Raw genomic sequence first — 115343 nt, 5'->3', positions numbered from 1 at the left:
TTAGCAATTTCAGCAGGATCAAGCGGTTTGTTTAACTCTTGCTGAACGAGGTGACGAACGTGCTCATCTGCGCCCATATCCGCGAGAGCTTGTTCAATGCGCGCCATTTCCTCTTCATCAACGTGACCATCAGCTTTTGCAGATCCAATCATTGCTTTTAAAATTAAGACACTGTGTTTACTGTCATCGGGGTCAAAGGTTTCTTGAACACCTTGACCGGATTGCTTGGCTTGCCAGTCGTTATACACTTTGTAGGCCAAGGCTCCAAGCGCAGCTGCGCCACCGACTTTTAATGCGTTTGACCCTATTTTTTTAGTCATTTTTTTACTTTTCTTTGAGCCCATCAGCATACCGATGAGGCCTCCGCCTACAGCACCTGCTCCTAGCGTTTTTAGACTACTTGAATTTGATGAGGATTTGATGTTGTTGGTTTGTTTGCCCAATGCATCTGCACCTTGCTTAAGTAAGTCTGATTTGAGTGCTTGGTTTAGAAGACTTTTTAAATCCATAACTGACCTCCTTTAGATGATGAAATCAGTTTAATAGCAAGAAGCTGAACCAAAGATTAACAAAGTGAATAGTTCGAAAAAGGTGGAGGGAGGATGTTGAGCTGTAATAAAAAGGGCTGACCGAAGCCAACCCTTTTTAACTATTTGAAACTACTTCAAATGCGAACTCGTCTAGTGCTTACTTTAGTTGAGCTTTTACGTGCTCAACAATGTCAGTCATTGCGACTGCTGTTTTCTCACCAGTAGCACGGTTCTTGTATTCGAAGTTGCCTTCTTTCATTGAGCGGTCACCGATAATAATGGTATGCGGTACACCAATAAGCTCCATGTCAGAGAACATTACGCCTGGGCGTTCTTTACGGTCGTCAAATAGCACTTCGATGCCCATTGCTGTTAGCTCAGCGTACAATTTCTCAGCGGCTTCTTTCACTTCTTCTGACTTGTGCATGTTCATTGGAACGATCGCTACCTGGAATGGTGCGATTGCATCTGGCCAGATGATGCCGTATTTGTCGTGGTTTTGTTCAATAGCAGCCGCTACTACGCGAGTGATACCGATACCGTAACAACCCATTTCTAGGATGACGTTCTTACCATCAGGACCCAGTACACCACAGTTCATCGCTGCGGAGTAAGCGTTACCTAGTTGGAAGATATGGCCAACTTCGATACCACGCTTAAGCTGGATAATGCCCTTGCCACATGGGCTTGGGTCACCTTCCACAACGTTACGTAGGTCTTCAACTTGGCCAAGCTCTACATCACGACCCCAGTTAATACCGAAGTAGTGTTTGCCATCGATGTTCGCGCCCGCACCGAAGTCGCTCATTACCGCAACGCTGCGGTCAACAATGAACGGCAGTTTAAGGCCAACAGGGCCAAGTGACCCTGGGCCTGCACCGATAAGCGCACGAATTTCTTCTTCAGGTGCCATTTCCAGTGGAGCTGCAACCTGAGGAAGGTTTTCTGCTTTCACTTCGTTCAGTTCATGATCACCACGAATAATAAGCGCGATGATTGGCGCATCAACTTCGTCAGATGCTTTCACAAACAGTGTTTTCACTGTTTTTTCAATTGGTAGTTCGAACTGCTCAACCAATTCAGCGATTGTTTTCGCGTTTGGCGTATCAACCAACGTCATTTCTTGTGTTGGTGCCGCAGCCTCAGAGGCTGGAGCTAGTGCTTCTGCTTTTTCAATGTTTGCCGCGTAATCTGACTCGCTAGAAAATGCGATGATATCTTCGCCGCTTTCAGCCAGTACGTGGAACTCTTGAGAGCCGCTACCACCGATAGCACCGCTATCTGCAAGTACAGGACGGTAATCCAGACCCATGCGATCGAATGCTTTACAGTAAGCATCATGCATTGCGTCGTATGACTTTTGTAGTCCGTCTTTATCAATGTCAAAGCTGTACGCATCCATCATTGAGAATTCACGTGAACGCATTACGCCAAAACGTGGGCGTCGTTCGTCACGGAATTTAGTTTGGATTTGGTACAGGTTTAGCGGAAGCTGTTTGTAAGAGCTCACTTCATTGCGAACAAGGCTAGTGATCACTTCTTCAGCGGTTGGGCTAAGTACAAACGGACGAACATGACGGTCAGTAAAGCGAAGTAGCTCAGGGCCCATCTTTTCGCTGCGGCCTGTCTCTTCCCATAGTTCAAACGGCTGAACAACGGGCATCAAAGTTTCGACTGCGCCTGCATTGTCGATTTCTTGACGAACGATGTTTTCGACTTTACGCAGTACACGTAGACCAGTAGGTAGCCAGGTGTATAAACCTGAAGCCAGCTTACGGATCATACCTGCACGTAGCATGAGCTGGTGGCTCACTACTTCTGCGTCGTTTGGAGTCTCCTTCAGAGTAGAAAGAAGATAATTACTGGTACGCATTAAATTTATCCGTTTATTTAAGTTAGATACTCAAGCTTGAATAAGCAGGAGTATGGGAGTTCCCGAAAGGGAAATTTGTTAGCCGTCTATAATATCAGCCAATTGCGTTTGTCAAAAGCTTTCAATAGCGGTAACCGTTATTAAGTTGCTTGTTGCTGTGAACTTTACGTTCAAGTCGAACAAATTTACCGCATATTCTTTGTCGTCCGGTTTGTTTTTCTTATATGCAGGGCGAGGATCTTGTGCCAGAACTTGTTCAATGACTGATCTTACATAGTCAGTATCGGATCGATTTTCTATCGTTGCTAATGCTTGAGCAGAAAAGGTGACTTGTGACTTTTCTGGCTCTTGGTCTGCGTATCCGCCTTGTGCTTCCGAAATAGAATCCGAATAGGGGATATAAGGCTTAATATCCACAATCGGTGTCCCATCCACGAGATCTACACTGCCTAAATCAAGATAGATTTGATCGCCTTGCTTAGTGACTCCTTTCACTTCAACGGCTGACATTCCGATTCCGTTTGGACGGAAAGTCGAGCGCGAGGCAAAGACACCAATTCGTTCATTGCCGCCTAATCGTGGCGGACGTACAGTTGGTTTCCAACCAGCTTCCAGATTCTGATCAAATAGAAACAACAACCAAACGTGAGAGAACTGTTCTAGCCCACGCACTGCTTCAGGGCTATTTGCTGCACCTAACAGTTTTACGCGTGCTTTAGCCTCTGGTACTAAGCGTGGTTGGCGCGGAACTGCAAACTTTTCTTTGTACGGTGTCTCAATGACGCCGATGGGTTCGATGGAATACATGGTGGACATCTTTAAGAATTCATTGAGATGAAAAGTATCACAAATTTCTCTTGCTTTTCTTGTTGATAATGATTATTAATTAAAATGTTATAACATAACAATTTAATTGAAAGGAAAAGTATTATGAAACCAGGAATCCACCCTGAATATCGTCCTGTGGTGTTCCACGACACGAGTGTAGATAAGTACTTTGTCGTTGGTTCTACGTTGAAAACGGAGAGAACCATCGAATGGAAAGATGGCAAAACTTACCCTTACTTTACGTTAGATGTGTCGTCAGCTTCTCACCCGTACTACACCGGTAAACAGCGCGTTGTACAAACCGAAGGTCGCATTGCGAACTTCAACCGTCGTTTTGGTCAATTTAAGAGCGAAAAGGAATAAATCATGAAGGTAGTAAAATCATTAAAAAGTGCAAAAAGTCGTCATCCGGATTGCCAGATTGTAAAACGGAGAGGGCGTCTTTATGTCATTTGTAAAACGAACCCGAGATTCAAAGCTGTGCAAAAGTAATCAACCTGCATATATCTAACTTATGGTTTTTTTTTAATTGATAATATTGAGTTAATTATCTTACATGGATGAAATATCTACATTTTTATTCAATGTTGGTTATAAATGCCTCTGTTCGTCACAGTTTGTAACATTTAGGGCTTTTATTTGACCTTCTACTCAAGTACCCTTCGCACGCTTTTTGACATTTTTGTCACATTTGCATAGGAATAAAAACAAGGAGGGAACAGATGAGTTCATCTGATTCAATTAAACAAAACTCGCCTAAGAAGCCGCTGTTTACGCGCTTTTTGGATACTGTCGAATATTTGGGGAACTTATTACCCCACCCGATCACACTATTTGCCATTTTCTGTTTAGCCATTCTGGTGATGTCGGGTATTGCAGGATACTTCGAAGTTTCCGTAGTTGACCCTCGTCCTGAGGGTGCAAAAGGTCGTGCCGCGGATGGCATGATTCATGTCGTTAGCTTGCTTAACGCTGATGGCCTTGAGCTAATCGTTACCAATCTAGTGAAAAACTTTGTCGGCTTTGCACCTTTGGGTACGGTATTGGTTGCGATGTTGGGTGTTGCTATTGCTGAATACTCAGGCTTGCTATCTGCAGCAATGCGTGGCTTAGTCATGGGTGCATCTCAACGCATGGTAACAGTGACGGTCGTTTTCGCGGGTATCATTTCAAATACGGCATCAGAGCTTGGCTATGTGGTACTTATTCCACTGGCTGCAATGCTGTTCCATTCTTTAGGTCGTCACCCACTTGCCGGTCTTGCTGCGGCGTTCGCTGGTGTATCTGGTGGTTACTCAGCAAACCTACTTATTGGTACGGTTGACCCGCTGTTGTCAGGCATTACTGAAACGGCGGCGCAAATGATCGACCCAACTTACACTGTTGGTCCAGAAGTTAACTGGTACTTCATGTTTGTGTCGACATTCTTCATTGCAATCACAGGTGCGTTTGTTACTGAAAAAATTGTTGAGCCAAAGCTTGGCAAATACAGTGAAGAAGAAGCCTCAGAAGATTTGTCGAACGACAAAATGGGTGGCTTAACAGACATTGAGAAGAAAGGCCTAAAACTAGCAGGTGTTGCTGTACTGGTTGTTTCAGCGCTGCTTGCTTGGACGGTTGTTCCAGAAGACGGCATTCTACGTTCTGATGCAGGTACAATTGCAGGTTCACCATTCCTGAAAAGTATCGTGGCATTCATCTTTGTGTTCTTTGCTATTCCAGGCTTTGTGTTTGGTAAAGTTGTTGGCACGATGAAGACGGATCGCGATGTAATTGATGCAATGGCGAAATCTATGTCTTCTATGGGCATGTACATTGTATTAGTTTTCTTTGCGGCTCAGTTCGTTGCTTTCTTTAAATGGACTAACTTCGGTCAGGTATTCGCGGTTGCTGGCGCTAGCTTCCTGCAAGAAATTGGCTTAACTGGCCCAATGTTGTTCTTTGCCTTCATCCTGATGTGTGGATTTATCAACCTAATGATTGGTTCGGCATCGGCACAGTGGGCAGTAACGGCTCCGATTTTTGTTCCTATGTTGATGCTTGTTGGTTATGCACCGGAAACGATTCAGGCTGCTTACCGAATTGGTGACTCGACGACAAACATCATTACTCCAATGATGAGCTACTTTGGTTTGATTCTTGCCGTAGCGACTCGTTACATGAAGAACTTAGGTATCGGTACGCTGATCGCGACCATGCTACCTTACTCAATCTGCTTCATTGTAGGTTGGAGTGTGCTGTTCTACCTATGGGTATTCGTATTTGGTTTACCAGTAGGCCCTGGCGCAGCAACATACTACACACCGTAGAAAACGGTTACCTCACACAGCTCCATTATAAAAAGCCTGCGAACGTCGCAGGCTTTTTTATCGATTGAGACTGTGTACGCAGGCTTACCTGATTATAGATGTCGGTTTATAGCTGAAAACGCATCAACAAAGGGCGATAAAAGTGCTGAGTGAGCCAGCATAAGCTTTTCCAAATTATGCGTTTGTACCAAGGTAAGTGCGCAATATAAACATAGCTAAATTCAATTTCTGGCCGGGCTTTTCTGTTGCGTTTAAAAGCCGGAGCACCTGAGCTCATATTAAAGCGACGCTGGAATATCATTGCGTGGCGGATGGTATAGGCCGATATTCGACGATACAATGCGAGGCGTTGTGGCTTATTGGTATCGTAGCCAAAAATTGGGCAAGTCATATCATTATCAATTTCTACAATGCCTAACGTAGCCAGCATCTCTTCTTGATAAAACAGTCCCACTAACTGTACTAATTTGTTCTGGCTCGCCTGTTTTAAATATTGGGTTGAAAACTGTATGTTATTGAGGCTGTATTTATCAAGGTAAAGCATGTCATATAACTCTTTGGCACGCTGAAACTCTTCATCAGTGGTCAGTGGCCTAAACTGCCAATCTTTATCATTAAGCAGTTTGAAGTCTTTCGTTAAATCTCGGTTGAAGCTGAACGCTTGCCAATCATCAAGTAAATACACTTGTCGTGTTACCAAGCTTTGCCATTTTGGCTGCTTCAATCGCTGAATTAAGTGTAAATGCTGACGCTGGTTGAGGGAGCGAAGCACCAAGGGAAAGGTGGGGTATTGATCGAGTGCGACGCGACGCAGTTCATCGAGATTTAAGGCTGCCCATTGTTCGCTATACATATTGGTGGACAAGCACTGATTGTTGAGCGTTTGGACTTGATCCAATCCAGCCAGTGATAAGATTGGTTTAGTCATATTAATAAGTAACTTACATACCCATCGAACAGCCACATTTTTGACTTTGTGAAGCTCTTCTTCGGCGTAGCCACTAAGCAGTGTCATAGGGGAGACTGCATAACAGTTGTTTGGTATTTTTGGTGTTACGGAGTAAGGAATGGCAACGTCATCGATATAGTAGCAACCAAAGCTTGCTGTGCATTCATCAATAGGATTTGACTGCATGAGAGTGATAAAGGTTTGATGCCATTCTTGAGAGGAAAGTGTCATGAGTTCAATGCCTCTCCATTCCACTCAATATCAACGGTAGAAGCGTCGCTCCACTTCGTCTTGTTCTGCCTAGCTAACCGGAGTAATTCAAACATACTCCGGATTTGGCTCCCGACCGGTAAGTTATGCTGTTGCATCACATTCACTCCAGACCACCAATCTAGCCAAGTTCGAGCCTTGAACAGGGATAACCCGCCTTCAGCGATGAGTGTTATTGGACCTAAATGATGCAATCGCTGCTCGGAAGGACTGGTAAACTCCATATTAGGAAGCAGTTGGTTGCATCGAGACGAGAGTAGGTGCAAACCACTGGTGGCTCTTGGGTTACATTCAATCACGTAGAGTTCATCTTGTGATTTGATGAAGTCAAACGACACTTGCCCATGATAAGTATGACGTTTACCAAAAGCTGCGATAAATGTATCTAGTCGTTCGCACGAGATCGGCTGAAAAGCACTGGCGGCCGAGCCGTTTACACAGTATTTCGGCACATAAGCTTGGTGTGCTTTAAGGTCACCATGTTCAAAAATGGCATAGTTACACACCGGAGTCCCATGGATTTTTTGTTGCTGAACCCAAGGGTAAAGGGGCGATATCGTGGCGGCAGAAATAGACTGAGTTGTCACATCTCTTATGACTTGCCCGCCAAACCGAGAGTAAACGGGCTTTAGAACGGTTCTCTTATTAATTTCAATCTCACTTTTATCAGCGACCAAACGAGTTTTTGGAAGTGTGATTTCTGGCAAACTTTGAAGCTGTTCAAAGACGGTCAACTTGTTGTGCAGGGCATTGAGTAGTCCCACATTGGGCAGAAAAAAATCTACTTCTGGGCATTGTTTGGCAACATGAGCCAAGTAATACACTTCTTCACAAGTGGGTATCACTATATCAATACGCATCTGAGTAATGATTTTTAGGATCTGCTGTTGATAGGTGGGAAACGCAAATCGAGGTGAAGCGGTGGGGATATAAGACTCGATGCCTCGCAAAAACGATCCTAGAGGTTTTTTTAGCGAATCGGTGAGAATTACTTCATGTCCATGATGCATACACATGGTTGCCCACTCTAGTGCAACTGGTGATCGGGCTCCGGTGATTAAGACCCGCATATGTTCACCACACGTCGTTGTTTATTCATTGGCGTCCAAATAGGCGCAGGGCGGTAACTAAATCTGACAGGATCAAGCCGCAATTGGTCAAACAACTTTATCAAGGCTTGATGTATAACCCGATGGTGGTGAACATCCGCTTCAATTTGAATGGCTTGTGACCCTGTTTGGGTGATTCGGTAATCCACGCGACTTTGGGCGGATAGTGTTATAGCGCGGTAGATGAGATCTGGTAACACCGTCACTGGGACGTGGTTTGCGTTTAGCGTGAGGCGATCACCACATCGTCCGGCAATTGCGCCAAGAGGTTCAAATACGCCATTATCCTGTTTATTCTCAATAATATCGTCGAGCTGATAACGAATAATTGGCTGAGTTTTACGACGAAAATCCGTAATGATTGGGCTGTAATGAGTACGTTCGGTATTCAGCCAATGTTTTTCGATGTAAATAACATCTTGATTCCAGCGCATTTGTCCATGCTGATCCGTACATGCAAGAAAACCTTCAGTACATTGATAGACTTCATGGAGTTCGCTGTCGAACCGTTGAGAAATAAAGTGACGGTCACTCTCGGTTAGGACTTCTGCACCAGAAATGATCCGCTGTGGTTGAATTGCGGGTTGACCAAATTGACCGCTGAACTGGGCGCAGAGCTGAAGAGCTTGCGCACTACCAACCAAAAGCGTGGGTTGGAACTTATCTAGCTCTTTTATCCATTCTTGGTAAGGTTTGGTTAAATCGGCATAAAAAAATGTTACAGGCCCTTTCGCGACGGATTTATACAGTGGGCTGTTGGCGCGCAAGGCTAGCGCAATTCGGTGCTTTTGCCATAGGTTGGGCAACAGGCGAGCCAATATATTGCCAGCCCACAGTTGCGTTTCCTGTTTGTCAGCAAGAAACAACCCGCGCATGCCTGATGTGCCCGAAGAAAGCCCAACAGTAACATCGCCAACTTTCGAAGCGGCGAAGTTGCGTGACTGTTCTGCTTCGAGTGCTTGTTGCATTAGCTGTTCAGCATCTAGGCCTTTCGTATTCAACTCCGAGAGGCTCTCCATCATGGTTTGCTTATTCATGATAGGGAAATCACTAAGTGCTGCACCTTGAAGTGAGCGGTAATACGGTGAATGACAGCATACCCAATCTAGGTGTTGCGTTAAATGTCGTTGCTGCCATGTTTCGACTTGTTCTCTTGAGCCGAAAGGGCGGTAGCGGGTTCGCCAGAATTCTGAGATAAGCGTTATCACTTCATCCACCCTTCTTTGATTAGCTGCCGGATAGTTTCCTGACAATGTGAAGGCACGAAGCGAACAAAGTGGTGGGTTTGTTGGTAGCAACTTCTCAATTCGGAGAGGGTGTTTTTATAGGCATTTGTGTCATCGCAAAGCATGTTCGCCAGCCAATGCTGATCAATATTTTCACTCAAGCTCTCGATTAACCAGCATGCATCGGCGAGTAAGAATAGCCAACCTTGGTCTCTTTTAACCAGCAAGCCCACTTGGCCAGCTGCATGGCCTGGCAAGCTAACCATATAAATGAATCCGTCGTCGAACATGTCTTTACAGAGCAAATTAACACCTTGGCACTGAGGAAGAATTTGGCTGATTGGTACAGAAAAATCACTATGAATGAATAAGTTAGGTTCAAGCTGTGGAGGAAGTAGAGCTTTTAGGTATCCTTTTCTTACGCCTCCAATTCGACCACTTTTAGTAATTGCATCTACCCCTTTTTGTTGGCAATGCAATTGAGAGTGGGAAAACTCAGACACGGCAGCAATGTGATCAGCATGGAAGTGGGAGAGCACTAAGTGTTCAATATCATGAGGTTTGAGACTTTCTTTTGCTAACTGCGCAACAATTCCGTGTTCTTTTTTATAGCGACAAGGTGTTGTCCAAGCATAAAAACGTTCAGGGAAGGGACGAGTCGCGCTAAAAAAATGCTCGTGATATCCCGTGTCGAACAGGATGTTGCCTTGCGTTGGGTGCTGAATTAACGCAACGGCTGCCGGAAATGCTCTAGGCTTGATACCAGAACCTGGTTTGACAACAAAGCCTGGGTGTACGCAGTGTCCAGCCTCAAAGATTTTTATTTTTAGACCAGTTTGCATACTGCTGTATTCCTTCTTGAATTGAAAAAAGCGGTTGGTAATTCAGTGTTTGTTTCGCCTTGCTGATATCCAGAGTTTGATGATAGTTAAACAATCCTGCGCTGTATGAGGTGAGCCTTGGTTCTGGCTGATGTGGTAAGTGCCTTCGTATTTGCTCACTGAGCTTTAATAATGGTGATACAACGCCGTATGGTAATGATTGTAACGTTACTTTTAGGTTTAACCCCTCACATAAAGCTTGCAGAACAGTCTCAATTGGCATTGGTTCGTTGTTGGAAATGTTGAACACATCACCATGCTGAAGTTGGCCTGCCTGAGTGCAAGCGAGCATCGCTGCATGGGCAACGTTGTCTACATAGGTCAGATCAACCACAGGATTTCTACCCGATGGCAGAAGCAGAGTGTTGTTTTTTATCGCCTTAAGCACTCTTGGGATAATCGCGCGATCATTGGGTCCAAAAATGCCACGCGGTCTTAAAATGATCGCTTTGCTTTGGCCTTTTACGGCTTCAATTTCCGATAGGTATTTTGTGTGTGCGTAATCATTACACCAGTATGAAGCTATGGCGTCGGTTTCTCGAATATTCCAACGGTCTTGATGGTCAAAGTAGACGCTGGTGGAGGAAATATGGATAAAACGCGAGATTTGATAGGTATTAGCCGCATTGACGAGGTTTTTGGTGGCATCTACATTGGCTTGATAAAACGCCTGCCACTTTCCCCATGGGCTTGAGAGAGCGGCACAATGGATGATTGCATCCATACCTTGGCATACCGCATGAACTGCTGAGTGGTCTCTTAAATCGACTATATGTGGGATAACATCGAATTGCTCGGCGAGTTGTTTAGCGATGACTGTATTTCGTGCTGTAAAGTGCAGTTCATACTGCTGGTGAAACATTCTCAGAATTGCGCTACCCAACATCCCGCTGCCACCAGTGACCAATATCTTCATAGTTTTAGCACTCCCATCCCTAGTGACAACCCTGCGGCGGTGCCAGCTAATAACACATGTTTTCCTGCGGCTTCTGGCTGATTACGCAGCCAGTGTAAGTTAATTGGGAGTGAGGCGGCGACTTGGTTTCCCAAAGTCGAAAAGTGATTAACGGTTTTCTCTGTTGGTAGCCCGGTGAGTGAAGGCAGTTTTTTTAATCCATGCGCGCTGGCTTGATGAGGAAGAAAATAATCAATATCGCCGAGTGTTACCGGAGAGGCGTCAAAGCCTTTTTTTAGAAACGCTGGTAAGGCTTTACGCACATGTTTAAAGAGTGCTTTGCCCTCCATCTCAAACTGGCAACTTTTTAAATAGGCTTGATGCTCGGAGGTATGCGGATTGATATGACTACCTCCGCCCTTAATTTGACAAAATGAATACCCGGTATGATGCGTTTCAAAGTGACTGGTGAGCAATCCATCATCGTTGCGTTCTTCGAGCAAAAATGCGGCGGCACCGTCTGCGAATAGCGTTGCAACTTCTGGTTTGAGCGTAAAATTTCGATTCAGTGTGATGCCAGTGGCGAGTTCGCTGGTGACAATAAGAATCCGACGGTATCGTTTTGCTAAGAATAGACTCTGGGCAAGATCAAGCGCAGAGAGAAAGGATAAACAGGTGCTGTTCAAATCAAAGCTTTCTAGCCATGTTGGAGCGTCTAACGCGGCGAGAACCGCTGAGGCGTCGTAGGGTAGAGACTGGTGATGTGTGCCGCTAGCGTAGATAAGAAGATCAACGGAGCTTAAGGTATGTGTGTTTCCTAAACACTGCTCTATTGCCTGCACCGCCATGTAAATAGCGGTCTCTTTTGTATTGGCTACATGACGATATTCAACGTCGAATTTATTTCGGCAGGTCCCTGGCGCTAATTTTAGGAAGCGATCCATCTCTCGATCAGACCATTGATTCGTTGGCAGGTAGCTTCCACTGGAAACGATGTTAAAGCCCATTATTCTCTATACACTTATTAAAAACGTCGTTCAAAATAAACCACGTTGCATATTGAAGCTATGGCGAGCGAGATGAAAAATAAACAGAACAAAACAAATGGGAGTAAGAGCACGCTTTGGGTGCAATGCTGAGAATGAATTTTCAGGAATGAGCCAGGCTTTGATTTGCTGGCTCAATATGAATAGAGTGAGGGTTACTTCTTAAATTTCGCCAAAATACGATCCAAATGGTTTGCAAATTCGCGTCGATCGGTTTGAGAAAGCGCGGCGGGCCCACCTGTCTGAATTCCGCTTGAACGCATGGTTTCCATAAAGTCGCGGATATTTAGGCGAGCTTTGATGGTGTCTTTTGTATAGAGCTCGCCACGAGAACTGAGGGCTTGAGCGCCTTTAGAGATAACCTCATCTGCAAGCGGAATATCTGACGTGATCACCAAATCGTTGGCTTCTACACGTTTGACGATTTCGTTGTCTGCGATGTCAAATCCCGCAGGGACTTGCAGCGAGTGGATGTTGTCTCTTTTCGGCACAGGGACAACGTGGTTAGCGACAAACGTACATTCAATCCCCGTACGCTCGGCGGCACGCACAATGGTTTCGCGAATAACTTTCGGACATGCGTCTGCATCTACCCATAACTTCATGATGATTTCTCACTGAGTTTCGCTTCTAACTCTTCAATACGAATGGCTAGCATTTTTACGGTGCGTTCTAGGGCTTCAAGACGATCATTATCGGTGTGGTGCTGTGCTGCGATTTCAACCTTGGGTACGCGTTGAGCACTCTTCCAACTTTTTATTGCGGTGATTAACGCTGGCATTGGAACTGGCGTTTTCAATCGTGCTTTCACTAACGCTACGGTTGGCTCTTTTCCTTGTTGTTGCAACTGTTCCATTGCCGCTTCTAATTCTTTAGTAACGTCTTGAGTTAACATTTTTAATCCTTAACAACGATATATCTATCATCATACGTTGAGTGCGCTGATTTGGCGAATGGCATTTTGGAGAGTGTAGTGTGAGAGATCTCTTACATAGGTTGTGAGAGAAAACGATTTCGTAAGCGGAAAAAGAGAAGCTGAAGAGCTTAAGTTTCTGATAAATAATGATTTAACAACTTGTTAACCAATGTGAGAGCCAAATATTTATCTTGGATAGATTGTCTATTTTTGGAAAAGGCGTAAATTGAGAGTTGTCAGCAGGAAGCAGACATGGAACAGGAAAGCACCAAGGATTTGGTTATCGTCAGGAAGACGATTTGGTTGGTCAGGATGATTAATCAAGCATGGAGCGTAGGACATTGTAAGGATACGATCATCAATAGGATGTTGATGACTAAGGATAGACAATGGACCCCTCTAGGATTGAGGTTATGGACAGCATCAGGAAGATGCAAGGGACACCGCTCAAGGAACAAGTGACGTGTGCTAACGAGGAATGTTAGCAGTCAGGATGATAAGGACACCGCTAGGACGGCGACGTAAGGAATAAGCTGACGGAATCAGCCACTATTATGGATGATGCATGGAGCACTTTTAGTAGCCGGACTGCTGCGAGTAAGACCATGACCCCGATACTTATGTGTCGGGGTCTTTCTTATATAAAAACGATATCCAGTGTTCTCATTGAATTAAGCATCTCGATGTTACTTGGGGATATCAATATCACAAAATATATAAATTCCTAATAACACTTAATAAAAAACAACTCAGATCAATATCCTTTCCAACCAGTTGGTTTAACTTTCGGCTTCTCTACAAGGTGTTATGCCCGCAATCATTGAGCATGTTCAGCTCATCGAGTTTGTGATCTGCGGATAGATTAAGTTTGTTGTAATCAAGGAACAGATGTGGCCATAGTAACCAGAAGAATGCTTCTTCTACCCTACAATGAGTCGTTGCAACTAGAATTCGTCATGCTGAATTGCTGTGCGAAAAACCGTGCTGAATTGAATGGTCCGTATACAGTTGCGTCTGCCAAACAGATGTTTGAGAAAATACTGGATGATGAGAACATTTATAGTATGGCAGTGCTAGAGAGCACCAGTCGTGACTATATGGGGCACGTGTTCATTGCTAATCTCGATTCCGAACCTGAATTAGGGTTTATTTTTGATAAATCATATTGGGGTAAAGGGTTAGCAACAGAAGCACTAAAAGCATTTTTCCCCAAAGCGTGCCGTGAGTTGGGCTTGAATAAGGTGAAAGCTAACGTGAATAGCAATCATCAAGCTTCTATGGCGGTACTGAAAAAGTTGGGATTTGTTGAAACAAAAGAAAGTAAGGATATATATGGTCCTTACTTTGAAATGGAATTTACAAGCGATGCGGTGGTAGGTGAAAGTTCTGCGGCCTGAAACCGACCATGGTTAACTCTCCTTGGTAGCAATCGTCACCAAGAGATGAAAACTCAAATTGATACACCGTATGCCAACGCCAGACTCCGTCTGGCGTTTTTAGTTTATGGGCACCAAAGGCGATGCTGATTAATTGGAGATCCAATTGCTCACATTTACGCGTGATGGCCGCTTTTGCGAGTTCGGCTTGGCGACGCTGTTGCCAAAACAGGTAACAGAAAAAGCAGAGCCCTAAAATTGCTAAAAGATCACCAATCATTCCTGAACCTTTCTTAGCTTTTTGTTGTTTGTTGTAAGCTTACTAGCGCATTTGCTAGTTCCTCTGATGGATTTGAATGCAGTAAAGGCAATAACACCATCCTTAACTCTGGCAGCATCACTAAATCGGCAAATAACTGATTAAATAGGGCTTGATTACCGGTTTGAGCTAAACGCAGCAAAAACTGTTCTGCTACCTCTTCATTGGCGAGTAAGTGCCAAGCGCGACCCGCCACACCAATCAATACCTCCTGATGGCTTAAACGAGGGCTATGCAATATCGCATCTAATACTGGAGAGGCGACTTCTGTTGGTGCACCAGCAAGGGCTCGGATAAGTGCTGAAAGTAGGAAGAGATCAGGTTCGCTACTTGCGATTTCTTGCTGTGCCTTTTCCGCGATACGTTCTGCTAAACGCTCTTGAAGCTCTACATGCTCAAGCGCACCTAATAGTGCATAAAGTGGCTCATTTGGTAGGTGGTTCAACGCTTTGCGTATCATTACCCCGTTTTGCTCTTTTTCCAGGCGAGCGGCTATGTCTGTGATACCTTGCAGACCTACAGTTTGCCAATTATCCCAGCCTAAACCTCCAGAGAAGTAATGCTGGGTATGCTCGTAATATTGGCTGGTAGGAAGATTGAGGTTTGCGCGGACCTGGCTATGAAACACGGCCATTTTATCTTCGGAAGGTTTGAACGTATATGGGTTGTTAGACAGCTTTTGTTGTTGCTCTTCAGTGATATCATCATTGAGGCGTGTTCCCATAGCCTCTACAACGTATTTAATGAAATTGCCGATATCCGCTTGCTTTAACAAACCACGCTCGTCCAATTCAAACTTTAGAAACCAAATCCAAGGTTGCTTTTGTTCATTCCAATAAGCGATGGCAAGGTGTGCTTTACGCTGCATTGGAAATGGGTAAGGTGCTTGACCTTTTTCTACATCGGTAAACTCTTTTTTAGCGATGGTTTTGATACGGCGACCAAGATCGAAGATTTGATAATCACAGTGGCTGTTGTTCAACAGTTGAGTGAGGGTTTGAATGTTTTCCATTAAATACGACGTCCTAACGTTCTTTTCACAAGAAATGGTATCATTCTCGGCTAATTCAAGGTTCGAGATAGAATTAATGGTAACAAATACTCAATTGGTCGACTTACTTCACCAACTTGAAACGCAGCTTAGAGAGCATAAATTGTGGCAATACACTATGCCTTCAGAGCAAGCCTTACAGAGTGCGGAGCCATTTGCGATTGATACGTTGCATCCTCATGAATGGTTGCAGTGGATTTTTATAGCCAGAATGCACGCACTAGTGAAAAATAACCAACCACTGCCAAGAGGGTTTTCTCTCGAGCCCTATTTTTCAGAAGCGTGGAAGCAGGAACCGCAGTTCGCAGAGCTGCTCGTTACAATCCGAACCATTGACGAACTGTGTAAGTAAACGAATGCTAGAACAAGAACTAACGCGATCTTCAGAACCAGTTGAGCTGGAGATCGTTTATCAGGATGAATATTTTGTAGCGGTCAACAAGCCTGCAGGCATGTTAGTGCATCGCAGTTGGTTAGATAAACACGAAACTCAGTTTGTCATGCAAACTTTGCGCGACCAAATTGGTCAGCATGTGTTCCCATTGCATCGTCTGGATCGTCCAACATCTGGTGTGCTCGTGTTTGCGTTGTCGAGTGAAGTCGCATCACAAGTCATGCCGATGTTTGCTGAACATAAAATGGAAAAGACATACCACGCAATAGTACGTGGTTGGATTGAGGAAGAGGGCGTCTTGGATTACGCGCTCAAAGTCGAGTTAGACAAGATTGCGGATAAGTTCGCTTCACAAGAAAAAGAAGCGCAAGAAGCGGTGACGGAATATAAGCCGTTGGCTAAAGTGGAGGTTCCCTATTCGACGGGTAAATTTCCTACAACGCGTTATTGCTTAGTTGAGATGAAACCTAAAACGGGGCGTAAGCACCAACTTCGTCGTCATATGGCACATCTACGCCATCCGATCGTGGGTGATACAACGCACGGGGATGGAAAGCACAACAAGCTGTATCGCACAGAGTTTGATTCTCATCGTTTGCTACTGCATGCTTCAGAGTTACGGTTCGTCCATCCATTTACCGATCAAGAGATTGTCATGACGGCTAATCTTGATGAAACTTGGCAGCAATTGTTCACTCGATTTGAGTGGGATGAATCGATGGTTAACCGATAATCGGTGCAGTTAGATCTAGATAATGATTGGGTACAAATAAAAAGGGTTAGCATCAATGCTAACCCTTTTTTAATATTTAAGACTTAACGTTTTACTTTAGTTTTTCAAGATCCGCTTCGATCTCTGCGATCTTGCTCGAAACGACTTTTTCTAAATGACGAAGGTCTGAAAGAATTTTCTCTTTTACATCAACCTCAGGTTGTTTCGTTGGCTTAGTAATTTTATTCAGTTCATCAATGACTAATGTGAGGTTACGGTTGATTTCCGTTACTTCTTTATATTTGTGACTGCCACTATCAACAAGAACATTTTTGATTTGGCGTGGGTATTTGAATTTAACGCTTTTAGCGAATAGTTCGCCTTTTTGCTTGTGGAAATAGATCTTGAGTACGTCTTTGTGTGCTTCTTGGCGTAGGGAATAACGTTCAATCTGCTTAGGGTCGTGAATACCCAAACCAGTGAGGTGGGGATACATAGGCTACCTCTATTACATCGAATTGATATTGATATAACTGTAGCAGCCTATGTATGAGCTAGATAGCTGATATTTAGCCAAAATGCTTAACTTGTGGGCAAGATCGCTCTCGCCCTGAACCGAAAAGATTGGCAGGTTTTATCTAAGCTGCGACCTCATCAGATAACTTTTCGATCAATCTCTCTCTTAGCTCATCTTGCTGTTCTTCACTTAATCTTCCTCCTGCATCACTGGTTAAAATAAACAAGTCTTCTGCTCGCTCACCAATTGTGGTGATTTTGGCACCGTGAAGGTTGATATTTAAATCAGCAAACGTACGGCCTACTTTGGCCAACAGCCCTGGTGTGTCTAGCGCGACAAACTCCATTAAAGTGTGTTTTTTACCTTTGGTTGGTAAGAAGTCGACTTTGGTTTTCACATTAAAGTGCTGAAGTTTGTTCGGAGTACGGCGCGTTTTAATCTTGGTTGGTCGGCCCGCCTCCAGTACATGGGTGAGGTGTTTAATCACCGCCGCGTGACGAGACTCATCGATCGCTTCGCCATGTTGATCGAGTACCATAAAGGTATCAATCACGTGCCCATCTTTGCTGGTCATGATTTGCGCGTCGTGTACATTAAAATTACGCCTATCTAACTCCGCCACGACCGTCGCAAATAAAGCAGGCTGGTCTTTCGTATATACAAACACCTCAGTGCCGCCACGAGTGGCTTTTTTACTGATCAAGACCAAAGGCTTAGTCGGATCTTCCATGCGAAGTAAGTGTTCACAGTGCCACGCGATTTGCGTATGAGTATGACGAAGGAAGTAGTCAGCTTTAAAGCGTTGCCACAATACTTCAATTTCGCGCGCGGCAAACCCCTCTTTGCGCAGCATTGCGGAGGCCATTTGTTGATTGTGGCGAATTCGCTCACGTACATCGACAGGGTTCTCTAGCCCTCTGCGTAAAGCACGTTGTGTGGAGTAATACAGCTCTGCAAGTAAAGTTCGTTTCCAAGCATTCCAAAGTTCTGGGTTGGTTGCACAAATATCTGCAACTGTCAGGCATACAAGATAATCGAGAGATTCTTCGTCTCTGACTTTTTTGGCAAACTCGGTAATGACATCGGGATCATAAATGTCTCGGCGCTGTGCGGTGACAGACATTAATAGATGATGTCTTACCAACCAAGCGACAAGTTTCGCTTCGGGCTTCGATAAGCCATGCTCAATACAGAAGTCGTACGCTTCTCCTTCACCGATAATCGAGTGATCGCCGCCACGACCTTTCCCGATATCATGGAAAATAGCGGCAATAATCAGCAGCTCTTTCTTTTGCATCCGTGGGTAGACGTCACAGCAAATAGGGTGCTTCGCATGATTTTCTGGGTCACTAAAAGTGTTGATGTGTTTAAGTAAGCGAATACTGTGCTCATCAACCGTGTAGGCGTGGAATAAGTCAAACTGCATTTGACCAACAATCTGACTCCATTGCGGTAAATAGGCCGCCATAACCCCTAATCGGTGCATGAGGCTGAATGCTTTGTGCAGAGCATTAGGGTGACGACATAACGCCATGAACTTTTCACGTGCAGCAGGAATAGTGTGCAAAAACTTGTTGAGCCGACGGCGAGCGGTGCGCAGTTGACGCAGCGTTGGTGGGCTCACCCCTTCAATAGTTGAGTCGTTAGCAATATGTAAGAACATATCCAGAATAGTTTCTGGGCGAGCTTGGAACAATGCGGGTTTCCGCGCTTCAATTAAAGAACCGCGACGTTGAAAGTCCGTATCGAGAATCTCGGCACTTTCTGTCGCCCCACCATTAATGATCGCTTGGTCAAAGAGTTTGAGTAGCATTTTATTGAGCTCTGCCACACGACGAAGCGTGCGGTAGAACTCTTTCATCATCATTTCTACGCCTCGGTTGCCTTCTCCGACGTAGCCTAGGTTTTCCGCAACTTGTGCTTGATGAGCAAAGGTCAAGCGGTTGTCATAGCGGCGAAGCTCCATGTGCAGAGCGAAACGTACTCGCCAAAGGAAGTCCTGACATTCAACCAATTCTCGGTATTCTGCGTCAGTTAAAAATCCGTATCGGCTCATTTCCAACAATGAAGTAGCACCAAAGTGACGTCGAGCGACCCAGCTTAATGTATGAATATCGCGCAGCCCGCCAGGGGTTGATTTAATGTCCGGTTCTAAGTTGTAGGTCGTGTCGTGGTAACGTGCATGGCGTTCGCGCTGCTCTTGAATTTTAGCGCGGTAAAACGTCTCACTTGGCCAGAAGGAGTCTGATAACACGACTTTCTTCAGTGCCTGAAAGGTGTCCTCGCTTCCACACAGCAGTCGCGCTTCTTGCAGGTTTGTCGCGACCGTTAGATCGGCTTTACCAATTTCAGCACATTCAGTAACGGTGCGAACAGCGTGTCCGACCTCGAGTTTTAAATCCCACAACAGCGTAATGAATTCGCTGATTTTTGCTTCTAACGCGGTTGGCAGTTTATTGTTCGACAGAATCAAAATATCGATATCGGAGAGCGGATGCAGCTCGCCTCGTCCGTAGCCACCAACGGCAACTAGGGAAATGTTGTAAATATCCTTGAAACCAAAATGTTGCCACAAACGATTGAGAAGCAGATCCATATATTCAGCTCTGGCTAAAACCAAGCTTGTTACCGGATGATGATTGAGAAACTCTTGGTTTTGATTAGAGCTAAACTTCTCTAATTCTTGTTTGAGTTCACCGATATTGATTTGTTCATCGGAAAAGGTAAGAGGGGACTGAAGTGTCATATTTGCCATCCGTGCAAGCTAATCTAATAACAATCTAACAAATTTGCGGCAGATAAAAAATATCCCCGCCGAAGCAGGGATATAGTAAACAACGAGTGGTCGTCAGCTTTACGCGTTTTTCATTAGGCGAGGAATCGTATCGTCGCTACGAAGCGTCAGTACTTCACAACCTTCTTTTGTTACAACAATGGTATGTTCCCATTGCGCAGAGTTCTTGCCGTCGCCCGTGTAAACAGTCCAGTCATCTTGTGCATCAACAGAGCAACCAAATTTACCTGCGTTAATCATCGGCTCAATAGTAAAGCACATGCCTTCTTTTAATACGCGGCGGTCTTTGTTCTTGTAATGAACCACTTGTGGTTCTTCATGGAACTCATCGCCGATACCGTGGCCACAGAAGTCTTTCACAATAGAAAACTTGTTGCGAGGATTGTTCTTGTTATTCTCTTTGATGTACTTCTCGATAGCTGTACCGATGTCACCAACCGTTGAACCTGGCTTAACGGTACGCATACCAACGTACAGTGCTTCTTGAGCTACCATGCACAGACGTTTGTTTGCAGGCGAAACATCACCGACTAGGAACATCTTAGAAGTGTCACCATGGTAACCCTGAGGACGCACGCTCAGATCGGCATTCTCATCATTTGGAACGATTACGGTAATATCAACGTTTAAGATGTCACCATCTTTTAGTACCGCCGGCTTCATTTGGCCGTTGCTACCGATTTCGTCTTTTTCCGCTGGAATACCGTGGCATACGATATGGTTGATTGAAGTACAGATCGACTTAGGGAAACCATGGTAATCAAGCGGAGCAGAGTATGCGCCTTTTTCTAGAGCGTACTCATGACAGATTTTGTTTAACTCTTCTGTCGTCACACCAACTTTGATGTGTGGTTCGATCATTTCTAGAATCTCTGCGGCTAGCTTGCCCGCAATGCGCATGCGTTCTATTTCTTCAGCAGTTTTAATCTTGATTGACATTGGCTTTCTCTACTTATTCCTAAGCACGTAAACGTGCGAATGGCCGCATTCTATCAGACATCGGGGCGTTAACCCAAGTTAGATAGGAATATGCATCATTCTTAATTCGATCATATGTTTAAAGTTTTGCTTATAAATAGGAGAAAGTGGCTCGGTGAAGAAATAATTTTTACTAGCCACAGTGAGCTAAAATATGGTATAAAGCGCGCCGGAATAGAGGACTGTTCTCTTCGTTTAGCAAAGTTAAGCGGCGAAGCAAGCTTCATCCGAATAACCTTTTATCTTTAAATCACACACATTCCGTCACATATTCCGGGGTGCTGAGCAGAAGCTTGGTCGGAGTTATGGGGAATGTGGAGGCCTAACCCCATAGAGGATTTTAAAATGGCAACTGTATCAATGCGCGATATGCTAAAAGCTGGTGTTCACTTCGGTCACCAGACTCGTTACTGGAACCCAAAAATGAAGCCATTCATCTTTGGCGCTCGTAACAAAGTTCATATCATCAACCTAGAAAAAACTGTACCAATGTTCAACGACGCTCTAGCTGAACTAGCTAAAGTTGGCGAGAAGAAAGGTAAGGTTCTATTCGTAGGTACTAAGCGCGCTGCATCTGAAGCTGTTAAAGAAGCTGCAATCGCAAGCAACCAGTTTTACGTAAACAACCGCTGGTTAGGCGGTATGCTTACAAACTACAAAACAGTTCGTCAGTCTATCAAGCGTCTAAAAGAACTAGAGACTCAATCTCAAGACGGTACTTTTGACAAACTAACTAAGAAAGAAGCTCTAATGCGTACTCGCGAAATGGAGAAGCTAGAGAAATCTCTTGGTGGTATCAAAGACATGGGCGGCCTACCAGACGCTCTATTCGTAATCGACGCTGATCACGAACACATTGCAATTAAAGAAGCTAACAACCTAGGTATTCCAGTATACGCTGTGGTAGATACTAACTCTAACCCAGACGGCGTTGACTACGTAATCCCAGGTAACGACGACGCGATCCGCGCTGTACAGCTATACCTGAACGCTGCTGCTTCAGCAGTATCTGAAGGTCGTAACAAAGACGTAGCTGCAGTTGCTGAAAAAGACGGTTTCGTAGAAGCTGAATAATAGCGGCTCTGTGTCACACTTGGTCTATGTGAAACCTTTGTGTAGCATAAACTAAGTTATAGTTAGCAATGGGGGCCGACAATGTTAGGCCCCTGTTTTTTACCTTATTTCGAATCAAACGAGGAAGACAGAATGGCAACTGTAACTGCTGCTCTAGTTAAAGAACTTCGCGAGCGTACTGGCGCTGGCATGATGGAATGTAAGAAAGCGCTTGTAGAAGCAAACGCTGACATCGAACTAGCAATTGAAAACATGCGTAAATCTGGCGCAGCGAAAGCAGCTAAGAAAGCTGGTAACGTTGCAGCTGAAGGCGCAATCATCATCAAAGAAGAAAACGGCGTTGCTGTTCTTCTTGAAGTTAACTGCCAAACTGACTTCGTTGCTAAAGACGGTAACTTCACTGCATTCGCAGAAGAAGTCGCAGCTGCAGCTCTAGCTTCAAAAGCTTCTGTTGAAGAACTACAAGCACAATTCGAAGACGCACGTGTAGCTCTAGTAGCTAAAATCGGTGAAAACATCACTATCCGTCGCGTAGAATACGTTCAAGGCACTGCAATCGCTTCTTACCGTCACGGTGAGAAAATCGGTGTTGTTGTTGCTGGTGAAGGCGACGCAGAAACTCTTAAGCACGTTGCAATGCACGTTGCTGCTTCTAAGCCAGAGTTCGTTAACCCAGAAGACGTACCAGCTGACGTAGTAGAAAAAGAGAAAGCGGTTCAAGTTGAAATCGCAATGAACGAAGGCAAGCCTGCTGAAATCGCTGAGAAGATGGTTGTTGGCCGCATGAAGAAATTCACTGGCGAGATCTCTCTAACAGGTCAAGCTTTCATCATGGAGCCTAAGAAAACTGTAGGCGAAATGCTGAAAGAAAAAGGCGCTTCAGTTTCTACGTTCGTTCGCCTAGAAGTAGGTGAAGGTATCGAGAAGAAAGAAGAAATGAGCTTCGCTGAAGAAGTTGCAGCAGCTCAAAAAGGTTAATCCTTAGAGACTGTATAAAGATTAGACCGTAGCCAAGGCTGCGGTCTTTTTATGAGCAGTGAACGATTAGCCGTGATGAATAGCCATAACTGAAGTTGTGTCTATTCATGACTGTTAATCAACAACTCTCTTTGGAAGGTAAACTCCATGACTACGAACCCTAAACCAGCGTATCAACGTATTCTATTAAAACTGAGTGGTGAAGCTCTTCAAGGTGAAGACGGTTTTGGTATTGATCCTGCGGTCCTTGATCGTATGGCACAAGAAGTTAAAGAACTGGTTGAACTGGGTGTTCAGGTTGGTGTAGTTATCGGTGGCGGTAACTTGTTCCGTGGTGCAGGCCTAGCTGAAGCTGGTATGAACCGCGTAGTTGGTGACCACATGGGTATGCTTGCTACAGTAATGAATGGCCTAGCGATGCGTGATGCTCTTCACCGTGCATACGTAAATGCGCGCGTTATGTCTGCAATCCCTCTAAAAGGCGTATGTGACGACTATAATTGGGCTGATGCGATCCGTGAGCTTCGCCAAGGCCGAGTTGTCATCTTCTCTGCTGGTACTGGTAACCCGTTCTTTACAACGGATTCTGCTGCTTGTTTACGTGGTATCGAAATTGAAGCGGATGTCGTACTAAAAGCGACGAAAGTTGATGGTGTATTTACTGCTGACCCTGTAGCAAACCCAGACGCAGAGCTGTATGATAAGCTATCTTATGCAGAAGTTCTGGATAAAGAGCTGAAAGTTATGGACTTGGCGGCGTTTACGCTAGCTCGTGACCACAAAATGCCAATCCGCGTATTTAATATGAACAAGCCAGGCGCACTACGTCGCGTGGTAATGGGCGAAGCAGAAGGCACGCTCATCAACGAATAAGCTTGGCTTAAGGTGCCACTCCAAAGTGTTAGGGTGGTGCTTGCTTTGCTCAACCGTTTTAGGCTTTCTTCAGGAAAGATGACATTTTTAAGGTGAAACTGTGATTAACGAAATCAAAAAAGACGCGCAAGAGCGCATGGATAAAAGCGTTGAAGCGCTTAAGAACAACCTTTCTAAAATTCGTACAGGTCGTGCACACCCAAGCCTACTATCTGGTATTTCTGTAGAATACTACGGTGCAGCAACACCTCTAAACCAAGTAGCAAACGTTATTGCTGAAGATGCACGTACACTTGCAATCACGGTTTTTGATAAAGAGCTGACGCCGAAAGTAGAAAAAGCGATCATGACGTCTGACCTTGGTCTAAACCCTATGTCAGCTGGCACTATCATCCGCGTTCCACTTCCACCGCTAACGGAAGAACGTCGTAAAGACCTAGTTAAGATCGTCCGTGGTGAAGCTGAAGGTGGTCGTGTTGCTGTTCGTAACATCCGTCGTGACGCAAACAACGATCTTAAAGCGCTTCTAAAAGATAAAGAAATCTCTGAAGATGAAGACCGTAAAGCACAAGACGAAATTCAAAAGCTAACTGACGTTGCAGTTAAGAAGATCGATGAAGTTCTTGCTGCAAAAGAAAAAGAGTTGATGGAAGTTTAATACTCCCACACACATCACTGTTGGAAAACGCTGTGCTCACAGCTCAGCGTTTTTTTATGTTAGTCTATCCAACTGATGGAACTCAATTAACTCCCTATGCAAAATTCTCAAGCCTTCTCTGATTCCCTTCCTAAGCATATTGCCATCATTATGGACGGTAATGGCCGTTGGGCTAAGTCCAAAGGAAAACCTCGCGTATTTGGTCATAAAAAAGGCGTTAGTGCCGTTCGTAAGACCGTGGCTGCTGCTTCAAAACTAGGCATTAGAGCCATGACGCTGTTTGCTTTTAGTAGTGAAAACTGGCGTCGTCCGGAGGAAGAAGTGGGTCTTTTGATGGAACTGTTTATCACGGTCCTGTCTAGTGAAGTAAAAAAACTACACAAAAATAACTTACGGTTGCGCGTGATCGGTGATACCAGTCGATTTAGTGAGCGTCTACAAAAGAAAATTGTAGAAGCAGAAAACCTAACGGCAGATAACACGGGTATGGTGATCAACATTGCAGCCAACTATGGCGGTAAATGGGACATCACAGAAGCTGCTAAAACGTTAGCGCTAAAAGCACGTAACGGTGAAATTCGTGTAGAGGATATCAATGAGCAGCTAATCACTGAACATTTGACCATGGCAGACCTACCGGAAGTGGATCTTTTAATTCGCACCAGTGGAGAGTGCCGAATCAGCAACTTTATGTTGTGGCAAATGGCTTATGCAGAAATGTACTTTACACCAGAGTACTGGCCAGAATTCGATGAAGACAGTTTGGTAGAAGCTGTAACTTGGTTTATCAACCGAGAACGTCGTTTTGGCTGTACAGGTGAACAAATAAAGGCATTGATGGCAGCTCAATAAGGACTAGTTAGTTTGAAACAGAGAATAATAACAGCACTAATTTTAGCTCCCCTGGTTATTTTAGGCATTTTTAAATTACCGCTAATGGGCTTTATTGCCGCTTTAACTGCAATAACGCTATTAGGTTTTTGGGAGTGGACTCAGTTTACAGGAAGCAACTCTCGCATTGCTGCCCTTGTGCCGGCAATCATTATTACCGGACTTAGTTTTCTATACATCTCGCCTGATGCATATAGCCTCAATCACTTAACGACACCTCATTATGTCGTCTTGGGTATTGGTTTTGTTTGGTGGATTATTGCTAGCTTAATGGCGATTACTTACCCCAAAACGACGAAATCTTGGCAAAGTAATTTTGTTTTACGTCATGTATTTGGTTTTCTGACATTAATCCCATTCCTTTGGAGTGTGATTATTCTCAGAGCGTATGACATCACTGTAGATCCATACCACGGCGCAAAGCTTGTGTTGTACGTTTGTTTCTTGGTATGGGCTGCAGATAGCGGCGCCTACTTTGCAGGCAAAAGCTTAGGCAAACGTAAGATGGCTCCTCATGTAAGCCCCAATAAAACCATTGAAGGGCTAATTGGTGGCATTATCACGGCATTAATCGTAGCGTGGGCATTTGCTGATTGGTTCGACATCCAGTTCACTAGCCCTGTCCATATGGTGCTGATTACGCTGGTTACTGTCGTTATTTCAGTGCTTGGTGATCTGGTTGAAAGTATGTTCAAACGTGTCTCAGGCATTAAAGACAGCAGTAACATTATCCCAGGGCACGGTGGTGTGCTAGATCGTATCGACAGCCTAACCGCAGCATTCCCAGTTTTTGCTCTTCTTTACTACGTATTCTAATTTATCAGGAGCGGCGTCGTCGCTCCTGAGCTTTCTAACGGTCTTACAACATGCAAAAGTTAACGATTCTTGGTGCTACTGGATCAATTGGTGCAAGCACGCTTAAAGTGGTCGAACAAAACCCAGATCTGTTTTCTGTCGTTGCCTTAGCGGCAAGCACTAACGTTGAAAAGATGATCGGTCTATGTCGTCAGTGGCAACCTAAGTATGCGGTCATGGCAGATAAAGCTGCGGCGTCTCAACTTCAAGCTGAGCTACACTCGGTTTCGCCAGGTACCGAAGTGCTAGGTGGTGTTGATGCGCTATGCCATATTGCTTCGCTGGACGAGGTCGACAGTGTAATGGCTGCTATTGTAGGAGCCGCTGGCTTATTGCCTACCATGGCTGCCGTGAAAGCAGGTAAGCGAGTCTTGTTGGCAAATAAAGAAGCACTTGTAATGTCAGGCCAGCTATTTATTGATGCTGTAGAAGAATTTGGCGCAGAGCTACTTCCCGTCGACAGTGAACACAACGCCATTTTCCAATGTTTACCACAGCAAGTACAAACCAATCTAGGTCGTTGCAATTTACAAGAACATGGCATTTCTCATATTTTGTTGACTGGATCTGGTGGTCCTTTCCGTTACACTGACATCGCAGAACTGGAGCAGGTGACACCCGCTCAGGCGATCGCTCATCCAAACTGGTCGATGGGGCCAAAAATTTCTGTTGATTCTGCCACGATGATGAATAAAGGCCTTGAGTATATCGAAGCTAAGTGGCTATTTAATGCTGCTCGCGAACAACTGAAGGTGGTTATTCATCCTCAATCTGTGATTCATTCTATGGTTCAGTATCGTGATGGTTCGGTCTTGGCACAAATGGGAGAAGCGGATATGGCGACGCCAATTGCGCTCACCATGTCATACCCGTCAAGAGTAGAAGCTGGGGTTAAGCCGCTAGACTTCACGAAAGTTGGTGAGCTGACGTTTTTGCAGCCTGACTTTGCTCGTTACCCATGTTTAAAACTCGCAATTGATGCTTGTTATGAAGGTCAACACGCAACAACGGCATTGAATGCAGCTAATGAAGTCGCTGTTGATGCATTTTTAAACAACAGACTAGGTTTTACCGATATTGCTCGCATCAATGAGTCTGTGTTGAATAAAATCAACGCAAGCTGCAAGGCTGAGAATGCGAATAGCTTGGAAAGCTTGCTCGAGCTAGATAGAATGGCACGAACTATTGCCCTAGAAACCATACGCGAGCGTAGCTGATGACTGGTATATTGTGGAATCTCATTTCTTTTATCGTCGCACTGGGCATTCTTGTTGCCGTGCACGAATTTGGGCATTTTTGGGTTGCTCGCCGTTGCGGCGTTAAAGTTGAAAAGTTTTCAATCGGTTTCGGCAAGTCTATTTGGAGTAAGGTAGGCAAAGACGGAACGGAGTACAGCATCTCAATGATCCCTCTCGGCGGCTATGTGAAAATGGTTGATAGCCGTGTCGATGAGGTGCCAGAACATGAGAAGCACCTAGCGTTTGATAAGAAGCCGTTATGGAAGCGAACCTCTATTGTTGCGGCTGGCCCCATCTTTAATTTTCTTTTCGCAATTTTTGCCTATTGGCTGGTATTTCTAATTGGTATCCCGGCTGTTAAGCCTGTAATTGGTGAAGTTACGCCCAATTCGATTGTTGCGGAAGCTGGAATTGAATCTGGAATGGAACTTAAATCGATATCTGGTATCAAAACTCCGGATTGGGAATCAGTAAATATGGGATTGATTTCTCATATTGGCGATGATTTGATGACGGTAACACTAACGTCAGCGAATGAAGTTGGTTCAGAAGTAACGAAAACGCTCGATTTACGTGAGTGGAAGTTCGACCCAGAAACTCAGTCAGCGATGCAGTCGTTAGGTTTTGCTCCGTATACACCGGAGGTGTATCGAGTTATCGAGCAGGTCTCGCAAGGTGGAGCGGCGGAAAAAGCCGGTGTGCTTCCAGGTGATGAGGTTGTCGCAATTGGTCAACAACGCGTAACCGAATGGAAGCAAGTGGTTGAAGCGGTTCGTTCTAATCCTGATACACCGCTTGAATTGACGGTGTTACGTCAGGGTTATGAGCAAACATTGACGCTGACGCCCGGTAGCCGTGAGCTAGCTAACAAAGAAGTCGTTGGTTTTGCAGGTATTGCACCTAAAGTCGCAGAATGGCCAGAAAGTTATCGCTTCGATCTTCAGTTTGGTGTATTCGAGTCAATAGGTAAAGCAGTAGACAAAACTGGCCAAGTCATTGGTTTGACAATCAGCATGCTTAAGAAGCTGATTGTTGGAGACGTTGGTCTGAATAATCTGAGTGGACCAATATCAATAGCCAAAGGCGCAGGCGCGACAGCAGATTATGGTTTGGTCTACTTTTTAGGTTTTCTCGCTCTAATTAGTGTTAACCTAGGTATTATTAATCTCGTTCCTTTACCAATGTTGGATGGCGGTCATTTGTTGTTTTTTGCAATTGAAGCAGTCATTCGACGTCCTGTTCCTGAGAAAGTGCAGGAAATGGGCTTTAGAATTGGTGGTGCGATCATCTTCTCGCTCATGGCGTTAGCGCTATTTAATGATTTTACTCGTCTGTGATAGTTCAGAGACAAAAGCAGTAGCAAGGAATAATTAGAACAAGTATGGCGATTAAGCGAATTCTATTTGCAAGTTTACTGGCGACCAGTGTATCTGCAAATGGAGCAGAGAACTTCGTAGTTCAAGATATTGAAATCGATGGATTGCAGCGTGTAGCACTGGGTGCTGCATTGTTGAAAATGCCTGTACGTGTCGGTGATACCATTGGCCAAGGCGATGTTGCAGAAATTATCCGCGCCCTGTATGCATCTGGTAACTTTGAAGATGTGAAAGTGTTGCGTGACGGTGGTGTTCTGATGGTTCAAGTCAAAGAACGTCCTACCATTGCAAGCATCTCTTTTTCAGGTAACAAAGCAATCAAGGACGAGCAGCTACAAGAAAACCTGAACGCGTCTGGCGTTCGTGAAGGTGAAGCGCTTGACCGCACCACGCTAAGCAACATTGAAAAAGGCTTAGAAGACTTTTACTACAGCGTAGGTAAATACAACGCAACAGTAAAAGCGGTGGTTACTCCACTACCACGTAATCGTTCTGACCTTAAGTTTGTCTTTACTGAAGGTGTGTCGGCAAAAATTCAGCAAATAAACTTTATCGGTAATGAAGTGTTCAGTGATGAAGAACTGCTTTCGCGCTTTAACTTAAATGTTGATGTGCCGTGGTGGAATTTCCTTTCTGATGAAAAGTATCAAAAGCAAGTCCTTGCAGGTGATATTGAAGCACTCAAATCATTCTACCTGGATCGTGGTTACTTAAAATTTAACGTTGATTCGACACAAGTTGCAATCTCTCCTGACAAGAAAGGGGTATACATTACTCTTGGTCTAGAAGAGGGCGAGGTTTACACCGTTAAGAACGTGAAGTTCCGTGGTGATTTGATTGGCGAGGAAGCGACGTTCGAAAGACTTGTGCCATTTGAAGACAATGAGACATACAACGGCTCGTTGGTTACTTCAATGGAAGAAGGGATTAAGCGTGTGCTTGGTGAGTCTGGTTATGCTTATCCTCAAGTGAATACCATTCCAGAGTTTGACGACGAGAATCAAGAAGTTTCTTTGGTCGTTAACGTAGACCCGGGTAACCGAATTTATGTTCGTGATATTCGCTTCACGGGTAATAACTCAACCAAAGATGAAGTCCTTCGTCGTGAAATGCGTCAGATGGAAGGCAGTTGGTTGAACTCGAAATCGATTGAAACGGGTAAAACTCGTCTAAATCGTTTGGGCTACTTTGAAAATGTTGAAGTACAGACGGTTCGAGTTCCTGGTAGTGATGATCAAGTTGACCTAGTTTACTCTGTCAAAGAAGCAAACTCTGGTAGTGTTAACTTCGGTGTTGGCTACGGTACAGAATCGGGTGTGAGCTTCCAGGTTGGCCTGCAACAAGATAACTTTATTGGTAGTGGTAACCGTGTTGGTATCAACGCGATGATGAATGACTACCAGAAAAACATCAGTCTAGATTACCGTGATCCGTACTGGAACTTAGACGGTGTAAGCTTGGGTGGTAAGGTTTTCTATAACGAATTTGAAGCTAAAGAAGCCAATATCGTTGACTATACCAACGAAAGCTATGGCGCGAGCTTAACGTGGGGCTTCCCATTCGATGAGTTGAACCGTTTTGAATTCGGCGTCGGTTATACGCACAACAAGATCGGTAACTTATCGCCTTACTTGCAGGTAGAGCAGTTCTTACGAGCACAAGCAGACAACATTGATTCTAGTGGAGCGTTGAACACAAACGACTTCGACTTCAATATCTCTTGGACACGTAATAACTTAAACCGTGGCTACTTCCCTACGGCAGGTAACCATCAGCGTGCATTCTATAAAATGACCGTACCTGGCTCTGACGTTCAATACTTCAAAATGCAGTACGATGTTCGTCAGTATGTGCCATTGACTAAAAAGCACGAGTTTACCCTCTTGTTCCGTGGCCGCTTAGGTTACGGTAATGGTTACGGTCAAACGGATGGTAACGATAACTTGTTCCCATTCTACGAAAACTACTACGCAGGTGGCTTTACATCGCTTCGTGGCTTTGGCTCAAACTCTGTTGGTCCTAAAGCAGTTTACCGTGATACATCTGGTTCAAACAATGGCGCAGATACAGCAACAGATGACTCTGTTGGTGGTAACGCCGTAGCGCTAGCAAGTGTTGAGTTGATTGTCCCAACACCATTTGCATCAGAAGAAGTACAAAACCAAATTCGTACCAGTATCTTCTTTGATATGGCAAGTGTTTGGGATACGGAGTTTGACTACCGCGATTCAGGTGCGGAATATGGTGACCGTTACTACTACGATTACTCAGATCCAACCAACTACCGCTCTTCTTACGGTGCGGCGTTGCAGTGGATGTCTCCAATGGGGCCACTAGTATTCTCACTAGCGAAACCAATTAAGAAATTTGATGGCGATGATGAAGAGTTCTTCACATTCACTATCGGTAGAACTTTCTAAAGAGGAAAATATTTTGAATAAAATGATCAAAGCGGCTGGGATTGGCCTTCTTGTACTGAGCTCTTCAATGTTTGCAAATGCGGCAGAAGCTGCACAAAAAATTGCTTATGTAAATACAGCTCAAGTTTTCCAAGCTCTTCCTCAACGTGAAGTTGTACTACAAAAAATGCAGAAAGACTTCAAAAGCAAAGCTGATGAACTGAAGTCAATCCAAGCACAAGCTAAAACAAAGATTGAGAAGCTACAACGTGACGGCGAGCTTTTGGGTCAAGACGAAGTTGAAAAGCTACGTATCGATATCGCGAAGCTAGACAGCGAGTACAAAGTGAAAGCACAAGCACTTGAAAAAGCAAGTGCGCGTCGTGAAGCTGAAGAAAAAGCGAAGCTTTTCAAAACGATTCAAGATGCAGTTAAGAAAGTCGCAGACAAAAATGGTTACGATCTTGTGATTGATATCTCTGCTTTGCAGTACGGCAAGCCAGAATACAATATCTCTGAAGACGTAATTAAAGCTCTAAAATAAGAAGTTATGAAGACATTAACATTAGCCGAATTGGCGACAATTACCGGGGGTGAACTGTTTGGTGACGAGTCTCTCGTTGTAAGCCGTGTTGCCCCAATGGATAAAGCACAAGAAGGTGATGTAACCTTCTTGTCTAACCCAAAATACGCAAAACACCTTTCTGAGTGCCAAGCTACCGTTGTTATGGTAAAGGCTGAGCATAAAGATCAATGCGTTGGAAATGCGTTAGTGGTTTCAGACCCTTATGTCGCATTTGCTCGTGTGGTTCAAGCGATGGATACCACACCAAAGCCGGCAAACGATATTGCACCAAGTGCTGTGATTGCCGCTGACGTTAAGATGGGTGAGAACGTTACAATCGGCGCTAACGCTGTGATTGAAACGGGCGTAGAACTCGGCGATAACGTAAGCGTTGGAGCTGGTTGTTTTATCGGTAAGAACGCCAAGCTAGGGAATAACACCAAGCTTTGGGCTAATGTCACTATCTATCATGAAGTGTCATTGGGTGATGACTGTCTCGTTCAATCGGGTACCGTCATTGGCTCTGATGGCTTCGGTTATGCGAATGACAAAGGCGAGTGGATCAAAATCCCTCAGCTTGGTTCAGTGCGTATCGGTAACCGCGTTGAGATTGGTGCTTGTACTACGATTGACCGCGGTGCACTCGAAGATACTATCATTGAAGACAATGTCATTCTGGATAACCAACTTCAAATCGCGCACAACGTGCAGATCGGATATGGTACCGTGATGCCTGGTGGTACTATTGTCGCGGGCAGTACAAAAATTGGTAAGTACTGCCAGATTGGCGGCGCGTCTGTTCTGAATGGCCATATCACTATCGCAGATGGTGTGGCGATTACAGGTATGGGCATGGTAATGCGCAGTATCGAAGAAAAAGGCCTTTACTCATCAGGTATTCCACTACAAACAAACAGAGAGTGGCGTAAAACTGCAACTCGAGTTCACCGTATTGATGAGATGAATAAGCGCCTGAAAGCGGTTGAAAAACAGCTGGAACAGAAAGAAGAAATTTAGAACAAGTTATCTTTCGCTCTGTATTTAACGTGAAAGCTAACAGGCTCTAGTTCCATATTCTGTACGAAGACTCGCGAAATGCGGGTCTTTTTCTTCTATAATGACGCGCTCTAAGTAGATTTAACTCCAAGATGGTGCGTATTTTGCTAGTATATTGCAAAGCGATTCGGCTTTACGACCTGTTGCCACGTTTGCCATCTTGGCGGCAAAAAATTGATATAGGAAGACGACTTTGACTACTGAAAAGAAAACGATGAACATCTCTGAAATTCAAGAGCTACTACCTCATCGCTACCCATTCTTATTGATCGACCGAGTGATAGACTTCCAAGAAGAGAAGTACCTTCACGCGATTAAAAACGTGTCGGTTAACGAACCTCAGTTCACAGGTCACTTTCCTCAACTACCAGTATTCCCAGGTGTTTTGATTTTAGAAGCAATGGCTCAGGCAACAGGCTTACTTGCATTTAAATCATTTGGTGCACCAACAGAAAATGAACTGTACTACTTTGCAAGCGTAGACGGCGCGAAATTCCGTAAACCAGTGGTTCCGGGCGACCAATTGGTTATTGAGGTAGAATTTCTGAAAGAACGTCGCGGCATTGCTGCATTTAGCGGTGTAGCAAAAGTTGACGGCGAAGTGGTATGTTCTGCAGAACTGAAGTGTGCTCGTCGAGAGTTTTAATATGATTCATGAAACCGCTAAAATCCACCCGGCAGCGGTGGTAGAAGAGGGCGCCAAAATTGGTGCTAACGTAACAGTAGGTCCTTTTACGTACATCACCTCTACGGTTGAAATTGGTGAAGGCACAGAAGTGATGTCTCACGTTGTGATCAAAGGTCACACGACTATTGGCAAAGATAACCGTATTTTCCCACATGCTGTCATCGGCGAAGAAAACCAAGACAAAAAATACGGTGGTGAAGACACAACTGTGGTTATCGGTGACCGTAACGTCATTCGTGAAGCGGTCCAAGTTCACCGCGGCACAGTGCAGGACAAAGCAACCACGATCATTGGTGATGACAACTTATTGTGTGTGAATGCACACGTTGCGCATGATGTTGTTATTGGTAACCACACTCATATCGGTAATAACTCGATTCTTGGTGGTCACGTTACTGTTGATGATTATGCCGGTGTGATGGCACTGTCTGCGATTCATCCGTTTTGTACAGTGGGCGCTTACGCTTACATTGGCGGCTGTTCAGCTGTGGTGCAAGATGTCCCAGCTTATGTACTCGCGCAAGGTAACCACGCTACTCCATTCGGCTTGAACCTTGTTGGCTTGAAGCGTAATGGCTTTGAGAAACCAGAGATTCGTGCGCTACAAAAAGCGTATAAAGAAATCTACCGTTCAGGTAAGACGCTAGAAGAAGTGAAGCCTATTCTGGCTGAAATGGCTCAAGAGTGGCCGGCTGTGAAGCGTTTCTCAGATATTCTGGAAACGACGGAACGTGGCATTATTCGTTAATTGGCGAATGAACCAATAAATAAAAAGATCGTGACCGAATTTGAGGTTACGATCTTTTTGTGTTTTATGGATAAGGCAAACCGTTATCCATAGCGCACAGGAAAAATAGCGAAGTAGATATGGAAAGACCATTACGTATTGGCATCATTGCCGGAGAATTGTCTGGCGATACGCTAGGTGAAGGCTTTATCAAAGCAGTAAAGCAGCAATATCCAGACGCAGAGTTCGTAGGCATTGGCGGTCCGAAAATGATAGCCCAAGGTTGCGAGTCTCTGTTTGATATGGAAGAGCTTGCGGTGATGGGATTAGTCGAGGTTTTAGGCCGCTTACCGAGACTTCTTAAAGTGAAAGCTGAGCTCGTTCAGTATTTTACTCAGAATCCGCCTGATGTTTTCATCGGGATCGATGCTCCTGACTTCAACTTACGCTTGGAGCTTGACCTCAAGCAAGCGGGCATTAAAACCGTTCATTACGTGAGTCCGTCTGTTTGGGCTTGGCGTCAGAAGCGCATCTTTAAAATAGAAGCGGCAACGAACTTGGTGCTAGCATTTCTTCCGTTTGAGAAAGCGTTTTACGACAAATTTAATGTACCTTGCGAGTTCATTGGTCATACCTTGGCTGATGCCATCCCACTAGAATCAGAACAAGCGCCTGCACGTGAGTTGCTTGGTTTAGAACAAGATAAAAAGTGGCTTGCTGTCCTGCCAGGCAGTCGTGGTAGCGAGTTAAAAATGCTCTCAGAGCCATTTATTGAAACCTGCAAGTTACTCCATAACAAATTTCCAGAACTGGGGTTTGTTGTCGCGCTTGTTAATCAAAAACGCCGTGAGCAGTTTGAACAAGCATGGAAAGAGCTAGCGCCAGAGTTGGACTTCAAGTTAGTTGATGACACCGCACGCAACGTCATCACCGCATCCGATGCTGTGATGTTGGCCTCCGGTACCGTAGCGTTGGAGTGTATGCTTCTCAAGCGTCCAATGGTGGTGGGTTATCGTGTGAATGCATTTACTGCTTTCTTAGCTAAACGTCTATTGAAAACGAAGTATGTGTCATTGCCGAATATCTTGGCGGATGATGAGCTCGTCAAAGAATATCTACAAGATGAGTGCACACCAGACAATTTGTTTACTGAGGTTTCTCGCTTATTGGAAAGCGACAATAAACCGATGTTAGATAAGTTTACGGAAATGCATCATTGGATCCGTAAAGATGCGGATCAACAAGCCGCAAACGCGGTTCTAAAACTGATTGAAAAATAGAGATTTATCATGGCTGTTAAACCAAAAGCGACCAAAACCAAAGTTGAACTCCCTCCGTTTGAATATCCGCAAGGTTACCAGCTTGTGGCCGGAGTCGACGAGGTAGGACGTGGTCCTTTGGTGGGAGACGTCGTCACCGCTGCGGTTATCCTTGATCCTAACAATCCTATTGAAGGGTTGAACGATTCGAAAAAATTGACCGAAAAGAAACGCATGGCGTTGCTTCCTGAAATCAAAGAAAAAGCATTGGCGTGGGCGGTCGGGCGTTGTTCTCCTGAAGAAATCGATCAACTGAATATTTTGCAGGCGACTATGGTTGCGATGCAGCGTGCAGTGGCGGGGTTACAGGTTCAACCTGATTTGGTGTTGATTGATGGTAACCGTTGTCCGGAGCTGCCAATGGATGCTCAAGCTGTAGTAAAAGGCGATCTACGTGTTGCCGAAATCAGTGCGGCTTCAATTATTGCCAAAGTCGTGCGTGACCAAGAGATGGAAGAGTTGGATAAACTTCATCCACAATTTGGCTTCGCGAAGCACAAAGGTTACCCAACTAAAGCGCACTTTGAAGCGATTGAGCAACACGGAGTGATCAGTGAACACCGCAAGAGTTTCAAGCCAGTAAAAAAAGCGTTAGGCATAGAATAATCAAACGATCTAATTGGTGTTATAAACCCAACCTCTTTAGGTTAGAATCCCCAACAAAATAGAGTTACACGGTACCTGTTAATGTCAGATCCCAAATTCATCCACCTGCGTGTTCATAGTGACTTCTCGATGGTGGATGGCCTCAACAAAGTTCCGCCAATCGTAAAGAAAGTTGCTGAGCTCGGTATGCCCGCAATGGCGTTGACCGACTTTACCAACCTATGTGGTTTGGTGAAGTTTTACGGTACGGCGCATGGCAGTGGTGTTAAACCGATCATCGGTGCTGACTTTAAAATGCAGTCGGACGAGTTTGGTGAAGAGCTGACTCAAGTGACTTTGCTTGCGGCGGATAATGTGGGTTATAAGAACCTGACGTTATTGATATCAAAAGCGTACTTACGTGGACATGTTCAACACCACCCTGTGATTGATAAAGCCTGGTTGGCTGAAATGTCTGAAGGCTTGATTGTATTATCCGGCGGTAAAAGCGGGGAAATTGGTCGCGGCCTTTTGAAAGGCAACCGTCAAATAGTGCAAGGGTGTGTTGATTTCTATAAACAGCATTTTCCAGATCGCTTTTATCTTGAGCTACTTCGTACCGGTCGTCCAGATGAAGAAACTTATCTTCACTTTGCGGTTGAATTGGCAGAGCAGCAAGACTTGCCAGTAGTGGCGACCAATGAAGTTGTATTCCTGAGTCCAGACCTATTTGATGCTCATGAAATACGCGTAGCGATTCACGATGGTTACACATTAGAAGATCCGCGTAGGCCAAAAAACTACAGTCCGCAGCAATATCTTCGTACAGAAGAAGAAATGTGCGAGCTGTTTGCTGATATTCCTGAAGCGTTAGAAAACAGTGTCGAGATAGCGAAGCGTTGTAACGTGACTGTGCGCTTAGGGGAGTACTTCCTACCAGCTTTCCCAACCGAAGGGATGAAAGAGACTGAGTTCCTAGTCATGAAATCCCGAGAGGGGTTGGAAGAGCGTTTAGAGTTCCTATTTCCAGATGAGGAAGAGAGAAAACGTCGCCGCCCTGAATATGATGAACGTCTTCAGATAGAGCTAGATGTTATCAACCAAATGGGATTTCCTGGTTACTTCTTGATCGTAATGGAGTTCATCCAGTGGTCAAAAGATAATGGAATTCCTGTCGGTCCTGGACGTGGTTCCGGTGCTGGTTCTTTGGTGGCTTACGCACTAAAAATCACCGATCTGGATCCACTAGAATACGACTTGCTGTTCGAACGTTTCTTGAACCCAGAACGTGTTTCGATGCCCGATTTCGACGTCGATTTCTGTATGGATAAACGTGACCAGGTTATTGACCACGTTGCGGAAATGTACGGTCGTGACGCGGTGTCTCAGATCATCACGTTTGGTACCATGGCGGCAAAAGCGGTAATCCGTGACGTTGGCCGCGTATTGGGCCACCCATTTGGTTTTGTTGATCGTATTTCAAAGCTGATCCCGCCCGATCCAGGTATGACGCTAGATAAAGCGTTTAAAGCTGAACCTGCACTACCTGAATTGTATGAGGCCGATGAGGAAGTTAAAGAACTCATCGACATGTGTCATATTTTGGAAGGCTGTACGCGAAACGCCGGTAAACACGCTGGTGGTGTTGTAATATCACCTACAACAATTACCGATTTTGCGCCAATTTATGCAGACGCTGAAGGTCACTTTCCGGTTACTCAATTTGATAAAAACGATGTTGAGACCGCTGGCCTAGTTAAGTTTGACTTCTTGGGTTTACGTACCTTAACCATTATTGACTGGGCGTTAGGACTGATTAACCCACGCCTAGAGCGAGAAGGGAAAGAACCGGTTCAAATTGAATCCATACCGTTAGAAGACCCTGCCTCTTTCCGTTTGTTGCAAAACTCTGAAACGACAGCAGTATTCCAGCTTGAATCTCGAGGCATGAAAGAGCTGATTAAACGACTTCAGCCAGACTGTTTCGAAGACATCATCGCATTGGTAGCACTCTTCCGTCCGGGTCCTTTGCAATCGGGCATGGTAGATAACTTTATCGACCGTAAACATGGTCGAGAAGCGATCTCTTATCCAGATGAAAAGTGGCAACACGAGTCGCTAAAAGAGACGCTTGATCCAACCTACGGCATCATCCTGTATCAAGAGCAGGTAATGCAGATTGCGCAGATCTTAGCAGGTTACACGCTAGGTGGTGCGGACATGCTTCGTCGTGCAATGGGTAAGAAAAAGCCAGAAGAGATGGCAAAACAACGTGCTATCTTTGAAGAAGGTGCGATAAAGAACGGTATCGATGGCGAGTTGGCGATGAAAATCTTCGACTTGGTAGAGAAGTTCGCCGGTTATGGTTTTAACAAATCGCACTCTGCTGCTTATGCATTGGTTTCTTATCAAACTCTTTGGCTGAAAACACATTATCCTGCCGAATTTATGGCTGCGGTAATGACAGCCGATATGGATAACACGGAAAAAGTCGTTGGCTTGGTCGATGAGTGTTTCCGTATGAAGCTTACCGTGCTGCCACCAGACATCAACTCTGGCCTATATCGCTTTAATGTTGATGAAAATGGCGCAATTGTTTACGGTATTGGTGCGATAAAAGGGGTTGGTGAGGGCCCTATCGATGCGATTCTTGAGGCGAGAAATAAAGGTGGTCACTTTAAAGACCTATTTGATTTCTGTGCTCGAGTTGATCTAAAACGCGTCAATAAACGAGTGATAGAGAAGCTGATTTACGCGGGCGCGTTGGATCGACTAGGCCCACACCGTGCGGCGATGATGGCGTCACTCAATGATGCGGTAAAAGCAGCAAGTCAACATCACCAAGCTGAGGCGTTTGGTCAAACGGATATGTTTGGTGTGCTAACGGATGCACCTGAAGAAGTAGAGCATAAGTATACGCAGGTTCCGCCTTGGCCAGAAAAAGTGTGGTTAGAGGGCGAGCGTGATACCCTAGGTCTATATTTGACAGGGCACCCAATTAACGCCTACGTAAAGGAACTAAACAAATACACCAGTTGTCGACTAAAAGACGCAACGCCCACTCGCCGCGACCAATCTGTCACGGTGGCAGGTCTGGTTATTGCAGCTCGTGTAATGACGACTAAGCGTGGTACACGAATTGGCATTATGACACTGGATGACCGAAGTGGTCGCATGGAAGTGATGTTGTTCTCAGATGCACTGGATCGATACGCTGAACTTCTCGAAAAAGACAGAATTTTGGTCGTTTCTGGACAGGTCAGCTTTGATGACTTCAACGGTGGCCTTAAAATGTCGGCGCGTGAAGTTATGGATCTCGGCAGTGCGCGCGAGAAATACGCTCGTGGTTTGTCGGTATCGATAGATGCAACTCAGATCAACGATCAGTTTTTTGAGCAGTTCAGCCGTATTTTAGAACCGCACAAAGCCGGAACCGTACCCGTCAATGTATACTACCAGCGTGCCGACGCCAGAGCGCGGTTAACATTGGGCACCGAGTGGCGAGTAACGCCAAGTGATACATTACTCGACGATTTAAAACAGTTACTTGGCAAAAGCCAGGTAGAACTCGAATTTAACTAAAAATTCAGCGCAATATGTTAGACGCTGAGTAAACAAGGATTCATAGATGAGCCTAAACTTTCTTGAATTTGAAAAGCCAATTGCAGAACTAGAAGCGAAAATTGAAGCACTACGTGATGTCTCTCGTCACGGTGGTGATTCTGCGATTGACCTGGATAAAGAAATCGAACAGCTTGAGAAGAAAAGCTTAGAGCTGAAGAAAAAAACCTTCAGTGACCTAGGTGCATGGGAAACAGCTCAACTGGCTCGTCACCCACTACGTCCTTACACGCTGGATTACATCCAACACGCTTTTGAGGAGTTTGATGAATTAGCGGGTGACCGCGCGTTTGCAGACGACAAAGCGATTGTGGGTGGCATGGCTCGCCTTGAAGGCCGCCCTGTGATGATCATTGGTCACCAAAAAGGTCGTGAGACCAAAGAAAAGGTGAAACGTAACTTTGGTATGCCGAAACCAGAAGGCTACCGTAAGGCTCTACGCTTGATGGAAATGGCAGAGCGTTTCAACATGCCGATCATCACATTTATTGACACGGCTGGCGCGTATCCAGGTGTGGGCGCAGAAGAGCGTGGTCAATCTGAAGCTATCGCGAAAAACCTAAAAGTGATGTCTGGTCTTAAAGTGCCAGTAATCTGTAACGTTGTTGGTGAAGGCGGTTCTGGTGGTGCACTAGCAATCGGTGTAGGCGACTACGTGAACATGCTTCAGTACTCTACGTACTCAGTAATTTCTCCTGAGGGTTGTGCTTCAATCTTATGGCGTGATTCAGACAAAGCGCCACAAGCGGCAGAGGCAATGGGTCTAACTGCTCCGCGTCTTAAAGAGCTTGAACTGATCGACGAAATCATTGAAGAGCCACTAGGCGGCGCTCATCGCGATCATGTTCAAATGGCAGCGAATATGAAAGCGACACTACTTCGTCAGCTAGAAGATCTAGAACAATTGGATGAAGAGACGCTACGTGAGCGTCGTTACCAGCGTCTAATGAGCTACGGTTACTGTTAATTTCGGTGATTGCTATTAAGCGTTAGCTGATATCTCAAGTGATAACAGTTAAAATAGAAAGGGTTGGATGAGAGTCCAGCCCTTTTTTTGTACCTATCGGATCGCTTATGGAATCGCTTTACCCGCATTTTGCTCAAGTTCTCGGCCGCTACTATCAATTAGGCACTAAGGTTGTCTTGGCGTTTAGCGGAGGAGTGGATTCACGTCTTTTACTCGAATTACTCAGTCGCTACCAACAAGCGCATTCGATAGAGTGTCACGCTGTGTATGTGCACCATGGTTTAAGCTCGAATGCCGATAATTGGGCCGATAAATGCTTACTTTGGGCACAACAAGTGGGGATATCGTGCTCGATCGAGCGAGTGAGCTTAGACATCAGCAATGGTGAAAGTATTGAACTTCTTGCTCGTAAAGCTCGCTACCAAGCCTTAACTAAGTACATTCAAGAAGGTGATATACTGTTGACTGGTCAACATGCCGACGATCAAATAGAGACTTTTCTCCTTGCGCTTAAGCGCGGCAGCGGGCCTAAAGGGTTATCTTCGATGGCGGAGAGTATGCCGTTTTCTTGCGGATCTCTAGTTCGACCATTGCTTACTATCAAGCGGAAGACCATCGAAGAAGCCGCTACTAAATTAGGCTTGGAGTGGGTGGAAGACGAAAGCAATCAAGATACCCGTTATGATCGTAACTTTCTTCGTCATTGTGTTATTCCTGAATTGTCTGGTCGCTGGCCGAGTATCCATCAAGCGGTTCAGCGCAGTGCAAGTTTATGTGCTCAACAAGAAGCGCTATTGGATGAACTATTGAGCGCGGTGTTTGAACGCGCTTTACAAACGGATCTAAGTTTGAGTATTGAAGAACTGGCTAAGCACAGTGGATTAGCGCGTGCGCGCTTGATTCGTATGTGGCTGGCTAAGCTTAATACTAGTATGCCGACTCAGGTACAACTCAATCTTATCTGGAATGAAGTGGCATTAGCTCAGCAAGATGCCAACCCCAAACTACAACTTAAACAAGGTGAAGTGCGCCGTTTTCGAAATCGTCTCTATTGGGTAACGGAAACGGCTGATGTCACTAAGTGGCAAAGTACGATTCAAGTTGATGCGACTTTGTCGCTGCCTGAGGGACTCGGGGAGCTGACCTTAACGACGAGTTCTAGTAACGCAACGATTGCGCTACCGAGTCAGCCAGAATTGCTTCGCGTGACCTTCAATCCGGAAGGCTTATCAGCGCATCCAACCACGCGTAATCACAGTCGAAAACTGAAGAAGTTATTCCAAGAATACAATGTGCCAAGCTGGCTGCGTCGTCAAATTCCGATTTTAATGTACCAAGACCGAGTCGTTGCTGTGGCAGATCTGTTCGTTGATCAGGCGTTTAATGGTCAAGATTGTGAACTTATTTGGCGCAGGTAATGAAAATTCATGCCACAATGTCGATTATAAAATATAAAAATCCTTAAATAATAATTGATTAGGTGAAGCAATGAAGAAAACAATCATGGGTGCAATGGTGGCGTTAACCATGTTTAGTGGGCAAGCTCTAGCTGCGGGAGATGCTACAGCAGGTCAAGCAAAGTCGGGAGTATGCGCGGCGTGTCATGGCGCTGATGGTATTGCTGTCATTCCGGGTTACCCAAATCTGAAAGGGCAAAATGAGCAATATATTATCAGTTCAATTAAAGCTTATAAAAATAAAGAGCGAACAGGTGGGCTTGCTGCTGTGATGCAAGCTCAAGCTTCATTGTTGTCTGATGAAGATATCGCTAACCTAGCGGCTTACTACGCAAGTTTGAAGTAAACGCGAGTCTGAAAAAGCTTGGACGATTGGGCATTGAGCAGTCCTCACTGGGGTTTTATCAACTCACGATATTCGCTATGTTAATTTGCTCAATCTGGATTTTCGCTAGTGGATCAGAGACAAACATTGAATGTTGCGAAACGCTAAACGATAATAAGCGCAATCGATTGAAGCTTAAGGGATGAACATGAAAAAAATTGAAGCGATTATCAAGCCATTTAAACTGGATGATGTTCGAGAAGCGCTAGCTGAAGTTGGCATTACAGGGATGACCGTCTCTGAAGTGAAAGGCTTTGGTCGCCAAAAAGGTCACACCGAGCTTTACCGTGGTGCAGAGTACATGGTGGACTTTCTACCTAAAGTGAAGCTCGAAATCGTTGTAACGGAAGATGTGGCTGATAAATGCGTAGAGACAATCATTGAAACCGCGCAAACTGGTAAGATTGGTGATGGTAAAATATTTGTCACTGATATTGAGCGTGTGGTTCGTATTCGTACTGGTGAAGAAGACGAAGACGCGATCTAAGGTTTCTTGTCACCTGTTTCGTATTTATTATGCTAAAAGGGAGCCAAGTGGCTCCTTTTTTGTTGTTTGCTTATTAGTGAAATCATTTAACCCGAGATTGGTTGTTCTAGATTTGGGGTGCCTACATTCAGGTTTGTCGTATGTTTAAGCGTTTTTTTCTGGCGTTAGCTTTTCTTATTATGGCGGTATTGGTCGGCTTCCAGGTTATTTTCACCGTACCAGATCAGCCGCAAATCATTACTCAAACAGGCTCAGAGTTGACGCAGGATATTAGGTGTATCGAATTTAGCGGCTCAAAAGCTCTGGATCAGGGCGGTGAAATCAATGTACTTGTCTGGAATATCTACAAACAGAACCGAACGAATTGGCAAAGTGCACTCAATGAATTCTCTGCTGATAAGCAGCTGCTGTTATTGCAAGAAGCCAGCATGACACCATCATTTAAACAGTGGTTGGTGGATGGTCGCTGGGTTAGTAATCAAGTGAGTGCTTTTAAGGCGCTGGGTAGCGGTGCCGGTGTAATTAGTATTGCTCAAGGGCAACCAGAAAAAGCCTGCGCTTACACCTCTAAAGAGCCGTGGCTTCGCTTACCTAAGTCTGCATTATATAGCCAGTATCACTTGAGTAATGGCGAGAAACTCGCAGTGGTGAATGTACATGCGATTAACTTCACCGTAGGTACAAAAGAGTATATATCTCAGTTAACGGCGCTTGAAATGCTTTTAAAGCATCATGTGGGGCCAATTCTATTTGCTGGAGACTTCAATAGCTGGAGTAAATCTCGCGTTAATGCGATGAGGCAGGCCTTAAAGGCTGCGGACTTACAAGAGGTGATGTTCTTGCCGGATCATCGAGTCCAATTTATAACAGGGTTACCACTGGACCATGTGTTTTACCGAGGTCTGACGCTTAAGTACGCAAAAGCGCCGCAGAGCGACGCTTCCGATCATAACCCATTGTTATTGTCATTTACGTTAAATGACTAGCTTAGGTTACCACAATATAAAGTGCCCAAATAACGTAGAAGAATACCCATGGCAGGCTTGCAATCACCAAAGCTTGGCCACGTTCAAACTCCGTCCACGTCAGTACAACGCCGTAGCCGAGCACAATGTACCAAGGCAGAAGCAAAGGTAACGAGCTAGCGAAATGAGACCATTCGTTAGTAAGAGGCAGCTTTAATAGACCATTGAGGCTATTTAAATCGGCAGCGTAAGTCATTACCTGACCATGCTTGAGTAGCAAGCTCGCGTAACTTGCTACATCGCCCAATACTGCTGGGAATAAGATAGCACACGATGCGGCAAACCATTTCCAGTAACCGTATTGTTGTTTGCTTGCCTTTGTTGCAAGAAAGAACCAAAGCGCGAGCAATAGTAAGGTGGCAAAGCGGTTGAATACATCATTGATGATCGCGCTTGCCATTAGCGTGTTTGGTTCTAATAGCTCAATCTGCTTCGGGTCGATTTGCTGAAATTGCGCAGCAAGTTGGTCACTGAGCCACGTGAAATCGACATTCGAAAAGTAAGCACCCCAGAATAAAAACGGACTAAGCATCAGGAAGATGAACGGTTGCCATCCCCATCCACCGCGTTGATAAAGCGCGAGAAAACAAGATGTTGGAGAACGAAAAATGTCCAACAGCATCACAAGTGGATTGCTTGATGGGTTCATACACTTACCTTCGTTACGTCAACGTACAACTTAAGCTTTTGACCTGGTTGTAAGTATTTTTTCTTGTGTAGCGAGTTCCATTTCACGATGTCGTTCGTTTTTACTTTGAACTTGCTTGCAATGCCGCTAATGGTGTCGCCAGAGCGAACGTTGTAGAAAACGGTACGGATCACAGAACCTTTGTCTGAGTCCTTCCATATCACTAGCTTTTGACCCACACGCAATGGATCTTTAGGGCTCATACCATTCCATTTAGCTAACGATTTATACGACACTTTATTGTTACGTGCGATTGACCACAAACTTTCTCCAGACTGAACGACATGGGTGAGCTTGAGTTGACCACGAGCACGAGATTGAGTCTTGTTTAATCGGTTTTGTGCCGTTAATGCGTATTTTGCATCGTCTTTTGTTGATGTCGGAATCAACAGGTATTGACCAATACGAATATTGTTATTCGATAGGCCGTTGGCACGTCGAATGACTTTCGTGGTTGTGCCGTATTTATTAGCTAGCACGCTTAAAGAGTCGCCAGATTTCACCTTGTAGCGAGCGACCTTCATCCCTTTACCGCGATTTTTCTCCACCTTGGTGAGAAAAGTCTCTTTTTTCTCTACGGGAATCAAAAGTTGGTGCGGCCCCTCAGGCGCTGTCGACCACTGGTTGTATGCTGGGTTGTAACTCTGCAACTCTTTTACGCTAATGCCGGCATAATCTGCGGCAATAGCCAGATCTAACTGCTCTTCTGGATCAACAAGCGTTAGAACAGGCTTGTTTGGAATTGCAGGAATATTAAGTCCGTACTTGTCTTGGTTTGCGATAACGTCAGCCAAGGCCAATAGCTTAGGAACGTAACTACTGGTCTCTTTTGGTAAGTCTAATGAGAAGAAATCGATAGGTTTACCGAGCTTTTTATTCTTACGAATTGCGCTAGAAACACGGCCACCACCGCTGTTATAAGCGGCGATTGCATGTTCCCAGTTACCATCAAAACGCTCGTTTAGTTGTACTAGGTAGTCCAGCGCTGCATCCGTTGCTGCTGCCACATCTCTGCGACCGTCATACCAGTAGTTTTGCTCTAGTCCCATCATTTTTCCGGTGCCAGGGACAAATTGCCACAACCCAGCCGCGCTACCATGTGAGTAGGCAAAGGCATCGAATGAACTTTCCACTACAGGAAGTAAAGCAAGCTCCATTGGAAGTCCGCGCTCTTCGATACGTTTTGTGATCATGTATAGAAAAGGAGTCGCACGCTTAGATACCGTGTAAAGGTGATTTGGGTGCTTTAAATACCACGTACGGTAGTAGTCCACTTTCTTGTGGTTTGGGATATCCATGTCCAGCTGCATGGCGATACGTTGCCACACATCTTCTTGTTCTTGGGGGGAGAGAACTTTAGGCGCGTCGTTAGCGGATTTTTTTGCTAGTGACGATTTATTGCCCGGTTGAGCTTTTACTGCATTTTGCTTTGCAGTCTGCTCAGATTTATTGGTTTCTGGTGTAGAAGACGTTGAATCTGACTGAGTCAATTGACAGCCAGATAATAACAACGCCAACGCCCAAGTATACTTCAAACGCATGGATTCAGCCTATTTAGGGCCTGTTTATCTTCACCTGCCTGTCGCGCAACGTAATGTGCGTGGCAGTCGCAAGATAATAGACATCTTTTAAACACTAACTAATTTATAGAGGCAAAGAGCTTCTAATTATGCAATGGGGAGAAATTCAAATAGATTTATATCAACCCCAAACGTAAGAGAAGCGCCAGTGGCGCTTCTCGAAAAATCAGTCCCTGATAATACTGGGGTCTTGCAAACTTACAAGCAGAAAATGGTTAAAATTCGTTCTTCCACTCGCGTAAAGCAGTAAAAACCGAGCATGGATCGCTATTTTTAATGCGACTAGCAACAGATTGAACCACGTCAGGGTTAGAGGTTCGCAAGAACGGATTAATCCACTTTTCTTTGCGTATTGTTGTTGGAAGTGTCGGAATGTTGAGTGCTCGCAGTCGGTTTACATCGTCGCGATATTGGCGAAGTTGCTCATTGTCAGGTTCAACCGCTAGAGCAAACGCCACGTTACTCGCCGTGTATTCATGTGCGCAGAAGACTTGAGTTTCTTCTGGTAGAGACGTTAGTTTGCTCAGTGATTCAAACATTTGCTCAGGCGTACCTTCAAAAATACGACCGCAGCCAGCAGAAAAGAGCACATCACCGCAAAACAGTTTTCCGTCCCCAACGTAACCGATATGGCCCAAAGTATGGCCGGGTAACCCAAGTACTAAGAAAATCTCACCAAACAACTCCAGCTTGTCGCCTTCTTCCATTGGTGTCGTTAGGGTTGGAATTGGCTCTGATTTTGGGCCCACAACGGCGACGTCAGGAAATGCACGCACTAAGTCTGGAACGCCACCAATGTGATCGTTGTGGTGGTGCGTAATTAAAATCGCTTCTAAAGTTAATTCGTTAGCCTGCAGAAATTCTAATACTGGCTTCGCATCGCCCGGATCAACGACTGCGCAGCGCTTATCGCTATTTTGTATCAGCCAGATGTAATTATCATTAAATGCGGGTATGCTTTTGATCTCTAACACGATTCGTTCTCCGTCACCCATTTTAGTCAGGTGGTTAATGAAACCAGCACTCAGCAACAAAACTATACCACACCCGTCGACTTGGTCAGCAATGAACAACGGTCCGTGGGTGCTTGAGTCAATCCAGACCCGACTTGATGAATGGTGTCCGAAACTCTTCGGCTACCATATGCTCAAACTGGGCGGGTTGAGCTGTGAGCTAACCAGCTGTAATTGTAACATTCAACACCAAGTCAACGTAGATATCCAGAACCCGTTGCATAATGTGATTGCAGATGGTTACGAATTACCCTTTTTGGAAAAAAGCTTTGATGTTGTGATACTCGCTCATCAGCTCGACTATGCAAGCGATCCACACCGTTTGTTGCGTGAAGTCGATAGAGTGATGATGGATGATGGCTATGTAATTATTACTGGATTCAACCCATTAAGCTTGACTGGATTAGCGAGTTTACTTCCATGGCGTAAACATAATTTGCCTTGGAGTGGACGAATGTTTACGTCGAACCGCATCAAAGATTGGTTAGGGTTACTTAATTATCAAGTGATTCATTGTGATCGTTATGCGCTGTTTCCGATGAAACGTTACCGTACGATGTGGACATGGTTGGAAAATAGTCTTGGTGATTGGGCATCACCCGCTGGGAGTTTGTATTACATAGTCGCGCGGAAACGGACATACCCTCTCAAGCCTATCAAACCGCATTGGCGCTTGAAGAAAAAGCTCACACCACTTGGGGTGATGAATCGAGAGGGTAACACTATGAGGAAAGAATCTCGCTAAGAGGGTTGGTAACCTGTATCTTCCTCAGTTGGGTTTTCTGCAGCAGTCCGGGCTAGCTCATCACACATTTCGTTCTCACGATGGCCTGCGTGGCCTTTTACCCAATGCCATTCAACTTGATGGCGTGCGGTTTCTTTGTCTAGAGCTTGCCATAAATCGGCATTCTTCACGGGTTTTTTATCCGCTGTTTTCCAACCACGCTTCTTCCAGTTATGGATCCACTGAGTAATACCTTGGCGCACATATTGGCTGTCAGTCGTTAAAGTGACTTTACAAGGTTGTTTTAACGTCTGTAGCGCGACGACAGCCGCCAACATTTCCATGCGGTTGTTGGTAGTTAACGTATAGCCTTTGGAAAGTGTCTTTTCTACGTCTTTGTAACGCAATACTATGCCGTAACCACCTGGTCCTGGGTTACCTAAACAAGAACCGTCAGTGAAAATCTCAACGTGTTTGGTCATATTTTTTGGTACTATTAGCCGAAACATTTAATAAAGCATAGTCTGACATACATAACCTTATGAATACCAGCAGCAATTCTGAATATAACCGCATTGTCGTTCTCGATACCGAAACCACAGGTATGAACCGCGAGGGTGGTCCTCACTACATGGGACACCGCATTATTGAAATCGGTGCCGTGGAGATCATCAACCGTAAGCTGACTGGTCGTCACTTCCACGTTTATTTAAAACCCGATCGTGAAATCCAACCAGAAGCGGTTGAAGTTCACGGTATTACGGATGAATTCTTGGTTGATAAACCGGAATACGCGAGCGTGCACCAAGAGTTTCTTGAGTTTATTAAAGGCGCAGAACTTGTTGCCCACAACGCGCCCTTCGATACCGGCTTTATGGATTACGAGTTTGGCATGCTCGATCCTAACATCGGCAAAACTGACGACTACTGCAAGGTGACCGACACCCTTGCAATGGCGAAGAAAATCTTCCCTGGTAAGCGAAACAACCTTGATATCTTATGTGAACGTTACGGTATTGATAACTCGCACCGTACACTCCACGGAGCTTTGCTCGATGCGGAGATTCTAGCCGACGTTTACCTCTTTATGACGGGTGGTCAAACGAGTCTAGAATTTAACGCGAATAAACAAGAGGGTGGAGTAGAAACCATTCGTCGTATTGAAGGAAGAAAAGCGCTAAAGGTTTTGCGCGCAAGTGCCGATGAACTAGAAGCTCACCAAAAAAGATTAGAGTTGGTGAACGACTGTATTTGGCATCAATAGGAGAAGCTATGTTGAGGGCTTTGTTGGTCGCGTTTTTAGCGATATGGAGTAGTCTCTCGAGTGCTGCGAGTGAATCTACAATGTCTTTGTTAGACAATCGCTTTCGAGTTGATCCAACCATCGAGCAGATCACGTTTTTGGTTTATCGTGAGCAAAGTTCTCAGCCAGTTGTTTTAGTCCGTCCTGACGGTAAAAAATACTATGCTTGGGGCTCTTACGACAATGTACGTTGGTATCAAGAAGCCTCACTCGATATTATTTCCGTTGATAACCCTATGCCAGGTCCATGGCAGGCTGTGGGGAAAGTTACGCCTAAAAATAACATCCGCTTAATTTCTCACCTAAAGCTCAGTACGGATCTGTTCCCAAACCGATTATATAATGGGGAAGCGCTTAAGTTTACAGCTCGCCTGACCTCCGACGGCGAACCTCTTGTACTGCGCGACTTCCTTGATCGCGTGAATCTGCGCGTGACATTTACCAAGTTTGTCGAAAATGAAGATGAGCTGATCAAAGAAGCACGTCCAGTGCCGATGGTTGTGGGTGAGTTTTCTGATGACGGCCGCGGCTTGGATGAAAAAGCAGGGGATGGTGTGTTTACGGTTCAGCTCCCAATAGACGTTGAGCCTGGTAAGTACCGCGCGCGCATCACGTCTGGCAATGGCGTATTCTTACGAGCGCAAGAACAAGTCATCTTGGTTTATCCGAACCCAATCTCTCGTACTTTTATTCAGGCTCGTAATCCCGATAAGCCACACCAATTAGTGGTGAGTGGCGAGCAAGGTATGATTGCACCAGGCTCTATAGCAGTCACAGTGAAAAAGGACGCTCCCGATGGTTTCATTAGTTACAGCCAAGGACAGGTCTCTAAAGATGGAATGAGAGTTACGTTGAACCTCAATAACGATGCTGAGCTTGGTAAGTACGCATGGCGCGGCGAGATCTTTGCCACTGATTTTGCAACTCAGCGTCCGTTGGTGTTTCCTATTCCAGAGCAAACTTTCAGTGTTGTTGATGAAGTTGATCTAGAAGCTGCTCGAATTGCAAAAGAAGCTGAATTAGCCGAGCAGCGCCGTATTGAAATGGAAAAGCAAATTATCGCTGAGCGGGAGGCTGAGCGTAAGCGCAGCATGATTATTATCGCGGTAGGTAACTTGATAATGCTGCTGATTGTGATCATTGCATGGATAGTCTGGCGCAAAATTAAAGCGAGGCGCGATGCCATGCCAGAGATGCAATTAGAAGTACCAAAGAAATAGTAGTAACACATAAAGCGAGAAACGGAGCCAATCGGCTCCGTTTTTTTATCAAGTTACCAAGTTGGAAGAAGAAAAATGGATAAATTATGAATATTTAAGTTTACTGTACTCAAATATATGTTTGGGATTTTATATAAATAATATATCATTTTTACTTTCTAAATTGGTTGCATTTTTAATGTGACTAACTTTCAAAACAATCAATTAAAGATAAAAGAAATAATGAATAAAATTTTAGCTTTTTTTTGTGCAGTGATAATTGTAGGTTGTTCTTCTATTGATAATGGTGTTAATAATCCAGATTCGGGAAGTAATAATTTAAAATCACTTGATACCTTCACTTTCGATCCCTTAAGTAAAATCCAAAAAGTAGAAATACCAACTTATTATGATGGCTTGTTTGATACAGCAAGACCCTATTTAGATGAAAAGTACCCTTACACCTATGTCAGTAAACCTCAAGCATACATAATTGATGACGAGATTATTTCTTTTGCTCCTTGGTTTCCTGTCGAAGGAAGGTTTACGGTTTTTCCAACCGCTCACTATATAGTTATAACTCAAGAAACCGAGAGTGGCTTAGTCTCCGCACGATTTAATCATGAACAAGTAATTAAGCTGTTAAGTGAAGAGTATAAAATTACTGAGCATACAAGTCCGTTTTTTCATTATGTTCTAGAGGTTTCTCCAAGTGAACAAGCCAATTTTGTAGAAGATATCCATAAAAAATTGAGTAGACTTCCTTCAGAATAAGGATTGTTGGTTAAATTTTGGTCAATAAAGTCAGGGGTTCTGGCTTTATTGATTGCATGGAGTTCTATTTATATTGATTTGGGCTTTGTAATAGGTAGTACGCCATAATAACAAGAGCCGATCTTGTAGGGTTTCTGGATAAATATTCAGCTGTGCGTGATAAATAAGAATAAGTAAACGCGAGGTCTCTGATGAAATACAAAAAGCGTCAGAAGTATAAATACACTCTCCATTCTGAAGAAAAGATTGAGACGCACATTTCAGTGAGTCAGGCGTATGACAGCCCTTTTCTTAGTTTGTCCAAACAAGGCGTGTTAACGATTAAAAAGGGCTATGCATGGGATGGAGCGAGTGGGCCAGCGTTAGACACAAAAAACATTATGAAAGCTTCTTTAGTGCATGATGCTCTTTACCAACTCATGAGGGAAGAGGTGTTGCCTCAAAGTGCTCGAAAGCATGCGGATGCGTTGTTGAGAGAAACGTGTTTAGAAAAAGGAATGTCTAGCTTCAGAGCAGCTTATATCTATTATGGCGTCAGAGTTGTCGGCGGCTTCTTTTCTAGACCCGATACTTTGTGTGCTTAATGGGAACATCTTTCCAACGTTTAACTGTTTATTTATACAGTTTAGTTATGTAAGCTCCAAGGTGATACAAAGGAGTAGTACATAATGACAATAAGATATGAAGAGCATGTGCCAAGCCCGAAAGAATACTGTGATATGCGTATCAAAGCCGGGCTATCACCCAAATCGTTGAAAGCTGCTGAAATTGGCCTACCCAATTCGTTATATGGCGTATCTGTTCGGGATGAAGGAAAGCTCATTGCAATGGGTCGGGTTGTTGGTGACGGGGCGTGTAACTTCGAAATTGTCGACGTTGCCGTTGATTCTGATTATCAAGGTAACGGTTTAGGTAGAAAAGTCATGGAATACATCGACGGTTATCTTTCTTCTGTTGCACTTGAAGGCTCTTACGTTTCTATGATTGCTGATGAACCGGTCTTTTACGAAAAGCTTGGTTATAGGCTGGTGGCTCCTAAAAGCCAAGGGATGACAAAAAAGTTTAAGCCAAAGGCGTAACACGTATTCAGCTGTGAAGATAAGCACTAGAAAACAGGAGTTTAATTTCCTGTTTTCTATATTAAATTTGTATTTAAGCCACTTCTGGAATTGGTTTGGGTAGCTGCTCTAAATCAGGCTCTTTTTGAACAGTAGGAATTTGTCCCTCACCCACAGCACTGATGTAACAGCCACTAAGTTTAATGGCAAGGTACATATCAGCTCGCAGTAAGATGCCTCCTTCACTGGTGCTGATACCAGTAAGCTCACACCATTGACGAAGACGTCGTTTCCTTCCTGCGAGGATTAAGCGTACACCTCTCTTTTTCAAAGTATTGTGAATATCTGCCAGTGTTGCCATCACACTGAGATCCAAGTGAGTAAAGCTCGATACGGCGTCGATGACAACGCAACTTGCGTCTTTGTGATGCTCTGCCTGCTCTAACACTCTACGTTTAAAGTAAGGAGCATTGAAGTAAGTTAGCGGTGAGTTAAAGCGGTAAATCACCATTCCAGGAATAGGCGAAGCTTTTCCTGAGTCGTCGATGGTCCGAATGGTACCTTTTTCATCCAAGCCAAGTAGCTGATCACTCGGCCGCATGACAATACGTAAAAATTGAAACAGCCCTAGCAATACCGCCAAAGTGATCCCCGGTATTACACCCACGATCAACACAGAAATAAAAGTAATGATGGCCAGATAAAATGCATCTTTGTCACGAGATTTTAATTTCCAAATTGCTTTAAGATCGAGCAGCGATAGGGACGCAATGATCAATACAACACCAAGTGAAGCGATAGGGATGAACTGCAAAGGCTCGTAAATAAATACCGCAATAATGGCGATGGTGATTGCGGCGACAATCGAAACTAATTGAGATTTACCGCCATTTGCATCATTGACGGCTGTGCGTGAGTCAGCGCCGCTTATCGCGAAACCTTGTGAAAACGCTGAGGCAATGTTGGCAAAACCCAACGCCTGAAACTCTTTATTTGCATCAATATCATAACCGTTTTTAGCCGCGAAACTGCGGGCGGTGAGCATCATGCTAACAAAACTGACAATCGCAAGGTTGAGCGCTGGGACTACTAGTTCACGAACTTCACCTAGCTCAAATTCTGGTGTTTGAAACTGAGGGAAGCCACCTTGAGTGAGTCCGACAACCGATACGCCCATCTCTTGTAAATGGAAAAACCAAACTGACGCAGTAGTTACGAGGATCGCCAGCATGGCAGCAGGCCAAGTTGGTCGGTAGCGTTTGGTGAGCAAATAAACGACAACCGTCACGATACTCAGAGTTACAGTAGGCCAATGAAGATCGGTTAATCGTTGTGGAGCTTCCCATAAACGTTCCAGTAAATAACGTTGCTCGTATTTCAAACCGACTACTTTCGCAAACTGACCAACGATAATTGTGAGAGCAACACCGTTGAGTAGACCCAAAAGAATCGGACGAGAAAGGAAATCTGCAAACACTCCTAGCTTGAAACGACTTGCCAGTACACACCAAATCCCCGTCATCGCTGTCATGGTCATAACCAACTGCCAATGTTTTGTGGGGTCACCTGCGGCAAGTGGTGTCACAACAGCAGCGATCACTGCACAGGTTGCTGCATCGGGTCCGACAATGAGTTGTCGAGATGTGCCCATCATGGCGTAAACCAACATTGGCAGTACACACGAATACAGACCGACAATTGCGGATACACCAGTTAACTGTGCATAAGCTATGGCAACTGGCAGTGCAACCGCGACAACAGAAAAGGCGGCTCTAAAGTCGTTAACAAACCATTCTTTTTGATAATGCTTAAGCTGAACAAGCCCTGGGAACCACTGTGCGAGTAATATTTTAGCCAACGGATTTACCATATATGTGAGTGAGTTACTTAAAGTATACACCGCTTAGTTGGAACGTCTGTGAGTTAGTTATCACTGGAAATCGGGGGAAAGATTGGAGTGCGTGGCTTTTATTGCGATTGCGCAGGGGCTTCGTGGTGTGAGGTGTTATGAATGCGATTCTGGAAGCAATAAAAACGGGAGCTGATACTCCCGTTTGTGGTCTCAGATACTAGAGTTACGCGACACTATCCATCTGAGGGTATAGCGGCTTTGCGGCAAGCAGTTCCGGCTCAAAATCGTCAACGTTGATTGTATCTAGACGATGCTGTTCCGCTTCTCTGAGTAGATCGGCTTCTTCTTGCGTGATAAAGCCTTGCTCTAGCCCTTCCTGAGCAATCATATCCAAACGTAAGAATGGGCGACGCTTACCCTGCGCTTTACATACTTTGTCAAACACAGGCTCAGCTTGAAGAATGACTGATAGTGCAAGTTCAATCTTACCTGCTGCGTTGTGCTCGGTTGGTTCAAGGTATTGACCGCGACCAATGCGTGAGCGCGTTGCACTTGGCGTTTGTAGAATGCGCGCCACTTTACTGTCTAGTTTATCGCTTGGTGCTTTGCGTACGCGACCAAATGGCATGATTAATACGCGTAGCGCACGGCCAATTACTTTGTTCGGGAAGTTTGCTAAGAATTCATCTACTGCCACTTCCGCTTGTTTCAAACTGTCTTGTAGACCCCAGTGTACTAATGGTAAATCTTCGACTGGACGGCCATCTTGCTCAAAACGTTTCAACGTCGCAGAGCTCAAATATAGCTGGCTTAGAATGTCACCAAGACGTGCTGATAGACGCTCTTTACGCTTCAAAGAGCCACCTAGCACTGCCATTGAGATATCCGATAGCAGAGCAAGGTTTGCACTGTAACGGTTCAATTGTTGGTAGTAACGCTTGGTTGCATCTTTGGTTGGTGATGAAGAGCCCAGACCGTCGCTCAAACCAAACCAGATACTGCGCACTAGGTTACTCATTGTAAAGCTCACGTGACCAGCAAGCGCTTTATCAAACTTCTCGACAGCATTACTTGCTTCAGAATACGCCGCGTTCATTTCTTCAAGAACGTACGGATGGCAACGGATTGCGCCTTGGCCAAAGATGATCATTGAGCGTGTTAGAATGTTAGCACCCTCAACCGTTACTGCGATTGGCGCACCTTGGTAACCACGAGCTAGGAAGTTAGAAGGTCCCATACAGATACCTTTACCGCCTACGATGTCCATTGCATCGATGATGCTTTGCTGGCCGCGGTGCGTACAGTGATACTTCACGATAGCTGAGATTACTGAAGGCTTTTCACCTAAGTCGATACCCGCAACGGTTAAGTTGCTTGCTGCATCCATCACGTAAGCATTACCACCCAAGCGTGCTAATGGTTCTTCAACCCCTTCCATATGGCCGATAGGCTGTTTGAACTGACGGCGAATACGTGAGTAAGCACCGGTTGCCATTGCCGCAGTTTTGATGCCACCTGTTGAGTTTGAAGGTAGCGTGATACCACGTCCAACCGACAGACACTCAACCAGCATACGCCAACCTTGGCCCGCCATTTTTTCGCCACCGATAATGAAATCGATAGGAACAAAGATGTCTTTACCGCGCGTTGGACCATTTTGGAATGGCACATTGAGTGGGAAGTGTCGGTTACCAATCTCAACACCTTTGACATCAGTTGGGATAAGCGCACAAGTGATGCCAAGATCTTCTTTGTCGCCTAGCAAACCTTCAGGATCGCGAAGTTTGAATGCTAAGCCTAGTACCGTTGCGACTGGCGCTAGGGTGATGTAGCGCTTGTTCCAAGTCAGGCGCATACCCAGTACTTCTTTTCCTTCCCATTCGCCTTTACAGACCACACCGTAATCTGGAATAGATCCAGCGTCAGAACCCGCTTCTGGACTTGTTAGGGCGAAACAAGGGATTTCCTTACCTTCAGCTAGACGCGGTAAGTAATGATTTTTCTGATCTTCAGTACCGTAGTGTTGCAGTAGCTCACCTGGGCCCAAAGAGTTAGGAACACCAACGGTAGACGATAGAACGCCAGAAACACCCGTTAGTTTTTGTAGTACTAGTGATTGCGCGTATGCTGAGAATTCCAGACCACCGTACTTTTTCTTAATGATCATGGCGAAGAACTTATGATCTTTCAGGTATTGCCAAACTTCTGGCGGTAAGTCCGCGAGTTCATGGGTCACTTGGAAATCACTCACCATGGCGCACACTTCATTCACAGGGCCGTCTAAAAAGGCTTGTTCTTCCGCACTTAACTTAGGTGCTTGAATTGCGTGTAGCTTTTGCCACTCTGGTTTGCCTTTAAATAGTTCGGCTTCCCACCAGACGGTACCTGCGTCTAACGCTTCTTTTTCGGTTTGAGACATAGCTGGCAGCACTTTCTTGAAAAGCACTAGCGCTTTGCGGCTAATTAAAGACTGACGTACGCCAGGAACCGCGAGCACAGCTGCGGCGAGAACGTAAATAGCCCAACCAATAACGCCGACAGTTCCTGCTACTGTAAGAGCCAGCATGGCCGCGGTGAGTAAGCTAATAGATTTCACGAGAGACATGCGGTGGTAGAGCGTAATGCCTAGCACGATCGCCATCGTGATGATTGAGAGCAAGATGTCCATATATATTTTCCTTTTCAGACTTTATAAGTTTTGTACGTCTGCATGTTAGGTAAGAGGTCTAACCAGTTGGTTTAAGTGTAATCAAAATATTAAGGAAATGTAAAACATAAGATTGGATAAAAAGTGATCTAAGTAGAGTTAAAATTCTAAAGTTGAGATTTGAGTGATGGTTTCATGAGCAAGTTGACAAGTTTATTACCATCACTAATCTAAATCTGTTGGTTCACTATCGACACTAATTCTCGTTTGTGGGTAAACTCAGAGTAATCAAACCCGAGTTCAGGTTTATGAAATGTCCGATACCAAATTGGTATCAGAACAATTTGCTCAGTGAGTCTAGAGCTGACTGAAGCCGAAATAATAAAGAGAACGTCTTATGTACCATGATCTGATTAGAAGTGAATTAAACGAAGCTGCTGAAGTGCTCAACAAATTTTTAAGCGATGACCATAACATTGCGCAAATCGAAGCAGCGGCGAAAATGATTGCTGACTCATTCAAGCAAGATGGTAAAGTATTGTCGTGTGGTAACGGTGGTTCTCACTGTGATTCAATGCACTTTGCCGAAGAGCTAACAGGCCGTTACCGAGAAAATCGTCCTGGCTATGCTGGTATTGCTATTTCAGATCCAAGCCACCTTTCTTGTGTGAGTAATGACTTTGGTTATGACTTCGTGTTTTCACGCTATGTAGAAGCGGTTGGCCGAAAAGGTGACGTACTGTTTGGTCTGTCGACGTCAGGTAACTCAGGTAACATCCTGAAAGCGATTGAAGCAGCACAAGCGAAAGGCATGAAGACGATTGCGCTAACAGGTAAAGATGGCGGCAAAATGGCAGGCCTTGCAGATATTGAAATTCGCGTGCCACACTTCGGTTATGCAGACCGCATTCAGGAAATTCATATTAAGATTATTCATATCATCATTCAGTTGATCGAAAAAGAGATGGAATAATCGTTTTACGGCCACCGTTTCGAGCTGTGTTGTTAGGGAGTTTTTTAAACCATGTGTGAATTGCTCGGTATGAGCGCTAATGTTCCAACGGATATTTGTTTCAGTTTTACTGGGCTCATGCAGCGTGGAGGTCGAACCGGCCCACACCGTGACGGATGGGGGATCACCTTCTACGAAGGGAAGGGCTTTCGAACCTTCAAAGATCCCAAGCCAAGTTGTGAGTCTAAAATAGCAGAGTTGGTACAAAATTATCCCATCAAAAGTCGTGCGGTCGTTAGTCATATCCGACAGGCGAATCGTGGTGGTGTTAATTTAGAAAATACTCATCCCTTTACACGTGAGCTGTGGGGTAGGTATTGGACGTTTGCGCATAACGGTCAGCTCTCTGGCTACCAAGACTTGCATACAGGTCGACATCGACCTGTCGGTGAGACAGATAGTGAACTGGCATTTTGCTGGTTATTGAAGCAAATGGAAGATCGATATCCTGAGCCACCAAAGGATATGGAGTCGGTATTCTTATATGTTGCTAAATGTTGTGATGAGCTAAAAGAGAAGGGTGTATTTAACATGCTTCTGAGTGATGGTGAGTATGTAATGACGTATTGCACCAATCATTTGTATTGGATCACAAGACGCGCACCGTTTGGAAAAGCCGCGTTGCTTGATGAAGATGTGGAAATTAACTTCCAAGAAGAAACAACGCCACACGACATCGTTTCTGTGATCGCAACTCAACCTTTGACGGGCAACGAAGCTTGGCAGCGTATGAAACCTGGCGAATACGGCTTGTTTCACCTAGGTGAACTAGTCAAAAATAATGCCTCTGAACTGGTAAATGTGCCGTTTGCGGCGGCTAAGCCGGGCAATCAAGCGCCAACCGAACCGTTAGAGTGATGGTCTCTTACTCTGAATATAAAAATAAAGCTCGCTTAATCGCGAGCTTTATTTTTATGCGTTTTAAACCGAGGGCGGATACGGATGAGCATTCTTACTTTCTAGAGTGCTGGTAGTAGAGTCCTAGTCTCGCTAAGGCTTGCTGTAAAGACGTAACTGATAGAAATTTCTCATAAAACACCTCGTCAGTCTGAACGGTGAAGAACGAACCAGATTCAGAATCTACTTTCCGAGTGTTATGTTACTCAAGTGGTTATGGGATTTTTTAGAATGTTGGGTTTTAGGTTTCTAGTCTAACTACGGCTTTCTTGAATCAAGTTTATAAGTATTAAAACAACCAAGAGCAGCCCTCAGGCTGCTCTTTTGTGCTTGGAGTTTATTATTCAGGGCTACTCATCTGAGGCGTACCCATGTACGCCAAGCTCTGCGCCATCTAAATAGGCTTTACCATCCTTCATGATCAACCGCTCGTCTACCAGCCACTTAGCCACCATAGGGTAGATTCGGTGCTCCTGCGCCTGAACACGTGCCGCAAGTACACTAGCATCATCGTCTTCGAACACAGGAACTTTTGCTTGCAGTATGACAGGGCCACCATCAAGCTCTTCCGTTACAAAGTGCACACTCGTACCATGTTCTTTATCGCCAGCATCAATTGCTCTCTGGTGTGTGTGTAGCCCAGGATATTTTGGTAGAAGAGAAGGGTGGATATTGATCATCTTACCCATGTAATGAGAAACAAATGCGCTGCTCAGAATGCGCATGTAACCAGCAAGAATAATCACGTCTGGTTGGTATTCATCTATTTGACTCATTAGCTCTGCATCAAAGCTTTCACGCGAGCTGAATGCTTTAGGGTCGACAAAGTGACCGTCTACATCAAAATTTTTTGCACGTTCTAAACCAAAAGCATCTGCTTTGTTAGAGAACACGGCTGCCACTCGTGCGTTTGGCATGCTGTCTTCGCAAGCTTCCAAGATAGCTTGCAGGTTACTTCCGTTACCCGAGATGAGGACCACAAAGTTTTTTAGGGTATGGTTTTTCATGATGTCGAGAGCGCCTTGGTATTGTAGGTTGGAGTTATGTAGCTTCTAAACTACCTACTAATAGAATGGTTTTTAGTGTTCTAGATAGCAAAATGAGGACCTAGTCATCTAGTGTCCTCATTCTTCTTATCTTTTGAGCTCGATTTGCAAATTATTGGATTTCAACTTGCTCTTCGTTCGCGTCTGCTTGTGCGATTTGACCAATCACCCACGCGTTTTCGCCTTCTTCTTTAAGAAGAGCAACTGCTGCGTCTGCCTGGTCTTTCGGTAGTGCGACGATTAGACCTACACCACAGTTGAATGTGCGGTACATTTCGTGTGTGTCGACGTTGCCTTTCTCTTGTAGCCACTTGAAGATAACTGGCCATTCCCAACTGTTACCATCGATAACTGCTTTCGTGCCTTCAGGCAGTACGCGTGGGATGTTTTCCCAGAAACCACCACCAGTGATATGAGAAATCGCATGGATGTCGTGTTTCTCAATCATCTTAAGTGCTGACTTGATGTAAATTTTTGTTGGTTCTAGTAGGTGCTCACCAATAGTGCGGCCTGCTAGCTCTTCGCTCTTATCTGCACCAGATACTTCTAGGATCTTACGGATAAGGGAGTAACCGTTTGAGTGTGGGCCGCTTGAGCCAACAGCGATAAGTGCATCACCAGCAGCGACTTTCGTGCCGTCAATCACGTCTTCTTTTTCTACTACGCCAACACAGAAACCAGCTACGTCGTAGTCTTCGCCTTCATACATGCCCGGCATCTCCGCAGTTTCGCCACCAATTAGGGCACAACCTGCTTGAACACACCCTTCAGCGATACCTGAAACAACATCCGCTGCGGTATCAACGTCTAGTTTGCCTGTTGCATAGTAATCTAGGAAAAACAGTGGCTCTGCGCCTTGCACGATAAGATCATTTACACACATTGCCACTAGGTCGATGCCGATCGTGTCGTGCTTGTTCATATCCAGTGCTAGGCGAAGTTTTGTGCCAACGCCATCAGTACCAGAAACCAGTACAGGTTGTTTGTATTTAGTTGGCAATTCGCATAGCGCGCCAAAACCACCGATACCACCCATAACTTCAGGGCGACGAGTACGTTTTACCGCACCCTTAATACGATCCACAAGCGCGTTGCCTGCATCAATATCTACACCAGCGTCTTTATAGCTAAGAGAAGAGTTGTTACCACTCACAGGGAAGTCCTCGGTATTAAGTTGGATATGAAAACGGCGCTATTCTAACAGTGCTTAAACATAGATAGCAAACGTTTGCGTCTGTTTTTTTCTTTAGTGATTTATCCTGATATCCCTGTGAAAATCATGTATAATCTGAAGGTTTGTTTAAATATTGCCAACTATAGCCGGAGATGGACATGAAAGTTGTTGAAGTAAAGCACCCTCTAGTAAAACATAAAATTGGTCTAATGAGAGAAGGTGACATCAGCACAAAACGTTTTCGTGAGTTAGCGACTGAGGTCGGTAGCCTACTTACTTACGAAGCAACGTCAGACTTTGAAACAGAAAAAGTGACCATTGATGGTTGGAACGGTCCGGTAGAAGTAGACCAGATTAAAGGTAAAAAAGTAACCGTAGTGCCAATCCTACGTGCAGGTCTAGGCATGATGGATGGAGTTCTTGAGCACATGCCAAGCGCACGTATCAGTGTTGTGGGTATTTACCGTGATGAAGAAACGCTTGAGCCAGTTCCTTACTTCAACAAGCTTGCTTCAAACATCGAGGAGCGTATTGCGCTTGTTGTTGACCCAATGCTTGCAACAGGTGGTTCTATGATTGCTACTATCGATCTCCTAAAAGAGAAAGGTTGTAACCAAATCAAAGTGCTGGTACTTGTTGCTGCACCAGAAGGTATTGAAGCGCTAGAAAAAGCACACCCAGATGTTGAGCTATACACTGCGGCAATCGATGAGAAGCTTAATGACAAAGGCTACATCGTTCCGGGTCTAGGCGATGCAGGTGATAAGATCTTCGGTACTAAGTAATTCTTTGATGTATTACTATGACTGAACAGAAAAAGGCTTGGTGAAAACCAAGCCTTTTTTGTATCTACAAGAGGAGAAGAGTAAGACACGCCACCTAATAAAGCGGCGCAAACGAACTATTTCGCGCTTTCTTCTTCCATTTGTGCGTTATCCACAACGTGGTTTTCACCTAAATCGTTTGGTAGCACAAGGTTAAGAATAATTGCCACGATACCGCATAGGCTCACACCTTGTAGACTGAACTCACCAATACCGAAAGCCATACCACCAATGCCAAACACAAGGGTTACGGCAACAATCACTAGGTTACGAGACTTATGTAAATCAACGTTATTCTTGATCAGTGTGTTGAGGCCTACCGTTGCGATGGAGCCGAACAGCAGAATCATGATGCCGCCCATAACAGGAACTGGAATCGTTTGAAGAACCGCACCTAGCTTACCTACCAATGCAAGTACGATTGCGGTGATTGCTGCCCAAGTCATGATCACAGGGTTAAATGCTTTGGTTAGCATTACCGCTCCTGTTACTTCACTGTAAGTGGTGTTTGGTGGAGCACCCACCATCGAAGCTGCGATAGTTGCCACCCCGTCACCTGCGATTGTGCGGTGAAGGCCTGGTTTTTTCAGGTAGTTTTTACCTGTAACGTTTGAGATAGCAAGCATGTCACCTACGTGCTCAACCGCAGGTGCGATAGCGACAGGAATCATGAACAAAATTGCGTTGATATTGAACTCTGGCGCGGTGAAGTTTGGCATGGCTAGCCAAGCCGCTTGTTCTACGGGAGTGAAATCAACCACACCGTAGAATAGAGAAACAGAGTAACCAGCAAGAATACCACCAACAATAGGAACGAGCTTCAAAAAGCCTTTTGCAAAAACGCTGAGTACAATGGTTGTGAGCAGTGAGACCGCCGAGATAATGATCGCAGCATCACCATTAACTAGCTGTGCAGCTCCATCACCAGTTTTACCTACCGCCATGTTCACTGCCGTTGGGGCAAGGCCAAGGCCGATAACCATGATCACAGGGCCAACGACAACGGGCGGGAGAATTTTATGGATAAATCCAACACCACGCACTTTGATCATCGCCCCTAGAGCCACATAAACTAAGCCCGCTGCCATCAAGCCGCCCATCGTTGCACCGATACCCCAAGTTTGGATACCGAACATAATAGGAGCAATAAACGCAAAAGAAGAGGCAAGGAAGATGGGAACAGAACGTTTAGTCATTAATTGGAAGAGGAGAGTACCGACACCGGCACCAAAGAGGGCTACGTTTGGATCAAGGCCAGTTAGGAGCGGCACAAGCACCAAAGCACCAAAAGCGACAAAGAGCATTTGAGCGCCTTGTAACGCGTTTTTCATAATAATTCCCTATTTTCAAGATACGCAGACAAATCCGGCGAATACTATCATCCTGCAATCGTTTGCAATGTTGCATAGATCAAACTTTCGATTGAATTTTTCTCATAAATAGCACTTTTGAGAGTTGCTTGCTTGCAAATTGTCCTCTTTTACGTGTCTTGCGTGAAGATGAAAAATGGACAGCCTAACTTGTTGAGATAGCTTAATAAGCAATGAGTTTATTATAAAAAATAGCACTGAAGCGCTGGTTGAGGCCCGAGTTAACAAAGCTGGTCATAATACAGACAATTTACTCAGTACTTGCCTTGCTCAAGATTTGATAGTTGCTTATTATTCGGGTTCTTGTTCAGAGGATTATAAAAACTATGCGCTATTTAGCTCTCTTACTGATAGGTTGGTTGTCCCTACCAGTATATGCATTAACTCAGGTGGATATCTATCGTGCCGAAGTGGTTATCGACAGTGAGCAGAACGACGGTGAGTCTTTGGCTCGTCAACAAGGTATGCAGGATGTGATTGTTCGAGCGACCGGTTCTCAATCCTCTTTAAGCAATCCAGTGATTAAAAAGGCACTCAGCTCAAGTGCGCGTTACATTTCTCAACTGAGCTATGGGCAGGTTGATGGAAAAGCGAGCCTAAAAATGTTGTTTAACAACGACCAAATCAGCTCTCTTTTAACACAAGCACAATTGCCATCTTGGTCGCCAAATCGTGCCAATATTTTAGTTTGGATGGTTGAAGAACGGGGTTACGATCGTAACATTGCGTGGGAACATTCTGAATCTTCAAATGTTGCAGCACTTCGTAGCGCAGCGAAATTAAGAGGCCTACCAATCACTATCCCGGTTGGGGATTTTGATGATGTGACCGGTGTTAATGTCTCTGATCTTTGGGGCGGCTTTATTGAGCCAATTGGTCAAGCCAGCCAGCGCTACCCAGCTGACGCCGTTTTGGTTGTACGAGCTCAAGGTGAACAAATTCGTTGGACACTCTACGACCAGTCGCCAACGAGAATTGTAGAAGCGCAACGTTCTCCGCGTAGCGGGTCTGCATCAGGTGCTAATGCTATTGCAGAAATGGTGGATGGCATCGCAGACTACTATGCAAGTAAGAGTGCAGTTGTGGTTTCAGGAAAGTCTTCAAAAGCGCTAGCAGTGAAAGTCCTTAATGTAACCTCTGCAACGGACTTCTTCCGTTTAGAGAATGCGTTAAAACAACTTAATTCGGTTGCGGGTACAGAGATTAAGCGTGTTCAAGGGGACGAGTTAACGCTCAACATCCACCTTTTGGCATCACAACAAGCTTTTGAGAAAGAAGCTTCTTCTATTTCTCAATTAATGGTTTTTGAAGATCCTTTAGGTGAAGTTGATGCCCCAGCTTCAACTCAAGAAGAAGAGCCATTGGTTCAGAGTAATGAAGCAAAAGACGCCGCGACGCCAAAAGAAGCGCAGCCTGAAGTACCAGTAGATATTGTGGCAGAAGCAAGTGACGAAACACAGCCAACTCAGCCGATGATTGTGGAGCCTGTCCGAGAACAGTATGACTTGATCTACGAGTGGCGCTCGGCATCGTAATCTCCTTGGTAGCGTTCCAGGCGTGAAACGCAAGGATCAAAGACCAATGTGGTAAGCATAAAAAAGAGTCGCAATAGCGACTCTTTTTGTTTTCTAAATTCGTATTCGAACCAATGATCAGTGATTGACTGCAATTGGCGTTATTTATTGAATTTCGCTTTTTCTTCTTTTTCTACTTGAGAGAGGCGTTTCAACTTAAGACCTAGCTCTTTGCCTCTCGCTCTAGCAAACAAAATATTGCCAGCGAAACCGAGTGAAGTCAGTATCAGTTCCACTGCCGCAAGCCAGCGTTCACCCCCATCCACATAGAGGATGGTCAGCGCATGCAAGAAATACAGCATAAGAACAAAGTTAGCCCAAGCATGAGTGTAAGGCTTACCAGCTAAAATACCAGGCAACGGAAGTAGTAGCGGAATACACCAAGCAATAGCAAGTGTTGTGCTGCTGAGGTGGGGATGAGGGGATAACGCAAGCTGCCAAATAGCGACCCAGGCTAATAAGGCTAAGTTGCCAAATAAAGCCAGGTAACGATAGGTTTTAGCCTGTGTACCGAGTGGTGTTTGGTCTAAAGAGTCAGACATCGATTAACTATCCTTGATTTTACTAACAGACTTTTAGTTTTAACGCTGCAGTTGCCAGCCTTTTGCCTAATTGTTGTGCCAGGCGAATCTCTTCACTGCTTAGGGTTGCCTCATGGCCTACACTGCTGGCGCCATACGGAGTGCCTCCGGACTGCGTAGTGTGTAACTCTGGCTCGGAATAAGGAATGCCCAAAACCATCATCCCGTGATGCAATAAAGGGGTCATCATGCTTTGTAACGTTGTTTCTTGACCACCATGCATCGAGGACGAAGAGGTAAAGACACAAGCAGGCTTATCGATTAAGTCACCACTGACCCATAAAGATGTAGTCTGATCCCAGAAGTGCTTTAAAGGCGCAGCCATGTTGCCAAACCAGACGGGACTGCCAAACGCTAGACCGTCGCACGTTTTTAGTTCCTCTAGAGTAACAATTGGATCAGAAGGGGAGTGTGAGTGAGGTGACAATTCTTCAACTGTACGCAAAATTGCTTGGCATTGAGGAGTCGATTCGACTCCTCTTGCTATTTGTCTTGCCAGTTGTTTTGTCGAGCCATGACGGCTGAAATACAAAATAAGGATCTGGCAATCCATTTATAAAATATCCAACACTTGCTCTGGTGGGCGACCAATTTTTGCTTTGCCGTTAGCAACGACAACCGGACGCTCAAACAACTTTGGATTTTTCGCCATAGCTTCGAATAATTGCTCATCGCTGACGGAGTCTTCGCCTAAGCCAAGCTCTTTATATTCACTTTCTTTAGTGCGCATCATTTCACGTACAGATGAAAAGCCAAGCTGGGCGTACAGCGCTTTTAGTTCATCCACGTTAAGTGGTGTGTCTAGGTATTTGACGACTTCCGGTGTAACACCATTTTGCTCAAGTAGTTCAAGTGTTTGACGGCTCTTTGAGCAACGAGGGTTGTGATAAATCACGACTGACATGGTTTTCTCCATTTCGTTATTGTAATGCCATGAATCGATCTCTTTGGATCATGAGTTGGTCGATACGGGCATCGTATCGCGCTTGCTCTAAGCTGCCCAACTTGGCCATTTTACTTGCTTCACTATAATATTGAATCGCTTTATTCCAATTTGCTCGCAATGCCAAAATTTCCGCTCGAGCAGCCAATTCTTCATCGCTACGCCCTAGCGCGTGGTAGCTCTTCGATATTAGGTGCCAGCCATTTGTATCTTCAGGATAGTCATGAGTGTACCTTTGAAGAACTCGCGTGGCTTGATCGTTTTTATTGTCCTCAAGTAGCGCATTGGCGTAGTTAATGGTTAATACTTTATTTTGAGGGTTACGAGATAACGCTTTACGGAGCATCTCGGTCGCTTTTTCTGGCTGCTTCTTCTCGATATATAAATCCGTCATAGCGTCCAAGTAAAACGGGTTACTTGGGTCTTGTTCCAGTAACTTTTTCAAAATTGGTTCCGCTTGAGATAGGCGTTTATTGTCTAAATGCACGAGTGCTCGACCATAATCAAAAGCAGGTGTAATGTCCGCAGAGGCTTTCTTTTGGGTTCTCTCAAACCAGCTCAGGGCGGCTTGTCCATCAATGCCAGCGTAACGAGCCACAATGCGCGCGCGAGCTAGATGATAGTCTATTGAAGGCACAACACGCATTGGAGGATAGGTTCTTGCTCGCGCACGGCTATCGGTAATTCGATCTTCAGGCAGAGGGTGAGTCAGGAGCATTGGTGGCGGTTTACTTGCATAACGATACTCATCAGCAAGACGGCCAAAAAACCTTGGCATTGCTTGAACATCAAAACCGGCTTTTGCTAGTGTCGAAATACCAAAGCGATCCGCTTCTTTTTCATTCGCGCGAGTGTAGTTGATTTGACTTTGCATGTTGCCCGCGGTTGCTGCTGTAATTGCAGCCATCCCCGCTTCGGGTGAGGCAATTGAAAGCAGTAGTGCCCCCGCAAGTGCGGCTAATGTGGCCGGAGAGCGGCGTGCTTGTTCTTCCATACTCCGAGCAAGGTGACGTTGTGTGACGTGCGCTATCTCGTGAGCGACAACAGAGGCCAGCTCACTTTCTGAACGAGCATGAAGAAACAACCCAGAATGCAGCGCTACATAGCCACCAAAAAACGCGAATGCGTTGATATTACGGTCGCGAATCATAAAGAAGTGGAACGGCGTTTTTACATCATTCGCATTGGCCACTAATTTGTGCCCAAGAGAGTCAATATATTCATTGATGACAGGGTCATTAACGATAGGTTTACTGGCTCTGAGCATACGCATATAGGCGTCGCCATAAATCAACTCTTGGTCTATTGAAAGCGTACCACCAGCAGCTGTGCCAATGTCTGGCAAGTCAATGCTATTGGCATAAGTTGTCGGCGAACTGATGGCAGCAGCAAGACATAAGCAAACTAGCGAGCGAGTGCGTTTTAACATACGTTTAAAAGGTTCTCCAAAATACATAAGCATGTGGTTACAGGTCGAGAGCCTATTAACAGCGCCACATACGTTTTGGTTATCCGTGAGGATATAAGCTAACAGTAAGACCGGAAATAAATGAATTGGTTTCGTAAATTATTTTATATCCGAGCTATTTCAGCATGTGGTTAAATCATGTCAGAAGTGCTAGCACCAGCTCAAAAAGCCGTTACAATACAACCCTATCATAAGTGCAGAGCAATACAATGGAATCCATGTTACTTGATTTGCGTGAGCAACGTTGTCCTATGGCACTGTTACTTGCAAAGCGTCATGCTGCTGAGGTCTTTCAAGGAGAAGCAAAGCAGTATCATCAACTTGTCATTCAAGTGGTGGACAACAGCTCTAAACGAGACATTGTGAACTATCTTAGTGCCCAAGGGTACTCGGTTGATTGCCAATCTACATCAGAGCACTACACATTGACTGTCTTCAATAAGGAATCCGCATAAGATGTTTGAAATGGTTAGTCGTTGGTATAAACGACGTTTCTCTGACCCTCACGCAGTAAGTCTCGTCGCGATCTTGCTGTTTGGCTTTATCACCATTTACTTCTTTGGACACTTGATTGCGCCATTACTTGTCGCGATCGTTTTGGCTTATCTACTTGAATGGCCAGTTGTCAAAATGTGTCGTATGGGCGTGCCGCGCACTTTGTCGGTTATTATCGTGATCTTGGTCTTTGTCGGGTTAATGTTAATTGCGTTGTTTGGCTTGGTTCCGACGATTTGGACTCAGGTCGGTAATCTAATTAACGATATTCCGAACATGTACAACGGGCTACAAAAGTTTATTGTCACATTGCCAGAGCGCCATCCTGAACTAGCCAATTTAGAAATAGTAGAAACCGTGGTGACGAACGCCAAAAACCAAGCACTGGGGCTGGGTGAAAGTGTCGTCAAAGGGTCGCTTGCTTCATTAGTTAGCATTGCAACGCTAGCGGTATATTTGATCTTAGTGCCACTCCTTATCTTCTTTTTGCTTAAAGACAAAGAAGAAATGCTGCGAATCGCAAGCGGTATTCTGCCGAAAAACCGTAAATTGGCGAATAAAGTTTGGCATGAAATGAACGAGCAGATATCAAATTACATTCGCGGTAAAGTGTTAGAGATTTTAATCGTGGGCGGTGTGAGCTACGTGACTTTTGCCCTTTTAGATCTTCGTTACTCGGCGTTGCTTGCCGTAGCCGTTGGTCTGTCGGTTTTGATTCCTTATATCGGTGCGGCGGCTGTTACTGTACCTGTTGCTATCGTTGGTTTGTTCCAATGGGGTTTAACGCCTCCGTTTTATTGGTTGTTGCTTGCTTACGGTATTATCCAGGCGCTGGATGGTAATGTGTTGGTTCCTGTTCTGTTTTCCGAGGCAGTAAACTTACACCCAGTTGCTATCATTGTGGCTGTATTAGTCTTTGGTGGGCTGTGGGGTTTTTGGGGGGTGTTCTTCGCCATTCCTTTAGCGACATTAGTCAAAGCCGTATGGCATGCATTACCAAGCACGGAAGAAAACGAACCTGTCGAACAAGAGTAGTTGTTACCAAAGGTACGATGGTTAAAAGAAAGCCCAGCAGTTTGCTGGGCTTTTTGTTTGTAGAAAAACAATAGCGTTTAAGCGTTTTCGTTTAAGTAGTTTAATACGACTTCGTGGTGATCTTTGGTTTTGAACTTGTTGAACACATGTTCGATCACGCCTTCTTCATTGATCAGAAAGCTAATGCGGTGAAGACCGTCGTATACTTTGCCCATGAATTTCTTTTCGCCCCAAACGCCGAACTGGTCAGCAACGGCATGGTCTTCATCAGAAAGCAGAGTGAAGTTTAAATCATCGCGCTCGATGAACTTGCCTAGGCGCTTTACAGGGTCGATGCTTACGCCGAGTACCACCACGTTATGTGCATCGAGTTCAGCTTTGATGTCACGAAGGCCTTTTGCTTGTGTAGTACAACCCGGCGTCATCGCCTTAGGGTAAAAGTAGAAAAGTACTTTCTTGCCTTTAAAGTCTTCAAGAGAAACGGTATTTCCGTCTTGGTCGAGCAAAGAGAAGGCTGGCGCTGGCGAGCCTGCTGTCAGCGTATTCATTTTGATTTCCTTTACTTTATAGTGTGTTTTTAATGAAATTCAGAGAACCTTGTACGTTGAGCGACTTACAAAGTTCATCGAAGTCTTCTTGTAACTGCATCAAATTAAAATCCGCGCTTACAGATGCAGTAATCGCAATATGAAACTGGTCAGAATCGAGTTGAATTTTCGACTTGCTGATGGTTTGCGCGCTAAGAGAGTCTAAACCAATCTGCTGATCAGCGAAGAACTTAGTAAATTTTTCAGTTAACCCAGGGCGGTCTTCAGACTCAATAAACACTTCCATGGTGTAGCTGTTATCGAGCAGTTCGTGCGCCGCTGTGCGTTTCATGATCGTAATAAGGTCATGTTCTTGGCCAAGCAGGGGCAATTGTGTTTCAACTCGAGTCACGCTGCTGGCGTTCCCAGTCAGGAGCATGATCAGCGTAAATTCGCTGCCAAAGATAGCGATACGGCTATCGACTATGTTACAACCAGCTTGAGTAACGAGCTGTACGACTTGGTTACAAATGCCTGGACGGTCCGTTCCAACTGCTGTAAGTACCAGATGTTGCTTCATAAATGAGCTTCTTGTCCTTTCTTCAATAGAGAGATGTTAGCACAGATATTGCGAAGAAATATCGAGCCAGTTCTTTTTTAGTCCATAAAAAAGCAGTCGGAGCTTGAGGGGAGTGGTGGGAAATAAACAGTAAATGCAGGCTATAGGATAAACAAAACGTTTGCATGATGTGCTTGCCTATTGTCTGGCCGTTTTATTCACTTAGATCTGACTTGGCTAACAAGACCAAAGAGTATATTTTCCTTGCTTGTGCTCTTCAGTATTTTCCAAATCACTGATAGATTCTAAAGTCACTCGAAAGCCCAACACGATTATCAATATTGCCGTTAATCAAACCAAATAGAGCAATTAAGTTGCTAGACCTCTAACAACTGATAATTATTCATTCATTTGTACTTTGTAAGCGAGTTTACGCTCTTGTGTTTTTCAATCGCATTACAGTACCATGCAGAAAGAGTTAAATGAGGGAGATAAACATGTTTTCAGGAAGTATCGTAGCGCTGATTACGCCATTCAAAGCAGATGGCGAAGTAGACTTTGACGGTCTGCAAAAGCTAGTAGAGTACCACGTTGAAGCGGGTACAGACGGTATTGTGGCAGTAGGCACAACAGGTGAGTCAGCGACACTGACCATTGAAGAGCATGTGAAGGTCGTTAATAAAACTGTTGAGTTTGCCGACGGTCGCATCCCTGTGATTGCTGGCACGGGTGCAAATGCAACCCATGAGGCAGTAACATTTAGCAAATTACTGGCTGATTCTGGTATTGCTGGCTTCCTGAGTGTGACACCGTATTACAACAAACCAACTCAAGAGGGTTTGTTTTTACATTACAAGGCAATTGCCGAAGCGAGTGACGTGCCTCTAATTTTGTACAACGTACCAGGCCGTACTGCTGTTGATATGCAGCCAGAAACAGTGGCACGCTTGTCAAAGCTTGATAATATCGTGGCTCTAAAAGATGCAACGGGCGATTTGGAACGAATTGCAATTCATCGTGAACTTTGTGGCGAAGATTTTATCTTACTAAGTGGCGATGATGCGACAGGGCTGGATTTTGTGAAACTTGGCGGCAATGGTGTTATCTCGGTAACGAACAATATTGCAGCTAAAGACATGGCAGACATGTTCCATTTGGCAAGTGAAGGTAAGTACGAAGAAGCAGAAGCGATTAACCAACGCTTGATGACTCTACACAAAAACCTTTTCATCGAAGCAAGCCCTATCCCAGTAAAATGGGCAGCGCAAAAGCTTGGTTTGATTGAAGAAGGTGGTTTGCGTCTTCCTTTAACTACGCTTTCTGAAAAATCGCAGCCGATCGTCGAGCAGGCGCTAACAGACGCCCATATTTATTAAGATTGAGCTATTAAGATTGAGTTACTAGGATTGAAGTTCATACTGGGGGCCAAAGCGCCCTCGGTGTTTTAGGAGTATAGATGAAGCTTTCAAGCCAGTTAGTGTTAAGTTCATTAGCTGTATTCGTATTGACTGCCTGTTCAGGTGGTGCCAATCAACGTCGTCAAGCAAAAGATGACTTCGAGTATTTGAACTCCCCAAATTTGGGTGAGTGGAATGTCCCACAGGGTGCACAGCCTCAGTTTTACCCTAACTACGAGATCCCTCAGGGTAACTACGCTGGTGGTGTCGGTAAAGATGTCGACATTCGTCCACCTCAACAAGTCCTAGAGCTTATTCCCGGTGCACGTCTAGACCGCAGTAGTGATGGTGAAGTGACACTTTGGCTACTTCGTAAAGATGAACTAGATAAAGTTTGGCAAACGGTGCAAAACATGGTCGCGGCTAACGAGATTCCAGTTGAAAGCCAAACAGACTCTCGCATCGAGACAGGATGGGTGACTTGGGATTCGCCAGATGAAGAGCTAGAAATTGGCAGCCGATATGAAATCGTACGCGCTGAAGCAAATGGTCGACACGGCTTTAAGGTGAGCCTTATTGACTGGCGTGAAGGCAATCAAGTGAAAGAAGTAACGGCGACCAACCGTGAGCGCTACAATGTGTTCATGACGAACTTGGTCACCGCTCGCTACGATCAAGAAGTGCGTGAAGAAGCACAGCGTAAAGCGCAAGAGTTGGTTAAACAGATCCCAATCACAATGGGTAAAGACCGCAGCGGACTTCCAGTGATTATCGCGCGTGCGCAATACAACATGCTTTGGCAACGTCTGCCTAATATTCTACCTAAGATGGGCTTTAAGATTGAAGAGCGTAGCCAGTCTCAGGGCACAATCACTGCGAAATATGCATCTCCGGATGATGAATTCTGGAACGATATCGGCGTTAAACCAGTGGAGTTAGCCGCTGGTAAGTACACATTCTTACTTGGTGATTTAGGCAACCGTACGTCTATCAATATCACCGACTCCTCTGGCAAGCCAGTAGAAGAAGAGTTTTTGAAATCACTAGCGCCTGTATTGGCTGCAACAGTGAAGCAGTAAACAAAGCGAGCTTAACGCGGCGTGTTTACTTAATGATAGAAAAGGGACCTAGTGGTCCCTTTTTTGATGTTTAGATTAAATGTGTCGAGATGAAGCTGGTGAGTAACTAACGAGGCTCGTTTTTGTTTTTATCTTCTTCAGCGTAGCGCTGTTTATCCAATGTGTTCAGCTTATCTAAATCGTTCTTACGGCTTTTATCCATCTGACCAAACTTCATTTTTGCGGTATATTTGAGTGCGGCAATATTACCAATGACCACGCTCAACACTACAATAATAATGACCCAAGGATTGGTTAGTATTTCTATCATAGAGCCTCCGGCGGCGTGATATTGTGAATAAATTTGGCAACGACGTTATCCAAATTATTCAGTATGACGTCAATCCCTGCAATGTTGTCGGTCTGATTTTGTTTAATCAACTGGCTTCTGAGTACATCAAGCGTCAACTGCTCGAGGCATTGCTGCCCGACAGCGCGGTGACTAATGTGCCAAGGCTCAATCGAAACGCCACCTAAATCATGCTGATAAGGAAAGAAGAAACCGAACCGACCAAGGTTGGCTTTTAACCATTGGTAGAACGCCTGCTGGTGGCCTTCAAGATACTCCCAAGGTTCCAACTTGAGTTTTGTGTCAGCAGGCAATAAATTGCGCGCATAGACATCAAAATCACAACCCCAATGATGACGACTTCCTCCGGGCAATGCCGACCAGCGCAAAATGGCCATCAATTTCTCTTTGTCATTTAACTCTGTTTTATTCAAAGGGCGGGAGTTGATGTCGAGAATTGGCAACTCACCAGAAAACTTCCCGTTCCAGATGGCTTTTTGGCGATTAAAGTCACGAAAACCACTGGCGATTTCCATTTTGAAACCTGCTTCTGTTGCCGCTTCAATCATCTTTAGCAGATCGTCAGCCACTTCAGGGTGGAGTAGAAACGCTTTTTGATCCACTAAAGTGGATTGAAGATGGGAATCAGTGATTCCGGTGAGTTGCTCTGGTGTCATTGTGTTCTCGCTGATTACTTCGCCAATAGGTGCTTCAACGTGTTTTCGTACATGTCCGTCAACTTTTCAAGATCGTCGACTTTCACACACTCGTTCACTTTATGAATCGTAGCGTTAACAGGGCCTAACTCTACGACTTGACCTCCCATTCGAGCAATAAAACGACCATCAGAAGTACCGCCAGTTGTAAGTAGCGCTGGCTTCGTATCATTGACTTCGGCCACAGCAGCTACAACTGCGTCTAGCAGTGCGCCCGTATCGGTCAGGAATGGGTCACCGTTGAATGTCCATTTTAGGTCGTAGTCCAGCTCATGCTTGTCCAATGTTTCGGTAACACGCTGAACAATTGCGTCATTGTTAAGCTCAGTACTAAAACGTAGGTTGAACTGAACATGGAACTCGCCAGGAATAACATTAGACGCACCAGTGCCAGCCGATACATTCGGGATCTGAAAACTAGTCGGTGGGAAGTAATCATTCCCTTTGTCCCATTCTGTCGTCGCGAGTTCATGAATCGCGAGTAGAGACTCGTGCACTGGATTGCTGGCTAGGTGAGGGTAGGCCACGTGACCTTGTGTTCCTTTTACCGTTAAATCACCAGTGATGGATCCACGGCGTCCATTTTTCACTACATCGCCAACCACGTCGGTGCTGGATGGTTCACCAACAATACACATATCGATGTTCTCACCACGTTCCATCAACGTTTCTACAACGCGAACGGTACCATTGATAAATGGCCCTTCTTCATCTGACGTAATCAAAAAGCCAATTGAGCCTTTGTGGTCTGGGTTTTCTTCAATGAAGCGTTCGACAGCAACGACCATAGCAGCTAGCGACCCTTTCATGTCAGCTGCGCCGCGGCCATGCAAGTAACCATCAATAATGGTCGGTTCAAACGGATGTGTATTCCAGTGTTCCAATTTGCCAGCTGGTACCACATCGGTGTGGCCAGCAAACGCAAATAGCGGCGCTTCTGAACCACGTCGAGCCCAGAAGTTCGTGGTGTCTTCAAATACCATCACTTCAATTTCAAACCCGAGTGCTTTTAAGCGCTCGATCATCAAATCCTGACAACCTGCGTCTTCCGGCGTTACGGACTGTCTACTGATCAGATCTTTAGCAAGTGCCAATACTGGACTGTCTGTCATCCTTGAGTATTCCTTTATTTAAGAGTTGAAAATGCTAGCGTATTGATCAGCTTTAAAACCGATATGAAGTTGATCATTCACTTTTAAAATTGGGCGTTTAATCATCGCAGGGTTTTCTACCAAAAGAGCGATGGCGTTTTCCTCGTTAAGTGTGTCTTTCTGCTCTTGCGCTAATTGGCGGTAGGTTGTGCCACGTTTATTGAGCACCTGTTCCCAACCTAAAGCGCGACAAAATTCACTTACCATTTCTGCATCAATGCCTTGCTTACGGTAGTCATGGAAGTCGTAAGCAATATCCTCGGCTTCTAACCATTTCTTGGCTTTTTTGATCGTATCGCAGTTGGGAATACCAAACATGGTAATCGACATAGTGTTTCCTTTTTCTTTGTTCTATTTTTCACTGGCGCGGTTAAGACGCACTTAAGTGATTTGGGCTGTTAAAGCATCCTATCAAGAAGCAATCAAACTGACAAAATGCGGTGGAAAATATTTTCAGATAGATTGAGATAACTAATGTCACATAACTTATTTACGATGAATGCGCTATAAATCGAATAAAAATTCGTCTAAATCAAATGGAAAAGTCGAGTTATTGATCAAACGCAACACCTCGCTGAGCAAAAACGAAATAATGAATCAGCACAATTTTAGGAGGTGTCAATGGAATTGAGTCCTGTTTTTGCAAGGCGGCTATATTTGGCCTTGTTGGTGGAAAACCTAGAAAGGCCGAATGTGCCAAAGTTGATCGAAAAAACGGGGTGGCCTCGTCGTACTATTCAAGATGTACTCAAGGCGTTACCTGGGATCGGCATTGAACTCATATTCGTTCAAGATGGCCGACGTCATAATGACGGCTATTATCAACTTTCAGATTGGGGGCCTTTTGATAGCCAATGGGTTCTAGAGCGGGAGAGAGATATCGCTAGCAGTCTTGGATTTCGTGCATAAGCCAGCAATTGCTGGCTTTTTTCATATTCAGGCCTCATCCATTGCAGCGGTAGGCGGAACCCAGCACGCTAAATGAAGTGATAAAATCTTGTGGGGAAACCATAAAAACGGTGTCCGCATCGATAGCCGCTGCATTGTTTTTTAAATCGTTCATCGCGCCTTGCATCATCGCGTCATTAGTCATGAAAATGTAGTTATACCAATGGCCTTCACTTCCGGTGACTTCGCCTTTGTATTCGCATCGCTCAGGGTTGAATTGCGCGTCAATGCGAATATGAACATCTTGACTTTGAGCATGAGTAAGGTGAGAAGGCATCGTGCAACCCGTTAGAAGCACGACAAAAAGTCCAAGTAACAGGCGTTTCATTAGCTATTTCCCCAATACTATGTAAGCAGCAAAGCCAATCCAGCTCAGAACAAGTAGTGTCCAAGGCAGTTTGCTTGATGAATGGTTTGGCGCATCGTCGGTGATATTGTCTTGTTCGATAATCTCTTCATGCTGACGTTGTTTTTCACGTTGCTGTTTTTTCTTCGCTTTATCGGCTTGGCGGTTGCGCTCTTTTTGTTGTTTCTTATATTGCGCGATGCCTTTTTCGATACCTTGAGCGATAAGCTTGGTTTGCTCTTTGGTTTGCCCCGGTTTCTGCGTGGATTTGGCAATTCTCATCGCTTCGGCTTGAGTTTCTTGAGAAGGCACAGGGGTGGCAGGAGTTCTTTTTTTCATGTTTCTCATCAACGTCGCTGTAAATCTTTGTTTAGTTTACCTGTGTAAGGTGCTGAAATGAACTTCAGTTCTCATCTTTGTTGGCTTGCAACTCTGAAACGATAGGTTAAAGTGACGTTTTTATCACATAAAGAAGAAGATGTTGTGCGCTATTCGTTTGACCAATATGACGCCCATGGATTTTTAAAGGCGCCGATCATTTTATGGGTGGGATGGATGTTTCTTGTGCGTTCATGGGTGGTGTTTGCCATGGCTGGTGTAAGTCGTGATAGTGGCAGTAAGCTACTCGCTATTGTTTACCCAGATTCAAGTACGTTGTATTTAGGTTTGGCGATGGGCATTCCAAGTTTGCTTCTTATGTGGTTAATGGGGCTTCGTCATCCCGACAGAGGATGGGTAAACAGAATTACTCGCTATGGTCGCGAGATCACTTTGATCTTGTGCGGTATTCAACTTGCTCAGACCATGTATCATGTGTACCTAGAACATGGAGTGTTTAATTGGGCAAACGCCCTTACCATTACCTTATTAGCTTGGTTTATGATCTATCTTCTAAATGGAAGATGGGTAAAAGACTGTTTTCATGTGCCACAATTGGCGCACGATGAACAGCAGCATTCAAAGAATTAAAAACAATAACTTCCCACTCTGGGGCAAAGTAATAGAGGAAACCTCAATGTCACAAGCTCAAACGGCGATCGTGCCAGAAGCCGGGCCATTTGCACTGTACACTCAACTCAAAGTGAACCAAAACCGTGAAAACGTATTAGAAAAACTGAAAGCACTGCCAAAGTTGGTGGAAGAGTTAAACATTACCCAGCCGGGTGCAGCGCTGACGCTTTCTATCGCATTCACAAAATCGTTTTGGGAACACCTTAATGTAGACGCGCCAGAAGAGCTTATTGATTTTACTCAACTTGGCGAAGGTGACATCGTTGCTCCAGCAACAGACGTAGATGTACTGATTCACTGTCACTCGACTCGTCACGACTTGCATTTTTACGTGTTGCGTAAGTTCCTAGAAGAGACGGCACAAGATGTCACCATTGTGGACGAAACATATGGGTACCGTTACCTTGATGCTCGTGATATGACAGACTTTATTGATGGGACAGAAAACCCGAAAGGGGAGGCTCGCGCTGATGTGGCTCTAGTAAAAGAGGGCCCATTTGCTGGAGGCAGTTATGTTATGGCTCAGCGCTTTGAACATAACCTTGCCGCTTGGAATCGATTGAATGTCAAAGCGCAAGAAAAAGTGATTGGTCGTACCAAGCCAGACTCTATCGAGCTAGAAGACGTTCCTGCTGCATCACACGTTGGTCGCGTTGATATCAAAGAAGAAGGTAAAGGTTTGAAGATTGTTCGCCACAGCTTACCATACGGGACGGTGACAGGGCCTCATGGCCTGCTGTTTATTTCTTACTGCAATACACTTCATAACATTAAAGTGATGCTAGAAAGTATGTACGGCGTGACAGATGGTAAAACAGACCAAATGCTTCGTTTCACAACAGCGGTAACTGGTGCGTACTTCTTCGCGCCTTCGCAAGAAATGCTCGCAGAGCTAGCCATCAAGTAAGTTCTCAGACTTTATTTCTTAAGCCCTCCAATGGAGGGCTTTTGTTTTCTATTTCTATTCCAATCTCTTTTCAAAAAACACTAAACTTTTCTGTTACTTGGTCGATAAGTACTCAAAGCCTTAATTTTAGGACTCTTTATTCGTGGCGATCACCGTTAATACCTATGTAGCAGCACTTGTCGCACAGCGTCATTTGACCAGTGCAACGGATATGCTGAACCAATCCATGGAGCGTTTGTCTTCAGGGAAGCGTATTAATAGCGCAAAGGATGACGCTGCGGGTCTGCAAATCTCCAACCGCTTGCAATCACAAATGCGTGGTTTGGATGTCGCGGTACGTAACGCGAATGACGGCATTTCCATCATGCAAACTGCGGAAGGCGCGATGAATGAGGTGACCAATATCATGCAACGTATGCGTGATTTGTCGCTACAGTCAGCTAACGGTTCAAACAGCAAAGCGGAGCGCAATGCACTGCAAGAAGAAGTTTCTGCTTTAAATGATGAGTTAAGTCGTATTGCAGAAACGACCTCCTTTGGCGGACGTAAATTGCTGAATGGCACATTCGGTACATCGTCTTTTCAAATCGGAGCAACGGCTGGTGAAGCGGTACAAATTGGCCTGCGGACCATGCAGCCGGAATCTTTAGGTAGCTTTTCAATGAGCTCATATCAAAGAGTCAGTTCAGATTGGACGGTTCAAAACGGAAATAATGAAATTGTTATCAGCTACCGTGATAACAATTTTGAAGAGCAGGAGATCCGTATTGAAGCTAAAGCTGGCGACGATATAGAAGAACTCGCGACTTACATTAATGGGCAAACCGATAAAGTGAAAGCGTCTGTTAATGAGGAGGGGCAACTGCAGTTACTCATGTCCCACAAGGACGCCATAAAATACCCTGGACCAACCTTCAGTGGTGGCCTGGCTGATGAGTTAGAACTTGGCAAGTATGTCACCGTAAATAGAACGGTAGATAGTATTGATATTAGCACGGTCGGTGGCGCTCAGATGGCGGTCGGCATTTTAGATGATGCTTTGAAAACGGTAGATGGCAGTCGTGCGGAGTTAGGCGCGTATCAAAACCGCTTTAATCACGCGATCAATAATCTCGATAACATCCACGAAAACTTAGCTGCTTCCAACAGTCGTATCCAAGACACTGACTACGCGAAAGAAACCACGCAAATGGTGAAGCAGCAGATTTTGCAGCAGGTCAGTACTTCTATTCTTGCACAAGCAAAACAAGCGCCCAACCTAGCATTAACTTTACTTGGCTGATGAACGGCCTTGCCCGAATTTAACGTAAAACCTGCCTGTATCGACAATTCGAAAAGAAGCTTTAGCGAAAAATGAAAGTTTTTTTGCTTTTTTATCCGCTTTGTCACGATTACCCCTCCAAACGAATTATTTTCAAAAAAATCCAAAATTTTCTCTAAAGAAAACAGGGCATGCGCCGTTAATAAAAGTAACTTTGAGAGAACTACTTGGTTTTCCGAGACGTCGGAAACCGCTACACCGGAAAATCAATTGGAGAAATCACCATGGCAGTGAATGTAAACACTAACGTATCAGCGATGACCGCTCAGCGTTACCTAAACAACGCAAACTCAGCTCAACAAACTTCTATGGAGCGTTTGTCTTCAGGTTTTAAAATCAACAGCGCAAAAGATGACGCTGCGGGTCTACAAATCTCGAACCGTTTGAACGTACAAAGCCGTGGTTTGGATGTAGCGGTTCGCAACGCGAACGACGGTATCTCGATTGCACAAACTGCTGAAGGTGCAATGAACGAGACCACTAACATTCTTCAACGTATGCGTGACTTGTCTCTGCAATCAGCAAACGGTTCAAACTCGAAAGCAGAACGTGTTGCGATTCAAGAAGAAGTGACCGCTCTCAACGACGAACTAAACCGCATCGCAGAAACCACTTCTTTCGGTGGTAACAAGCTGCTAAACGGTACCCACGGCGCGAAATCGTTCCAAATCGGTGCGGATAACGGCGAAGCGGTAATGCTTGAGCTAAAAGACATGCGCTCAGACAACAAAATGATGGGCGGTGTAAGCTACCAAGCAGAAAGCGGTAAAGGTAAAGATTGGAACGTTGCCCAAGGCAAGAATGACCTAAAAATCAACCTAACGGACAGCTACGGCCAAGAGCAAGAAATCAACATCAGCGCAAAAGCGGGTGATGATATTGAAGAGCTTGCGACTTACATTAACGGCCAAACTGACCTAGTGAAAGCGTCAGTAGACCAAGACGGTAAACTGCAAATCTTCGCTGGCAACAACAAAGTTGAGGGCGAGGTCGAGTTTTCAGGCGGTCTATCTGGTGAACTAGGTTTGGGCGAAGGTAAAAAAGTAACGGTAGATACTATCGACGTAACCTCAGTTGGTGGCGCACAAGAATCTGTTGCTATCATCGATGCAGCACTGAAATACGTAGACAGCCACCGCGCAGAGCTAGGTGCATTCCAGAACCGTTTCAACCACGCAATCAGCAACTTGGACAACATTAACGAGAACGTGAATGCGTCGAAGAGCCGTATCAAAGATACAGATTTCGCGAAAGAAACGACGGCAATGACCAAATCACAAATTCTATCGCAAGCGTCAAGCTCAATCCTTGCGCAAGCGAAACAAGCGCCAAACTCAGCGCTAAGTCTGCTAGGTTAATTTCAAACCTAAGACGAGAACCTCATTGGCTCGTGGTGAGAGATGAGCGAGTAAACCCAGCTTCGGCTGGGTTTTTTTCTGTCTTTTGGGCCCCCAGGATTTCTGCGAATCACGACATTAGAGCTTCATCACATTTCAGTAAGCCAAAGAAAATAATCGCAAAAAATTGAAAATTTCTTCTAAAGGATATTCATCGGTCGCCGTTAAAGGGACTGAGAGAAATGAGATGTACCTAAGTGAGGTGAGAGACACGACGGTACATTCACTAAAGCCTTAAGGAGATCAATTATGGCGATTAACGTTAATACTAACGTTTCTGCGATGACTGCACAGCGTTACCTAAACCAGGCAGCTGACGGTCAACAAAAATCAATGGAGCGTTTGTCTTCGGGTTATAAAATCAATAGCGCGAAAGACGATGCTGCAGGTCTACAGATTTCAAACCGCTTGAATGCACAAAGCCGTGGCCTAGACATGGCAGTGAAAAACGCAAACGACGGTATTTCTATTGCACAGGTTGCTGAAGGTGCAATGAATGAATCTACCAACATCCTACAACGTATGCGTGATCTTTCGCTTCAATCGGCGAACGGCTCTAACTCAAAAGCAGAACGTGTAGCGATCCAAGAAGAAGTAACAGCGCTAAACGACGAGCTAAACCGTATTGCTGAAACTACCTCTTTCGGTGGTAACAAGCTTCTAAACGGTACTTACGGTACTCAGTCTTTCCAAATCGGGGCGGACTCAGGTGAAGCAGTGATGCTGTCTATGGGTAACCTACGCTCAGACACTTCAGCAATGGGTGGTAAGAGCTACGCAGCAGAAGAGGGTAAAGACGCATCTTGGACTGTTGGTGAGAAAACAGAGTTCAAAATGAGCTACACCAACAAGCAGGGTGAAGAGAAAGAGCTATCAATCAGCGCTAAGCAAGGCGATGATATTGAACAGCTAGCGACATACATCAACGGTCAAAACGATGATGTAAAAGCCTCTGTTGGCGAAGATGGCAAACTACAAGTATTTGCTTCTTCTCAAAAAGTTGAAGGTGATGTTGAGTTTTCTGGCAACCTAGCAGATGAGATCGGCTTTGGTGGTCCGAAAGACGTAACAGTGAAAGACATCGACGTAACCACAGTAGCTGGCTCTCAAGAAGCAGTAGCGGTTATCGACGGCGCTCTTAAGTCCGTAGACAGCCAACGAGCTTCACTCGGTGCTTTCCAAAACCGCTTCAACCACGCAATCAGCAACCTAGACAACATTAACGAGAACGTTAACGCGTCTAAAAGCCGTATTAAAGATACTGATTACGCGAAGGAAACCACTGCGATGACTAAGTCGCAAATTCTTCAGCAAGCAAGTACTTCAATCCTGGCTCAAGCGAAGCAGTCTCCATCTGCAGCGCTAAGCTTGTTGGGCTAAGTGGTAAACCCAGCCTGAGGTCAACACCTTAGTGCTGGGGCACCAAAGCGATAGATTCTATCGTTAGCCCATAAGGTGGAAGGGAGATTGTAATGGATATATCCTTCTACGCATCGAACATCCAGCCTTACGGCACGCCAAATGGCACAAAGTTTGCAAATAAAAATGGCAATGATATAGGCACGTCTAGCCCAGCAAATTCAAATGGTGAGATTTCGCCGCAAAAAGCGAAAAACACCGAATACGACTTCTCTGTTCAAGCTGCGATCGAGATGGCTGAAAGCCGTCAAGAACTGAACAAAGAAGAACGTGAAAAATTGGTCGCACAAATGAATGAATTTGTAACGTCCATAAACAAAGGAGTCGCATTTCGAGTGGATGAAGAATCCGGACGAGATGTGGTGACGATTTATGAAGCCAATACCGGTGACGTGATTCGTCAAATTCCTGATGAAGAAATGCTAGTGGTATTGCGTCGCCTAGCTGAGCACACAGCCAACAGCGGGTTGTTGACTGAAAAAGTGTAAGTCGTTTTTAGAGGTGATTTGATGAGTTTAGGCCCTTTGGGGATGTCTGGCGGCATGGATATTAATTCCATGGTCAGCAAAATTGTGGATGCCGAACGCGTACCAAAGCAGCAACGCATCGACAACGAACGCACGACAATTAATGCCAGTATCAGTGCTTACGGGCGACTCAGAGAATCATTGGATACGATGAAAAATCTCATGGCGAACTTTCGTCAGGAGAAAGCATTTGCCGTTCGCACTGTCGAAACGACCAATGACAATATCGTATCTGCCACGGCAACCACAGATGCTATCGCTGGCAAATATGCTATCGATGTGTTGCAGCTTGCTCAGAGCCACAAAGTCGCTTCTGACGTATTGCCAGAAGACGCAAAATTTGGCCCTGGTAAGCTGCAGATTTCGCTTGGTGATGAGCGTTTTAATATCGATGTTCGTTCCCGATCTAAGCTCATCGATGTCGTACGCGGCATCAATGGCGCTAAAGATAACCCTGGCGTTCGTGCATCTCTTATTAACGACGTCGAAGGTCCACGCCTTATCCTTGCTTCTAACCTCTCTGGTAAGGATCATCAAATCAGAGTCAGTGTGGAGGCAGAAAAAGGCAACCCTCTTAAATATTTCGAATACCAAACACTTGAAGACCGCGTCAACGCGCTTGAAGAAGCTCGTTCAGCGGCGGAAGATGTCTTAGGTCCTCTTAAATTTCCGGAACAACCAGCAGAAGAGCTGGATGCAAACGGCAATCCTCTACCTCCAGAAGAGCAAAAAGCGGCAGACGATGTACAAGATGATGCATCGCAAGCGCCAATCTCTGCGGCGGGTGCAGAAGCAGCCAAAGCTGGTCAAGAAGCCATTGATGAAGCCAACCGACGCGCGAGTTTACGCCCTGAAGACAGAATTCCAGGGTGGACAGAAACTGCGTCAGGTACTTTGTTGGACTCTTATGAAGAACCAGAGCTCGAACTCGACGAAAAGGCAATAGAGAAGGCACCAGATGTTCCAGGCTGGAATAATGCCGCATCGGGCACCCTAACCGATTCTTACGTTACGACGAAAGAGGCTAAGCAGCTTCTTGAGCAAGAAAAAGCGGAAATCGAGCAAAAAATTGCGAGTGAAAAGCAAGCGTTAGACGAAAAAGTGGCACGTGGTGAACTTTCCGAAGCGCAAGCTAAGCAAATTCATCGCGCTAAACTTGATCCTCAAGAACGTGAGCGTCTGGAAAAAATTGATGAAGCAGAAGCGAAAATCGCAAAGGCACAATCTGCTTTTGAAGAATACCTTGGGATGACAGAAGTACAAGCAGGGCAAGATTCAGAAGTTCTGCTTGATGGAGTGGCAAAGCTATCTAGCCACAACAATGTGATTGAAGATGCGATCGAAGGTGTTGATTTAACGCTAAAAGGCAAATCAGAACCGAATAAACCGCCTGCTGAAATTGGTGTCGAGTACGGCCGTCAAAGTGTACGCAACGATATCGAAAACTTTGTGGCAGCGTATAACTCGTTTTATCAAACCTCCCAAGCGTTGGCGAGTGTGGATCCGGTAACTGGTCAAAAAGGGCCGTTGTCAGGTGACAGCACCGTACGCAGTGCAGATTCACGATTAAAATCGGTCTTTTCTACTCGAATCGATAAGGCGCCTGAAAACCTAAAGTCCTTAACAGAATTTGGCATTACGACCACACGTCAAGGCACCCTAGAAATCAACTATGACATGCTAGATCGCCAGTTGAACAATAACTTCAACGAGTTAGAAAAGTTCTTCGGTGGCAACACAGGTTTTGCTAAACGAGTAGAAGATGCGATTCACGGTATCACAGGTATTACAGGCAGTATTCGTACTCGAGAAAAAAGTCTCACAGAACAAAACTACCGTTTGAGTGACGATCAAGCGGCATTAGATCGCCGCATGGAAAGCCTAGAGAAGCGTACTCATGCGAAGTTTACCGCGATGCAAGATGCAACCGGTAAAATGCAAGGCCAGTTAGGCGCTTTGATGAGTGCGTTGGGTTAATAAATGCAAAAAGAACTCATGGAAATTAGTGATATAGATCAACTAATTACGCAAGAATTAGAAAAAATTGATTTTAATGCTGAAGAAATTCTTCGCTTGGTCGATATCAGGGAACGGTTATTGCAAAACCTGTTACCAATTATTCATCAAAATCCTTTGGTTAAGCAGGATGCAGAGTGGCAAGCGTTGCTAACTCGTACCAAAAGAATTGTCGAGCTGATGCAATCGGAAACGTCAAAGGTCGGAAAAGAGCTCCATAAGTTTCGTTATGGCCAGCGTTCACTTCAGCAGTACAAAAAATTTATTTAAAAGAGGATTACTATGCGCGGTTCTTTGCAAGCATACAAAAAGGTATCAGTCGACAGCCAGCTTAGCGCGGCTTCTCCGCACAAAGTCATTCAAATGCTTATGGCTGGTGCGATTGAGCGCCTTATTCAAGGTAAAGCAGCCATGCAAGCAGGCAATATTCCAGCAAAAGGTGAGCGCTTGGGTAAAGCGTTAGACATCATTATCGCGCTACGCAGCTGTCTATCTATGGATGACGGTGGTGATATTGCTTCAAACTTAGATTCACTGTATGAGTTTATGATCACGCAAATTTCTGCTGCTAACCATCAAAATGAGCCTCAGCTGATCGACGACGTTATCGACATTATCCGTGAGATCAAGTCCGCTTGGGACCAAATCCCAACAGAGTTTCATAATCTTACCGCTGCTGAAGTTGGTATTTAATAGTCAAAACAATGCGTTAAGATACTAGACGAATATATTTGTCAATTGCGCAACGAGTTGTGTAGCAAAGTTTCTATCAAGCTCACACCTCTCCATTGCTTGGTTGCCTTATTTTTATATTCAAATAAAATAGAAGCCATTAGTAGCCCTAATGGCTTTTTTGTTGCTGATTTTCCTATTTTGTCTATCGTAAATTGAGTGTGGTGGTTCTGCCTTCTTTAGCACCCAATTGCGCAAATCAAGGTTTGGCCGCAACGCACCTAAAATAAAGGCAATCATTCTTACTTATGCATGGTTTGGCAAAGCTGCTTGTAATTGATGATGACGCATCAAGTCGTTTAAATTTAAGCAATATATTGGAATTTGTTGGAGAAAATTGCGAAGCGGTCAGTTCTGATCAGCTCAGCGATGTTGATTGGTCTAGCGTATGGTCGTGCTGTATTGTTGGTAATATTCCAGCAGGTCAAGCGGCGAGTACGGTTATCTCTCATTTAAACAGCGCTTACCACATCCCTCTTCTAGTCATGGGCCGTTTTCCTTTGCCTGTTGATGATCTTCCAAATTTTGTTGGTGAACTAGAGCTGCCGCTTAATTACCCACAGCTTAGTGAAGCGTTACGCCACTGCAAAGATTTTCTGGGGCGAAAAGGAGTGAATGTTGTTGCTAGTGCACGCAAAAACACGCTTTTTCGCAGCTTAGTTGGTCAAAGTAGAGGTATTCAAGAAGTTCGACACCTGATCGAGCAAGTATCAAACACGGAAGCAAACGTGTTGATCTTAGGTGAGTCCGGTACAGGTAAAGAAGTTGTTGCGCGTAACATCCACTATCACTCTTCATACCGCGATGGCGCATTTGTACCTATTAACTGCGGTGCAATACCGCCTGAGCTCCTAGAAAGCGAATTATTTGGTCACGAAAAAGGCGCGTTTACTGGTGCGTTAACTGCCCGTAAAGGTCGATTTGAGCTCGCAGACGGTGGCACGATCTTTCTTGATGAGATTGGCGATATGCCAATGTCGATGCAAGTAAAGTTGCTTCGTGTATTGCAAGAACGCTGCTTTGAACGTGTAGGTGGCAATAGTACCATCAAGGTAAATGTTCGAGTTGTGGCGGCGACACACCGTAATCTAGAAAATATGATTGAAGAAGGCACGTTCCGAGAAGACTTGTTCTATCGTCTGAACGTGTTTCCGATTGAGATGCCAGCGCTGAAAGAGCGCAAACAAGATATACCATTGCTGCTGCAAGAACTGATGACACGTTTAGAGGCGGAGGGCGGACAACCTATCTGTTTTACACCTCGTGCAATCAACTCACTGATGGAGCATAACTGGCCGGGCAACGTACGCGAGTTGGCTAATCTTGTTGAGCGAATGATTATTCTGTATCCAAATAGCTTAGTGGATGTAAACCATCTACCAACCAAATATCGCTACAGTGACATCCCAGAGTTCCAACCAGAGAGCAATCCATTTGTTTCGGTGGAAGAGCAAGAGCGTGATGTATTCCAAGATATCTTCTCTGAAGATTTTAGCTTTGAAGATCAAGACGACCTTGATCACAGCATGAACGCCCCGCAAGCGCTGCCACCGGAAGGGGTTAATTTGAAAGAGCTGCTGGCTGATTTAGAAGTTAATATGATCAGCCAAGCATTAGAAGCGCAGGGTGGCGTTGTAGCAAGAGCGGCCGACATGCTGGGTATGCGACGTACTACGCTGGTGGAAAAAATGCGTAAGTACAACTTACAGCGCTAGGTAAAGTGAAGTTTTAAGACGATATCTGAATTATCACTTGTGCTAGTTAACATCGTTTTTCTGGCATCCAAAACCGTTATCTCTGAGTGTCAACTTATTGTCGATAGCTTAACGTCCTGATAAATATAAAAAATAGCTTGGTACGCTAATTGCTTACCAAGCTATTTTAGTTTTAGCGGCGATATTTCGACAGGCAGTAATGGATAACAACACCAATCAATCCCATTTAGATTCCGTAGAGAATCAGGTTGAGCGCTACAAACAGGTGCTCGATGTGATGCCTGCTGGAGTGATTTTGCTCGATACGTACGGAGTAGTGCGTGAAGCAAATCCAGAAGCGCACCGAATTCTTGAGATTCCACTGGTTAACGAAAAATGGTTCAACGTTATCCAGGCGGTGTTTGACCCACGTGAAGATGATGGCCACGAAGTTTCATTACGTAATGGCCGTAAAGTTCGACTCGCCATCTCGGCGTCCACAACAGGTCAATTGATCCTGATTACCGATTTAACCGAAACCCGTTTACTTCAAGCTCGTGTCAGTGATTTACAGCGCTTATCGTCGTTAGGACGTATGGTTGCGTCGCTTGCTCACCAAGTAAGAACGCCGCTGTCGAGCGCTATGTTATATGCATCCAATTTGGGAGCGCCAAATCTTCCTCCAGCGACAAAAGATCGCTTCCAAACCAAATTAATGGATCGACTGCACGATTTGGAAAAGCAGGTTAATGATATGCTGCTTTTTGCTAAAGGTGGTGATAATAAAGTCATTAAGCCATTTACGATTGCCCAGTTGGTAGCGGAATATCAGCCGATGGTCGAAACCGCGCTAAAAAACAACAGTATTGATTACTGCCTAGAAGTGGAAGAAGAACAAACTGAACTACTAGGCAATGCGAACGCCATTGCATCCGCATTGAGTAATCTGGTCATGAATGCGATTCAAATGTCTGGTAAAGAATCGCAAGTCGATATTTTTTTCCGCCCGGTAAATGGTGAGTTACGCATTTCTGTGCAAGACAGCGGACCGGGAGTGCCCGAAGAACTGCAAGCCAAAATCATGGAGCCATTTTTTACCACACGTTCTCAAGGAACTGGATTAGGGTTGGCAGTTGTTCAAATGGTTTGCCGTGCCCATGACGGTCGATTGGAACTTATTTCAGAGCAGGGTGATGGAGCCTGCTTCACCATGTGCATTCCGCTAGAGCGAGTGCAAACAGAAGCGCAATAAGCGGCTTTTGGTAATAACAATTTCTGGAGAATCATAATGGCGCAAAGCAAAGTGCTGATCGTAGAAGACGATGAAGGTCTTCGTGAAGCCCTAGTCGATACTCTGGCTCTGGCTGGGTATGAGTGGTTGGAAGCGGACTGTGCTGAAGATGCACTGTTAAAGCTGAAATCGAATACGGTTGATATCGTCGTTTCTGATGTGCAAATGGCGGGTATGGGTGGCTTAGCTCTGCTCAAAAGCATCAAGCAGAATTGGCCTAACTTACCAGTATTGCTAATGACGGCGTACGCCAATATTGAAGATGCCGTGTCGGCAATGAAAGATGGCGCGATTGACTACATGGCGAAACCATTTGCACCAGAAGTGTTGCTAAATATGGTCAGTCGTTATGCACCGATAAAAAGTGATGACAACGGTGACGCTATCGTTGCTGATGAGAAAAGTCTGAGCTTACTCGCGTTGGCCGATAAAGTGGCGCGTACAGATGCGAATGTTATGGTGCTAGGTCCGAGTGGCTCAGGTAAAGAAGTGATGTCGCGTTATATTCACAACGCGTCAAATCGTAAAAATGGTCCTTTTGTCGCAATTAACTGTGCCGCGATTCCTGACAATATGCTCGAAGCAACACTGTTTGGCTATGAAAAGGGCGCATTTACTGGTGCTGTTCAGGCATGCCCAGGAAAGTTTGAACAAGCGCAAGGTGGCACAATCTTGCTTGATGAAATCAGCGAAATGGACTTGAACCTGCAAGCGAAGTTGTTGCGTGTTTTGCAAGAGCGAGAAGTAGAGCGCCTAGGCAGTCGCAAAAGCATCAAGTTAGATGTTCGTGTGTTAGCGACTAGTAACCGTGATCTTAAGCAATACGTGTCAGAAGGAAACTTCAGAGAGGACTTATATTACCGCCTGAATGTATTCCCAATTGCGTGGCCTGCACTTAAAGAACGTAAAGGCGATATTGCACCGCTTGCCAAGCATCTTGCTGAGCGTCATTGCAGCAAAATGGGCATGCCAGTGCCTCAATTCTCGACCGTTGCGTTAGAAAAACTATTGCAATACCCTTGGCCGGGTAATGTTCGTGAGTTGGATAACGTGGTTCAACGAGCGCTGATATTAAGTGAAAATGGCGACATCGATGCTGAGCACATTTTGCTTGAGGGCGTAGATTGGCAAGATGCCAATAGCTTACAACACGTGGTGCAAAATGCAGATATGGTCGTGCCCAATGTTAAGCCAGTTGCTCAAGCTGAGAGTGTCAGCCGCCCAGTAACTGGTGGAGAAGGCTTAGGCAGCGAGCTGCGCGATCAAGAATACGCCATTATTTTAGAGACTTTGGTTGAGTGTAATGGTCGACGCAAAGAAATGGCGGAGAAACTGGGTATAAGCCCTCGAACCTTGCGCTATAAGCTTGCCAAAATGCGTGATGCTGGTATAGATATCCCGAATTAACACAGACAACGGCCATAAGACGAAAAGTGTAAGTAAATTGATTGCTAATGTCTTATGGCACGTTAATTGCTGTGTCAATAATCAGTTTTGTTAATAGTCAATCTTTTGGCTTAGAGGTGCTAATGAAAATTGATGGTATTCAGGCAGAAATGCGCGCCATGATGGTAGAAGCAACCAATACGGCTCCTACTGCAAGTGGGGCGAAAGTTGGAGCGGATTTTAACGATCTCCTAACTAAAGCCATCAATAACGTGAACACACTTCAAAAAGCATCTGGTGATTTACAAACCCGTTTTGATCGTGGTGATGCCGATGTATCCCTTTCTGACGTTATGATCGCTCGTAACAAGTCTAGTGTCGCTTTTGATGCGACGGTTCAAATTCGCAATAAACTCGTTGAGGCATATAAAGATCTCATGAACATGCCAGTGTAATTTAGGTAATAAGTGTGGCAGACAAGTCTACAGATTTAACCGTCACTGAAGGCGGCTCAGATGGTGCACTGGTAGCAAGTTCCGATGTGGATGTGGAGAGTCAAAATCCAGATCTAGAAGAGCGCAGTGCGTCAAAATTCGATATGGCAGTGGGCGACCTCGATTTACTTCGTCAGGTTGTGCTTGTGCTGTCGATATCCATCTGTGTTGCATTGATCGTGATGCTGTTCTTTTGGGTCAAAGAACCGGAGATGCGCCCACTTGGTGCGTATGAGACCGAAGAATTGATCCCCGTTCTGGATTATCTGGACCAGCAGAAAATCAATTATAAGCTTGATGGCAATACTGTTTCTGTTGAATCGAGTGAGTACAACTCGATCAAACTTGGCATGGTTCGTTCCGGCGTTAACCAAGCTACAGAAGCAGGCGATGATATTTTGCTGCAAGACATGGGTTTTGGTGTTTCACAACGTCTCGAGCAAGAGCGTCTCAAACTCAGTCGAGAGCGCCAATTGGCTCAAGCAATTGAAGAAATGAAGCAAGTTCGCAAAGCACGAGTGTTATTGGCACTGCCAAAGCACAGCGTGTTTGTGCGTCATAACCAAGAAGCGTCTGCGTCGGTATTTTTGACATTGTCGACAGGCACGAACCTTAAGCAGCAAGAAGTGGATTCTATTGTCGACATGGTAGCGAGTGCCGTGCCGGGAATGAAAACTTCTCGAATTACCGTCACAGATCAGCATGGCCGCTTACTCAGCTCAGGCTCCCAAGATCCCGCTTCTGCGGCGCGACGCAAAGAACAAGAATTAGAACGCAGCCAAGAGCAAGCGCTGCGCGAAAAAATTGATTCCGTACTATTACCGATTTTAGGTTATGGCAACTATACGGCGCAGGTTGATATCCAAATGGATTTCAGTGCGGTTGAACAAACTCGCAAACGCTTTGATCCGAACACCCCTGCGACCCGCAGTGAGTACGCACTCGAAGATTACAATAACGGTAACATGGTAGCGGGTATTCCGGGTGCGTTGAGTAATCAGCCTCCAGCGGATGCCTCAATTCCGCAAGATGTGGCTCAAATGAAAGATGGTTCTGTCATGGGGCAGGGGTCAGTTCGTAAAGAGTCCACGCGTAACTTTGAGCTAGATACCACCATCAGCCACGAGCGAAAGCAGACAGGGACGGTGGCTCGTCAGACCGTTTCTGTTGCGATTAAAGACCGTCGTCAAGTTAACCCTGATACGGGTGAAGTGACTTATACCCCAATGTCCGAATCTGAAATCAATGCCATTCGCCAAGTATTAATTGGTACTGTTGGCTTTGATCAAGGCCGTGGCGATTTGCTGAATGTATTGAGTGTAAAGTTTGCTGAGCCAGAGGCTGAGCAGCTAGAAGAACCACCAATTTGGGAGCACCCTAACTTCAGTGATTGGGTTCGTTGGTTCGCAAGTGCATTAGTGATTATTGTGGTTGTGTTGGTTCTGGTTCGCCCAGCAATGAAGAAATTGCTTAACCCTACCAGCGATGATGAAGACGAAATGTACGGACCAGACGGCTTGCCGATTGGTGCGGATGGTGAAACTAGCTTGATTGGCAGTGACATCGAAAGCAGCGAACTGTTCGAGTTTGGCTCAAGTATTGATTTGCCAAACCTTCATAAAGATGAAGATGTATTGAAAGCGGTTCGCGCTCTGGTTGCGAATGAACCTGAACTGGCTGCTCAAGTAGTGAAAAACTGGATGAATGACAATGGCTAACGATATCGTACCTCAAGATGACAACGCCGCGGGAATGCCAGTAGAGCTGGATGTTTCAACCATTACTGGCGAAGAAAAAGCGGCAATTTTGCTACTGAGCCTTAATGAACAAGATGCAGCTGGCATTATCCGTCACCTAGAACCAAAACAGGTTCAGCGTGTTGGTAGTGCGATGGCTCGCGCGAAGGATCTCAGCCAAGACAAGGTATCTGCTGTTCATCGTGCGTTTTTGGAGGATATCCAGAAATACACCAACATTGGTATGGGCAGCGAAGACTTTATGCGTAATGCACTGGTTGCCGCTCTTGGTGAAGACAAAGCCAACAACTTAGTTGACCAGATCCTACTTGGTACGGGCTCAAAAGGTTTGGATTCTTTGAAATGGATGGACCCACGCCAAGTGGCGAGCATTATTGTCAATGAACACCCACAGATTCAAACTATCGTACTGTCTTATTTAGAAGCAGACCAATCTGCAGAGATTTTGTCTCAGTTCCCTGAGCGCGTGCGTTTGGATCTGATGATGCGTATTGCCAACCTTGAAGAAGTTCAGCCATCAGCATTGGCAGAGCTGAACGAAATCATGGAGAAACAGTTCGCGGGTCAAGCGGGTGCACAAGCAGCCAAAATTGGCGGCCTGAAAGCAGCAGCGGAGATCATGAACTACCTAGACAACAACGTCGAAGGTTTGTTGATGGAACAAATTCGCGATCAGGACGAAGACATGGCGACGCAAATCCAAGACCTAATGTTTGTCTTCGAAAACTTAGTCGAAGTGGACGACCAAGGTATTCAGAAGTTGCTGCGTGACGTACCACAAGACGTGTTGCAAAAAGCACTCAAAGGTGCAGATGACTCGTTACGTGAGAAAGTCTTCAAGAACATGTCTAAACGTGCTGCTGATATGATGCGTGATGACATAGAAGCGATGCCGCCAGTACGAGTGGCAGATGTAGAAGCCGCTCAGAAAGAAATCTTAGCAATTGCCCGTCGAATGGCGGATGCTGGTGAGCTCATGTTGTCTGGCGGTGCTGACGAATTCTTATAATTTCTATTGCTTCGCAATTATCTTATTGCGGAGCACCCTCACTTCTTAATCGAACACACAATAGGTAACCCATGGCTGGCGATAGAAAACGTGGATTTATCCGTCCTGATGAAGATGATTCGATGATCGAACCTCAACGTTGGGGGCTGCCTGATTATGGCGAGCCTAAAGCCAAACAAGCAAAACAAACCGCGTTCAACTATGACCCGGGGTGGGTGCCGAATTTTGATGAGCCTGAAGAAGAGCAGCCACTTGCGCTAACCGAAGAGCAAATTGAACTGATTAAGCAAGGTGCTTATCAAGAAGGCTTACATCAAGGTCAGGAAGCTGGCTTTAAGCAAGGTTACGACAAAGGTAAAGAAGAAGGGTTGCAAGCCGGCCATGCTGAAGGTCTTGAGCTCGGAAAAGCTGAAGGGGTGACTGCAGGGCAAGAATACATTCAGCAGCAAGTTGAAACCTTTATGAACTTGGCCAATCAGTTTGCTCAACCTTTGGAGTTGATGAATGCTCAGGTTGAAAAGCAGCTGGTGGATATGGTGCTCTGTTTAGTTAAAGAAGTGGTGCACGTTGAAGTACAAACCAACCCTCAAATTATTTTAGATACGGTGAAGCAGTCGGTCGAAGCGCTACCAATATCAGGCCACCCTATTACCTTGCACCTGAATCCAGAAGATGTCGCGATTATTCGTTCAGCTTATGGTGAAGAAGACCTTAATTGTCGCAACTGGACGTTAGTTGCTGAGCCATCGCTCAATCGAGGTGACGTCCAGATTGAAGCCGGTGAATCAAGCATTAATTATCGCATGGAAGAACGCGTCAAAAGTGTATTGCACAGCTTTTGTGGCGCAAACCGTCATCAAGAGGGTGAGTAATCCATGCAAGCACTCGCTGACCGCTTAAAAAGCTACAAAGTTGAAGGCCTTACGACGCGCCCTGTCGCCTCTGGCAAACTGGTGCGTGTGGTTGGGTTAACGTTGGAAGCGACCGGCTGTCGCGCACCAATTGGCAGTTTATGCTTAGTGGAAACCATGTCAGGTCAGATGGAAGCCGAGGTTGTCGGCTTTTCAGGTGACAACCTATTTTTAATGCCAAGCGAACAAATTACGGGCATTTTACCTGGCGCGAGGGTCACCCCTTTAACCAGTGACGCTGGTTTGCCTGTCGGCATGGAGTTACTTGGGCGCGTGATAGACGGGGTTGGGAATCCACTTGATGGACTTGGCCCTTTGTATACCGATCACCGTGCCTCTTTTAATGCCGAGCCGATCAACCCGTTGGCTCGAAAACCAATTTCTGAACCGCTCGATGTTGGCCTAAAAGCCATCAATGGTTTGTTGACGGTTGGTAAAGGTCAGCGTATCGGTCTGTTTGCAGGTTCTGGTGTGGGTAAATCGGTCACGCTTGGCATGATGACGCGAGGCACCACCGCACAGGTTGTGGTCGTCGGCCTGATAGGTGAGCGTGGACGTGAAGTTAAAGAGTTCATCGAAGAGATCTTGGGTGAGGACGGTCGTCGCCGCTCAGTGGTGGTCGCGGCGCCTGCCGATGCTTCACCTCTAATGCGCTTAAAGGGGTGCCAAACGGCATTAACGATTGCTGAATACTTCCGAGACCAAGGGTTAGATGTTCTGCTATTGATGGACTCGTTGACTCGTTTTGCACAAGCACAGCGTGAAATCGCACTTTCTGTTGGTGAGCCGCCAGCGACGAAAGGTTACCCGCCTTCTGTATTTGCCAAGCTGCCAGCGCTGGTTGAGCGAGCGGGTAATGGAAGTGCCGAGCAAGGCTCGATTACGGCGTTCTTTACCGTGTTGACCGAAGGGGATGATTTGCAAGATCCGATAGCGGACGCATCGCGAGCTATTCTTGATGGCCATATTGTACTTTCTCGTGAAATGGCGGATGCAGGCCATTATCCGGCGATTGATGTCGAGAAGTCGGTGAGCCGTGTTATGCCGCAAATCACGACCGAAGAGCACGTTCTGATGTCAAAAGCGGTGCGACAGGTCTTGTCTATTTGTCGCAAGAATCAAGATTTGGTCTCGATTGGAGCGTACAAACCGGGTACCGATCCTGCTATTGATGGCGCATTTACTTTGAAACCGAAGTTAGACGAATACTTGCAGCAGAGCATGAAAGAATCAGTGTCATATGATATGTGCGTCAATATGCTTAGAAACATTTTGGGTGGGTGATAGCGCATGAATAATGCGATGGAGTTTCTACTTGAGCAAACTAAGGATCGTGAAGACCAAGCTGTGCTTGCACTGAACAAAGCGCGTTCTGAACTCGAAGATTATTACCGTCAGGTTGAACAAATTGAAAAGTATCGGCTTGATTATTGCCAGCAACTCGTCGACCGTGGTCAGGCGGGCCTAACGGCAAGTCAATATGGACACTTAAATCGATTCCTTACCCAGCTAGATGAAACTTTATCTAAGCAAAAGCAAGCAGAAAGTCATTTCAAAGAGCAGGTTGAAAACTGTAAAGAATATTGGTTAACCGTGCGTAAAGAACGCAAATCCTATGAGTGGATGATAGATAAACGCGAAAAAGAGAAACAACTTGCTGAAGCTAAGCGCGAACAAAAGCAAATGGACGAGTTTTCCACCTTACTTTATAGTCGAAAACCACATCGTTTCTAAACGTTATCGGTTCGATATTGCATTACGGTGTTGCAGTTGACTACATCTCTACCGATTCAAGTAAGGTAACTTTGATTGAGTCTTGTTCAATTAGCTCAAATACCTTCGGTCGAATCTCGCGAACCCACCACTCGTTGTATGTTTTTTCGTAGAGAGCCTGGCGTGCTTGTTCATTGTCGAACTCTCTAAGCCAAACAAAATAGTCATGTCCATCATCACCAGTGTGGACGTAAGTATTCAGTACACGCATGCCTTGTGAGCGTTGATAGGGCAACAGTTCTTCCTTCATCCAACTTAGCCACTGTTCTGTTTTGCCTGCTCTGATTCTATATTGGCGTAATTCTGTGATCTTCAAAGTGATTCCTTAATTGTTAAGTCAAATGTCTGTTTACGCTTATCGTTTTTCAAAGTCAATCAAGTAGCTGTACATCATGTTAGGAACCAGGTTCTCGGATAGTACTGTTGATGTTTGTTCCATAAACATGCCATCTATTAGCTTACCGAGAATTGGCTCAATATTGTGGTGTGATTTTTGCATTTTGGCTGTCAGTGTCGGGTCTTTTTGACCTTTGTTTGCCGCCAGTATTGCTGCCTGCCAGCGATATACTCAGAGCCACGAGAACGAGAGTTTCTAAATGAGTGTGAATTTGTCCCATGTATCTGCGACTACCAAGACGCCAGTTTCTGATGTGTCCGCTAAAGCGTCCGCAGAGAGCACTGAGAGCAAGGGATTTTTAGAAACGTTAACCGATGCATTTGCTGGTAAACAAAAGCCCGAAAAAGTAGCAACAGAATCGACAGTGGTTGAAGAAAAAGAAAGAGCGGATGTAGGCAGTACTTCTTCTGCTAACGTCTCGGACGAATTGTTGGCGCAAGAAAGCCAAGAATCCGTCAGTGACGGGACCCATGATTTTGATGAAATATTAGCAAACAAACCGAATGCAACCTTAAGTGAAGAAGTAAGTTTACAAAAGGCGAGTAACAGCACACCTTTGGAGCATGATGTTGAAGCTATTGAAAAAGTGAAATCAACATCAATTGATACGAGTAACCCATCAAATACAATGGACGTAAAAAGCACGATGGGCGAAGGACAACAGCTTCTTGGTCGAATTGAACAAGCGAATCAAACCCTGAATGCGAGTAATGCATCCATCGATAGTGGCAAAGTTTTGCCTCAGAGCGCGAATTTAGTGCATTCGTTCCACGAGCAAGCAACCGTTTCGACACACCTTGATGAGCTGGCTTTGAATGAAACGCCATCAGTTCATTCGCTTGAACAAGCACAGATGATCCCAGGACAAGACTTAGAGCCAATTTTAGATAAGAATGGTCAACCTATCGATGTCGACAAACTTTCGTCTGAGTTTGCTGCTTGGCAAGAGCTAGCGAAACAAGCCAGCCATCCGACGGCTAAGAGCGCAGTCAGTGGTGAAGTAGCTAATGATCTGTCGCCGTTGTTAACAGACGTTGATGGTTCCAACATCGACGCGCTTCCACGAGTCTCCTTGGATGAACTTGAAGTTATAGATACTAAGTTGGCGCAAGGAAAACCACTGACTCAGCAAGAAGCTCAGATCATTGAAGGGTTGAAACAAGGAACGATCACGGCGGATATTCCTGAGCAAGACCTTGCCCAATTTGTTGCGCTCCCTAATGACATTAAACAGATTCTCGCAGAGCAACAAGTACAACATAATTTAACTCGCCAGGCTGGACCTATGGCAGTGTCTCAGCAAATCCAGCATACAGCGGCTCAAGTACTCCAGCCACAAACTGCTCATAGTGGAGAAAAAGTCGCATTATCTTCAACGCCCGATACGTTGATAGCCGCGCAAGTGCCGACGTCGCTTCAAGGTGTGAAAGACGGAGAGATTAGCCAGAAAGTGATGAACGCAGCATTGTCGACTGGTGCGCTAAAGGCGACTGCGGATAAACAAGATAAGCCGGACCTCCAACACGGTTTCGCTGGACAGCTTCAGGCTATGGCAGGTCAGCAAGGAATTAATGTACAGCAACAAGCGCGTATTGATGCTGCACAACAAGCTCAGCTTCCGTTGCAACTAACTAAAGAGCTAGCCAACGAGCAAGTTGCGGAAAAAGTGCAAATGATGATGTCGAAGAATCTGAAAAATCTCGATATTCGTCTTGATCCACCAGAGTTAGGTCGTATGCAAATTCGTATGACCATGAATAATGACGTTGCCAATGTACATTTTACAGTGAACAACCCGCAAGCTCGTGACATTATTGAACAGACGCTCCCTCGTTTGAGAGAAATGTTAGCGCAACAAGGTATGCAGCTGGCTGATTCTTCCGTCCAGCAACAAAACAGCGGGCAACAGCAAGGTAGATATACTGCTGAACAACATGGTCAAAGCGCGCAAAGTGGCGGTTTTTCTGGACAGTCCGAAGAGGGTTTTGAATCTGATGTCAATCTGGATTTGAATGTCGCTTCAAAGCGTGATGGAATTAGTTTTTACGCATAAAAGGCCGTTTAACGGCAATGGAATATGGTTACCAAGCAACTCACTAAAACGTCTTGGTAACTCAAAAAAAACAATAAGAGACAAGAATGGCAGAAGAACAGTTACAAGGGGCCGATGCGCCGAAAGGAAAAAGCAAGTTACTTATCATCATCATCGCTGTTGTAGTATTACTACTTGGTGGCGGGGCAGCGGCATTTTTTCTAATGGGCTCTGATGAACCTGATCAGGCTGAATCGTCTCAACAGGCTCAAGTGAAGGCATCGGATGCTGCGCCCATCGCGTATGTGAATCTTCCTCAGGCATTTGTATTTAACGTTACTGGGGATAGCCGCGATAGGCTGGTTCAAATTAAAGCGCAGTTAATGGTTCGCGGTGCAGAAAATGAAGAGTTGGCGCGGTATCATTCGCCACTGATTGAAAGCTCTATGCTATCAACGTTTGCTTCCGCGACGGTTGATCAATTGCGCTCTCCTACAGGACGAGTGGAATTGCGCGATCGTGCTTCCGAAGATATCAAAGCAGCGCTGAATGCTGCGGTTGGTAAGCCAGTGATTGAAAAAGTACTGTTTACAGATTTTGTTATTCAATAGGTAAAACGTGACCGATCTATTAAGCCAAGACGAAATTGATGCGCTATTGCATGGGGTTGACGATGTTGATGACGTCGATGAACCGATAGAAAACGACACTGAGGGTGCCGTCAATTTTGATTTCTCGTCGCAAGACAGAATCGTACGTGGTCGAATGCCGACGCTCGAACTTATCAACGAGCGCTTTGCACGGCACATGCGTATTAGTCTGTTTAATATGCTGCGTAAAACGGCAGAGGTGTCGATCAATGGCGTGCAGATGATGAAGTTTGGTGAATACCAGAACACATTGTACGTGCCAACCAGTTTGAACATGGTGCGTTTTCGTCCGTTAAAAGGCACTGCGTTGATCACCATGGAGGCTCGTTTAGTCTTTATTCTGGTAGAAAACTTCTTTGGCGGTGATGGTCGATTCCACGCCAAAATCGAAGGCCGCGAATTTACCCCAACGGAACGCCGCATCATTCAGTTGTTACTGAAAATTGTATTTGAAGATTATAAAGAAGCGTGGTCGCCAGTGATGGGGGTAGAGTTCGAATATCTCGACTCTGAAGTAAACCCAAGTATGGCAAACATTGTCAGCCCGACAGAAGTGATTGTCGTGAGTTCCTTCCATATAGAAGTTGACGGCGGTGGCGGCGATTTTCATGTCGTTATGCCTTACTCCATGGTTGAGCCTATCCGTGAACTATTGGATGCAGGTGTTCAGTCCGACAAGATGGAAACGGACGTTCGCTGGAGCTCAGCACTACGTGAAGAGATCATGGATTGTCCGGTTAACTTCCGCGTGAACTTGCTCGAAAAAGACATTTCTTTGCGTGATCTCATGGAGCTGCAACCGGGCGATATCATCCCGATTGAAATGCCAGAACATGCGACGATGTTTGTAGAAGACCTACCGACCTATCGCGTAAAAATGGGTCGTTCGGAAGACAAATTAGCGGTGCAAATTTCTGAGGAAATTGAGCGCCCACATGTCGTCAAAACAGATTTAGCTTTCTTAGGTAAAGACATCATGTCCGAGCTTGAGAGTGAAGACGATATAGACCATTAAGATACCTTATTAAACAGACATGCTATGGCATGAGTTAGGCGTAACACAGGATAGAAAAATGGAACCAAGTGACGATCAAAAGCTAGCAGACGAATGGGCAGCCGCTCTTGGCGAAGACCCGTCTGCCCCTTCTGTAGACGTAGATGAAGTATTGGCTGCGCCACTGGAAGAGCTAAAAGACACTTCAAGCCCAATTAGCGAAGATGAGCGTCGTAAACTCGACACTATTATGGATATCCCGGTGACGATTTCGATGGAAGTCGGTCGTTCTCAAATTAGCATTCGGAACCTGTTGCAGCTTAACCAAGGTTCGGTTGTTGAGTTGGATCGTCTAGCCGGTGAGTCGCTCGACGTATTGGTTAACGGTACTTTGATTGCTCACGGCGAAGTCGTGGTCGTCAACGATAAGTTTGGTATCCGTTTGACGGATGTGATCAGCCAAACTGAACGAATTAAGAAGCTGCGTTAAGATGAGTCGTTCAATCAAAATGCGATTGAAGCAAATCACTGGAGCACTGAGCTTAATGCTAAGTGCTCCTTATGCATTCGCTGCCGCACCAAATAATCTGGATCTTGCGACGACACTTGGCTCGCTTGTGCTTGTAATCGGCGTGATTCTTTTGCTGGCTTGGTTGCTGAAACGTATGCAAGTGCCAGCGATGGGACAACAAAAGGGCTTGCGTATAGTGAGTCAGTTGCCAGTGGGTACAAAAGAAAGAATCGCAGTAGTTCAAGTGGGTGAAGAACAGTTTTTGGTTGGGATTACTAGCCAATCGATCCAAACTTTAGCCAAGTTAGATAAGCCACTGAAAGAGGAAGAGTTGGCGACCAATGCTTTTGCGACTCAATTTAGCCAGCTGATCAAAAAACATGACAAAGGGTAATCCAATTCGTTTGCTCCTGAGTACGTCGTTACTTTTTGTCGGCGTGCTGTTTTCTTCATTTACCTTTGCTGAAGCAGAGGAGTCAGCGCTGCCAGATAACTTAGCCGATGGAAGTGGTGTTACAGTTCAGGCTATGCAAAGTGATACTGGTGCTAGCCGTGCTATGTCCGTTTCTAGTGGCGGTGGTATTCCAGCATTCACCATGACCACGAACCCTGATGGCAGTGAAGACTACTCGGTTACACTACAAATTTTAGCGTTAATGACCATGCTTGGCTTCTTGCCTGCCATGGTGATTCTGATGACCTCGTTCACTCGAATTGTGGTGGTGATGTCGATATTGCGTCAGGCAATGGGTTTGCAACAAACGCCTTCTAATCAGGTCATTATTGGTATTGCGCTGTTTTTGACCTTTTTTGTTATGTCTCCTGTCCTGAACGAAATCAACGACAAAGCTGTTCAGCCTTATTTGAACGAGCAAGTTACGGCGCGAGAAGCGTTTGATGCTGCACAAGCGCCAATGAAAGCATTTATGCTTAAGCAGACCCGAATCAAAGATTTGGAGACGTTCGTAACCATGTCAGGAGAGCAAGTCGAGAATCCAGAAGATGTGTCGATGGCGGTGTTGATTCCGGCTTTTATCACCTCAGAGCTAAAAACTGCATTCCAAATTGGCTTTATGCTCTTCTTGCCGTTTTTGATTATTGACCTTGTAGTCGCTTCGGTACTGATGGCAATGGGTATGATGATGTTGTCACCAATGATTGTTTCGTTGCCGTTCAAGTTGATGTTGTTCGTATTGGTCGATGGTTGGAACTTGATACTCTCGACACTTGCGGGCAGCTTTGCCCTTTAGATAAGCGCAGATAGAGGATAAGACATGACACCAGAAATGTTTGTCGAGCTTTTCCGTGAAGCACTTTGGATGGTGCTTATCATGGTCTGCGCTATTATCATCCCAAGCTTGCTGATCGGCCTTGTAGTTGCGATTTTTCAAGCTGCGACATCCATCAACGAACAAACATTGAGCTTCTTACCGCGTTTGATTGTCACGCTTTTGGCCCTGATGCTGTTTGGGCATTGGATGACGCAAATGTTGATGGAATATTTCTATGGCTTGATTGAACGCTTACCTCAGGTGCTTTATTAGAGGCGCCTATGGAGTACCCCACTAGCGTTGTCTTAGATTGGATCGCAAACTACTTCTGGCCCTATGTTCGTATCTCATCCATGTTGATGGTGATGACAGTAACCGGGGCCCGATTTGTTTCGCCAAGAATCCGCCTTTACCTCGGTTTAGCCATCACTTTCGCTGTCATGCCAGCTATCCCCGCCGTACCTCAAGACATTGAGCTACTCTCGTTTCGTGGCTTCATGACCATTGCCGAGCAAATGATCATCGGCATAGCGATGGGTATGGTTACTCAATTTATGATTCAAACCTTTGTCCTGCTGGGTCAAATATTGGGTATGCAATCAAGTTTGGGCTTTGCTTCTATGGTCGATCCCGCAAATGGTCAGAACACGCCATTGCTTGGTCAGTTATTCATGTTCTTAACGACAATGTTTTTCCTTGCCACCGATGGACACTTAAAAATGCTGCAATTGGTGGTGTTCAGTTTTAAAACTTTGCCGATTGGCTCCGGCTCGCTCAACGCGGTTGATTTCCGTGAAATGGCAGGCTGGCTTGGTATTATGTTCCAAACTGCATTGAGTATGTCTCTATCCGGCATTATTGCACTACTGACCATTAACTTGTCGTTTGGTGTAATGACCCGTGCCGCACCACAGCTGAATATCTTCTCGCTTGGTTTTGCTTTTGCTTTGATGGTGGGTCTATTACTTTGTTGGTACATACTGGCTGGTCTATACAGTCATTATGAAATGTTCTGGACAGTGGGTGAGGCGCAGATTTGTCGGCTCATTCGCTTGGAGTGCTAAGATTTGGCAGAATCAGACGGTCAGGAACGCACCGAAGAAGCCACGCCCCGACGGTTACAACAAGCCAGAGAAAAGGGGCAGGTCGCTCGATCTAAAGAGCTTGCATCAGCATCTGTGCTGATCGTTGGCGCCATTTCATTGATGTGGTTTGGCGAGGCGTTAGCACGTTCATTGTTTTCCATCATGAGCCGTTTATTTGATCTTCAACGAGAAGAGATTTTCGATACTGCAAAACTGTTTGATATCGCTTTGGGCGCGATGAGTGATTTGTTGTTCCCACTATTTTTGGTGTTAGCGACATTGTTTACCGCCGCCATGATTGGAGCAGCAGGTGTGGGAGGAATCAGTTTTTCTGCCCAAGCGGCCATGCCCAAGCTGTCGAAAATGAATCCGCTTAGCGGCTTAAAGCGAATGGTTGGCATGCAAAGCTGGGTAGAGTTGATCAAATCAATCCTTAAAGTGGTTCTGGTCACTGGTGTCGCCATCTATTTGATCCAAGCATCGCAGGCCGATCTGATTCAATTGAGCATGGATGTGTATCCGCAAAACATCTTCCATGCTTTAGATATTTTGCTGAACTTTATTTTGCTGATCAGTTGCTCGCTATTGATTGTGGTTGCCATCGATATTCCATTTCAAATTTGGCAGCACGCCGATCAGTTAAAAATGACCAAGCAAGAAGTCAAAGACGAATACAAAGAGACTGAAGGTAAGCCGGAAGTGAAAGGCCGTATTCGTATGTTGCAAAGGGAAGCGGCTCAACGTCGAATGATGGCGGATGTTCCTCAAGCTGATGTTATTGTTACTAACCCTGAGCACTTCTCGGTAGCGCTTCGTTATAAGCAGAAGACAGACCGTGCGCCAGTCGTGATCGCTAAAGGTACTGACCACATGGCGATGAAGATTCGAGAAGTCGCCCGCGAACATGACATTACGATTGTGCCCGCACCACCTTTGGCTCGTGCGTTGTACCACACGACAGAGCTCGAGCAAGAGATCCCCGATGGGTTATTTACTGCCGTCGCTCAGGTTTTGGCATTTGTATTCCAATTGAAGCAATACCGAAAACGAGGTGGACAGCGCCCGAAAATTCAAGATTATGATTTGCCAATCCCGCCCGAGCACCGCCATTGATACGAAAAGCGGTAAAGCCTTAAAAAAGCTCGTTTGATCAAAAGCTAAGCTCTATTTGAGTGTTTAGTCATTATTTTGGCGCTAATTATGGTACATAGATTGCTTAAAACGCTTTAATTATCAACCCTACCTAAACTTTTAGGCTAAAGCGGTCGCGTATTAATAGTAAGAGCTTACGTGACGCTTCAATCGATTGAGATCTCTCGCAGTATGAAGTTAAGCCTGCCGTTTGCAGATAAATTGCCACGAATCCCTCAACGTGAAATGCCAGCTATTGGTGCTCCGGTGATGGTTTTGGCCACCCTAGCGATGGTGGTACTGCCGATTCCAGCATTTTTGCTGGATATGTTCTTCACCTTTAACATCGCGCTGTCGATGGTGGTGTTGTTAGTGACCGTTTACACACGTCGCCCTTTGGACTTCGCTGCTTTTCCAACGGTATTGCTGATCGCCACGTTGCTCCGCTTGGCTTTGAACGTTGCCTCGACTCGTGTCGTCTTACTGCATGGTCATGAAGGCGGTAATGCGGCAGGTAACGTAATTGAGGCGTTCGGTAACGTCGTTATTGGTGGTAACTACGCGGTCGGCCTAGTGGTTTTCCTCATCTTAATGATCATCAACTTTATGGTGGTGACCAAAGGTGCGGGTCGTATCTCTGAGGTAAGTGCTCGCTTTACGCTTGATGCGTTGCCGGGTAAGCAAATGGCGATTGATGCCGACTTGAATGCCGGATTGATAGACCAAGAGCAGGCAAGAGTTCGTCGTTTTGAAGTGACCAAAGAAGCGGATTTCTATGGCTCGATGGATGGTGCCTCGAAGTTCGTAAAAGGTGACGCGATTGCCGGTATTTTGATTCTGTTTATCAACATCGTCGGCGGTCTGTCTATCGGTATGGCGCAGTATGGATTGGGTTTCGGTGAAGCGATTGAAATCTATACCTTACTGACAATCGGTGATGGTTTGGTCGCACAAATCCCATCGCTATTGCTGTCGATTGCAGCGGCAATGATGGTGACGCGCCAAAACACCGATGAAGACATGGGGGAACAACTGGTCTTCCAGATGTTCGACAACCCAAAAGCGCTGATGATTACTGCGGCTATTCTTGGTGTGATGGGCATCGTACCGGGCATGCCACACTTTGCGTTTTTGAGCCTTGCAGTCGCGGCCGGTGCAGCGGCATATTTCATCGACAAACGGCAGAAGCAGAAAGCGAAAGAGCCCGCTTTACCAGCAACAGCAGACGAAGGTGCAGAACCTTCCTCACAGCGCGAACTGTCTTGGGATGACGTCCAGCCAGTCGATATTATTGGCTTGGAAGTCGGTTATCGCTTAATCCCTTTGGTGGACAGAGACCAAGGTGGGGAACTGTTAGAGCGCGTAAAAGGCGTGCGTAAAAAGTTATCGCAAGATTTTGGGTTCCTAATTCCAGCGGTTCATATTCGTGACAATCTTGAGCTGACCCCAAACAGTTACCGAATTACATTGATGGGAGTTGCGGTGGGCGAAGCAGAGATTCGTCCGGATCAAGAGCTAGCGATTAACCCAGGTCAGGTGTATGGCATGATTGATGGTGAGCCAACCATTGACCCTGCTTTTGGACTGGAAGCCGTATGGATCCGAGAAGATCAGCGAGAGCACGCGCAGGCTCTGGGTTATACGGTTGTTGATTCATCAACGGTATTAGCGACGCACCTAAGCCAGCTATTGACCAACAACGCATCACAGCTAATTGGCCATGAAGAAGTAGAGAATTTATTAGAAATGTTGGGACGCAGCGCGCCTAAGTTGGTCGAGAACTTTGTTCCTGACCAATTACCATTAGGTGTGGTGGTGAAAGTCCTACAAAACTTGTTAAACGAGGCCATTCCAATCCGCGATATTCGCACGATTGTTCAAACTTTGGCTGAGTACTCAAGTAAGAGTCAAGAAGCTGACATATTGACGGCAGCAGTTCGAATTAGTCTTAAACGCCTAATTGTTCAAGAAATCAATGGTATAGAGCCTGAGCTACCAGTGATTACTTTGATACCCGAACTGGAACAAATATTGCATCAAACTATGCAAGCATCAGGAGGCGAATCCGCGGGGATTGAACCGGGACTCGCTGAGCGATTGCAATCTTCACTAAGCCAAGCGACACAGGAACAAGAACTGAAAGGCGAACCTGCCGTTCTGCTTACTTCCGGTGTATTACGCTCGACATTGGCAAAATTTGTGAAGAACACAATACCTAATCTCCGGGTACTGTCTTACCAAGAAATCCCGGATGAAAAACAGATCAGAATTGTGCAAGCCGTGGGTAACTGATCTCACGCATCATTAATGGATTCATAGTTTGAAAATAAAGCGATTTTTTGCCAAAGACATGAGAACGGCGCTGCTCCAAGTGAAAGAGGAGTTAGGCGCGGAAGCGGTGATCATGTCAAACAAGAAAGTGGCTGGTGGAGTAGCGATTGTTGCGGCGATAGATAGTGAATCTAATCCGCCTCAAGCAAGCGCAGCGTCACAGCAAAATCGCGGTGCTTCTCAATCGAATCGCTATAACGAACATCGTCAAATGTCATCGTCTTCTGCTGATCGTTACCAAGATCGTCATTTAGATGAAGATAAAATTAGCCTGAACAGTAATAACAGTAACAATGAAAAAACAGGCTCAATGACGCAGCGATTCGCTAATATGCTTAAGCAATATAGCGGTGGTGCAGCAGATGCTGACGACCACGTAGCGGAAAATGAAGATTCGCTCTCTGCTTTGCTGCAACGCCAAAATAAGCATCGCGACGGCTACAACCAAGAAAAGCCAGCGCCATATCAACCAGATTCACCTTTGGCGAAGCTAATCGCACAGGACAATCGATTTGAACGTCCGACGCCCAAGCTGGACCCGACGCGCTATGACCGACGTCGCCCAAGTGATGAGCGTGACGAATCGGCCGATGAGCTAGAAAGCATGCGCGAAGAGATGACGTCAATTCGTCGTCTGTTGGAGCACCAAGTTTCTGGCCTGATGTGGCAAGAAGTAGAACGCCGTGAGCCGCTAAGAGCAATGCTGATTAAGCGCTTAGAGCGAATGGGCGTTTCTCCGGAGTTAGCAGACCAGATGGCCTGTTATATTCCGGAAGATACAAAGCCAGCGCGAGCGTGGAAAGCGTTATTGTCGCTGGTGGCGGATCAAATCAATATTCCTAAACAGGACATTTTAAAACGTGGTGGCGTAGTCGCATTGTTGGGTCCGACTGGGGTTGGGAAAACAACAACCGTAGCGAAACTCGCAGCACGCGCAGCCATGGAATACGGTGCCGACAATGTGGCCCTTGTGACAACAGATACATATCGCATAGGTGCACATGAGCAACTCTCAATTTACGGAAGAATCATGGGTTGTCCCGTAAGAGTTGCTAAAGATTCTAACGAGTTAGCCGATGTTATATATCAGCTAAGAAACAGAAGACTGATTTTGGTCGATACGGCAGGGATGGGGCAACGAGATGTGAGGCTTTCCGAGCAGCTCGACACTCTAATGCAAGAGAGCGGAGAAGTGATTCACAGCTACCTTGTTTTGCCGGCTACCGCACAACGTCGTGTTCTACAAGAAACGCTGGATCACTTCCGACGTATACCACTTTCGGGTTGTATTATGACGAAGCTTGATGAGTCATTAAGCCTAGGCGAATTCATCAGTGTAGTGATTCAAAACGCAATGCCAGTAGCTTACATCGCTAATGGTCAGCGCGTACCAGAAGACATTGTGATAGCGCAACCAAAATATATGCTTGCGAAAGCAAATGAACTGTTAGAGAAGTCGACAGAGAACGAACCTCACTTTTGGAACAGTGACAGTGAAGGACTCTAAGGCGGCGGACTACTATGACTGAGAATATGATACACGATCAAGCAAGCGGCCTCCGTCGCTTAACACAACCATCGTTGACCAAAGTGATTGCTGTTACTGGCGGCAAAGGTGGTGTGGGGAAATCAAACGTAACACTGGGTCTGGCGATTTGTATGGCTCGCCAAGGCAAGAAGGTGATGGTTCTCGACGCTGATTTAGGTCTGGCCAATGTGGACGTGATGCTCGGAATTCGTGCAAAACGTAATCTAGGACATGTCTTAGCGGGTGAATGTGAGCTAAAAGATGCGATTGTCGAAGGGCCTTATGGTATAAAGATAATTCCTGCAACTTCTGGCACACAGAGCATGACAGAGCTTTCTCACGCTCAGCATGCTGGACTCATCCGAGCATTTGGTAGTCTTGAAGACGAAATGGATGTCCTGCTGATTGATACCGCTGCTGGTATCTCTGACATGGTAATCAGTTTTTCGCGAGCAGCTCAAGATGTGGTTGTAGTTGTGTGTGATGAACCGACGTCAATCACAGATGCCTATGCATTAATCAAGCTGTTGAGTAAAGAACACCAAGTTCAACGCTTTAAAGTTGTAGCAAATATGGTCAGAAGCTACCGTGAAGGGCGAGAATTGTTTGCAAAGTTGACACTAGTCACAGAGCGATTCTTGAATGTTAGCCTTGAACTCGTAGCATGTATTCCATTAGATGATAAAGTACGACAGGCTGTAAAAAGACAAAAAATTGTCGTTGATGCGTTCCCACGCTCGCCTGCCGCTTTAGCTATCAGCTCACTAGCAAACAAAGCGTTGACGTGGCCACTACCGAAAACACCAAGTGGACACTTGGAATTTTTTGTGGAAAGGTTGCTAAATCGTACCGAATTCGCAGAGGACCCTTTTGGTGAATAAAGCGATAACCTATGACCAACATGGCAAATTTAATAGCCAGCAGGCGTTCATTGAACGTTATTCAGTGTTGGTTAAGCGCATTGCTCACCACCTACTAGGCCGTTTACCGCCGAGTGTTCAGGTAGAGGATTTAATTCAGGCCGGCATGATCGGTCTTATCGAAGCTCAGCAGAATTATGATGGTTCTAAAGGTGCGAGCTTTGAAACTTATGCAGGTATCCGTATTCGTGGCGCAATGTTAGATGACATGCGTAAAGGCGATTGGGTACCGCGTTCTGTTCATAAAAATAATCGAGAGATTAACCAAGCGATTGCGGAGCTGGAAGGCGAATTAAATCGAGATCCTACTGATTCTGAAGTAGCCACGCATCTCGGTATGACACTGGATCAATATCATAGTGCTCTTACCGATATCAACTGCTCAAAATTAGTCGGTATTGAAGATTTAGGCGTTTCTGATGATGTGATTTCACCGGCGGATGAAACCGATGACAGCAACCCATTCAAAGGGGTAGTTGATGAATCATTTCGAAAAGCACTGGTTGAATCAATAAAACAGCTTCCAGAGCGTGAAGCTTTGGTTCTTTCGCTTTATTATGATGAAGAACTCAATTTGAAAGAAATTGGCGATGTGTTAGGCGTAAGCGAATCTCGCGTAAGTCAAATACTGAGTCAAGCGATGCAACGTTTACGTACCAAGCTCAGTGCGTGGACACAAAATGACTAAAAACACTGATTTTACGATTCAGTGGAGGCAATTTTGAATAAAAACATGAAGATCCTTATTGTTGATGATTTCTCAACAATGCGCCGTATTGTTAAAAACCTGCTTCGTGACTTGGGTTTCAATAACACTCAAGAAGCGGACGATGGTTTAACCGCATTACCAATGCTGAAAAAAGGTGACTTCGATTTTGTTGTAACTGACTGGAACATGCCAGGTATGCAAGGCATCGATTTGCTTAAACACATCCGCGCGGATGCAGAACTTAAGCATCTGCCAGTTCTAATGATCACGGCTGAAGCGAAGCGTGAGCAGATCATTGAAGCTGCTCAAGCAGGTGTAAACGGCTACATTGTTAAGCCATTTACTGCTGCAACATTAAAAGAAAAATTAGATAAAATTTTCGAGCGTTTATAACTCTCTCTTTCTCTTTGTTATTCGAGTCATTCATACCAATTATTAAATACCTATTAAATGACTCGTTTAGCGTTTTCAAAGTGATAAGAAGAACTAAACGTAAAAGGGTCTATTCAGAATGATCTCACTAGAGCAGGCGAAGTCACTCGTTCAAATGCTAGAAAACGGGGAACAAGACCAAGCCAATATGCTTGTTGCCTCGATCTACGAAGGTGCCGATAACCCAATGCTGCAAGAAATTGGAGCGTTAACTCGAGACCTTCACGAATCACTCAAGCAGTTCAGTCTCGATCAGCGCATGACCGAAATTGCGAAAGACGAAATCCCTAACGCTAGGGATCGTCTCAATTATGTGATCGAGAAGACAGAGCTTGCAGCCAACAAAACAATGGATGCGGTCGACTGCTGCCTTCCTATCGCTGATAACCTGCATGATTGCCTTCTAAAAGTTCGTCCTCAATGGAATGAACTCATGCACGGGCGCATAGAATTAAGCGAATTTAAAGCACTGTGTCACCGAATCGACGGGCTATTAGTGCAAGTCGAAGGTGACAGCACTGAATTGCGCGGCCAATTGACCGAAATTCTCATGGCGCAAGACTTCCAAGACCTAACTGGCCAAATCATTCGCCGCGTAATTACGTTGGTTAATGAAGTTGAAGGCCGCTTAGTGGAAATCCTAACCGTATTCTCTGGAAATAAACTTGAAGAACATATTCAAGTTTTGTCAGAACCGGCAGATAAAAAGAATACACAAACAAGCGAAGCCGAAGGCCCGATTCTTCATCCAGAACTGAGAGAAGATGCGGTTTCATCGCAGGACGAAGTTGATGACTTGTTGTCCAGTCTTGGATTTTAAAGGTAACGTATGAGCTACGATTTAGACGAAGATATTCTTCAGGACTTTCTCATTGAGGCTGGGGAAATTCTCGAGCTGCTTTCTGAGCAGTTGGTTGAATTGGAAAATAACCCAGAAGACAAAGACTTACTTAATGCTATTTTCCGCGGGTTTCATACCGTAAAAGGCGGTGCCGGCTTCCTTTCATTGGCAGAGCTAGTCGATACTTGTCATGGTGCGGAGAACGTGTTCGACGTTTTACGAAACGGTCAACGCACGGTAACGCAAAACTTAATGGATACGATGCTAAAAGCCTTGGATACGGTTAATACCCAGTTCCAGGCTGTTCAAGATCGTGAGCCGTTAGAAGCTGCGGACCCTGAGCTTCTTGAAGAACTTCATCGTCTATGCAAACCTGAGTCAGAAGATGAAGTAGCGGCAACCGTAGTTGAAGAACCAGTGGCTACTCCAGAGCCTATTATTCCCGAGCCTATCATCGAAGAACCTGCTGCGCCGTCAGCACCATCAAGTGTCGGCTCTGTTGATGAAATTACCCAAGACGAATTCGAAAAGCTACTTGATGAGCTTCATGGTAAAGGTTCAGCGCCAGGCGCTTCAATGTCTGCGACATCTACAACGCCATCTGAACCGCCTCAATCGAGTGCGCCATCAGTTGAAAGTGGTGATATCACTGATGATGAGTTTGAACGTTTACTCGATGAACTGCACGGTGTAGGAAAAAGCCCTTCTACGGCAGAGGCTGCTGCATCTGCATCCGTACCAGTAGAGCCACCTAAAGCGGCAGAGCCTTCCGTTCCAGTGTCATCTTCATCAAATCAAGACAGTGACTTAATGACGGACGAAGAGTTCGAAAAGTTACTCGATGAGCTACATGGTTCAGGTAAAGGTCCAACGCTAGAAGAATTGGATATGGCAACGAAGCCTGCTTCAGCAAACGTAGAGCAAAGCCCTGCGAAACCTGAGCCTGTTGCTAAGCCAGCACCCGTTCAAACAGCGCCAGCACCAAAGCCAGAATCTAAACCAGTCGCCGTAAAAGAAGAAGCTAAAGCACCAGCGGTTAAAAAACCTCAGGCTGAAGCAACCGTTCGTGTTGATACCTCGACGCTTGATACCATCATGAACATGGTGGGTGAGCTCGTATTGGTTCGAAACCGCCTATTAAGCCTTGGTTTGAATAGCGACAACGAAGAGATGTCCAAAGCGGTCGCTAACCTTGATGTGGTAACTGCGGATCTACAAGGCGCGGTAATGAAAACGCGTATGCAGCCAATTAAGAAAGTGTTTGGCCGTTTCCCGCGCGTTGTCCGTGACTTGGCTCGTAACCTAAATAAAGACATCGTGCTAGAAATGCGCGGTGAAGAAACCGATCTCGATAAGAACCTTGTAGAAGCATTGGCCGATCCGTTGATTCACTTGGTACGTAACTCGGTTGATCACGGTATTGAAATGCCAGACGCACGCGCGAAGGCCGGCAAATCACGCACAGGTAAAGTGATTTTGTCAGCATCGCAAGAAGGGGACCATATTGAACTATCCATCGTAGATGATGGTGGCGGTATGGACCCGAACAAACTGCGTGGCATCGCGGTGAAGCGTGGCATGATGGATGAAGATGCGGCGGCACGTTTAACAGATAAAGAGTGCTTCAACCTTATCTTCGCACCTGGTTTCTCAAGTAAAGATAAAATTTCTGACATCTCTGGTCGTGGTGTGGGTATGGACGTGGTTAAGACGGCGATCAATACCTTAAACGGTTCAATCGATATCGATTCTGAGCTAGGCAAGGGCACTAAGATTACGATCAAAGTACCACTAACGTTAGCGATTTTACCGACTCTGATGGTTGGTGTTGGCGGTCATCCGTTTGCTCTACCACTGGCTTCGGTGAGTGAAATTTTCCACTTAGATCTTAGCCGTACAAACGTGGTAGATGGTCAGCTGACGATCATTGTACGTGAGAAATCTATCCCACTATTTTACTTACAAAACTGGTTAGCATCCAAATCGCAAAACGTCCAAGAGCGTACTGGTCACGGTCACGTGGTGATTGTACAGATTGGTAACCAACGCGTTGGTTTTGTTGTGGATACGCTTATTGGTCAAGAAGAAGTGGTTATTAAGCCACTCGATAATCTATTACAGGGCACTCCAGGTATGGCTGGTGCGACAATTACTAGCGATGGCCACATTGCATTAATTCTAGATGTGCCTGATTTACTTAAGCGATACGCTGCGGCTTCACGCCTTTAAGCAAAGCTGACGTTATTAAAAGGAATAAGATGGCGATTAAAGTACTAGTCGTTGATGATTCGAGTTTTTTCCGACGTCGCGTGAGCGAAATCATCAACTCAGAATCGCGCCTAGAAGTGATTGACGTTGCGGTAAATGGTAGAGAGGCGGTTGAGAAAGCCAAATCTCTCAAACCTGACGTCATCACGATGGATATTGAAATGCCAGTGATGGATGGCATTACAGCTGTACGTGAAATAATGGCCGCTGCTCCAACGCCAATTCTAATGTTTTCGTCCCTGACCCACGACGGGGCGAAAGCTACGCTTGATGCGCTAGATGCGGGCGCATTGGACTTCTTACCGAAAAAGTTTGAGGACATTGCGCGTAACCGTGAAGAAGCGGTGTCATTACTTCAACAGCGTGTGATTCAGATTGCCTCGAAGCGCGCTTTCATGCGTCGACCTATCGCTCGCCCAACAGCGAGTACCAGCACGACTACTCGATCATTAGGTTCAAGAACGGCTTCACCTGTGACTCCAACACCAACTCGACCTGCTGCGACAAAGTACCGTGCTTCTGGTAAGAAGTATCAACTGACGGCAATTGGCACATCAACAGGTGGCCCCGTTGCTCTACAAAAAATTCTGACGCGTTTGCCGATGAACTATCCGCATCCGATTGTATTGATTCAACACATGCCAGCAACGTTTACTGCTGCGTTTGCTAGTCGTTTGAACACCTTGTGTAAGATTCAAGTGAAAGAAGCACAAGATGGCGATGTGTTACAGCCCGGTGTGGCATACCTTGCACCAGGTGGGAAACAAATGATGGTGGATGGACGAGCGGGCGCTGCTCGTCTTCGCATTATTGATGGCGGCGACCGCATGAACTACAAACCATGTGTGGATGTGACTTTTGGTTCTGCCGCAAAAGTATATGGCGACAAAGTGCTCTCTTTAGTGTTGACAGGCATGGGTGCAGACGGTCGTGAGGGCGCTCGCATGTTGAAGTCTGCAGGCTCAACAATTTGGGCACAAGATGAAGAAAGTTGTGTTGTTTATGGCATGCCCCAAGCGGTTGCTAAAGCAGGCATTTCTTCAGAAGATTTACCGCTTGACCGCATTGCTGAACGCATGTTGGTGGAAGTTGGCCTAGCTTAGGATTCATCATGATTGTTTGGAGTGTAGCTAACCAGAAAGGAGGCGTGGGTAAAACCACCTCAACAGTGACATTGGCGGGCTTATTGAGCCAGAAAGGCCATCGAGTATTGATGGTTGATACTGATCCTCACGCCTCACTGACTACTTATCTCGGTTATGATCCTGATGCAGTAACTTCGAGCCTATTTGATTTATTCCAGTTGAAGACGTTTTCTCGTGAGACGGTTAAACCGTTGATTTTAGAAACAGAGCTGGAAGGAATGGATATCATTCCCGCGCATATGTCCCTTGCCACGCTTGATCGCGTAATGGGTAATCGCAGTGGTATGGGATTAATCTTAAAACGGGCGCTGCAAACTGTCTCACAAGACTATGACTATGTGTTGATTGACTGTCCGCCAATCCTTGGCGTGATGATGGTGAACGCGCTGGCAGCCAGTGACCGAATTTTGATTCCTGTTCAAACAGAGTTTTTGGCAATGAAAGGTCTAGAGCGCATGATGCGTACGCTAACCATTATGCAAAAATCTCGCCCGGGCGGTTTCAAAGTGACTATCGTCCCAACCATGTACGATAAGCGCACGAAAGCGTCATTGCAGACATTGATGCAACTGAAAAAAGATTACCCAAATCAAGTGTGGACCTCAGCGGTGCCTATTGATACCAAGTTCCGCGATGCCAGTTTAAAGCACTTGCCAGCGTCGCATTTTGCTTCTGGTAGTCGTGGTGTGTTTGCCTATAAACAGCTACTGATTTACCTGGAGAGGTTGGCGTTCGATGAGCAGTAATGATGTGCTGTCCAGTGAACAAGCACTTGATGACTACTTTAATGCATTACTGGATGATGAAACTGAAATAACGACTCTTGAGGAAGACCTTGACCTGTTGGCTCAAGAGGTATCATCTGCAGAGCCAGAGCCAGAGCCAGAGCCAGAGCCAGAGCCAGAGCCAGAGCCAGAGCCAGAGCCAGAGCCAGAGCCAGAGCCAGAG

Annotated in this window: 117 protein-coding genes and 1 pseudogene (1 of these 118 running past the window's edge); 79 read left to right on the top strand and 39 right to left on the bottom strand. The window is 45.3% G+C overall.

The window, feature by feature from the left end:
• The 3 genes from MTF70_RS02070 to tsaA form a co-directional block, all read right to left on the bottom strand.
• On the bottom strand, nt 1-509 hold the 5' portion of the coding sequence (locus tag MTF70_RS02070; protein ID WP_042521399.1) for a tellurite resistance TerB family protein. It extends 160 nt beyond the left edge of the window; only the first 509 of its 669 coding nucleotides appear in the window; the start codon lies at nt 507-509; its stop codon lies off the left edge, out of view.
• A 178-nt stretch (nt 510-687) separates the two neighbouring features.
• A complete protein-coding gene (locus tag MTF70_RS02065) occupies nt 688-2403 on the bottom strand; it encodes a proline--tRNA ligase (protein ID WP_042521401.1) in 1716 nt (571 codons plus the stop codon).
• A gap of 111 nt (nt 2404-2514) precedes the next feature.
• The gene (gene tsaA / locus MTF70_RS02060) at nt 2515-3210 is read right to left on the bottom strand and encodes a tRNA (N6-threonylcarbamoyladenosine(37)-N6)-methyltransferase TrmO (protein WP_005380294.1); all 696 of its coding nucleotides are present in this window, start codon (nt 3208-3210) and stop codon (nt 2515-2517) included.
• A 123-nt stretch (nt 3211-3333) separates the two neighbouring features.
• Here tsaA and MTF70_RS02055 point away from each other — a divergent pair, with 123 nt between their 5' ends.
• The 3 genes from MTF70_RS02055 to MTF70_RS02045 all read left to right on the top strand — a co-directional run bounded on the left by MTF70_RS02055 (nt 3334) and on the right by MTF70_RS02045 (nt 5540).
• On the top strand, nt 3334-3594 hold the full coding sequence (locus MTF70_RS02055; protein ID WP_005380295.1) for a type B 50S ribosomal protein L31: 261 nt from the start codon (nt 3334-3336) through the stop codon (nt 3592-3594).
• Between the two features lie 3 nt (nt 3595-3597).
• A complete protein-coding gene (gene ykgO, locus MTF70_RS02050; RefSeq protein WP_005380299.1) occupies nt 3598-3723 on the top strand; it encodes a type B 50S ribosomal protein L36 in 126 nt (41 codons plus the stop codon).
• 230 nt (nt 3724-3953) lie between these two features.
• Nucleotides 3954-5540: an AbgT family transporter gene (locus MTF70_RS02045; protein ID WP_005380301.1), complete on the top strand. Its 1587-nt coding sequence runs from the start codon at nt 3954-3956 to the stop codon at nt 5538-5540.
• A gap of 106 nt (nt 5541-5646) precedes the next feature.
• Here the strand turns inward: MTF70_RS02045 and MTF70_RS02040 are convergent, their stop codons facing one another.
• The 8 genes from MTF70_RS02040 to MTF70_RS02005 form a co-directional block, all read right to left on the bottom strand.
• The gene (locus tag MTF70_RS02040) at nt 5647-6720 is read right to left on the bottom strand and encodes a hypothetical protein (protein ID WP_042521403.1); all 1074 of its coding nucleotides are present in this window, start codon (nt 6718-6720) and stop codon (nt 5647-5649) included.
• Complete coding sequence (locus MTF70_RS02035; protein ID WP_042521404.1) at nt 6717-7829, bottom strand: ATP-grasp domain-containing protein; 1113 nt, start codon at nt 7827-7829, stop codon at nt 6717-6719. Before MTF70_RS02035 ends, MTF70_RS02040 begins: the two co-directional genes overlap by 4 nt.
• Nucleotides 7817-9076 carry a F390 synthetase-related protein gene (locus MTF70_RS02030; RefSeq protein ID WP_042521446.1) on the bottom strand — a complete coding sequence of 420 codons (1260 nt, stop codon included), beginning with the start codon at nt 9074-9076 and terminating at the stop codon, nt 7817-7819. The genes MTF70_RS02035 and MTF70_RS02030 overlap by 13 nt, the downstream gene beginning before the upstream one ends.
• Nucleotides 9073-9936, bottom strand: a complete 864-nt coding sequence (locus MTF70_RS02025; protein ID WP_033905523.1) for an MBL fold metallo-hydrolase — start codon at nt 9934-9936, stop codon at nt 9073-9075. Before MTF70_RS02025 ends, MTF70_RS02030 begins: the two co-directional genes overlap by 4 nt.
• On the bottom strand, nt 9905-10891 hold the full coding sequence (locus MTF70_RS02020) for an NAD(P)-dependent oxidoreductase (RefSeq protein ID WP_205461148.1): 987 nt from the start codon (nt 10889-10891) through the stop codon (nt 9905-9907). Before MTF70_RS02020 ends, MTF70_RS02025 begins: the two co-directional genes overlap by 32 nt.
• Nucleotides 10888-11877, bottom strand: coding sequence for a ketoacyl-ACP synthase III (locus MTF70_RS02015; RefSeq protein ID WP_205461149.1), 990 nt, complete (start codon nt 11875-11877; stop codon nt 10888-10890). The genes MTF70_RS02020 and MTF70_RS02015 overlap by 4 nt, the downstream gene beginning before the upstream one ends.
• A 194-nt stretch (nt 11878-12071) precedes the next feature.
• Nucleotides 12072-12521: a YaiI/YqxD family protein gene (locus MTF70_RS02010; RefSeq protein WP_005380310.1), complete on the bottom strand. Its 450-nt coding sequence runs from the start codon at nt 12519-12521 to the stop codon at nt 12072-12074.
• On the bottom strand, nt 12518-12811 hold the full coding sequence (locus MTF70_RS02005; protein WP_005391777.1) for a hypothetical protein: 294 nt from the start codon (nt 12809-12811) through the stop codon (nt 12518-12520). The genes MTF70_RS02010 and MTF70_RS02005 overlap by 4 nt, the downstream gene beginning before the upstream one ends.
• A gap of 932 nt (nt 12812-13743) precedes the next feature.
• On the opposite strand from MTF70_RS02005, the gene MTF70_RS02000 reads away from it, so the two are divergent.
• Nucleotides 13744-14229, top strand: coding sequence for a GNAT family N-acetyltransferase (locus tag MTF70_RS02000; protein WP_005380314.1), 486 nt, complete (start codon nt 13744-13746; stop codon nt 14227-14229).
• Here MTF70_RS02000 and MTF70_RS01995 read toward each other — a convergent pair.
• Complete coding sequence (locus MTF70_RS01995; protein ID WP_005380315.1) at nt 14189-14488, bottom strand: DUF3301 domain-containing protein; 300 nt, start codon at nt 14486-14488, stop codon at nt 14189-14191. The two genes, MTF70_RS02000 and MTF70_RS01995, sit on opposite strands and share 41 nt — an antisense overlap.
• A gap of 13 nt (nt 14489-14501) precedes the next feature.
• A complete protein-coding gene (locus tag MTF70_RS01990; protein WP_042521407.1) occupies nt 14502-15539 on the bottom strand; it encodes a DUF3549 family protein in 1038 nt (345 codons plus the stop codon).
• A 76-nt stretch (nt 15540-15615) separates the two neighbouring features.
• On the opposite strand from MTF70_RS01990, the gene MTF70_RS01985 reads away from it, so the two are divergent.
• Together MTF70_RS01985 and truC are read left to right on the top strand one after the other, a co-directional pair.
• On the top strand, nt 15616-15930 hold the full coding sequence (locus tag MTF70_RS01985) for a YqcC family protein (RefSeq protein WP_042521408.1): 315 nt from the start codon (nt 15616-15618) through the stop codon (nt 15928-15930).
• A 4-nt stretch (nt 15931-15934) separates the two neighbouring features.
• Nucleotides 15935-16705, top strand: coding sequence for a tRNA pseudouridine(65) synthase TruC (truC, locus tag MTF70_RS01980; RefSeq protein WP_042521409.1), 771 nt, complete (start codon nt 15935-15937; stop codon nt 16703-16705).
• A 91-nt stretch (nt 16706-16796) separates the two neighbouring features.
• On the opposite strand, the gene MTF70_RS01975 is transcribed toward truC, so the two are convergent.
• From MTF70_RS01975 to map, 3 genes are all read right to left on the bottom strand, one after another.
• Nucleotides 16797-17180: a DUF3461 family protein gene (locus MTF70_RS01975; RefSeq protein WP_005380322.1), complete on the bottom strand. Its 384-nt coding sequence runs from the start codon at nt 17178-17180 to the stop codon at nt 16797-16799.
• A gap of 142 nt (nt 17181-17322) precedes the next feature.
• Nucleotides 17323-19947 (bottom strand): bifunctional uridylyltransferase/uridylyl-removing protein GlnD, encoded by a 2625-nt coding sequence (glnD, locus tag MTF70_RS01970; RefSeq protein WP_017636037.1) that lies wholly within the window; start codon nt 19945-19947, stop codon nt 17323-17325.
• Nucleotides 19948-20055: 108 nt separating this feature from the next.
• Nucleotides 20056-20934, bottom strand: a complete 879-nt coding sequence (gene map / locus MTF70_RS01965; RefSeq protein ID WP_005380326.1) for a type I methionyl aminopeptidase — start codon at nt 20932-20934, stop codon at nt 20056-20058.
• A 384-nt stretch (nt 20935-21318) separates the two neighbouring features.
• Between map and rpsB the strand changes: the two genes are divergently transcribed.
• The 21 genes from rpsB to MTF70_RS01860 all read left to right on the top strand — a co-directional run bounded on the left by rpsB (nt 21319) and on the right by MTF70_RS01860 (nt 44158).
• Entirely contained in the window at nt 21319-22047 is a 729-nt protein-coding gene (gene rpsB / locus MTF70_RS01960; RefSeq protein ID WP_005380327.1) for a 30S ribosomal protein S2, read from the top strand.
• A 132-nt stretch (nt 22048-22179) separates the two neighbouring features.
• Nucleotides 22180-23025, top strand: coding sequence for a translation elongation factor Ts (gene tsf / locus MTF70_RS01955; protein WP_005380328.1), 846 nt, complete (start codon nt 22180-22182; stop codon nt 23023-23025).
• Nucleotides 23026-23172: 147 nt separating this feature from the next.
• Entirely contained in the window at nt 23173-23898 is a 726-nt protein-coding gene (pyrH, locus tag MTF70_RS01950) for a UMP kinase (RefSeq protein ID WP_005380329.1), read from the top strand.
• A 100-nt stretch (nt 23899-23998) separates the two neighbouring features.
• On the top strand, nt 23999-24556 hold the full coding sequence (gene frr / locus MTF70_RS01945; RefSeq protein WP_005380330.1) for a ribosome recycling factor: 558 nt from the start codon (nt 23999-24001) through the stop codon (nt 24554-24556).
• 96 nt (nt 24557-24652) lie between these two features.
• Nucleotides 24653-25408 (top strand): isoprenyl transferase, encoded by a 756-nt coding sequence (locus tag MTF70_RS01940; protein WP_005380331.1) that lies wholly within the window; start codon nt 24653-24655, stop codon nt 25406-25408.
• A 12-nt stretch (nt 25409-25420) separates the two neighbouring features.
• Nucleotides 25421-26263, top strand: coding sequence for a phosphatidate cytidylyltransferase (locus MTF70_RS01935; RefSeq protein WP_005385351.1), 843 nt, complete (start codon nt 25421-25423; stop codon nt 26261-26263).
• Nucleotides 26264-26313: 50 nt separating this feature from the next.
• Complete coding sequence (gene ispC / locus MTF70_RS01930; protein ID WP_005385353.1) at nt 26314-27519, top strand: 1-deoxy-D-xylulose-5-phosphate reductoisomerase; 1206 nt, start codon at nt 26314-26316, stop codon at nt 27517-27519.
• Complete coding sequence (rseP, locus tag MTF70_RS01925; protein ID WP_005380334.1) at nt 27519-28877, top strand: sigma E protease regulator RseP; 1359 nt, start codon at nt 27519-27521, stop codon at nt 28875-28877. Before ispC ends, rseP begins: the two co-directional genes overlap by 1 nt.
• Nucleotides 28878-28921: 44 nt before the next feature.
• A complete protein-coding gene (bamA, locus tag MTF70_RS01920) occupies nt 28922-31336 on the top strand; it encodes an outer membrane protein assembly factor BamA (RefSeq protein WP_042521413.1) in 2415 nt (804 codons plus the stop codon).
• Nucleotides 31337-31349: 13 nt separating this feature from the next.
• Nucleotides 31350-31859: an OmpH family outer membrane protein gene (locus tag MTF70_RS01915; protein WP_005391804.1), complete on the top strand. Its 510-nt coding sequence runs from the start codon at nt 31350-31352 to the stop codon at nt 31857-31859.
• A 6-nt stretch (nt 31860-31865) separates the two neighbouring features.
• On the top strand, nt 31866-32897 hold the full coding sequence (gene lpxD, locus MTF70_RS01910) for a UDP-3-O-(3-hydroxymyristoyl)glucosamine N-acyltransferase (RefSeq protein WP_042521415.1): 1032 nt from the start codon (nt 31866-31868) through the stop codon (nt 32895-32897).
• Between the two features lie 232 nt (nt 32898-33129).
• The gene (fabZ, locus tag MTF70_RS01905; RefSeq protein WP_005380349.1) at nt 33130-33582 is read left to right on the top strand and encodes a 3-hydroxyacyl-ACP dehydratase FabZ; all 453 of its coding nucleotides are present in this window, start codon (nt 33130-33132) and stop codon (nt 33580-33582) included.
• 1 nt (nt 33583) lies between these two features.
• Complete coding sequence (gene lpxA / locus MTF70_RS01900; RefSeq protein WP_005380357.1) at nt 33584-34372, top strand: acyl-ACP--UDP-N-acetylglucosamine O-acyltransferase; 789 nt, start codon at nt 33584-33586, stop codon at nt 34370-34372.
• Nucleotides 34373-34491: 119 nt separating this feature from the next.
• Nucleotides 34492-35631 (top strand): lipid-A-disaccharide synthase, encoded by a 1140-nt coding sequence (gene lpxB / locus MTF70_RS01895; RefSeq protein WP_053306717.1) that lies wholly within the window; start codon nt 34492-34494, stop codon nt 35629-35631.
• A gap of 9 nt (nt 35632-35640) precedes the next feature.
• On the top strand, nt 35641-36276 hold the full coding sequence (gene rnhB, locus MTF70_RS01890; protein WP_005380361.1) for a ribonuclease HII: 636 nt from the start codon (nt 35641-35643) through the stop codon (nt 36274-36276).
• Between the two features lie 81 nt (nt 36277-36357).
• Nucleotides 36358-39837: a DNA polymerase III subunit alpha gene (gene dnaE, locus MTF70_RS01885; protein ID WP_006741668.1), complete on the top strand. Its 3480-nt coding sequence runs from the start codon at nt 36358-36360 to the stop codon at nt 39835-39837.
• A 46-nt stretch (nt 39838-39883) separates the two neighbouring features.
• Nucleotides 39884-40843 (top strand): acetyl-CoA carboxylase carboxyl transferase subunit alpha, encoded by a 960-nt coding sequence (gene accA, locus MTF70_RS01880; protein ID WP_005380365.1) that lies wholly within the window; start codon nt 39884-39886, stop codon nt 40841-40843.
• 107 nt (nt 40844-40950) lie between these two features.
• Nucleotides 40951-42261 (top strand): tRNA lysidine(34) synthetase TilS, encoded by a 1311-nt coding sequence (tilS, locus tag MTF70_RS01875; protein WP_042521419.1) that lies wholly within the window; start codon nt 40951-40953, stop codon nt 42259-42261.
• A gap of 70 nt (nt 42262-42331) precedes the next feature.
• Complete coding sequence (locus MTF70_RS01870; protein ID WP_005391816.1) at nt 42332-42646, top strand: cytochrome c; 315 nt, start codon at nt 42332-42334, stop codon at nt 42644-42646.
• Between the two features lie 187 nt (nt 42647-42833).
• Entirely contained in the window at nt 42834-43172 is a 339-nt protein-coding gene (gene glnB / locus MTF70_RS01865) for a nitrogen regulatory protein P-II (protein WP_005380372.1), read from the top strand.
• 140 nt (nt 43173-43312) lie between these two features.
• Nucleotides 43313-44158 carry an endonuclease/exonuclease/phosphatase family protein gene (locus MTF70_RS01860; protein ID WP_042521421.1) on the top strand — a complete coding sequence of 282 codons (846 nt, stop codon included), beginning with the start codon at nt 43313-43315 and terminating at the stop codon, nt 44156-44158.
• Nucleotide 44159: 1 nt separating this feature from the next.
• Here the strand turns inward: MTF70_RS01860 and MTF70_RS01855 are convergent, their stop codons facing one another.
• The 3 genes from MTF70_RS01855 to gloB form a co-directional block, all read right to left on the bottom strand.
• Nucleotides 44160-44846 (bottom strand): YIP1 family protein, encoded by a 687-nt coding sequence (locus MTF70_RS01855; protein WP_005380375.1) that lies wholly within the window; start codon nt 44844-44846, stop codon nt 44160-44162.
• Nucleotides 44843-46426: a LysM peptidoglycan-binding domain-containing protein gene (locus tag MTF70_RS01850; RefSeq protein ID WP_005391819.1), complete on the bottom strand. Its 1584-nt coding sequence runs from the start codon at nt 46424-46426 to the stop codon at nt 44843-44845. Before MTF70_RS01850 ends, MTF70_RS01855 begins: the two co-directional genes overlap by 4 nt.
• Nucleotides 46427-46680: 254 nt before the next feature.
• Nucleotides 46681-47439, bottom strand: coding sequence for a hydroxyacylglutathione hydrolase (gene gloB / locus MTF70_RS01845; RefSeq protein ID WP_017636045.1), 759 nt, complete (start codon nt 47437-47439; stop codon nt 46681-46683).
• Nucleotides 47440-47476: 37 nt separating this feature from the next.
• On the opposite strand from gloB, the gene MTF70_RS01840 reads away from it, so the two are divergent.
• Complete coding sequence (locus MTF70_RS01840) at nt 47477-48223, top strand: class I SAM-dependent methyltransferase (RefSeq protein ID WP_017636046.1); 747 nt, start codon at nt 47477-47479, stop codon at nt 48221-48223.
• Here the strand turns inward: MTF70_RS01840 and rnhA are convergent.
• Nucleotides 48220-48684, bottom strand: coding sequence for a ribonuclease HI (rnhA, locus tag MTF70_RS01835; RefSeq protein ID WP_005380384.1), 465 nt, complete (start codon nt 48682-48684; stop codon nt 48220-48222). The genes MTF70_RS01840 and rnhA overlap by 4 nt on opposite strands.
• Nucleotides 48685-48743: 59 nt before the next feature.
• Here rnhA and dnaQ point away from each other — a divergent pair, with 59 nt between their 5' ends.
• The 5 genes from dnaQ (at nt 48744) to MTF70_RS01810 (ending at nt 52557) form a co-directional block, all read left to right on the top strand.
• Nucleotides 48744-49466, top strand: a complete 723-nt coding sequence (gene dnaQ / locus MTF70_RS01830; protein WP_005380385.1) for a DNA polymerase III subunit epsilon — start codon at nt 48744-48746, stop codon at nt 49464-49466.
• Nucleotides 49467-49474: 8 nt separating this feature from the next.
• On the top strand, nt 49475-50725 hold the full coding sequence (locus MTF70_RS01825) for a TIGR03503 family protein (RefSeq protein WP_205461150.1): 1251 nt from the start codon (nt 49475-49477) through the stop codon (nt 50723-50725).
• Between the two features lie 222 nt (nt 50726-50947).
• Nucleotides 50948-51478, top strand: a complete 531-nt coding sequence (locus MTF70_RS01820) for a hypothetical protein (protein ID WP_005380387.1) — start codon at nt 50948-50950, stop codon at nt 51476-51478.
• Nucleotides 51479-51669: 191 nt separating this feature from the next.
• A complete protein-coding gene (locus MTF70_RS01815; RefSeq protein WP_042521425.1) occupies nt 51670-52062 on the top strand; it encodes a DUF1353 domain-containing protein in 393 nt (130 codons plus the stop codon).
• A gap of 84 nt (nt 52063-52146) precedes the next feature.
• Nucleotides 52147-52557, top strand: a complete 411-nt coding sequence (locus tag MTF70_RS01810) for a GNAT family N-acetyltransferase (protein WP_005391824.1) — start codon at nt 52147-52149, stop codon at nt 52555-52557.
• A 73-nt stretch (nt 52558-52630) separates the two neighbouring features.
• Here the strand turns inward: MTF70_RS01810 and MTF70_RS01805 are convergent, their stop codons facing one another.
• Together MTF70_RS01805 and fadE are read right to left on the bottom strand one after the other, a co-directional pair.
• Nucleotides 52631-54406, bottom strand: a complete 1776-nt coding sequence (locus tag MTF70_RS01805; protein WP_042521426.1) for a SulP family inorganic anion transporter — start codon at nt 54404-54406, stop codon at nt 52631-52633.
• Nucleotides 54407-54611: 205 nt separating this feature from the next.
• A complete protein-coding gene (gene fadE / locus MTF70_RS01800; RefSeq protein ID WP_005385392.1) occupies nt 54612-57056 on the bottom strand; it encodes an acyl-CoA dehydrogenase FadE in 2445 nt (814 codons plus the stop codon).
• Between the two features lie 376 nt (nt 57057-57432).
• On the opposite strand from fadE, the gene lpcA reads away from it, so the two are divergent.
• On the top strand, nt 57433-58008 hold the full coding sequence (gene lpcA, locus MTF70_RS01795; RefSeq protein WP_005380392.1) for a D-sedoheptulose 7-phosphate isomerase: 576 nt from the start codon (nt 57433-57435) through the stop codon (nt 58006-58008).
• 51 nt (nt 58009-58059) lie between these two features.
• On the top strand, nt 58060-58905 hold the full coding sequence (locus MTF70_RS01790) for a class II glutamine amidotransferase (RefSeq protein WP_005385395.1): 846 nt from the start codon (nt 58060-58062) through the stop codon (nt 58903-58905).
• A gap of 389 nt (nt 58906-59294) precedes the next feature.
• Here the strand turns inward: MTF70_RS01790 and purN are convergent, their stop codons facing one another.
• Nucleotides 59295-59951: a phosphoribosylglycinamide formyltransferase gene (purN, locus tag MTF70_RS01785; RefSeq protein ID WP_248393835.1), complete on the bottom strand. Its 657-nt coding sequence runs from the start codon at nt 59949-59951 to the stop codon at nt 59295-59297.
• 151 nt (nt 59952-60102) lie between these two features.
• A complete protein-coding gene (gene purM / locus MTF70_RS01780) occupies nt 60103-61143 on the bottom strand; it encodes a phosphoribosylformylglycinamidine cyclo-ligase (RefSeq protein ID WP_005389861.1) in 1041 nt (346 codons plus the stop codon).
• 179 nt (nt 61144-61322) lie between these two features.
• On the opposite strand from purM, the gene upp reads away from it, so the two are divergent.
• A complete protein-coding gene (gene upp / locus MTF70_RS01775; protein ID WP_005380401.1) occupies nt 61323-61949 on the top strand; it encodes a uracil phosphoribosyltransferase in 627 nt (208 codons plus the stop codon).
• A gap of 116 nt (nt 61950-62065) precedes the next feature.
• Here upp and MTF70_RS01770 read toward each other — a convergent pair whose 3' ends face one another.
• Nucleotides 62066-63319, bottom strand: coding sequence for a uracil-xanthine permease family protein (locus tag MTF70_RS01770; protein ID WP_005389855.1), 1254 nt, complete (start codon nt 63317-63319; stop codon nt 62066-62068).
• 365 nt (nt 63320-63684) lie between these two features.
• Here MTF70_RS01770 and MTF70_RS01765 point away from each other — a divergent pair, with 365 nt between their 5' ends.
• Nucleotides 63685-64893, top strand: coding sequence for a DUF2066 domain-containing protein (locus tag MTF70_RS01765; protein WP_042521428.1), 1209 nt, complete (start codon nt 63685-63687; stop codon nt 64891-64893).
• A gap of 140 nt (nt 64894-65033) precedes the next feature.
• On the opposite strand, the gene MTF70_RS01760 is transcribed toward MTF70_RS01765, so the two are convergent.
• From MTF70_RS01760 to MTF70_RS01745, 4 genes are read right to left on the bottom strand one after another with little or no spacing between them, the layout of a single operon-like run.
• Nucleotides 65034-65474 (bottom strand): DUF2069 domain-containing protein, encoded by a 441-nt coding sequence (locus tag MTF70_RS01760; protein WP_005380407.1) that lies wholly within the window; start codon nt 65472-65474, stop codon nt 65034-65036.
• Between the two features lie 22 nt (nt 65475-65496).
• A complete protein-coding gene (gene wrbA / locus MTF70_RS01755) occupies nt 65497-66066 on the bottom strand; it encodes an NAD(P)H:quinone oxidoreductase (protein ID WP_005380409.1) in 570 nt (189 codons plus the stop codon).
• A complete protein-coding gene (gene arsC, locus MTF70_RS01750) occupies nt 66067-66417 on the bottom strand; it encodes an arsenate reductase (glutaredoxin) (protein ID WP_005380410.1) in 351 nt (116 codons plus the stop codon).
• Between the two features lie 16 nt (nt 66418-66433).
• Nucleotides 66434-67885, bottom strand: coding sequence for a M48 family metallopeptidase (locus MTF70_RS01745; protein WP_005394337.1), 1452 nt, complete (start codon nt 67883-67885; stop codon nt 66434-66436).
• A 257-nt stretch (nt 67886-68142) separates the two neighbouring features.
• Here MTF70_RS01745 and MTF70_RS01740 point away from each other — a divergent pair, with 257 nt between their 5' ends.
• Both MTF70_RS01740 and MTF70_RS01735 read left to right on the top strand, forming a co-directional pair.
• On the top strand, nt 68143-68379 hold the full coding sequence (locus tag MTF70_RS01740) for a sulfurtransferase TusA family protein (RefSeq protein ID WP_005380414.1): 237 nt from the start codon (nt 68143-68145) through the stop codon (nt 68377-68379).
• Between the two features lies 1 nt (nt 68380).
• Entirely contained in the window at nt 68381-69454 is a 1074-nt protein-coding gene (locus tag MTF70_RS01735; RefSeq protein ID WP_005389843.1) for an AI-2E family transporter, read from the top strand.
• A 77-nt stretch (nt 69455-69531) separates the two neighbouring features.
• On the opposite strand, the gene bcp is transcribed toward MTF70_RS01735, so the two are convergent.
• Both bcp and MTF70_RS01725 read right to left on the bottom strand, forming a co-directional pair.
• On the bottom strand, nt 69532-70002 hold the full coding sequence (bcp, locus tag MTF70_RS01730) for a thioredoxin-dependent thiol peroxidase (protein WP_005380418.1): 471 nt from the start codon (nt 70000-70002) through the stop codon (nt 69532-69534).
• Nucleotides 70003-70018: 16 nt separating this feature from the next.
• Entirely contained in the window at nt 70019-70561 is a 543-nt protein-coding gene (locus MTF70_RS01725) for a glycine cleavage system protein R (RefSeq protein ID WP_005380420.1), read from the bottom strand.
• Between the two features lie 476 nt (nt 70562-71037).
• On the opposite strand from MTF70_RS01725, the gene dapA reads away from it, so the two are divergent.
• Both dapA and bamC read left to right on the top strand, forming a co-directional pair.
• Nucleotides 71038-71916: a 4-hydroxy-tetrahydrodipicolinate synthase gene (gene dapA, locus MTF70_RS01720; RefSeq protein ID WP_005380422.1), complete on the top strand. Its 879-nt coding sequence runs from the start codon at nt 71038-71040 to the stop codon at nt 71914-71916.
• Nucleotides 71917-71996: 80 nt separating this feature from the next.
• A complete protein-coding gene (gene bamC / locus MTF70_RS01715) occupies nt 71997-73016 on the top strand; it encodes an outer membrane protein assembly factor BamC (protein WP_005380424.1) in 1020 nt (339 codons plus the stop codon).
• Nucleotides 73017-73122: 106 nt separating this feature from the next.
• Here the strand turns inward: bamC and MTF70_RS01710 are convergent, their stop codons facing one another.
• From MTF70_RS01710 to MTF70_RS01695, 4 genes are read right to left on the bottom strand one after another with little or no spacing between them, the layout of a single operon-like run.
• Nucleotides 73123-73326 carry a DUF2897 family protein gene (locus tag MTF70_RS01710; protein ID WP_005380425.1) on the bottom strand — a complete coding sequence of 68 codons (204 nt, stop codon included), beginning with the start codon at nt 73324-73326 and terminating at the stop codon, nt 73123-73125.
• Nucleotides 73323-74021, bottom strand: a complete 699-nt coding sequence (locus MTF70_RS01705; RefSeq protein WP_042521432.1) for a M15 family metallopeptidase — start codon at nt 74019-74021, stop codon at nt 73323-73325. Before MTF70_RS01705 ends, MTF70_RS01710 begins: the two co-directional genes overlap by 4 nt.
• Nucleotides 74022-74035: 14 nt before the next feature.
• Nucleotides 74036-75172 carry a succinyl-diaminopimelate desuccinylase gene (gene dapE, locus MTF70_RS01700; RefSeq protein WP_005380429.1) on the bottom strand — a complete coding sequence of 379 codons (1137 nt, stop codon included), beginning with the start codon at nt 75170-75172 and terminating at the stop codon, nt 74036-74038.
• Nucleotides 75173-75190: 18 nt separating this feature from the next.
• On the bottom strand, nt 75191-75541 hold the full coding sequence (locus tag MTF70_RS01695; protein ID WP_005380431.1) for an ArsC family reductase: 351 nt from the start codon (nt 75539-75541) through the stop codon (nt 75191-75193).
• Nucleotides 75542-75832: 291 nt separating this feature from the next.
• On the opposite strand from MTF70_RS01695, the gene MTF70_RS01690 reads away from it, so the two are divergent.
• Nucleotides 75833-76120, top strand: a complete 288-nt coding sequence (locus MTF70_RS01690; RefSeq protein WP_005380433.1) for a helix-turn-helix domain-containing protein — start codon at nt 75833-75835, stop codon at nt 76118-76120.
• 34 nt (nt 76121-76154) lie between these two features.
• On the opposite strand, the gene MTF70_RS01685 is transcribed toward MTF70_RS01690, so the two are convergent.
• Both MTF70_RS01685 and MTF70_RS01680 read right to left on the bottom strand, forming a co-directional pair.
• Entirely contained in the window at nt 76155-76487 is a 333-nt protein-coding gene (locus MTF70_RS01685) for a DUF4156 domain-containing protein (RefSeq protein ID WP_025768262.1), read from the bottom strand.
• A 3-nt stretch (nt 76488-76490) separates the two neighbouring features.
• Entirely contained in the window at nt 76491-76844 is a 354-nt protein-coding gene (locus MTF70_RS01680; RefSeq protein WP_005380437.1) for a DUF2956 domain-containing protein, read from the bottom strand.
• A gap of 144 nt (nt 76845-76988) precedes the next feature.
• Between MTF70_RS01680 and MTF70_RS01675 the strand changes: the two genes are divergently transcribed.
• From MTF70_RS01675 to fliJ, 18 genes are all read left to right on the top strand, one after another.
• Entirely contained in the window at nt 76989-77474 is a 486-nt protein-coding gene (locus MTF70_RS01675) for a DUF2919 domain-containing protein (RefSeq protein WP_025768263.1), read from the top strand.
• 46 nt (nt 77475-77520) lie between these two features.
• Nucleotides 77521-78423: a Dyp-type peroxidase gene (locus MTF70_RS01670; RefSeq protein WP_005387715.1), complete on the top strand. Its 903-nt coding sequence runs from the start codon at nt 77521-77523 to the stop codon at nt 78421-78423.
• A gap of 142 nt (nt 78424-78565) precedes the next feature.
• Nucleotides 78566-79705 (top strand): flagellin, encoded by a 1140-nt coding sequence (locus tag MTF70_RS01665; protein WP_064354230.1) that lies wholly within the window; start codon nt 78566-78568, stop codon nt 79703-79705.
• 263 nt (nt 79706-79968) lie between these two features.
• Nucleotides 79969-81102: a flagellin gene (locus MTF70_RS01660; protein WP_005382039.1), complete on the top strand. Its 1134-nt coding sequence runs from the start codon at nt 79969-79971 to the stop codon at nt 81100-81102.
• 288 nt (nt 81103-81390) lie between these two features.
• Entirely contained in the window at nt 81391-82521 is a 1131-nt protein-coding gene (locus MTF70_RS01655; RefSeq protein ID WP_005380449.1) for a flagellin, read from the top strand.
• Nucleotides 82522-82613: 92 nt separating this feature from the next.
• Entirely contained in the window at nt 82614-83048 is a 435-nt protein-coding gene (flaG, locus tag MTF70_RS01650; RefSeq protein WP_205461151.1) for a flagellar protein FlaG, read from the top strand.
• A 21-nt stretch (nt 83049-83069) separates the two neighbouring features.
• Nucleotides 83070-85064 carry a flagellar filament capping protein FliD gene (gene fliD / locus MTF70_RS01645; protein ID WP_054866624.1) on the top strand — a complete coding sequence of 665 codons (1995 nt, stop codon included), beginning with the start codon at nt 83070-83072 and terminating at the stop codon, nt 85062-85064.
• Nucleotides 85065-85067: 3 nt separating this feature from the next.
• Nucleotides 85068-85373 (top strand): flagellar protein FliT, encoded by a 306-nt coding sequence (locus MTF70_RS01640; RefSeq protein WP_005380456.1) that lies wholly within the window; start codon nt 85068-85070, stop codon nt 85371-85373.
• Nucleotides 85374-85385: 12 nt separating this feature from the next.
• A complete protein-coding gene (gene fliS / locus MTF70_RS01635) occupies nt 85386-85796 on the top strand; it encodes a flagellar export chaperone FliS (protein WP_005380457.1) in 411 nt (136 codons plus the stop codon).
• 287 nt (nt 85797-86083) lie between these two features.
• The gene (locus tag MTF70_RS01630) at nt 86084-87550 is read left to right on the top strand and encodes a sigma-54 dependent transcriptional regulator (RefSeq protein ID WP_005384490.1); all 1467 of its coding nucleotides are present in this window, start codon (nt 86084-86086) and stop codon (nt 87548-87550) included.
• 199 nt (nt 87551-87749) lie between these two features.
• The gene (locus tag MTF70_RS01625) at nt 87750-88781 is read left to right on the top strand and encodes an ATP-binding protein (protein WP_005380459.1); all 1032 of its coding nucleotides are present in this window, start codon (nt 87750-87752) and stop codon (nt 88779-88781) included.
• Between the two features lie 36 nt (nt 88782-88817).
• Nucleotides 88818-90227, top strand: coding sequence for a sigma 54-interacting transcriptional regulator (locus MTF70_RS01620; protein WP_005380460.1), 1410 nt, complete (start codon nt 88818-88820; stop codon nt 90225-90227).
• A 122-nt stretch (nt 90228-90349) separates the two neighbouring features.
• Nucleotides 90350-90661: a flagellar hook-basal body complex protein FliE gene (gene fliE / locus MTF70_RS01615; RefSeq protein ID WP_005384482.1), complete on the top strand. Its 312-nt coding sequence runs from the start codon at nt 90350-90352 to the stop codon at nt 90659-90661.
• Nucleotides 90662-90675: 14 nt separating this feature from the next.
• Complete coding sequence (fliF, locus tag MTF70_RS01610) at nt 90676-92418, top strand: flagellar basal-body MS-ring/collar protein FliF (protein WP_005380462.1); 1743 nt, start codon at nt 90676-90678, stop codon at nt 92416-92418.
• The gene (gene fliG, locus MTF70_RS01605; RefSeq protein ID WP_005380470.1) at nt 92411-93466 is read left to right on the top strand and encodes a flagellar motor switch protein FliG; all 1056 of its coding nucleotides are present in this window, start codon (nt 92411-92413) and stop codon (nt 93464-93466) included. Before fliF ends, fliG begins: the two co-directional genes overlap by 8 nt.
• Nucleotides 93467-93537: 71 nt before the next feature.
• A complete protein-coding gene (gene fliH, locus MTF70_RS01600) occupies nt 93538-94338 on the top strand; it encodes a flagellar assembly protein FliH (RefSeq protein WP_005394317.1) in 801 nt (266 codons plus the stop codon).
• Between the two features lie 3 nt (nt 94339-94341).
• Nucleotides 94342-95661: a flagellar protein export ATPase FliI gene (fliI, locus tag MTF70_RS01595; RefSeq protein ID WP_132936877.1), complete on the top strand. Its 1320-nt coding sequence runs from the start codon at nt 94342-94344 to the stop codon at nt 95659-95661.
• Between the two features lie 6 nt (nt 95662-95667).
• Complete coding sequence (gene fliJ, locus MTF70_RS01590; RefSeq protein ID WP_005380474.1) at nt 95668-96111, top strand: flagellar export protein FliJ; 444 nt, start codon at nt 95668-95670, stop codon at nt 96109-96111.
• 40 nt (nt 96112-96151) lie between these two features.
• Here fliJ and MTF70_RS01585 read toward each other — a convergent pair whose 3' ends face one another.
• Both MTF70_RS01585 and MTF70_RS01580 read right to left on the bottom strand, forming a co-directional pair.
• Nucleotides 96152-96466, bottom strand: coding sequence for an NIPSNAP family protein (locus tag MTF70_RS01585; protein WP_005380475.1), 315 nt, complete (start codon nt 96464-96466; stop codon nt 96152-96154).
• A 39-nt stretch (nt 96467-96505) separates the two neighbouring features.
• Nucleotides 96506-96649: a hypothetical protein gene (locus MTF70_RS01580; RefSeq protein ID WP_005394314.1), complete on the bottom strand. Its 144-nt coding sequence runs from the start codon at nt 96647-96649 to the stop codon at nt 96506-96508.
• Between the two features lie 97 nt (nt 96650-96746).
• Here MTF70_RS01580 and MTF70_RS01575 point away from each other — a divergent pair, with 97 nt between their 5' ends.
• From MTF70_RS01575 to MTF70_RS01485, 19 genes and pseudogenes are all read left to right on the top strand, one after another.
• Nucleotides 96747-98600, top strand: coding sequence for a flagellar hook-length control protein FliK (locus tag MTF70_RS01575; RefSeq protein ID WP_248393833.1), 1854 nt, complete (start codon nt 96747-96749; stop codon nt 98598-98600).
• A gap of 86 nt (nt 98601-98686) precedes the next feature.
• Nucleotides 98687-99190 (top strand): flagellar basal body-associated protein FliL, encoded by a 504-nt coding sequence (gene fliL / locus MTF70_RS01570; RefSeq protein WP_172563524.1) that lies wholly within the window; start codon nt 98687-98689, stop codon nt 99188-99190.
• 7 nt (nt 99191-99197) lie between these two features.
• Nucleotides 99198-100244, top strand: coding sequence for a flagellar motor switch protein FliM (fliM, locus tag MTF70_RS01565; RefSeq protein ID WP_005380478.1), 1047 nt, complete (start codon nt 99198-99200; stop codon nt 100242-100244).
• 58 nt (nt 100245-100302) lie between these two features.
• On the top strand, nt 100303-100713 hold the full coding sequence (gene fliN / locus MTF70_RS01560) for a flagellar motor switch protein FliN (RefSeq protein WP_005380479.1): 411 nt from the start codon (nt 100303-100305) through the stop codon (nt 100711-100713).
• A 1-nt stretch (nt 100714) separates the two neighbouring features.
• Nucleotides 100715-101128: a flagellar biosynthetic protein FliO gene (fliO, locus tag MTF70_RS01555; protein WP_005380480.1), complete on the top strand. Its 414-nt coding sequence runs from the start codon at nt 100715-100717 to the stop codon at nt 101126-101128.
• Nucleotides 101115-101984 carry a flagellar type III secretion system pore protein FliP gene (gene fliP / locus MTF70_RS01550; RefSeq protein WP_104979599.1) on the top strand — a complete coding sequence of 290 codons (870 nt, stop codon included), beginning with the start codon at nt 101115-101117 and terminating at the stop codon, nt 101982-101984. The genes fliO and fliP overlap by 14 nt, the downstream gene beginning before the upstream one ends.
• Nucleotides 101985-102008: 24 nt before the next feature.
• Complete coding sequence (gene fliQ / locus MTF70_RS01545) at nt 102009-102278, top strand: flagellar biosynthesis protein FliQ (protein WP_005380488.1); 270 nt, start codon at nt 102009-102011, stop codon at nt 102276-102278.
• Nucleotides 102279-102286: 8 nt separating this feature from the next.
• Entirely contained in the window at nt 102287-103069 is a 783-nt protein-coding gene (gene fliR, locus MTF70_RS01540; RefSeq protein WP_005384463.1) for a flagellar biosynthetic protein FliR, read from the top strand.
• A gap of 3 nt (nt 103070-103072) precedes the next feature.
• Complete coding sequence (gene flhB, locus MTF70_RS01535) at nt 103073-104203, top strand: flagellar biosynthesis protein FlhB (protein ID WP_005380490.1); 1131 nt, start codon at nt 103073-103075, stop codon at nt 104201-104203.
• 210 nt (nt 104204-104413) lie between these two features.
• Entirely contained in the window at nt 104414-106513 is a 2100-nt protein-coding gene (flhA, locus tag MTF70_RS01530; protein WP_054576339.1) for a flagellar biosynthesis protein FlhA, read from the top strand.
• Between the two features lie 28 nt (nt 106514-106541).
• On the top strand, nt 106542-108059 hold the full coding sequence (flhF, locus tag MTF70_RS01525; RefSeq protein WP_017635950.1) for a flagellar biosynthesis protein FlhF: 1518 nt from the start codon (nt 106542-106544) through the stop codon (nt 108057-108059).
• A 14-nt stretch (nt 108060-108073) separates the two neighbouring features.
• Nucleotides 108074-108961: a MinD/ParA family protein gene (locus MTF70_RS01520; RefSeq protein ID WP_005380498.1), complete on the top strand. Its 888-nt coding sequence runs from the start codon at nt 108074-108076 to the stop codon at nt 108959-108961.
• Complete coding sequence (locus MTF70_RS01515) at nt 108954-109688, top strand: RNA polymerase sigma factor FliA (protein ID WP_005380499.1); 735 nt, start codon at nt 108954-108956, stop codon at nt 109686-109688. Before MTF70_RS01520 ends, MTF70_RS01515 begins: the two co-directional genes overlap by 8 nt.
• A gap of 45 nt (nt 109689-109733) precedes the next feature.
• Nucleotides 109734-110102, top strand: a complete 369-nt coding sequence (gene cheY, locus MTF70_RS01510) for a chemotaxis response regulator CheY (RefSeq protein ID WP_017635949.1) — start codon at nt 109734-109736, stop codon at nt 110100-110102.
• A gap of 118 nt (nt 110103-110220) precedes the next feature.
• Entirely contained in the window at nt 110221-110961 is a 741-nt protein-coding gene (locus MTF70_RS01505) for a protein phosphatase CheZ (RefSeq protein ID WP_005380502.1), read from the top strand.
• A 9-nt stretch (nt 110962-110970) separates the two neighbouring features.
• Complete coding sequence (locus tag MTF70_RS01500; RefSeq protein WP_025767173.1) at nt 110971-113211, top strand: chemotaxis protein CheA; 2241 nt, start codon at nt 110971-110973, stop codon at nt 113209-113211.
• Nucleotides 113212-113240: 29 nt separating this feature from the next.
• A complete protein-coding gene (locus MTF70_RS01495) occupies nt 113241-114353 on the top strand; it encodes a chemotaxis response regulator protein-glutamate methylesterase (protein WP_025767174.1) in 1113 nt (370 codons plus the stop codon).
• Between the two features lie 8 nt (nt 114354-114361).
• On the top strand, nt 114362-115141 hold the full coding sequence (locus MTF70_RS01490; protein ID WP_005380505.1) for a ParA family protein: 780 nt from the start codon (nt 114362-114364) through the stop codon (nt 115139-115141).
• A pseudogene (locus tag MTF70_RS01485) lies at nt 115131-115343 on the top strand (chemotaxis protein CheW); the annotation flags it as partial. The gene MTF70_RS01490 and the pseudogene MTF70_RS01485, both read left to right, overlap by 11 nt.

Origin of the sequence: Vibrio sp. 2CM40D, assembly GCF_023161825.1 — a bacterium.
Lineage (GTDB): Bacteria > Pseudomonadota > Gammaproteobacteria > Enterobacterales > Vibrionaceae > Vibrio > Vibrio alginolyticus.
This window is presented reverse-complemented; position numbering and strand designations above follow the sequence as displayed.

Excerpts from the sequence above, each read along its gene's own strand:
- MTF70_RS02065 (WP_042521401.1), bottom strand. The coding sequence starts at position 2,403 with ATGCGTACCAGTAATTATCTTCTTTCTACTCTGAAGGAGACTCCAAAC.
- tsaA (WP_005380294.1), bottom strand. The coding sequence starts at position 3,210 with ATGTATTCCATCGAACCCATCGGCGTCATTGAGACACCGTACAAAGAA.
- MTF70_RS02055 (WP_005380295.1), top strand. The coding sequence starts at position 3,334 with ATGAAACCAGGAATCCACCCTGAATATCGTCCTGTGGTGTTCCACGAC.
- ykgO (WP_005380299.1), top strand. The coding sequence starts at position 3,598 with ATGAAGGTAGTAAAATCATTAAAAAGTGCAAAAAGTCGTCATCCGGAT.
- MTF70_RS02045 (WP_005380301.1), top strand. The coding sequence starts at position 3,954 with ATGAGTTCATCTGATTCAATTAAACAAAACTCGCCTAAGAAGCCGCTG.
- MTF70_RS02040 (WP_042521403.1), bottom strand. The coding sequence starts at position 6,720 with ATGACACTTTCCTCTCAAGAATGGCATCAAACCTTTATCACTCTCATG.
- MTF70_RS02035 (WP_042521404.1), bottom strand. The coding sequence starts at position 7,829 with ATGCGGGTCTTAATCACCGGAGCCCGATCACCAGTTGCACTAGAGTGG.
- MTF70_RS02025 (WP_033905523.1), bottom strand. The coding sequence starts at position 9,936 with ATGCAAACTGGTCTAAAAATAAAAATCTTTGAGGCTGGACACTGCGTA.
- MTF70_RS02020 (WP_205461148.1), bottom strand. The coding sequence starts at position 10,891 with ATGAAGATATTGGTCACTGGTGGCAGCGGGATGTTGGGTAGCGCAATT.
- MTF70_RS02015 (WP_205461149.1), bottom strand. The coding sequence starts at position 11,877 with ATGGGCTTTAACATCGTTTCCAGTGGAAGCTACCTGCCAACGAATCAA.
- MTF70_RS02010 (WP_005380310.1), bottom strand. The coding sequence starts at position 12,521 with ATGAAGTTATGGGTAGATGCAGACGCATGTCCGAAAGTTATTCGCGAA.
- MTF70_RS02005 (WP_005391777.1), bottom strand. The coding sequence starts at position 12,811 with ATGTTAACTCAAGACGTTACTAAAGAATTAGAAGCGGCAATGGAACAG.
- MTF70_RS02000 (WP_005380314.1), top strand. The coding sequence starts at position 13,744 with ATGCTTCTTCTACCCTACAATGAGTCGTTGCAACTAGAATTCGTCATG.
- MTF70_RS01995 (WP_005380315.1), bottom strand. The coding sequence starts at position 14,488 with ATGATTGGTGATCTTTTAGCAATTTTAGGGCTCTGCTTTTTCTGTTAC.
- MTF70_RS01990 (WP_042521407.1), bottom strand. The coding sequence starts at position 15,539 with ATGGAAAACATTCAAACCCTCACTCAACTGTTGAACAACAGCCACTGT.
- MTF70_RS01985 (WP_042521408.1), top strand. The coding sequence starts at position 15,616 with ATGGTAACAAATACTCAATTGGTCGACTTACTTCACCAACTTGAAACG.
- truC (WP_042521409.1), top strand. The coding sequence starts at position 15,935 with ATGCTAGAACAAGAACTAACGCGATCTTCAGAACCAGTTGAGCTGGAG.
- MTF70_RS01975 (WP_005380322.1), bottom strand. The coding sequence starts at position 17,180 with ATGTATCCCCACCTCACTGGTTTGGGTATTCACGACCCTAAGCAGATT.
- glnD (WP_017636037.1), bottom strand. The coding sequence starts at position 19,947 with ATGACACTTCAGTCCCCTCTTACCTTTTCCGATGAACAAATCAATATC.
- map (WP_005380326.1), bottom strand. The coding sequence starts at position 20,934 with ATGTCAATCAAGATTAAAACTGCTGAAGAAATAGAACGCATGCGCATT.
- rpsB (WP_005380327.1), top strand. The coding sequence starts at position 21,319 with ATGGCAACTGTATCAATGCGCGATATGCTAAAAGCTGGTGTTCACTTC.
- tsf (WP_005380328.1), top strand. The coding sequence starts at position 22,180 with ATGGCAACTGTAACTGCTGCTCTAGTTAAAGAACTTCGCGAGCGTACT.
- pyrH (WP_005380329.1), top strand. The coding sequence starts at position 23,173 with ATGACTACGAACCCTAAACCAGCGTATCAACGTATTCTATTAAAACTG.
- MTF70_RS01940 (WP_005380331.1), top strand. The coding sequence starts at position 24,653 with ATGCAAAATTCTCAAGCCTTCTCTGATTCCCTTCCTAAGCATATTGCC.
- ispC (WP_005385353.1), top strand. The coding sequence starts at position 26,314 with ATGCAAAAGTTAACGATTCTTGGTGCTACTGGATCAATTGGTGCAAGC.
- rseP (WP_005380334.1), top strand. The coding sequence starts at position 27,519 with ATGACTGGTATATTGTGGAATCTCATTTCTTTTATCGTCGCACTGGGC.
- bamA (WP_042521413.1), top strand. The coding sequence starts at position 28,922 with ATGGCGATTAAGCGAATTCTATTTGCAAGTTTACTGGCGACCAGTGTA.
- lpxD (WP_042521415.1), top strand. The coding sequence starts at position 31,866 with ATGAAGACATTAACATTAGCCGAATTGGCGACAATTACCGGGGGTGAA.
- lpxA (WP_005380357.1), top strand. The coding sequence starts at position 33,584 with ATGATTCATGAAACCGCTAAAATCCACCCGGCAGCGGTGGTAGAAGAG.
- lpxB (WP_053306717.1), top strand. The coding sequence starts at position 34,492 with ATGGAAAGACCATTACGTATTGGCATCATTGCCGGAGAATTGTCTGGC.
- rnhB (WP_005380361.1), top strand. The coding sequence starts at position 35,641 with ATGGCTGTTAAACCAAAAGCGACCAAAACCAAAGTTGAACTCCCTCCG.
- dnaE (WP_006741668.1), top strand. The coding sequence starts at position 36,358 with ATGTCAGATCCCAAATTCATCCACCTGCGTGTTCATAGTGACTTCTCG.
- accA (WP_005380365.1), top strand. The coding sequence starts at position 39,884 with ATGAGCCTAAACTTTCTTGAATTTGAAAAGCCAATTGCAGAACTAGAA.
- tilS (WP_042521419.1), top strand. The coding sequence starts at position 40,951 with ATGGAATCGCTTTACCCGCATTTTGCTCAAGTTCTCGGCCGCTACTAT.
- MTF70_RS01870 (WP_005391816.1), top strand. The coding sequence starts at position 42,332 with ATGAAGAAAACAATCATGGGTGCAATGGTGGCGTTAACCATGTTTAGT.
- glnB (WP_005380372.1), top strand. The coding sequence starts at position 42,834 with ATGAAAAAAATTGAAGCGATTATCAAGCCATTTAAACTGGATGATGTT.
- MTF70_RS01860 (WP_042521421.1), top strand. The coding sequence starts at position 43,313 with ATGTTTAAGCGTTTTTTTCTGGCGTTAGCTTTTCTTATTATGGCGGTA.
- MTF70_RS01855 (WP_005380375.1), bottom strand. The coding sequence starts at position 44,846 with ATGAACCCATCAAGCAATCCACTTGTGATGCTGTTGGACATTTTTCGT.
- MTF70_RS01850 (WP_005391819.1), bottom strand. The coding sequence starts at position 46,426 with ATGCGTTTGAAGTATACTTGGGCGTTGGCGTTGTTATTATCTGGCTGT.
- MTF70_RS01840 (WP_017636046.1), top strand. The coding sequence starts at position 47,477 with ATGAAACCAGCACTCAGCAACAAAACTATACCACACCCGTCGACTTGG.
- rnhA (WP_005380384.1), bottom strand. The coding sequence starts at position 48,684 with ATGACCAAACACGTTGAGATTTTCACTGACGGTTCTTGTTTAGGTAAC.
- dnaQ (WP_005380385.1), top strand. The coding sequence starts at position 48,744 with ATGAATACCAGCAGCAATTCTGAATATAACCGCATTGTCGTTCTCGAT.
- MTF70_RS01825 (WP_205461150.1), top strand. The coding sequence starts at position 49,475 with ATGTTGAGGGCTTTGTTGGTCGCGTTTTTAGCGATATGGAGTAGTCTC.
- MTF70_RS01820 (WP_005380387.1), top strand. The coding sequence starts at position 50,948 with ATGAATAAAATTTTAGCTTTTTTTTGTGCAGTGATAATTGTAGGTTGT.
- MTF70_RS01815 (WP_042521425.1), top strand. The coding sequence starts at position 51,670 with ATGAAATACAAAAAGCGTCAGAAGTATAAATACACTCTCCATTCTGAA.
- MTF70_RS01810 (WP_005391824.1), top strand. The coding sequence starts at position 52,147 with ATGACAATAAGATATGAAGAGCATGTGCCAAGCCCGAAAGAATACTGT.
- MTF70_RS01805 (WP_042521426.1), bottom strand. The coding sequence starts at position 54,406 with ATGGTAAATCCGTTGGCTAAAATATTACTCGCACAGTGGTTCCCAGGG.
- fadE (WP_005385392.1), bottom strand. The coding sequence starts at position 57,056 with ATGGACATCTTGCTCTCAATCATCACGATGGCGATCGTGCTAGGCATT.
- lpcA (WP_005380392.1), top strand. The coding sequence starts at position 57,433 with ATGTACCATGATCTGATTAGAAGTGAATTAAACGAAGCTGCTGAAGTG.
- MTF70_RS01790 (WP_005385395.1), top strand. The coding sequence starts at position 58,060 with ATGTGTGAATTGCTCGGTATGAGCGCTAATGTTCCAACGGATATTTGT.
- purN (WP_248393835.1), bottom strand. The coding sequence starts at position 59,951 with ATGAAAAACCATACCCTAAAAAACTTTGTGGTCCTCATCTCGGGTAAC.
- upp (WP_005380401.1), top strand. The coding sequence starts at position 61,323 with ATGAAAGTTGTTGAAGTAAAGCACCCTCTAGTAAAACATAAAATTGGT.
- MTF70_RS01770 (WP_005389855.1), bottom strand. The coding sequence starts at position 63,319 with ATGAAAAACGCGTTACAAGGCGCTCAAATGCTCTTTGTCGCTTTTGGT.
- MTF70_RS01765 (WP_042521428.1), top strand. The coding sequence starts at position 63,685 with ATGCGCTATTTAGCTCTCTTACTGATAGGTTGGTTGTCCCTACCAGTA.
- MTF70_RS01760 (WP_005380407.1), bottom strand. The coding sequence starts at position 65,474 with ATGTCTGACTCTTTAGACCAAACACCACTCGGTACACAGGCTAAAACC.
- wrbA (WP_005380409.1), bottom strand. The coding sequence starts at position 66,066 with ATGGATTGCCAGATCCTTATTTTGTATTTCAGCCGTCATGGCTCGACA.
- arsC (WP_005380410.1), bottom strand. The coding sequence starts at position 66,417 with ATGTCAGTCGTGATTTATCACAACCCTCGTTGCTCAAAGAGCCGTCAA.
- MTF70_RS01745 (WP_005394337.1), bottom strand. The coding sequence starts at position 67,885 with ATGTTAAAACGCACTCGCTCGCTAGTTTGCTTATGTCTTGCTGCTGCC.
- MTF70_RS01740 (WP_005380414.1), top strand. The coding sequence starts at position 68,143 with ATGTTACTTGATTTGCGTGAGCAACGTTGTCCTATGGCACTGTTACTT.
- MTF70_RS01735 (WP_005389843.1), top strand. The coding sequence starts at position 68,381 with ATGTTTGAAATGGTTAGTCGTTGGTATAAACGACGTTTCTCTGACCCT.
- bcp (WP_005380418.1), bottom strand. The coding sequence starts at position 70,002 with ATGAATACGCTGACAGCAGGCTCGCCAGCGCCAGCCTTCTCTTTGCTC.
- MTF70_RS01725 (WP_005380420.1), bottom strand. The coding sequence starts at position 70,561 with ATGAAGCAACATCTGGTACTTACAGCAGTTGGAACGGACCGTCCAGGC.
- dapA (WP_005380422.1), top strand. The coding sequence starts at position 71,038 with ATGTTTTCAGGAAGTATCGTAGCGCTGATTACGCCATTCAAAGCAGAT.
- bamC (WP_005380424.1), top strand. The coding sequence starts at position 71,997 with ATGAAGCTTTCAAGCCAGTTAGTGTTAAGTTCATTAGCTGTATTCGTA.
- MTF70_RS01710 (WP_005380425.1), bottom strand. The coding sequence starts at position 73,326 with ATGATAGAAATACTAACCAATCCTTGGGTCATTATTATTGTAGTGTTG.
- MTF70_RS01705 (WP_042521432.1), bottom strand. The coding sequence starts at position 74,021 with ATGACACCAGAGCAACTCACCGGAATCACTGATTCCCATCTTCAATCC.
- dapE (WP_005380429.1), bottom strand. The coding sequence starts at position 75,172 with ATGACAGACAGTCCAGTATTGGCACTTGCTAAAGATCTGATCAGTAGA.
- MTF70_RS01695 (WP_005380431.1), bottom strand. The coding sequence starts at position 75,541 with ATGTCGATTACCATGTTTGGTATTCCCAACTGCGATACGATCAAAAAA.
- MTF70_RS01690 (WP_005380433.1), top strand. The coding sequence starts at position 75,833 with ATGGAATTGAGTCCTGTTTTTGCAAGGCGGCTATATTTGGCCTTGTTG.
- MTF70_RS01685 (WP_025768262.1), bottom strand. The coding sequence starts at position 76,487 with ATGAAACGCCTGTTACTTGGACTTTTTGTCGTGCTTCTAACGGGTTGC.
- MTF70_RS01680 (WP_005380437.1), bottom strand. The coding sequence starts at position 76,844 with ATGAAAAAAAGAACTCCTGCCACCCCTGTGCCTTCTCAAGAAACTCAA.
- MTF70_RS01670 (WP_005387715.1), top strand. The coding sequence starts at position 77,521 with ATGTCACAAGCTCAAACGGCGATCGTGCCAGAAGCCGGGCCATTTGCA.
- MTF70_RS01660 (WP_005382039.1), top strand. The coding sequence starts at position 79,969 with ATGGCAGTGAATGTAAACACTAACGTATCAGCGATGACCGCTCAGCGT.
- MTF70_RS01655 (WP_005380449.1), top strand. The coding sequence starts at position 81,391 with ATGGCGATTAACGTTAATACTAACGTTTCTGCGATGACTGCACAGCGT.
- flaG (WP_205461151.1), top strand. The coding sequence starts at position 82,614 with ATGGATATATCCTTCTACGCATCGAACATCCAGCCTTACGGCACGCCA.
- fliD (WP_054866624.1), top strand. The coding sequence starts at position 83,070 with ATGAGTTTAGGCCCTTTGGGGATGTCTGGCGGCATGGATATTAATTCC.
- MTF70_RS01640 (WP_005380456.1), top strand. The coding sequence starts at position 85,068 with ATGCAAAAAGAACTCATGGAAATTAGTGATATAGATCAACTAATTACG.
- fliS (WP_005380457.1), top strand. The coding sequence starts at position 85,386 with ATGCGCGGTTCTTTGCAAGCATACAAAAAGGTATCAGTCGACAGCCAG.
- MTF70_RS01630 (WP_005384490.1), top strand. The coding sequence starts at position 86,084 with ATGCATGGTTTGGCAAAGCTGCTTGTAATTGATGATGACGCATCAAGT.
- MTF70_RS01625 (WP_005380459.1), top strand. The coding sequence starts at position 87,750 with ATGGATAACAACACCAATCAATCCCATTTAGATTCCGTAGAGAATCAG.
- MTF70_RS01620 (WP_005380460.1), top strand. The coding sequence starts at position 88,818 with ATGGCGCAAAGCAAAGTGCTGATCGTAGAAGACGATGAAGGTCTTCGT.
- fliE (WP_005384482.1), top strand. The coding sequence starts at position 90,350 with ATGAAAATTGATGGTATTCAGGCAGAAATGCGCGCCATGATGGTAGAA.
- fliG (WP_005380470.1), top strand. The coding sequence starts at position 92,411 with ATGGCTAACGATATCGTACCTCAAGATGACAACGCCGCGGGAATGCCA.
- fliH (WP_005394317.1), top strand. The coding sequence starts at position 93,538 with ATGGCTGGCGATAGAAAACGTGGATTTATCCGTCCTGATGAAGATGAT.
- fliI (WP_132936877.1), top strand. The coding sequence starts at position 94,342 with ATGCAAGCACTCGCTGACCGCTTAAAAAGCTACAAAGTTGAAGGCCTT.
- fliJ (WP_005380474.1), top strand. The coding sequence starts at position 95,668 with ATGAATAATGCGATGGAGTTTCTACTTGAGCAAACTAAGGATCGTGAA.
- MTF70_RS01580 (WP_005394314.1), bottom strand. The coding sequence starts at position 96,649 with ATGCAAAAATCACACCACAATATTGAGCCAATTCTCGGTAAGCTAATA.
- MTF70_RS01575 (WP_248393833.1), top strand. The coding sequence starts at position 96,747 with ATGAGTGTGAATTTGTCCCATGTATCTGCGACTACCAAGACGCCAGTT.
- fliL (WP_172563524.1), top strand. The coding sequence starts at position 98,687 with ATGGCAGAAGAACAGTTACAAGGGGCCGATGCGCCGAAAGGAAAAAGC.
- fliN (WP_005380479.1), top strand. The coding sequence starts at position 100,303 with ATGGAACCAAGTGACGATCAAAAGCTAGCAGACGAATGGGCAGCCGCT.
- fliO (WP_005380480.1), top strand. The coding sequence starts at position 100,715 with ATGAGTCGTTCAATCAAAATGCGATTGAAGCAAATCACTGGAGCACTG.
- fliP (WP_104979599.1), top strand. The coding sequence starts at position 101,115 with ATGACAAAGGGTAATCCAATTCGTTTGCTCCTGAGTACGTCGTTACTT.
- fliQ (WP_005380488.1), top strand. The coding sequence starts at position 102,009 with ATGACACCAGAAATGTTTGTCGAGCTTTTCCGTGAAGCACTTTGGATG.
- fliR (WP_005384463.1), top strand. The coding sequence starts at position 102,287 with ATGGAGTACCCCACTAGCGTTGTCTTAGATTGGATCGCAAACTACTTC.
- flhA (WP_054576339.1), top strand. The coding sequence starts at position 104,414 with ATGAAGTTAAGCCTGCCGTTTGCAGATAAATTGCCACGAATCCCTCAA.
- MTF70_RS01520 (WP_005380498.1), top strand. The coding sequence starts at position 108,074 with ATGACTGAGAATATGATACACGATCAAGCAAGCGGCCTCCGTCGCTTA.
- cheY (WP_017635949.1), top strand. The coding sequence starts at position 109,734 with ATGAAGATCCTTATTGTTGATGATTTCTCAACAATGCGCCGTATTGTT.
- MTF70_RS01505 (WP_005380502.1), top strand. The coding sequence starts at position 110,221 with ATGATCTCACTAGAGCAGGCGAAGTCACTCGTTCAAATGCTAGAAAAC.
- MTF70_RS01500 (WP_025767173.1), top strand. The coding sequence starts at position 110,971 with ATGAGCTACGATTTAGACGAAGATATTCTTCAGGACTTTCTCATTGAG.
- MTF70_RS01495 (WP_025767174.1), top strand. The coding sequence starts at position 113,241 with ATGGCGATTAAAGTACTAGTCGTTGATGATTCGAGTTTTTTCCGACGT.
- MTF70_RS01490 (WP_005380505.1), top strand. The coding sequence starts at position 114,362 with ATGATTGTTTGGAGTGTAGCTAACCAGAAAGGAGGCGTGGGTAAAACC.